Origin of the sequence: Desulfovibrio porci (genome assembly GCF_009696265.1) — a bacterium.
Classification (GTDB): Bacteria; Desulfobacterota; Desulfovibrionia; order Desulfovibrionales; family Desulfovibrionaceae; genus Desulfovibrio; species Desulfovibrio porci.
The window spans coordinates 112762-228104 of the sequence record NZ_VUMH01000005.1 but is presented as its reverse complement, the minus strand read 5'-3'; the positions used below and the strand labels follow the sequence as shown (position 1 = coordinate 228104).

General features: G+C 60.4%; 87 protein-coding genes and 1 tRNA gene (1 of these 88 running past the window's edge). 30 read left to right on the top strand and 58 right to left on the bottom strand.

The window, feature by feature from the left end; all coding sequences use genetic code 11:
* Positions 1–115: 115 nt before the first annotated feature.
* The 4 genes from FYJ44_RS07085 (at position 116) to FYJ44_RS07070 (ending at position 5239) form a co-directional block, all read left to right on the top strand.
* Positions 116–358: a site-specific integrase gene (locus FYJ44_RS07085; RefSeq protein ID WP_154510629.1), complete on the top strand. Its 243-nt coding sequence runs from the start codon at positions 116–118 to the stop codon at positions 356–358.
* Between the two features lie 655 nt (positions 359–1013).
* A complete protein-coding gene (locus FYJ44_RS07080) occupies positions 1014–2009 on the top strand; it encodes a transglutaminase-like cysteine peptidase (RefSeq protein ID WP_154510627.1) in 996 nt (331 codons plus the stop codon).
* Positions 2010–2019: 10 nt separating this feature from the next.
* Entirely contained in the window at positions 2020–4176 is a 2157-nt protein-coding gene (locus FYJ44_RS07075) for an HD domain-containing phosphohydrolase (RefSeq protein ID WP_154510625.1), read from the top strand.
* Between the two features lie 16 nt (positions 4177–4192).
* Positions 4193–5239 (top strand): hypothetical protein, encoded by a 1047-nt coding sequence (locus FYJ44_RS07070; RefSeq protein ID WP_229772575.1) that lies wholly within the window; start codon positions 4193–4195, stop codon positions 5237–5239.
* 109 nt (positions 5240–5348) lie between these two features.
* On the opposite strand, the gene pseI is transcribed toward FYJ44_RS07070, so the two are convergent.
* The 16 genes from pseI to rfbB all read right to left on the bottom strand — a co-directional run bounded on the left by pseI (position 5349) and on the right by rfbB (position 20327).
* Positions 5349–6377 (bottom strand): pseudaminic acid synthase, encoded by a 1029-nt coding sequence (gene pseI / locus FYJ44_RS07065; protein ID WP_229772574.1) that lies wholly within the window; start codon positions 6375–6377, stop codon positions 5349–5351.
* Positions 6370–7062, bottom strand: coding sequence for a formyl transferase (locus FYJ44_RS07060; protein ID WP_154510621.1), 693 nt, complete (start codon positions 7060–7062; stop codon positions 6370–6372). Before FYJ44_RS07060 ends, pseI begins: the two co-directional genes overlap by 8 nt.
* Positions 7059–7748 carry a PIG-L deacetylase family protein gene (locus FYJ44_RS07055; RefSeq protein WP_154510619.1) on the bottom strand — a complete coding sequence of 230 codons (690 nt, stop codon included), beginning with the start codon at positions 7746–7748 and terminating at the stop codon, positions 7059–7061. The genes FYJ44_RS07060 and FYJ44_RS07055 overlap by 4 nt, the downstream gene beginning before the upstream one ends.
* 5 nt (positions 7749–7753) lie before the next feature.
* Complete coding sequence (locus FYJ44_RS07050; RefSeq protein ID WP_154510617.1) at positions 7754–8206, bottom strand: GNAT family N-acetyltransferase; 453 nt, start codon at positions 8204–8206, stop codon at positions 7754–7756.
* A complete protein-coding gene (locus tag FYJ44_RS07045) occupies positions 8203–8856 on the bottom strand; it encodes a formyltransferase family protein (RefSeq protein WP_154510615.1) in 654 nt (217 codons plus the stop codon). The genes FYJ44_RS07050 and FYJ44_RS07045 overlap by 4 nt, the downstream gene beginning before the upstream one ends.
* Before the next feature lie 24 nt (positions 8857–8880).
* Positions 8881–9921 carry a UDP-2,4-diacetamido-2,4,6-trideoxy-beta-L-altropyranose hydrolase gene (pseG, locus tag FYJ44_RS07040; protein ID WP_154510613.1) on the bottom strand — a complete coding sequence of 347 codons (1041 nt, stop codon included), beginning with the start codon at positions 9919–9921 and terminating at the stop codon, positions 8881–8883.
* On the bottom strand, positions 9911–10969 hold the full coding sequence (locus tag FYJ44_RS07035; RefSeq protein ID WP_326833673.1) for an N-acetylneuraminate synthase family protein: 1059 nt from the start codon (positions 10967–10969) through the stop codon (positions 9911–9913). The genes pseG and FYJ44_RS07035 overlap by 11 nt, the downstream gene beginning before the upstream one ends.
* Positions 10959–11666, bottom strand: coding sequence for an acylneuraminate cytidylyltransferase family protein (locus tag FYJ44_RS07030; protein WP_154510611.1), 708 nt, complete (start codon positions 11664–11666; stop codon positions 10959–10961). Before FYJ44_RS07030 ends, FYJ44_RS07035 begins: the two co-directional genes overlap by 11 nt.
* 150 nt (positions 11667–11816) lie before the next feature.
* Entirely contained in the window at positions 11817–12932 is a 1116-nt protein-coding gene (gene pseC, locus FYJ44_RS07025) for a UDP-4-amino-4,6-dideoxy-N-acetyl-beta-L-altrosamine transaminase (RefSeq protein WP_154510609.1), read from the bottom strand.
* Positions 12933–12934: 2 nt separating this feature from the next.
* Positions 12935–13918 carry a UDP-N-acetylglucosamine 4,6-dehydratase (inverting) gene (pseB, locus tag FYJ44_RS07020; RefSeq protein WP_154510607.1) on the bottom strand — a complete coding sequence of 328 codons (984 nt, stop codon included), beginning with the start codon at positions 13916–13918 and terminating at the stop codon, positions 12935–12937.
* Positions 13919–14022: 104 nt separating this feature from the next.
* Entirely contained in the window at positions 14023–15606 is a 1584-nt protein-coding gene (locus FYJ44_RS07015; protein WP_154510605.1) for a hypothetical protein, read from the bottom strand.
* Positions 15607–15620: 14 nt separating this feature from the next.
* Entirely contained in the window at positions 15621–16559 is a 939-nt protein-coding gene (locus tag FYJ44_RS07010; protein ID WP_154510603.1) for a glycosyltransferase family 2 protein, read from the bottom strand.
* A gap of 101 nt (positions 16560–16660) precedes the next feature.
* Positions 16661–17791: a glycosyltransferase family 2 protein gene (locus tag FYJ44_RS07005; RefSeq protein ID WP_154510601.1), complete on the bottom strand. Its 1131-nt coding sequence runs from the start codon at positions 17789–17791 to the stop codon at positions 16661–16663.
* A gap of 12 nt (positions 17792–17803) precedes the next feature.
* Entirely contained in the window at positions 17804–18349 is a 546-nt protein-coding gene (gene rfbC, locus FYJ44_RS07000; RefSeq protein WP_154510599.1) for a dTDP-4-dehydrorhamnose 3,5-epimerase, read from the bottom strand.
* An 11-nt stretch (positions 18350–18360) separates the two neighbouring features.
* Entirely contained in the window at positions 18361–19236 is an 876-nt protein-coding gene (gene rfbA, locus FYJ44_RS06995) for a glucose-1-phosphate thymidylyltransferase RfbA (protein WP_154510597.1), read from the bottom strand.
* Between the two features lie 11 nt (positions 19237–19247).
* Entirely contained in the window at positions 19248–20327 is a 1080-nt protein-coding gene (rfbB, locus tag FYJ44_RS06990) for a dTDP-glucose 4,6-dehydratase (protein WP_154510595.1), read from the bottom strand.
* A 328-nt stretch (positions 20328–20655) separates the two neighbouring features.
* Here rfbB and cfa point away from each other — a divergent pair, with 328 nt between their 5' ends.
* The gene (cfa, locus tag FYJ44_RS06985; RefSeq protein WP_154510593.1) at positions 20656–21762 is read left to right on the top strand and encodes a cyclopropane fatty acyl phospholipid synthase; all 1107 of its coding nucleotides are present in this window, start codon (positions 20656–20658) and stop codon (positions 21760–21762) included.
* 157 nt (positions 21763–21919) lie between these two features.
* Here the strand turns inward: cfa and FYJ44_RS06980 are convergent, their stop codons facing one another.
* From FYJ44_RS06980 to FYJ44_RS06955, 6 genes are all read right to left on the bottom strand, one after another.
* Complete coding sequence (locus tag FYJ44_RS06980; protein WP_154510591.1) at positions 21920–23218, bottom strand: TRAP transporter large permease; 1299 nt, start codon at positions 23216–23218, stop codon at positions 21920–21922.
* Between the two features lie 9 nt (positions 23219–23227).
* Complete coding sequence (locus FYJ44_RS06975; RefSeq protein WP_154510589.1) at positions 23228–23698, bottom strand: TRAP transporter small permease; 471 nt, start codon at positions 23696–23698, stop codon at positions 23228–23230.
* An 85-nt stretch (positions 23699–23783) separates the two neighbouring features.
* Positions 23784–24866, bottom strand: a complete 1083-nt coding sequence (locus tag FYJ44_RS06970) for a DctP family TRAP transporter solute-binding subunit (protein WP_154510587.1) — start codon at positions 24864–24866, stop codon at positions 23784–23786.
* A gap of 78 nt (positions 24867–24944) precedes the next feature.
* Positions 24945–25916: an AEC family transporter gene (locus FYJ44_RS06965; RefSeq protein WP_154510585.1), complete on the bottom strand. Its 972-nt coding sequence runs from the start codon at positions 25914–25916 to the stop codon at positions 24945–24947.
* Positions 25917–26052: 136 nt separating this feature from the next.
* A complete protein-coding gene (gene pbpC, locus FYJ44_RS06960) occupies positions 26053–28356 on the bottom strand; it encodes a penicillin-binding protein 1C (protein ID WP_229772572.1) in 2304 nt (767 codons plus the stop codon).
* A 28-nt stretch (positions 28357–28384) separates the two neighbouring features.
* Positions 28385–34297 (bottom strand): alpha-2-macroglobulin family protein, encoded by a 5913-nt coding sequence (locus tag FYJ44_RS06955; protein ID WP_154510581.1) that lies wholly within the window; start codon positions 34295–34297, stop codon positions 28385–28387.
* A 300-nt stretch (positions 34298–34597) separates the two neighbouring features.
* On the opposite strand from FYJ44_RS06955, the gene FYJ44_RS06950 reads away from it, so the two are divergent.
* Positions 34598–35953: an MATE family efflux transporter gene (locus tag FYJ44_RS06950; RefSeq protein WP_154510579.1), complete on the top strand. Its 1356-nt coding sequence runs from the start codon at positions 34598–34600 to the stop codon at positions 35951–35953.
* Between the two features lie 7 nt (positions 35954–35960).
* Here the strand turns inward: FYJ44_RS06950 and FYJ44_RS06945 are convergent, their stop codons facing one another.
* Genes FYJ44_RS06945 through FYJ44_RS06930 form a run of 4 tightly spaced genes read right to left on the bottom strand, consistent with a single transcriptional unit; the run spans position 35961 to position 39747 of the window.
* The gene (locus FYJ44_RS06945) at positions 35961–37007 is read right to left on the bottom strand and encodes a DUF1848 domain-containing protein (RefSeq protein WP_229772571.1); all 1047 of its coding nucleotides are present in this window, start codon (positions 37005–37007) and stop codon (positions 35961–35963) included.
* A complete protein-coding gene (locus FYJ44_RS06940) occupies positions 36974–37837 on the bottom strand; it encodes a metal ABC transporter permease (protein ID WP_154510577.1) in 864 nt (287 codons plus the stop codon). Before FYJ44_RS06940 ends, FYJ44_RS06945 begins: the two co-directional genes overlap by 34 nt.
* A complete protein-coding gene (locus FYJ44_RS06935; RefSeq protein WP_154510575.1) occupies positions 37830–38765 on the bottom strand; it encodes a metal ABC transporter ATP-binding protein in 936 nt (311 codons plus the stop codon). Before FYJ44_RS06935 ends, FYJ44_RS06940 begins: the two co-directional genes overlap by 8 nt.
* Positions 38752–39747, bottom strand: a complete 996-nt coding sequence (locus FYJ44_RS06930; protein ID WP_154510573.1) for a metal ABC transporter substrate-binding protein — start codon at positions 39745–39747, stop codon at positions 38752–38754. The genes FYJ44_RS06935 and FYJ44_RS06930 overlap by 14 nt, the downstream gene beginning before the upstream one ends.
* A 234-nt stretch (positions 39748–39981) precedes the next feature.
* On the opposite strand from FYJ44_RS06930, the gene FYJ44_RS06925 reads away from it, so the two are divergent.
* Positions 39982–40818 (top strand): aldo/keto reductase, encoded by an 837-nt coding sequence (locus FYJ44_RS06925; RefSeq protein ID WP_154510571.1) that lies wholly within the window; start codon positions 39982–39984, stop codon positions 40816–40818.
* 107 nt (positions 40819–40925) lie between these two features.
* Here the strand turns inward: FYJ44_RS06925 and FYJ44_RS06920 are convergent, their stop codons facing one another.
* Together FYJ44_RS06920 and fdnG are read right to left on the bottom strand one after the other, a co-directional pair.
* Positions 40926–41675, bottom strand: coding sequence for a 4Fe-4S dicluster domain-containing protein (locus FYJ44_RS06920; protein WP_154510569.1), 750 nt, complete (start codon positions 41673–41675; stop codon positions 40926–40928).
* A 2-nt stretch (positions 41676–41677) separates the two neighbouring features.
* The gene (fdnG, locus tag FYJ44_RS06915) at positions 41678–44710 is read right to left on the bottom strand and encodes a formate dehydrogenase-N subunit alpha (protein ID WP_154510567.1); all 3033 of its coding nucleotides are present in this window, start codon (positions 44708–44710) and stop codon (positions 41678–41680) included.
* Between the two features lie 433 nt (positions 44711–45143).
* On the opposite strand from fdnG, the gene FYJ44_RS06910 reads away from it, so the two are divergent.
* Genes FYJ44_RS06910 through mobA form a run of 3 tightly spaced genes read left to right on the top strand, consistent with a single transcriptional unit; the run spans position 45144 to position 47466 of the window.
* Positions 45144–46031 carry a formate dehydrogenase accessory protein FdhE gene (locus tag FYJ44_RS06910; protein ID WP_154510565.1) on the top strand — a complete coding sequence of 296 codons (888 nt, stop codon included), beginning with the start codon at positions 45144–45146 and terminating at the stop codon, positions 46029–46031.
* Positions 46031–46831 carry a formate dehydrogenase accessory sulfurtransferase FdhD gene (locus FYJ44_RS06905; protein ID WP_154510563.1) on the top strand — a complete coding sequence of 267 codons (801 nt, stop codon included), beginning with the start codon at positions 46031–46033 and terminating at the stop codon, positions 46829–46831. The genes FYJ44_RS06910 and FYJ44_RS06905 overlap by 1 nt, the downstream gene beginning before the upstream one ends.
* On the top strand, positions 46828–47466 hold the full coding sequence (gene mobA / locus FYJ44_RS06900) for a molybdenum cofactor guanylyltransferase (protein ID WP_154510561.1): 639 nt from the start codon (positions 46828–46830) through the stop codon (positions 47464–47466). Before FYJ44_RS06905 ends, mobA begins: the two co-directional genes overlap by 4 nt.
* Before the next feature lie 102 nt (positions 47467–47568).
* Here the strand turns inward: mobA and FYJ44_RS06895 are convergent, their stop codons facing one another.
* Both FYJ44_RS06895 and FYJ44_RS06890 read right to left on the bottom strand, forming a co-directional pair.
* Positions 47569–48438, bottom strand: a complete 870-nt coding sequence (locus FYJ44_RS06895; protein WP_154510559.1) for a pirin family protein — start codon at positions 48436–48438, stop codon at positions 47569–47571.
* Between the two features lie 328 nt (positions 48439–48766).
* Positions 48767–50500, bottom strand: a complete 1734-nt coding sequence (locus tag FYJ44_RS06890; protein WP_154510557.1) for a methyl-accepting chemotaxis protein — start codon at positions 50498–50500, stop codon at positions 48767–48769.
* 236 nt (positions 50501–50736) lie between these two features.
* Between FYJ44_RS06890 and FYJ44_RS06885 the strand changes: the two genes are divergently transcribed.
* From FYJ44_RS06885 to FYJ44_RS06870, 4 genes are all read left to right on the top strand, one after another.
* Positions 50737–51147, top strand: a complete 411-nt coding sequence (locus FYJ44_RS06885; protein ID WP_154510665.1) for a M23 family metallopeptidase — start codon at positions 50737–50739, stop codon at positions 51145–51147.
* A 444-nt stretch (positions 51148–51591) separates the two neighbouring features.
* Positions 51592–52179 (top strand): pyruvoyl-dependent arginine decarboxylase, encoded by a 588-nt coding sequence (locus FYJ44_RS06880; protein ID WP_154510555.1) that lies wholly within the window; start codon positions 51592–51594, stop codon positions 52177–52179.
* Positions 52180–52386: 207 nt separating this feature from the next.
* Positions 52387–53838 carry an amino acid permease gene (locus FYJ44_RS06875; protein WP_154510553.1) on the top strand — a complete coding sequence of 484 codons (1452 nt, stop codon included), beginning with the start codon at positions 52387–52389 and terminating at the stop codon, positions 53836–53838.
* A gap of 43 nt (positions 53839–53881) precedes the next feature.
* Positions 53882–54199, top strand: coding sequence for a c-type cytochrome (locus tag FYJ44_RS06870; RefSeq protein ID WP_154510551.1), 318 nt, complete (start codon positions 53882–53884; stop codon positions 54197–54199).
* Positions 54200–54335: 136 nt separating this feature from the next.
* On the opposite strand, the gene FYJ44_RS06865 is transcribed toward FYJ44_RS06870, so the two are convergent.
* Positions 54336–54734 (bottom strand): helix-turn-helix domain-containing protein, encoded by a 399-nt coding sequence (locus FYJ44_RS06865; RefSeq protein WP_154510549.1) that lies wholly within the window; start codon positions 54732–54734, stop codon positions 54336–54338.
* Between the two features lie 123 nt (positions 54735–54857).
* Here FYJ44_RS06865 and FYJ44_RS06860 point away from each other — a divergent pair, with 123 nt between their 5' ends.
* Together FYJ44_RS06860 and FYJ44_RS06855 are read left to right on the top strand one after the other, a co-directional pair.
* On the top strand, positions 54858–55097 hold the full coding sequence (locus tag FYJ44_RS06860) for a helix-turn-helix domain-containing protein (protein ID WP_154510547.1): 240 nt from the start codon (positions 54858–54860) through the stop codon (positions 55095–55097).
* A gap of 369 nt (positions 55098–55466) precedes the next feature.
* A complete protein-coding gene (locus tag FYJ44_RS06855) occupies positions 55467–57593 on the top strand; it encodes a KAP family P-loop NTPase fold protein (RefSeq protein WP_154510545.1) in 2127 nt (708 codons plus the stop codon).
* Between the two features lie 65 nt (positions 57594–57658).
* Here the strand turns inward: FYJ44_RS06855 and FYJ44_RS06850 are convergent.
* From FYJ44_RS06850 to FYJ44_RS06820, 7 genes are all read right to left on the bottom strand, one after another.
* A tRNA-Pro gene (locus FYJ44_RS06850) sits at positions 57659–57735 on the bottom strand.
* 57 nt (positions 57736–57792) lie between these two features.
* Positions 57793–59844, bottom strand: coding sequence for an alpha amylase C-terminal domain-containing protein (locus FYJ44_RS06845; protein ID WP_154510543.1), 2052 nt, complete (start codon positions 59842–59844; stop codon positions 57793–57795).
* 122 nt (positions 59845–59966) lie between these two features.
* Positions 59967–60869, bottom strand: coding sequence for an NAD(P)-dependent oxidoreductase (locus tag FYJ44_RS06840; RefSeq protein WP_154510541.1), 903 nt, complete (start codon positions 60867–60869; stop codon positions 59967–59969).
* Between the two features lie 15 nt (positions 60870–60884).
* Positions 60885–62573: a formylglycine-generating enzyme family protein gene (locus FYJ44_RS06835; protein WP_154510539.1), complete on the bottom strand. Its 1689-nt coding sequence runs from the start codon at positions 62571–62573 to the stop codon at positions 60885–60887.
* Entirely contained in the window at positions 62566–63876 is a 1311-nt protein-coding gene (locus FYJ44_RS06830; RefSeq protein ID WP_154510537.1) for an ABC transporter permease, read from the bottom strand. The genes FYJ44_RS06835 and FYJ44_RS06830 overlap by 8 nt, the downstream gene beginning before the upstream one ends.
* A 4-nt stretch (positions 63877–63880) precedes the next feature.
* Positions 63881–64663, bottom strand: coding sequence for an ABC transporter ATP-binding protein (locus tag FYJ44_RS06825; protein ID WP_229772570.1), 783 nt, complete (start codon positions 64661–64663; stop codon positions 63881–63883).
* Positions 64664–64991: 328 nt separating this feature from the next.
* Positions 64992–65168, bottom strand: coding sequence for a hypothetical protein (locus tag FYJ44_RS06820; RefSeq protein ID WP_154510535.1), 177 nt, complete (start codon positions 65166–65168; stop codon positions 64992–64994).
* A 451-nt stretch (positions 65169–65619) separates the two neighbouring features.
* On the opposite strand from FYJ44_RS06820, the gene FYJ44_RS06815 reads away from it, so the two are divergent.
* Positions 65620–67287, top strand: coding sequence for a hypothetical protein (locus FYJ44_RS06815; RefSeq protein ID WP_154510533.1), 1668 nt, complete (start codon positions 65620–65622; stop codon positions 67285–67287).
* Here the strand turns inward: FYJ44_RS06815 and FYJ44_RS06810 are convergent.
* On the bottom strand, positions 67277–67930 hold the full coding sequence (locus FYJ44_RS06810) for an IS1595 family transposase (RefSeq protein ID WP_154510531.1): 654 nt from the start codon (positions 67928–67930) through the stop codon (positions 67277–67279). The two genes, FYJ44_RS06815 and FYJ44_RS06810, sit on opposite strands and share 11 nt — an antisense overlap.
* Before the next feature lie 335 nt (positions 67931–68265).
* Between FYJ44_RS06810 and FYJ44_RS06805 the strand changes: the two genes are divergently transcribed.
* Complete coding sequence (locus tag FYJ44_RS06805; protein WP_195840969.1) at positions 68266–68904, top strand: hypothetical protein; 639 nt, start codon at positions 68266–68268, stop codon at positions 68902–68904.
* Between the two features lie 167 nt (positions 68905–69071).
* On the opposite strand, the gene FYJ44_RS06800 is transcribed toward FYJ44_RS06805, so the two are convergent.
* The 7 genes from FYJ44_RS06800 to FYJ44_RS06770 form a co-directional block, all read right to left on the bottom strand.
* Positions 69072–71084: a vWA domain-containing protein gene (locus tag FYJ44_RS06800; protein WP_154510527.1), complete on the bottom strand. Its 2013-nt coding sequence runs from the start codon at positions 71082–71084 to the stop codon at positions 69072–69074.
* A gap of 65 nt (positions 71085–71149) precedes the next feature.
* Positions 71150–72181, bottom strand: a complete 1032-nt coding sequence (locus tag FYJ44_RS06795; protein ID WP_154510525.1) for an SEL1-like repeat protein — start codon at positions 72179–72181, stop codon at positions 71150–71152.
* A 1-nt stretch (position 72182) separates the two neighbouring features.
* The gene (locus FYJ44_RS06790) at positions 72183–74816 is read right to left on the bottom strand and encodes a virulence factor SrfC family protein (RefSeq protein ID WP_229772569.1); all 2634 of its coding nucleotides are present in this window, start codon (positions 74814–74816) and stop codon (positions 72183–72185) included.
* Positions 74817–74914: 98 nt separating this feature from the next.
* Positions 74915–78028, bottom strand: a complete 3114-nt coding sequence (locus FYJ44_RS06785; RefSeq protein WP_154510521.1) for a virulence factor SrfB — start codon at positions 78026–78028, stop codon at positions 74915–74917.
* A 2-nt stretch (positions 78029–78030) separates the two neighbouring features.
* Complete coding sequence (locus tag FYJ44_RS06780; RefSeq protein ID WP_154510519.1) at positions 78031–79335, bottom strand: SrfA family protein; 1305 nt, start codon at positions 79333–79335, stop codon at positions 78031–78033.
* Positions 79332–80468: a S1C family serine protease gene (locus FYJ44_RS06775; RefSeq protein ID WP_154510517.1), complete on the bottom strand. Its 1137-nt coding sequence runs from the start codon at positions 80466–80468 to the stop codon at positions 79332–79334. The genes FYJ44_RS06780 and FYJ44_RS06775 overlap by 4 nt, the downstream gene beginning before the upstream one ends.
* A 96-nt stretch (positions 80469–80564) precedes the next feature.
* Positions 80565–81386 (bottom strand): YMGG-like glycine zipper-containing protein, encoded by an 822-nt coding sequence (locus tag FYJ44_RS06770; RefSeq protein WP_154510515.1) that lies wholly within the window; start codon positions 81384–81386, stop codon positions 80565–80567.
* Positions 81387–81695: 309 nt separating this feature from the next.
* Between FYJ44_RS06770 and FYJ44_RS06765 the strand changes: the two genes are divergently transcribed.
* The 3 genes from FYJ44_RS06765 (at position 81696) to FYJ44_RS06755 (ending at position 85494) form a co-directional block, all read left to right on the top strand.
* Positions 81696–82646: a TAXI family TRAP transporter solute-binding subunit gene (locus FYJ44_RS06765; protein WP_154510513.1), complete on the top strand. Its 951-nt coding sequence runs from the start codon at positions 81696–81698 to the stop codon at positions 82644–82646.
* Between the two features lie 103 nt (positions 82647–82749).
* Positions 82750–83328: a DUF1850 domain-containing protein gene (locus FYJ44_RS06760; protein WP_154510511.1), complete on the top strand. Its 579-nt coding sequence runs from the start codon at positions 82750–82752 to the stop codon at positions 83326–83328.
* A 78-nt stretch (positions 83329–83406) separates the two neighbouring features.
* Positions 83407–85494, top strand: coding sequence for a TRAP transporter permease (locus FYJ44_RS06755; RefSeq protein WP_229772568.1), 2088 nt, complete (start codon positions 83407–83409; stop codon positions 85492–85494).
* Positions 85495–85595: 101 nt separating this feature from the next.
* Here the strand turns inward: FYJ44_RS06755 and FYJ44_RS06750 are convergent, their stop codons facing one another.
* From FYJ44_RS06750 to FYJ44_RS06725, 7 genes are all read right to left on the bottom strand, one after another.
* Positions 85596–87041 carry a sodium:solute symporter family protein gene (locus FYJ44_RS06750; RefSeq protein ID WP_154510507.1) on the bottom strand — a complete coding sequence of 482 codons (1446 nt, stop codon included), beginning with the start codon at positions 87039–87041 and terminating at the stop codon, positions 85596–85598.
* Between the two features lie 2 nt (positions 87042–87043).
* Positions 87044–87166: a hypothetical protein gene (locus FYJ44_RS14850; protein ID WP_268234067.1), complete on the bottom strand. Its 123-nt coding sequence runs from the start codon at positions 87164–87166 to the stop codon at positions 87044–87046.
* Positions 87167–87394: 228 nt separating this feature from the next.
* Positions 87395–87970: a TetR/AcrR family transcriptional regulator gene (locus FYJ44_RS06745; protein WP_154510505.1), complete on the bottom strand. Its 576-nt coding sequence runs from the start codon at positions 87968–87970 to the stop codon at positions 87395–87397.
* 100 nt (positions 87971–88070) lie between these two features.
* Positions 88071–90515, bottom strand: a complete 2445-nt coding sequence (locus FYJ44_RS06740; protein ID WP_154510503.1) for a Lon protease family protein — start codon at positions 90513–90515, stop codon at positions 88071–88073.
* Between the two features lie 21 nt (positions 90516–90536).
* Positions 90537–91469 (bottom strand): hydroxymethylbilane synthase, encoded by a 933-nt coding sequence (gene hemC / locus FYJ44_RS06735; protein ID WP_154510501.1) that lies wholly within the window; start codon positions 91467–91469, stop codon positions 90537–90539.
* Between the two features lie 70 nt (positions 91470–91539).
* Positions 91540–91770: an FmdB family zinc ribbon protein gene (locus FYJ44_RS06730; RefSeq protein ID WP_154510499.1), complete on the bottom strand. Its 231-nt coding sequence runs from the start codon at positions 91768–91770 to the stop codon at positions 91540–91542.
* A gap of 2 nt (positions 91771–91772) precedes the next feature.
* The gene (locus FYJ44_RS06725; protein WP_154510497.1) at positions 91773–92405 is read right to left on the bottom strand and encodes a D-sedoheptulose 7-phosphate isomerase; all 633 of its coding nucleotides are present in this window, start codon (positions 92403–92405) and stop codon (positions 91773–91775) included.
* 137 nt (positions 92406–92542) lie between these two features.
* On the opposite strand from FYJ44_RS06725, the gene FYJ44_RS06720 reads away from it, so the two are divergent.
* Genes FYJ44_RS06720 through gatB form a run of 3 tightly spaced genes read left to right on the top strand, consistent with a single transcriptional unit; the run spans position 92543 to position 96644 of the window.
* On the top strand, positions 92543–93409 hold the full coding sequence (locus FYJ44_RS06720; protein ID WP_154510495.1) for an NAD(+)/NADH kinase: 867 nt from the start codon (positions 92543–92545) through the stop codon (positions 93407–93409).
* On the top strand, positions 93406–95154 hold the full coding sequence (locus FYJ44_RS06715) for an ARMT1-like domain-containing protein (RefSeq protein WP_154510493.1): 1749 nt from the start codon (positions 93406–93408) through the stop codon (positions 95152–95154). Before FYJ44_RS06720 ends, FYJ44_RS06715 begins: the two co-directional genes overlap by 4 nt.
* Before the next feature lie 56 nt (positions 95155–95210).
* A complete protein-coding gene (gatB, locus tag FYJ44_RS06710) occupies positions 95211–96644 on the top strand; it encodes an Asp-tRNA(Asn)/Glu-tRNA(Gln) amidotransferase subunit GatB (RefSeq protein WP_154510491.1) in 1434 nt (477 codons plus the stop codon).
* A gap of 87 nt (positions 96645–96731) precedes the next feature.
* Here gatB and FYJ44_RS06705 read toward each other — a convergent pair whose 3' ends face one another.
* The gene (locus FYJ44_RS06705) at positions 96732–97961 is read right to left on the bottom strand and encodes a F0F1 ATP synthase subunit delta (protein WP_154510489.1); all 1230 of its coding nucleotides are present in this window, start codon (positions 97959–97961) and stop codon (positions 96732–96734) included.
* 168 nt (positions 97962–98129) lie between these two features.
* Between FYJ44_RS06705 and FYJ44_RS06700 the strand changes: the two genes are divergently transcribed.
* The 3 genes from FYJ44_RS06700 to ybeY are packed head-to-tail and all read left to right on the top strand — an operon-like array spanning position 98130 to position 101974.
* Complete coding sequence (locus FYJ44_RS06700) at positions 98130–99128, top strand: PhoH family protein (RefSeq protein ID WP_154510487.1); 999 nt, start codon at positions 98130–98132, stop codon at positions 99126–99128.
* Positions 99094–101496, top strand: coding sequence for an HD family phosphohydrolase (locus FYJ44_RS06695; protein WP_154510485.1), 2403 nt, complete (start codon positions 99094–99096; stop codon positions 101494–101496). The genes FYJ44_RS06700 and FYJ44_RS06695 overlap by 35 nt, the downstream gene beginning before the upstream one ends.
* Before the next feature lie 52 nt (positions 101497–101548).
* Positions 101549–101974: an rRNA maturation RNase YbeY gene (gene ybeY, locus FYJ44_RS06690; RefSeq protein ID WP_374042592.1), complete on the top strand. Its 426-nt coding sequence runs from the start codon at positions 101549–101551 to the stop codon at positions 101972–101974.
* A gap of 4 nt (positions 101975–101978) precedes the next feature.
* On the opposite strand, the gene FYJ44_RS06685 is transcribed toward ybeY, so the two are convergent.
* Entirely contained in the window at positions 101979–103100 is a 1122-nt protein-coding gene (locus FYJ44_RS06685; protein ID WP_154510474.1) for a tRNA nucleotidyltransferase/poly(A) polymerase-related protein, read from the bottom strand.
* On the opposite strand from FYJ44_RS06685, the gene FYJ44_RS06680 reads away from it, so the two are divergent.
* From FYJ44_RS06680 to FYJ44_RS06670, 3 genes are all read left to right on the top strand, one after another.
* The gene (locus tag FYJ44_RS06680) at positions 103099–103923 is read left to right on the top strand and encodes a biotin--[acetyl-CoA-carboxylase] ligase (protein ID WP_154510472.1); all 825 of its coding nucleotides are present in this window, start codon (positions 103099–103101) and stop codon (positions 103921–103923) included. The genes FYJ44_RS06685 and FYJ44_RS06680 overlap by 2 nt on opposite strands.
* 14 nt (positions 103924–103937) lie before the next feature.
* A complete protein-coding gene (locus tag FYJ44_RS06675; protein WP_154510470.1) occupies positions 103938–107639 on the top strand; it encodes a pyruvate carboxylase in 3702 nt (1233 codons plus the stop codon).
* A gap of 92 nt (positions 107640–107731) precedes the next feature.
* Positions 107732–111307 carry a PEP/pyruvate-binding domain-containing protein gene (locus tag FYJ44_RS06670; RefSeq protein ID WP_154510468.1) on the top strand — a complete coding sequence of 1192 codons (3576 nt, stop codon included), beginning with the start codon at positions 107732–107734 and terminating at the stop codon, positions 111305–111307.
* Between the two features lie 374 nt (positions 111308–111681).
* Here the strand turns inward: FYJ44_RS06670 and FYJ44_RS06665 are convergent, their stop codons facing one another.
* The 3 genes from FYJ44_RS06665 to FYJ44_RS06655 form a co-directional block, all read right to left on the bottom strand.
* Positions 111682–114717: a chemotaxis protein CheA gene (locus tag FYJ44_RS06665; RefSeq protein WP_154510467.1), complete on the bottom strand. Its 3036-nt coding sequence runs from the start codon at positions 114715–114717 to the stop codon at positions 111682–111684.
* Positions 114718–114787: 70 nt separating this feature from the next.
* Positions 114788–115156 (bottom strand): response regulator, encoded by a 369-nt coding sequence (locus tag FYJ44_RS06660; protein ID WP_154510466.1) that lies wholly within the window; start codon positions 115154–115156, stop codon positions 114788–114790.
* Positions 115157–115291: 135 nt separating this feature from the next.
* Positions 115292–115343, bottom strand: the 3' end of a protein-coding gene (locus FYJ44_RS06655) for a chemotaxis protein CheW (RefSeq protein ID WP_154510465.1). Its footprint extends 614 nt past the window's final position; the window shows 52 of its 666 coding nt (coding positions 615–666); the start codon falls outside the window, past its right edge; the stop codon is at positions 115292–115294.

Here is a 115343-nt window from a genome sequence, read left to right as displayed (position 1 = left end):
GCAAATCGGTAGCGTCGCAAGGCGGGCTGATATTCAGGTGAACGGAAAAGCAGGCGGCGGCTGCGGGGAAGGGGTGGAGGAATGTTGCCGTAAAGCTCTGTATGAAGGAGGCAGTATGGCATCACCCAAATACAGGATTACGCCCTACAGCCTGCGACACGTCATGCTCACCGAAGCGCTGGAGTACGAGGCGGACGTCAAGGCCGTGGCCGAGGTCATGGGCCACGCGAACCCCACCATGCTCCCGCGCGTCTTCGGCACACGCGGTTCCGCCTGCGCAAAAAGGCGGTCAATGCCGCGCCGGGACAGGGGATCAAGCCGGAATAGACAGTATTTCGGCAGAGGCGGGGGGCGTTGACGCCCCCCGTGCCGATGTCACGTCGCAATACTCCGGGATCGTGTACAAGCCAACGACAGATTTTTTGAATAAGCCGGGGCAGCACATGCTCTGAAAAGTGAATTCCAAAAAGCTCCGTCGGATTCGCAAACTCAACCGCCGCTCAACCATCTTACAATTACGCTGAAGTCGTCGGTCATACTTTCCTCCCTGCCGCGGGAAACACACGGCCTCAGTCTGGGCGGCATGTTCAGCGTTTTCGTGACGGTTGCGCAACAAAATCACAATATATCTCTTCCAGGCTGCCGTCCACGCTCGTCCCGGTTGTTTACGGGGATATCCTGAGCAGAAGGCCATCCGGTGAAAACCCTTTCTATCCTCCTTATCTCTTCCACCGATTGTGTTTCCCTGTCCCGCATGGCCGTTCGTCCCCAAACAGGACGTTTTCCGGACCGGCCGGCAAGATGCCGCTGCTCCGCCCGGAGGGTGTGAAGCCGTTTCCTGTCTGGACAAGGCGGACTGGGCACCGTATATATAAAAAAGCGGCAGTCTTTGATTTTGCACAGAAAGAGAAGGGCCGACGTTTCCCTTGGTCCGTATTGGGTGAGGCGGTGTCCGGTGGTTCTACTGCCGCCGGTTCTGGCAGAGGATGTTCCAGCAGGAGCGGGCGGTGCGCATGCCCCCATTTTTACAGCATGGCGGACCGTGGCAACGGCGGCTGCGCGGCGGCGTTTTCGCGCTGGCCGTGGCGGTGGTCTGCCTGTTGCCGGTTGTCGGTTGCTTTGGCTTTGCCGCCGACATCACGCCCGGAGCCGTTCCGGGAGGCGAAAGCGGGGTTTCCGAGCGCCCCCGTGTGCTGGAGCGGGTGGACGAATCAGCGTTCAGCGCCGCGCCGGTTTCGACGCCCGAGGATGCGGCCCCGGCGCTTTCCGCTTCAGACGCCGCGACGCCGGACGCTTCCGGTCCTTCCGACCCTGAAGGCGCGGCCGCCGCGCGCGTGGGGCGGCCTGTTTCCGCCGATACGATAGGGCCGTCGCCCGCCGTCCTGCCGGACAAGGACGATCTCCCTTCCGCGGAAGCGTCGGCATCTCCGACCGCCGCTGTTGCCGTGCCGAAAATCAAACTCTTCGGTACGGTGGAGTTCAAGCGTCCGCTTTCTTCGCTGCCCGCCTGGCTGGACCTGCTCAAGCGCAATCAGGCAGATCCCATTTTCATACCGGAAAAGCACTTCAACAAAAAGGTGACCTGGGCGCAGTTCAAGGAAAAAGCCAAGGGCAAAAATCCCATGAACCTTCTGCGCTATGTCAATTCTTTCTGGAACACCTGGCCTTATCGCGAGGATATCGAAAACTGGGGCCAGGCGGATTATTGGGAAATCCCCGCGGAATTTTTGAAAAAATCCGGCGATTGCGAAGATTATTCCATTATCAAGTATTTTACGCTTAAGGAATTGGGCATTCCGCCCGAAACTATGCGTATCGTGGTGGTTCGCGATACGATCCGCAACATGGCCCATGCCGTACTGGTGGTGTACATGAACAACGATGCTTATGTGCTTGACAGCCTGAGCAACGTTGTTTTGTCCCATACGCGCTTCGGCCACTACAGCCCCCAGTATTCGGTCAATGAATTCGGGCGCTGGGCACATCTCAAAGGCCGCAAGCTGAAATAAGGTGACTGATATGGAATTGCAGGAAATGAACGCACAGGCCGCAGCCAGACAATACCGCATGAAAAAAACCGTTGTGGCGAGCGTGGGACTGTTGTTTTTTGTATTGGTGGCCGCAGTGGCTTTTGTGCTTTGTAATTTCCAGCTCAAATACAGCACGCAGGAGATTCTGAACAAGCAGCGTGATATCCAGCAGGCCTGGGTGGACAGATCTCTGGAATCGGCCCGCGTCTGGCGCAATAAACTGGTGGAGCAGGCGCGTTTTATCAGCGCGGCGGAAATGTTCCGTCTCTTTGCCGCCGATGTGCGCGGCCTAGGGCCTGAGGAACAGGAACGGCTTGCCGCGTCCGAGGCGACCCAGAGCGATGACGAAGCCCTGCGCTCTCTGGCTGAGCAGCTCTCCTATATGCGTGATATTCTCCAGGATTTTGTGCGCCGCAGAGGCTGGACGGCCGCCCGCGTCGTGGCTCCGGACGGCGCTTTACTGGTGGCTCCGTCCGGGAGCGGGCCGCTCAGCCCGGCCCAGACCGCCCTGGTGGGCCGGGCCGGTGCGGACAGGGGGCTTGCCTTCGGACCGGTGCGCGCTTTGAACGGCAATCTGGTTATGGACATGGTTGATCCGCTCTATGAGGTTCTAGGCGAGGGCGATCCCAAACCTGTGGCTTTTCTATTGCTCACTGTGCCCGTGGAAAAAGCCATGGCCGATTTTCTGGCCCGCAACCCGGACCAGCATGAGGATTTTCAGCCGCGCATTCTGGATCGTACCTCCTCGGGTATGGAAGTGGTGCTTTTGCGTGACGGCAAGCCAGTTCTCGCGCCGGCCGCCTTTCAGCCGGGTACGGATATGAGCCTTCCCTTCATGCGCCGCAGCGCCCTGACCGGTGGTGGGGAAGTCTACTCTCTGGGCGGCACGCTTACGGATCTGAACTGGTGCCTCGTGCTGGAAGTGCCGGCCTCGCTGGTGGATGCCCAACTGGAAGGACAGGCCACCCAGATCTACGGCCTGGGCGTGTTGGGCAGCTTGGGCGTCGCCCTGCTGCTGGCGTTTATCTGGGCCAGCATGGTCAGCCGCTCGCACCGGGCCACGGCCCGCCATTTTCAGCATTTGTACACAGTGATCCGCCAGCAGAAGCTGATGCTGGACAGCATCAACGCTTCCCTGCAGGCCGGTTTGCTGCTGGTGGACGGCCATGGCCGCGTGCAGGTCTGCAATCCGGCTTTCTGCCAGATGGCGGCCAGACATGAAGAAGAAATGCTCAATGCCGTCCTCTCCGACATACTGCCGGAAAAGGCCGCTTCGGATCTGATGCGGGGCATGGAAGTGGTGAGCCGCAGCGGCCGTATGGACAGTATCGAAATTCCCCTGGATCAGCCTGACGGAGCGCGTCTTTACCGCGTGACGCTTTTCCCCTTTGAGGATCATCAGGGAGACGGCGGGCGCACGCAGGGCGGCTGTGTGGGAATTTTCCAGGATATTACGGAGTTCCGTCGCCGGGCCGAGGCCGCCCGTGAGCGCCAGGCCAGCATTATCGTTGCTCTGGTGCGGGCCATTGAAAGTGTGGACGTCAATTTGATCGGTCATTCGCAGAAGATGGAACGGGTTTCGGAACTGCTGGCCGCCAGTATGGATCTGCCGGATCAGGACAAGGAAACCCTGCGTCTGGCCGCGCGGCTTTCGCAGGTGGGCAAGATTTTTGTGCCTCATCATCTTCTGAGCAAGAAGGGCAAGCTCACGCCTGAGGAACAGCGGGAGGTCCAGCGCGCGCCGGAATACGCCTTCAAGGTGCTGCACGATCTTCAGTTCAGCCTGCCGGTGCCCGAGGCTGTCTACCAGATGGGCGAGCGCCTGGACGGCACGGGGCAGCCCCGGCAGCTCAAGGGCGGCGAAATTGTCGCCAACGCCCGTATTCTGGCTGTGGTCAACGCTTTCTGCTCCATGGTCAGCACGCGTTCCTACCGGGCTGGCATGAGCCCGGAAGAAGCGGTGCGTCTGCTCTCCCAGGATCCCGGTTTTGATCCCGCCGTGGTGTCCGCACTGGCCCGGTTGCCCGAAGACGCCGTGCGGCGGGCCGTTGACGCCCCGGCCGAGGACGCCGACGGGGAAGGAGAGATTGCCGGGACGGAACAGGGCGAGGCGTCCGGCGGCGCTGACGGCGCTGCGCGGCAGTGAGGGAACAGGCTTGCGCATGGCCGAGAATTTGACGCCCTCCGCAGCCGCCTCCGGGGTCGCTGAAAGGCCCGGAACGCCCGAAACCGTGGACGTGGCGGTCAATATTTTTGCCAAACCCTTTCAGACCGCCTTGTCCCTGCTGTCGCTGCTCAAGCACAGCGGGGAGCATGTGGGCGTGATCTGGCTGCAATTCGAGCCGTACGGTTCGCGGTATGATGCGATTGCGCCCTATTATATCGCCCACTATCTGCGGGAGCGCCTGGGCGAGCGCTGCCGGGTTTTTCAGCCGGATTTCTGGCTGGCCCGCGAGGCAGTTGATCCGGCACGTCTCGGCGATGCGGCCTACCGTTCGGGTATCCGCTACCAGTATGCCTTTGAGCGCAGTCAAAGCCGCAAGCTTTTTTTGATGCACAATGACGTTCTGGTGCTCCGTGATATTCTGGGTGCCATGCTGCGGGAAATGGGCGAGGCCTTTGCCGTGGGCTTGCTCGGGCAGTGCTGGAACTGCCCGGCCCACCGGGAGGAACTGACGCGCGAAGTCATGGGATGCGCTGCGTGCGGGCCGTTGTCTTATGCGGATTTTCAGCCGGGTTACGCGGCGTTGCGCAGCTTGTACACCTTGGCGCGACAACGCGGTATTTTTGTCCGGCCATATGACAAGGGCTTCGCGGATAGCTTTGAGCGTCGGCCCTGGCCGTTGCCGGAATGCCGGATCAATGAATGGGCCTGTCTGCTGGATCTGGAGAAAACCCGTCCGCACTGCGCGCCGTTCGGTCCGTCGTTTCCGCCCGGCGCGTTCCAGCAATGCGGTTCCGCGTGCCTGGATATCAGCGTGCCCTGGTTCAGGGATATGCACGCCCTAGGACTGAGCGCCAGGCATTTTGAGCTTCAAAGCTACCTGAAACACTGGGTGGGTACAGGCAATAAGAGTCCCCGGCGTTACGCCCTGGCCGAGGCAAACGCCCTGAAGTTGCTGCGGCGCCATTATCCTGAATATCTTCAGTGGCTGGCGGAAAAAAGCGGACAGGTTTTTTTAAGCGAACCGAAAGACTCGGACGACTAATTGCAAGGAATTTTGTATCGTTATGATCTAAGGTGTTCTTTTGCGCACTAAGTCAGCTTACTGACCGAAGACAGGGTAAATTAACCTGTTGGAGCATGACACTTAGCGGTTATTCATGGGTCTGTAAGAGGTGCTTCCATGTCAACGGGGTGCCTGCAGTAATGTTCTGTGTTGATTTTTTGTTAAGAATCTCGTCATAATACCGTGGATGCAGCCCATATCCCGGACGGATACAACGCACGTTTTCCGGTGTGAAGGACTCACCAGCGCGGACGTCTTTGACCACAAACAGAGAGCGGCGAAATATGATGCTCTCCTCTTCTTTTTCCGTTAGCGAATAATTGACATGGCCAAGCGCTTTTTCCGCTGCACGAATGTCTTTGACCATTTGCGAGAACTCTTCCGGTTCCATGGAAAAGGCTGAGTCCGGCCCGCCGTCAGCACGTGACAGAGTGAAATGCTTTTCAATAATACGCGCTCCCAGCGCAACCGCCGCAACGGCCACAGCACTGCCCATAGTGTGATCGGAAAGGCCCGCAGCACAGTGAAAGGTCTGTGCCAAGTGCGGAATAGTTCGTAAGTTTGCCTCTTCCGGCGGAGCGGGATAGGCACTGGTACATTTGAGCAGAGCAAGCTTTTTTGTACCGTTTTCACGCAAGGTTGCCACGGCTTCAGCTATTTCGGCAAGCGTGGTCATGCCGGTGGACATGATGACCGGCTTGCCGGTGGAGGCAATCTTTTTGAGCAGCGGAGTATCCACTACTTCAAAGGAGGCTATCTTGTAACAGGATACGTTCATCTGTTCCAGAAAGTCCACGGCCGTGGCGTCAAAGGGTGTGGAAAAGCAGTCCATGCCCAGAGTATTGGCCAGCGATTTGAGGTGCGGCTGCCATTCCCACGGTGTGTAGGCTTTTTGGTAAAGTTCGTGTAATGTTCTGCCTTCCCAAAGTGTTCCCCTGATCTGAAAATATTCGTTATGGCAGGGTATGGTCATGGTGTCCGCTGTGTAGGTCTGTAACTTGACGGCATCGGCTCCGGCATCGGCCGCCGCCCGCACGATAGCCTCGGCGCGCTCAATGCTGCCGTTGTGGTTGGCGGAGAGTTCTGCGATGATATAGCTATCATTTTTATCAAACATTTCTCTCATCCCTCAGCGTTATGCAGACATCCGCAAGCAGTTTGTCCGTTTTGCGTGAAGCGCGCGTAAGATGCAAGCGAAATTTCCCCACATCCCAAAACGCAGGCGGATAGCCGTCGGCATCCAGCATGCGTATTTTGTCAAAAAGTTCTTCCAGTGTTTGCACGCCATCAAGATTGCTTTCTTCAGGTTTTCTTCGCTTGAAGATTGTTACTTCTCCATATTGAGGAGTTGAAGCGGGATATGTATTAAGAATTTCGATTATCATCTCCTGAATAATCGCATTGGCGCGAATGTATATTTCTTCAGCAGTTCCCAGTAAAGAAAGCGGACGCTTCAGATAGATGGGGCCAGTATCAATACCTTCGCTACAGCGAAAAGCACTTATCTTTGTTTCCTGATACCCTCGTATTATGAGATTTTGCAAGGGGCTGCCCCCGCGTCCATAAGGCAGATCCGTCATATGAAAAATCACGCACTCGAAACGTTTCCATATGGTTTCGGGAATAATCCACGACCAGTGCGGGAAAAAAATGTAGCGTGGGGAGAGACTTTCCAGTAATTCAAGCGTCAGCTCCTGCTGTGCCTGTATCAGGCGACAAGGAATGCCTGTTTTGTTCTGGACAGCTTCCGCCAGGTGCCGGCACCAAGGGCGTGAACCGGCAATAACACAGCCTGCTTTCATAGCAATGTCCTGTAGAGAATGAAGGCTTCCGCCGCCTCGCAGCCACAAAAACATCCTCTGAGGGCAGCCAGATGTTTGACGGCCTCTATGCTGCGCGGGTGAGGCCAGGGGCGCATTTCCGATGCATACTCCTGTAGGGCGAGGCATTTTTTTTCAAGCGTAACCGAAATATCCACAAAGACATTGGGGCAGAAGGGGGGAGCCGTCTGTGGCGGAGTGTACTCCGTGCTGGAAAGCACTTCAAAGCCAAGAATGCTTAACGGATTACTGTCGGGCAAAGGCCGAAAAGCGGTCATAACCGCCTGATGAGTCAATCGGTGATCCTGATTCATGTCTCCGGCATGGTGGGTAAGGACAAGATCAGGTTGCACCCGCCCCGCAAGGGATTCAATACGCTGTATGATATCCAGCAGGGAAACCGTGTCGAAACGATTGTCCGGTAAGGAGGCAAAATGCACGTCTGCTGTCCCCACGCCCAGAACACTGGCCGCTCGTTGCGCCGACAGTCGAGCGTTTGCGCGGGCGTCGGCTGCTTCCGTGCCGCGGGCCAGCGGGCCTTCGCCAAGCAAAAGAATAGTGATGTGCGCACCCTGTGCGGAAAGCCTGGCCAATGTACCGCCGCAACCCAGCATTTCGTCATCAGGGTGGGCGGCCACAACAAGAGTGTTACGCGCGGTACTGAACATTTTCGCTATTCCAGATAGTCAGGATAAACAAAACAGGTAGCGGCATGCCCGTTAACGATTTGTGTGCCTGCTTCTTTCCGAAAGGTTTTGATAAAAAGCCTGTGCGAAGCAATGTTGTCTTTTTTTACCATTGCCCATATTTTTCGGACAGATTGTTCGGCCAGAGCCTGTTTGCAAGCTGCGCGCAATGCCGCCGTTGCAATTCCCTTCTTTCTATGTCCCGCTGTCACAGCGATAGTAAGGATATATTCATATTTCGGCAGCTGCGGGTCACGTTGCATACGCACATAGCCACAAGGTTTATCATCAAAACTGACAATATAGAAAGGATTGTTTTCATGAATTTGTCTGTCAAACCAAGCAAGATGCGTTTTCCAAGAAATTTTTTCACTATGGAAAGATATGCTTCGCACGCCAGGATCATTGACAAGAGCGAAAATGAAGGCGATGTGCGTCATCCCGCACGCGACGCAGGGTCAAGCTCTCTCTCTCTCTCTCTCTCTCTCTCTCTCTCTCTCTCTCTCTCTCTCTCTCTCTTGGCTGCTCCTATGAGTGGCCGCACCGGAGTATCCCACCACAGTTCTTCAATCAGGTCCAGAAAAGCCGCTTTGTCCCGGTAACGGTGACAGGTACCTCCGGCAGGCTGTTTTTTTGCGGGGAGTGTTCCCGCCAGCAGAGCCTCGGCATTATCCAGAAAAAGCTCTTCCAAGGTGGCGGAAAGCGCAGCATGCGTTGTTTTAAGTGTTTCCACAGCCGGGTTAAAAAGTACTTCCCGCTGTAATAAAATATCCCCGGTATCCAGACCGGCATCCATTTTATGAATGGTAACCCCCTTGGGCGTATCCTCAAGAAAGCTCCAAAGATTGGGGTCGTTACCCCGATTCCACGGCAGCAGGGAAATATGCAGGTTGATGACACGGTCGTGCAGATAGTCCAGCATAGCCTGTGTAAGAATATATTGATAGCGGTAGCTGATGCCAAAATCAAAATGGTACGTCTGTAAAAAAGCCATATCCAACGGTTCTTCCCGCCGAATCACAGTATGCCCCAACTCATACAGGTGAGCTTCAATGCGAGGGCAGGCGGGACCAAGAAAAAGAACATTCATCTACGCGTCCTCAGAATATCGGCTCTATGCCTTGAGTTGCTTACATGGTGCCAGAACACGGGCAGCTCCCTGTGCGTCCACCAATTGGTCCAGTCGGGCAACCATGTGGCGGCAATACTGTGCATCCGTGAGCATAGCCATAAAGGCAACTCTTGAAAAGCGCGGCGCATAGCCTTTTTCAGCCAGCCAATAGCATATGTGGCGCTGATTCTCCGCGCCCAATATAGTCAGAAAAGGTACGCCCAGACAGCACAGTTCCCAACAGGTGGAGCCGCCTGCCGTGATGCACAAATCCGTGTCCAGCAGCAGGGACGGCATGTCGTCCACGCGCGGCAGAACTTCCAGCCGGGCCGGGCCGCGGGCAAAGGCTGCGCGAATACGTTCCGTGTTCATGGCACCCTGAATGATGCGAACGGAGTGGCCTGTCATCTCCGGCAGGGTCATCTCGGCGGCGATTTTTTCCAGATATTCAATAAAATTGCCGCCCCCCAGCGTCACAAGGATGTTTAGCGGCCGCTGGGGCCTGATACGCATTTGCGCCCTTTTGTGAGCATCCCGGAATTCTTGTCGTAAGAGCACATAATCCAGCCCAAGCAATTTGCGGCCAATATTGCCCTGATACGTCAGCAGCTCTGCACTGATATTCTGGTTCAGCAGCACATCACAATGGTATTCAGGCAGATGCGCATAGTCGTCGATGACCAGCAGTCGATAGCCTGCCCGCATGACGGCCAGCTGGCAGGCTGTGTCGAAGTGATAGCCGTCCAGGACAACCCAGATAGGAGCAGCCGCAGTTCCCGGAACCGGCAGACTGGCCGCCTGAAGCTGTCGCAGCAGACTGTCGGGAGCCTCTGCCACAGGCGGCATATCCGGCAGACAGTGCAGGGGAATATCCTCTCGTGCTAGACGCTCTCGTAGCCAGTCGACACCAAGACGGCAGATCATGTGCACGTCCAGTCCTTCCCTGCGGGCAGCCTGAGCCAGCGCAAGACAGCGCATGACATGTCCGGTTCCCATGTGAGGGGCGGCGTCAGCGCGGATGAGGAGCACGGCGTTAGGCGACATCAGAGGGGAACAGCTTCTCGCCCTGTCTGTATGCCCTGCGGGATCGCTTGCCGAGTACAAGATAGTCAAGATGGGCCGGCAGTCCGTCTCCGGGGCGGGCGTAATCGAGCATATCCTGCGTCAGTGTTTCTCCTGCAATAATATCTCGTGCGGCCACAACACTGCGTCGCACTACTGGTGGTTGGGCGCGTTCCTCCGGCGTCATAATGCGCCGGGGATTGCCGAGGGCAATTTCCACCTCACGGATGGTTCGCACAAAATCCTCAGCTTCCTGCGGTTCCAGCGACATGATATGTTCCGGGCTGCGGATGCAGCGATTCAGGGTAATGGTTTTTTCCAGCATGTCGGCACCAAGGGCCACGGCAGCGATATCCATAGTCGTGCCAGGGGTATGATCGGAGAATGCCACAGGGTAGGGGAACATCTGCCGCAAGGTCTGCACCGTACGCAGATTGATGCTTTCAAGGCGCGCAGGATAGCCGGAAGGGCAATGGTTGATAATGAGGTTACGGCATCCGGCCGTTTCCAGAGTATCGACAGCCTGTTCGACTTCACCAAGCGTCGCGCTACCCGTGTCAATTTGGACTACCCAGGGAAAACGCGCCGCCTGTCTGAGCAAGTGGTGGTAGTTGATGTCGCCCGAGCAAATTTTAACGCACGCGCAGCCTGCGTTGGCAAGAAACTCCATTTCTTCGGCATTACTGGCGGTGGCAAAGAAAAGGAGATTTTTTTCTTTGCAGTAAGCGATAAGCTCCACCCATTCGGGAAAAGTCAGCTCTCGACGGGACAGGATTTCCTGTAGAGACTCCGTGATCGTTTCCCTTTCTCCGGTGTGTCTGTTTTTCAGCACCTCATAGGTAAACAGCGTATCCTTGGAAGGGACGATTTTTTTTGCGTCAATTATTTGAAATTTGATGGCATCAGCACCCGCTTGAACGGCCATATCCACAAGCAACTTGGCTGTTGGCAGGCCGTCATGCGTGGGACCTGCTTCAAAAACAATACTGACGGGCCGTTTTGAGGGGTGAGGCGTGCAGTCAAATATCACGGGTGAGTCCTTCCTGTTTGAGCAGATGGGCGCAGGCTTCGAGAAAAGTGAAGTCTTCAGCGGTATCAATATCTATGGAGCGCAAGGCAGGCATCCGGTAGCCCTTGATCCGGGAAGGGTAGAAGGATCGGTATTTCCTGAGCGCCGTCACCGTAATTGCATAGGTGCTGCCGTTGCCGATAAGCCCTTCGGGGACCTCTTGTGATTTCCTTGTCACAAGTAGAGGAAAGGCGGGCACAAGAAAACCCTCGGCGTTCTGGTACAGCATCTGATGAGGCGGATGATCATAGCCGGAGACCGCATGAACGGCATCAGTACCTGATGTTAGAAGTTTCATGACAGCGCAAATGTCATCAGCAGTCCGAAGCGGTGCTGTCGCGTACAAACAGCAGAGAGCATCATAGAATGTCCCCGCCTTTTCGGAGCGTGCAAGAAATTCAAGGCAGACATCCGCACAGCTTGCCATATCTGAACCAAGTTCTTCTGGTCGCTCATCGACAGAAAAACCGGCAGTACGTACAATATCTGCTATTTCCTTGTCCTCAGTCGATACGACGACAGTATTGAAACAGCCTGAATCCCTCGCGGCTTCACATGTCCAAAGTACCATTGGTTTTCCCATAAATGGCAGGATGTTCTTACGGGGGAGACGTTTTGAGCCACCCCGGGCAGGTATAAGGGCAAGTCGTTGGTTCACGCTAGTTTTCCTGTGCTACAGATTCTAAGTTTGTGATTTACAAAGGAAACTGCTGCTTTTATTGTTATAGTTATGGCGTAATATGGTGTATTTGTGTATATAAAAATATATAATTATATACTAACTTCCTTATATTTTATTCAGAAGAAGCTATGTACAATTTACAATACGTTCAATATCTGTTTCCGTCATCCCTGGCCAGAGCGGCAGGGTCAGGATTTCCCGATAGGCGGCTTCAGCCACTGGGCAGAGGCCTTCCCGTGTGCCGACTACCTGCTGGTAATAGGGATGCAGGTGTACGGGGACGTAATGCACGTTGGCCCCGATACCTTTAGCGCGCAATCGTCGGAATATCTCATCCCGGTTCGGGGTGCGTACCACATAGAGATGATAGGCATGCCGTACTTCTGCCCGGCGTTTGAGCGGCCGGAGACTTGCCAGGTTTGCCAGGGCGGCATCATAGACCTGGGCCAGTTGATTGCGTTTTTTAATCCAGCCTTCCAGTTTTTTGAGTTGGGAACTGCCCAGTGCGCATTGTAAGTCCGTAATGCGGTAATTGTATCCCAGTGCAGTCATTTCATAAAACCAGGCGCCGGATTTTTCTCGCTGGTTGGCCGTGGTCGTAATACCATGTCCGCGAAAGGCCCGCATGCGTGCGGCAAGCTCTTCGTCGTTGCTAACGGCCATACCGCCTTCGCCGGTGGTGATGTGCTTGACCGGATGGAAGCTGAAGACCGTGATATCGGCCAGCGTACCGACTTGACATCCTTTATAGGCGGCGCCCAGAGCATGGCAGCCATCGGCCACCAGCGCCAGATGATATTTATCGGCAATGGTGCGTAAGGCATCCCAGTCACAGGGCTGTCCGGCATAATCCACCGCTATAATGGCCTTGGTGCGGGAAGTAATGGCCGCTTCCACGGCAGCCGAATCAATCAACAAGGTATCGGCATTTACATCGGCAAAGATGGGCGTTCCTCCTTGATAGAGGATACAGTTGGCCGAGGCTGCAAAGGTCATGGGAGGGACGATGACTTCGTCGCCGGGACCAATGTTCAGGGCGAACATGGCCGCGTGTAGGGCCGCCGTGCCGCTGCTCACGGCTACGCCGTAGCGTGCGCCCGTATAGGAGCAGATGTCCGCCTCGAAGCGTTCCACGGCCGGGCCGGTGGTCAGCCAGTCCGAGCGCAGCGCGCTGACCACAGCCGCTATGTCGTCATCATCAATGATTTGCTGGCCGTAGGGGATAAAATGGGGAGTATTCATGGTTAGCTGATGTCAACTCCTTGTTCCTTCAGGGTATCGCGCAATTCCGGAACGCCCAGCCAGCGTTCGTTAGTGCCGGAATTGTAGCTGAAGCCTTCGGGTACGGGAATGCCTTCGGGTCCTCGGTAGGCAAAAGTTTCCGGCTTGATGACATAGTACTGGCCGATATCGATGGTATGGCGGGAATCCTCGGCCGTGATCATCGTTTCGTGCAACTTTTCACCGGGGCGAATACCGACCTCAACGGTGGGCATGCCTGGCGCAATGGCTTCGGCCAGATCCGTGATCTTCATACTGGGTATCTTGGGCACAAGAATCTCGCCACCACCGGCCAGCTCAAAGGAGCGCAGCACCATGTGCACGGACTGCTCCAGCGTGATCCAGAAGCGGGTCATGCGCCTGTCCGTAATGGACAGGGGGCGGCCTTCGTTACGTTGCTTTATAAAAAAGGGAATAACGCTGCCGCGGCTGGCCATGACATTGCCGTAGCGCACCACGGAATATATGGTTTCGCAGGCCGTATAGGCATTGGCCGCAATGAAAAGTTTGTCCGAACAGAGCTTGGTGGCGCCATAGAGATTGACCGGAGCCACAGCCTTGTCCGTGGACAGGGCCACGGCCTTTTTCACACCGCAGTCGGCCGCCGCATTGACGATGTTTTCCGTGCCCCCGATGTTGGTGCGGATGCATTCCGTAGGATTATATTCCGCTGCGGGCACCTGCTTGAGAGCCGCCGCATGGATGATGTAATCCACACCCCGGAAAGCCCGGTACAGACGTTCCCTGTCGCGTACGTCACCGATGAAATAACGCATGCAGCCATACTTTTTCGGGGAAAATACCTGCTGCATTTCAAACTGCTTGAGTTCATCACGGGAAAAAACAATAAGCCGTTTGGGCTTGTGCTTTTTCAAGATAATTTCAATACATTTTTTGCCAAAAGAACCGGTACCGCCGGTAATGAGAATGGATTTTCCATTAAACATATCTTTTCTCTCGTCAGCGGCATGACGCCGGATAATTATTACATTATATGCATGTAGTATGCCATTACACTTTAAAAAACAGTTATGGACATGCTGTTGTGTCCTCAAGAGGTAAACCAGCGATCCATATATGTATCGATCCATCTGCTCTCAGAATCTAAACAGGAGTGCTGTTCATCATTTTCAAAATAGTCAAAAGTGATTTCATTGCCGCTTAAAATCTGGTCTGAAAGCTTGTTTAAAGCCGGGTAACGTATATTTTTGATTTCTTCGACGCGACGAAAAAGAGCACGTACCGTATGTGGCGATGTTTGTGTAAGAACTTCAAATGGTATATTAGATAAAAAGAATCTAAAGTATTTATGGCGTAAGCTTTTCCGAAAACATTCTTTCATTTCAGATCTGGAAATATCTTTTTCATGGAACCGATAGAGAATCCTTTTCATGGCTGCATTGCTGTCAGCTATAAATATTCCTTCATTCTTCGTTATCAATTTATGGAAAGCCATGCTTGGCTTGCCTCTATGCAGTATTTCCGCAGCGCAGGAACTGCAAGCAACCAGGCCAAATTCGGCAAGTCTCATAAGTTGGTAGGTATTGACTTGGTCATCTGCTGCAATGACAGTAACATAATGATGATTGCGCTGCCGTAAAAAAGACGTGAGCTTATCAGCCCAAGGCACGCGCTTGGTTCCTTTGGCGCCGCTGTTGGGATGCATGCGTATGACCAGATGTACATCGGAAAAATCGGCTATAATCTGGATAATACGTATGAGTCCATCCAATTGGGTGGGGAAGTCCGGATACTCATAGCCTCGAAATGCGGCCATTTCATCATCGGAAGAAACAAAAAAAGCCCAGACACGCTTGTCTTTTTCAATATTTAGATGGGCGCGCAGGTCGTCATACTTCGTTGTAGGGGAGTGTCTGTCCCAGTTGAGGCCCGTGTCGTCTGTTTCTGCTCGCAGCATGATGGACTGCGTTTTTTCCAGTTGATCCGGAGTCAGGGGCACGGCCAACAAGGTTTCAGGTGGGATGATCGTCATGGGATGGAGTTTTGAAGACGGGTCGTGGCGGACTACGCGCAGAGTATTGGGCAGTGAGCCTCTTTCGTGCAAATAGCAGGGAATTTTCCGGGCTTCTGCCATATCCAGCAAAATGGAAAAAGGCAAGAAACGCCCGTTGAACATAAGCACGCGGTCATATCGCCCTTGCTGTAACAGGCGCTCTAAGGCTAGGGCCGTTTCAAGGGCGAAGACAAGCATGCCCTTGTAAACACTCACATGTGTTGCTTTGTGGCAGTTGAAGGGATTTTCCCGCAAAAAGCTGATAAACGTTGACAAGACCCAGCGCCCTATCGCTTTGCCTTCATAGTCGGCATATGGGTATTCCTCAGGAGACAGGCTTTCCACGAAGTCTGTTGCCACAGCATGGTCATCCGCCTGTGCAAAACGGCTCAGCCAGATGTAAGGCATGTTTTTGTCAGCGGCGAATACTGCAGATCTTTGCTGGCAATAAGCGCAATTTGCCTTTTCATGAAGATATAAATAACAATATTCACTTTTTATGTCACAAAATACATATATAATATTAGCTTTTTTTTCTCTCAGAGATTGTAAAATCCCCATTTCAATGTAGCCATGTAAATCCCAGGCTGCTGAAAATGGAGCAAAGCAAAGAATATTCAAGGAAGTACTCCTTATTAAAATTGACTTGGACGATGCTCTTGCCGTTGCAGCATATCCACACGGAAGACTTGCGTGAGTCGGCGAGAAATCTCAGCCTCCAGCGCGGCGGGAGAGGTCAAAAGGGTATGCTCATTGGCCTTCAGTAGCTTATTGCCGTATAGAGCGCACTGAGCAGGTGTAACACCTAGCGCCTGCGCATCACAGAATAAGAGTGCGATATGGCATTTTATATTTTCTGTACTAGCTTGCAATCCAAGCTGTTGCAAAATTTTGGAGCGAACTATATTTGCATTTCGAAACTGTTTCTCTTCGTATAGGGGACGAGGAATATCACTAAAGCGATAACGTACCAGTGTCTCTGGAATATTTGCAAATATAGCTTTCTTGACTGTTAATAGGTCAGCCCAAAGCCCATAATCTTCTGTTGGTGGGAGTAATGGATTATACCATTTATTTGTTTTTGTTAAAATAGATTTTCGCAACATGGTAGTTGGATGAAATATGCTGCAATCAAAAAATAAGGCAGCACGAATTTCATCGTTATCCTGTGGATGTGACAAGCGTTTTTCGCTGCCATATATAAGCATGTCGCCGCCTAGTATTTGAACCTCGGGATGTTCTCTCAGAAAGGCGGTCTGCACGGCGAGCCTTGTTGGCAGTGCATGATCATCGGCATCCATTACGGCAATAAGCGGAGAACGGGCCGCCGTAATGGCCCGGTTACGGGAAATGGAGCGTTCTTTATTTTCGAGATTGTATAGAAGTCGTATACGCGAATCCATGCGCTGCCAGTGTTTCAAAATCTCAGCAGTATTATCAGTGGAAGCATCATTGACGATAATAAACTCAAAATTTGAGAATGTTTGTGCACAAATGCTTTGTAAACATTCATTCAAATGTTCTTCTCCATTATATACTGACATAATTACAGATACTTCAGGGCGCAGTTTCATATATTCCTCTTGAATTTATAATAAATATAATTTTATAGCAAAAAAATAACTCTTCAGAAATATTAACTTTTTTATGGGAGCATTCTAACGAAAAACGCTGGTCACCAAGATACAAAAATCCCCTCTCTTTTGAATGTTGCCTGCACCCGTTCATGCTCGCAACACAGGCGGGTAAAGAGTTGCTTCTGTCTGGCATTCAACTGGCTCCTGGTCAGACCGGCCAGTTTTGAGTGGCGAGTTGCAAGGAAACCTGTCGCTTTTTCAAGAGGACGGCAGGAATGAGCGTCAAAGCTTCCGGCCCGCAAGAGGTATTCGCCAGCGAAGTAGCGTTCCGCCAGAATCAGATGGGCATCATCTGTCTTCGCCTGCGCTGCAACAACCGCGGCCTTTAGGACGGCTTTGGCCGATTCGTCCAGCAGCCTCAGAGCGAACTGGGGGCTTTGGGGGTAGAGCCCGTAAGCGCTGCTGATGCTTCCGGCGGCGTGCGCCAGCCAGCCATAGAATTTCCCGGCCTGGGGGAAATCCGGCCTGTTTTCCAACAACATACTGATTTTAAAGCGGATGGCGCCATCATGGGCCAATTGGCGAGACATCTGGCTGGTCATGCTCTGTCCATGCTGTCGGTAAATGACCATACCGTCGACATTGGTTCCGAAACGTTTGCCTGAGGCGGCGCAACGCAGCCAGTAATCCTGATCTTCGCAGGCCTTGAGGTCGGGATCAAAAAAACCGATCTCGCGCGCGACGCGGGTGCGCAGCATAAAGGTATGCACCGGTGAGATGTTACTGTGGCAGAGGTGCATATCCAGATGTGAGGATTTGAGCGGCCAGAGGTAGGTGCTGCGATTCGATTCGACTGCCTGAAGGCTCAGGCAGACGCTGGCGTCCAGTTCCGGATGGGCGGCGAAATTGTTCAGATGGCTGCTCAGGGTGTTGGCGGTCAACAGATCGTCGGCGTCAAGAAAAACCAGAAAATCTCCCTTTGCCGCGCGTATGCCGGTGTTACGCGCTTCGGAGAGCCCCTGGTTTTCCTGATGAATATAACGAATGGACGAACCCAGCCCTTGGGCCACGACGGCGGTGTCGTCCGTAGAACCATCGTCCACGACAATAATTTCCACTGTCAGCTCGCCGCGTTTCTGACCAAGAACGCTGTCAACCGCTTCAGACAAAAAATGCCCATAGTTATAGCAAGGGATGATGACTGAAATGAGTGGCGGTTGGGTTGTCATATCCGTTTTCGCTCAACGATATTTGGGGCAATCGGCGAAGGAAAGTCCTTCCCGGTCTTTGGCGGAAATAACCGGATCTGCGTCAGACAGGGGCCAGTCTATACCTATGGCCGGATCATCCCAACGCAGGCAGTGCTCATCCTCGGGCGCATAATATGTCGTGCATTTGTAGACAAATTCGGCTTCCGGGCTCAACACCAGAAAACCGTGCGCAAAGCCGGGCGGCACCCAGAGCATATGGCGGTTTACGTCATCCAGCAGCGCCGTGAAGCTTTGGCCGAATGTGGGCGAGGAAGCGCGCAGATCCACGGCCACATCGCAGACGTGCCCCTGGATCACCCGCACCAGCTTGCCCTGGGGGCGCTCAAGCTGATAGTGCAGGCCGCGCAGGACATTTTGACGGGATTTGCTGTGATTGTCTTGTACAAAAACATGAGGGCCGCACTGGGCGTCAAATTCATTCTGCCGGAAGGTTTCCAGAAAAAAGCCGCGTTCATCGCCATGCACGGTGGGAATCATCAGCACGGGGCCGTTGGGCGCCAGGGTTTTGAATTCCATTAGTTCTCCGGTCAGCGCGTTTGCAGCAGGCGCAACAGATACTGTCCGTAACCGGTTTTAGCAAAAAACTGTCCGGCCCGTTCCATGGTCGCGTCGTCTATCCAGCCCTGCCGCCAGGCGATTTCCTCCAGGCAGGCCACCTTGAGGCCCTGACGCTCCTCAATGGTCTGCACATAGGCCGAGGCTTCCAGCAGACTGGTGTGCGTGCCCGTATCCAGCCAGGCGAAGCCGCGCCCCAGCTTTTCCACTCGCAGTTGCCCGCGTTCAAGATATGCCTGATTGACGCTGGTGATTTCAAGCTCGTTGCGCGCCGAGGGCTTGATGGCCTTGGCCACGTCCACCACGCCGTGGTCATAGAAATACAGTCCGGTGACGGCAAAGGGGGACTGCGGTTTGTCCGGCTTTTCCTCAATGGCCGTGGCATTGCCCGCGTCGTCGAAGCTCACCACGCCGAAGCGTTCGGGATCCTTGACCATATAGCCGAAAATGGTGGCTCCCTGCTGTTGAGAAGCGGCGCGCAGCAGTTTTTCGGTAAAATGCTGGCCGTGAAAAATATTGTCGCCCAGAATCAGACAGACCGGCGAGGAAGCCAGAAACTGTTCGCCGATGACAAAAGCCTGGGCAATGCCCGCCGGTTCCGGCTGCACGGCATAGCTCAGGCGCAGGCCGAAACGGGAGCCGTCGCCCAGCAGGCGCTGGTACTGGGGCAGATCCAGGGGCGTGGAAATGAGCAGTATGTCCCGGATGCCCGCCAGCATGAGCACGGACATGGGATAATAGATCATGGGCTTGTCATAGACAGGCAAAAGCTGCTTGGACACGCCCAAGGTGATGGGATGCAGGCGCGTGCCTGTGCCGCCGGCCAGAACAATGCCTTTGTAGTTCATGTGATGTTCCCTCAGACCTGCGTTCCCAGGCGCTCACAACGGTAGGTGCCGTCCAGTATGGCCCGCCACCAGGGTTCATTGTCGAGATACCAGCGTACAGTTTTGCGCAGGCCGGTGGCGAATGTCTCCCGTGGCCGCCAGCCCAGTTCCGCGGCGATCTTGGATGCGTCAATGGCATAGCGCCCGTCATGGCCCGGCCGGTCGCGTACAAAGCGGATCAGATCCGCGTAACGGCTGACGCCTTCCGGTTTTTGAGGGGCCATTTCTTCCAGAATGTCGCAGATGGCATGGACCACGTCGATGTTCCGCCGCTCGCAATGCCCGCCCACAGCGTAGGTTTCGCCCACGCGTCCATGCGCCAGGACCAGCAGCAGAGCCCGCACGTGATCCTCCACATGAAGCCAGTCGCGGATCTGGCCGCCGTCGCCGTAGACGGGCAGTTCCCGTCCGGCCAGGGCGTTGAGAATGGTCAGGGGAATAAGTTTTTCCGGGAACTGGCGCGGACCGTAATTGTTGGAGCAATTGGTCACCAGGGTGGGCAGGCCGTAAGTGCGCTGCCAGGCCCGCACCAGATGGTCCGAAGCCGCCTTGCTGGCCGAATAGGGCGAACTGGGCGCATAAGGCGTTTCCTCAGTGAAGAAATCCTCGCCGCCGCTCAGATCGCCGAAAACTTCATCGGTGGAAATATGATGAAAGCGAAAATCCCGGGCTTTGGGGGAAGCCGTGGCGCTCAGATTTTTCCAGTAGCGGCGGGCTTCCTCCAGCAGGGTGAACGTGCCGCGCACATTGGTTTCAAGAAAAGCCGCAGGACTGTCGATGGAGCGGTCCACATGGCTTTCCGCGGCCAGATGCATGACCGCGTCCGGCTCAAAAATTTCAAAGGCCGCGCGCATGGCCGCGGCGTCCGCGATATCGGCCCGGATGAAATGGTAACGTGGATTGTCCGCCACATCGGCCAGGGAAGCCGGATTGCCGGAATAGGTGAGTTTATCCACATTGACCACACGCCAAGCGCTGGCCGCAAGCACTTCACGGACCACGGCCGAGCCGATGAAGCCCGCGCCGCCTGTAACCAGAAGAGTATGTGTCATCAATCCGTCCTGTGGAACAAACTGTGTATTATTGGCTGATGATAGCAAAATCCGTTCCGCAAGGCAAAGAGCGCGGCGCGGTGCGGCCGCTTGTGTTATGCACAAGCTCATCGTTATGCTATATTTATCTAACAATGTTAAATATCATGATATTTCGTGACGGAATCCTCTTGTCAACAGGGCGGTATGGGGATAAGTCCAATGAATAAGGGTTACAGCCTATAAAAAAGCCGTTGCCTCCGGACTTCCTTTCTGTTCCCGCTGTTCTTTTTCGGCGGCGGCTTTTTGACAACGCGGAGCGGCGGAAAAAGCATATGGAGCCATCACCATGAACGAGTCGGTCATCAAGGAGATGCTGGCCAAGATTGACGTCCGGATAAACGGAACCCGGCCGTGGGATATTCAGGTACATGACGATCGCCTTTGGGGCCGGGTCATCCGGCAGGGCAGCCTGGGTTTGGGGGAAGCCTATATGGAAGGCTGGTGGGACTGCCCGGCCCTGGACCAGTTTTTCTGCCGGGTTCTGCGCGGCGACCTGGAAAAGCATTTCCGCCTCACCCTGCCGGTGTTGCTGGGCATTGCCGCCTATGCGCTGCGCAATCTGCAAAGCGTGGCCCGCGCCCGCATGGTGGCCAGGGGGCATTATGACTTCGGCAACGACATGTTTGAAGCCATGCTGGACCCGGCCATGCAGTACAGTTGCGGCTATTGGGAGCACGCCGACACCCTGGAACAGGCCCAACTGGATAAAATGGAGCTGATCTGCCGCAAGCTGCGGCTGAAGCCGGGCATGCGCGTGCTGGACATCGGCTGCGGCTGGGGCGGTCTGGGCAGTTATATGGCGAAACGGAGCGGCGTGCATGTGACGGGCGTCACGGTTTCCTGGGCTCAGGCCCAATACGCCGAAAGCCGCGGCCAAGGCCTTGACGTGGAGTGGCTGCTGAAAGACTACCGCTCCCTGACCGGCAAGTATGAGCGCATTGTTTCCGTGGGCATGTTCGAGCATGTGGGGCACAAGAATTATACTGTGTTCATGGAAACAGCGCGCAACCTGCTCCATGAGGACGGCCTTTTTCTGCTGCACACCATCGGCGCCAATCAGAAACGGCTTTCCGTGGATCCGTGGATTGAAAAATACATCTTCCGCAACGGCATTCTACCCAGCATCGGCCAGATTGGCGATGCCGTTTCCGGGCGCTTCGTCATGGAAGATTGGCACAATTTCGGCGTCGATTATGACAAAACCCTGATGGCCTGGGCTGAAAATTTCAGCCGTGGACGGGAAGAGGGCAAATTTACCTGCACGGACAGCATGTTCCGCATGTTCCGCTATTACCTGCTGAGCTGCGCCGGGGCCTTCCGCGCCCGGGATCTGCAGTTGTGGCAGATCGTTCTCAGCCCGCACGGCGTTACGGACGGCTATCGCCGTCCCTGACCCCGCAACTCCGGGCGAATCCTTGTTTGCAGGCTGATTCGAGATTTTTGTCAGAAAGCGCTCCAGGCAGTGAGAGGCGGACCATGCGTTACGGCAAGGTCCGCCTCTCACTTTTTCCGATGCGCGGGGATGGCCGCCGCTTCAGCTCCCGCCCGCGCTACGACAGGCCGAGCAGGCGCGGCAGAAAGGTGGAAAGCTGGGGGAACAGTATGATGATGATCAGAGCCAACAGGGAGGCGAAAATCAGCGGCAGGGCGGATTTGCTGATCTGCTCCATGCTCAGTCCGCTGATGTTGGCGCCCACGTACAGATTGACCGCCACGGGCGGCGTCACCTGGCCCACGGCCAGATTGACCGTCATCATAATGCCGAACCAGATGGGATCCCACTGGAAGTGGGCCATGATGGGCAGCATGAAGGGCAGAAAGACGTAGTAAATGGAAATGGCGTCCAGCAGCATGCCGGCCAGCAGCAGGATGATGTTGATCATCAGCAGCACGACCCACTCATTGTCCGACAGCGAAAGCAGCACCGCCGAGCCTTTTTCCACCAGACCCACAGTGGACGCCACCCAGGAGTAAAGCCCCGCGCAGGTCACCACAATCATCACCACGGCCGTGGCGCGCATGCTGGCGGAGAAAATTTCGAACAGCATGCCGACGCTGTTGATGGTTTTGTAAATGAACACGCCCACGAACAGGCCGTAGAACACAGCCACCGCCGCGGCCTCGGTGGGGGTGAACACGCCGCCGTAAATGCCGCCGAGAATGACCACCGGCGTCATCACGCCCCAGAAAGCCTCGCGGAAGGCCTTGCCCACGGGCCGGCCGCACTTTGCGCCGCGATAGCCCTTTTTGCGCGAAATGATCAGCACCGCGCCCATGATGAACAGGGCCACGATGACGCCGGGGATGAAGCCCGCCGCGAACAGCGCGGGCACCGAGACATTGGCCACGCCGCCATAGACGATGAAGGCGATGCTCGGCGGAATGACGATGGCCAGCCCTGAAGTCACGGACACCGTGGCCGCGGCGAAGGCCTTGTCGTAACCGGCCAGAGCCATGCCCGGAATCAGGATCAGGCCCAGGGCGGCCACAGTGGCCGGGCCCGAGCCGCTCACCGCGCCCCAGAAGGTTGCCACGGCCACGGTTGCCACGGCCATGCCGCCGGTCATGGAACCGGTCAGGGCTTCCATCAGGGCCACGATGCGCGCCGCGATGCCAGCGCGCTCCATGATGTAGCCGGCCAGGATGAAGAAGGGGATGGCCAGCAGGGGAAATTTGGCGATGCCCGCGAAAAAATTGTAGGAAAGCATGCTGAAGCCCATGTCCCATTTCCAGACGACCACCAGGGCCGCGAAACCCAGGGAAAGGGCGATGGGCACCCGCAGTAGCAGGGGGATCAGAAAGAGCGTGAGCAGCCAGAAGGCGGGATCCTGAAACAGCGTCGTTTCCATGGCCGCCTCCTAGTAGTTGCCCGAACGCAGGTCAGCGTATGAGCGTTGCAGCATGCGGAAAATGATCAGCAGGGAGAAAAGCGGCGTGGCGATGGTGTACCACCAGACCGGAATGCCCAGAGATTCGGAAATGGATTCCAGATCGTACTCGTCCAGCACTTCCAGCGTGCCTGTCCAGCAGAGCGCACCGAAAAAAGCGATACAGAGCAGTATGGTCAGCCCGTAGCAGAACCGGCGCGCGTTGCGCGGCAGCGCCTCGTACAGCAGGGTCATGCCCAGGTGCCCGCCCTCGCGGAAGGAGCGCGCCGTGCCCAGCAGCACTACCCAGACAAAGAAATTGATGGTCAGTTCCTCGGTCCAGGCAAAAGAAAAAGACGTGCAGTAGCGCACGATCACATTGATGAAGGCGATGCTTACCATGACCGCCAGCAACAGCGAACCCAGAATCTCCTCAAAGCGCGTATCCAGAAAACGCAACATGCCGATCTCCACATTCCGGCGCGGGAGCCGGGGGAGCCCTCCGTGAACGGGCTTTCCCCGGTTCCCGCGCCATCATTCTCAGAATCTATTTGACGGCGGCCATGTCCGCTTCAGCGGCCTTGACCAGCTCCGGACCGATCTTGGCGGTCCAGTCCTCGCGCACCTTTCGGGTGGCCTCGGAAAATTTGGCGATCTGTTCCGGGCTCAGCCGGGTGACGGTCATGCCCTGCTGTTCCATGAAGGCGTAGGGTTCGGTCACTGCGGGCAGCTTGCCGATGCTTTTGAGATAGGCCAAGGAAGCGCCGTCGTCCATGCCCAGGCGGGAAAGGGCCTTGCCGTATTTTTCCGTTTCCGCGGCGCATTCGCTGAGCAGCTTTCGGTCCTCGGGGCTGAAGCTCTGCCAGACCGCGGGGTTCACGCCCATGAGCAGCGGGTCGATGATATAGTGCCAGTCGCAGTGATACTTGTGAAAATCCCAGATCTTCAGGGGAATGTTGATGCCGTTGGTGGGATTTTCCTGCCCGTCCACTACGCCCTGCTGGAAGCCGGTGGTGGCTTCGCTCCAGTTCATGTTCACGGGATTGGCGCCCAGAGCGCGGAAGGTCTCAATAAAAATGGGGCTGCCCACCACCCGGATCTTGAGCCCGTTCATGTCCTCGGGGGTGGTGATGGGACCTTTGCCGGTGGTCATTTCGCGAAAGCCGTTCTCGGCCCAGCCGATGATCTTCACGCCCTTTTTCTCGATGGCGTCCACCATCATCTTGCCGGATTTGCCCGCCATGATGGCGTCCATGGCCTTGTAGCGGTCCGGCTGGACGGCCAGCAGAAAGGGCAGGGCCGTGAGGTTCAGCTCCTTGATCTGGGGGGACCAGTTGATGGTCGAAGCCAGCGCGAAGTCAATGGCCCCGTTGCGCAGCATCAGAAATTCCGAGGTCTGCTTGCCCGCCAGCAACTGGCTGGAGGGATAGACCTTGATGTTGATGCGCCCCTGCGAACGGTCGCGCACCAGATCGGCGAAATACGAGGCGGTCATGCCCCAGCCGGAGGTGGCGCCGGGCACCACGCTCAGTTTGTATTCGGCTTTGTAAGGGGCGGCCGCGGCCGGCAGCGGAGCGGCCAGCAGACAGGCGCAGAGCGCCAGGGCGCTCCAGTGTAAAAAGCGTTTCATCTTCAAACCTCCTCAGGATGACGTTTCCACGCTGCCTGACTCCCCTTCGAGGCGCGCCGACGTTGGCGCGCCGGGATGTCAGAGCAGCGGCAGGATCACGAGCAGAGCGGGCAGCACCGCCACCAGAGCCAGGGTGCTGAAAATCCAGCAGGCGTTGGCCAGGTCCAGGTCCAGGCGGAACAGGGACGGCGGCACCAGGGCGGTCATGGCCACGGGCATGGCCGAGAGCACAGCCACCACTTTCAGGGGCAGACCGTTGTCGATGGCTCCGTAGCCGATGCACTCGGCAAGGCCGGTAATCAGCAGCGGCACGCCGATGAATTTTATAATGCACACGGCCAGGCTCTGGCGCGTATAGCGGGTCAGACTCGCCAGCTTCAGGCTCAGGCCGATGGCGAACAGAAAAAGCACTGTGGCCAGAATCATGAAGCCGGAGGCCAGATGCCCGCAGAATTCCGGACGGGGCACATGCAGCAGGTTGAGCGCGATGCCGAGCAGCAGGGCGCTGAGCACGACTTTCAAAATGGGATCAAAGCGCAGATTGCGGAAGGAAAGCCGCCGCCCGTCGTTCTCCCGGCTGTACCAGCGGGCGATGGGAAAGGAAACGCTGAAATAGAACAGCTCCTCGCAAAGCCGGTACAGGGCCACCAGGGCAATGGCGCTTTCACCCAGAAAAAGCACGCAGACCAGCGAGCCCACGGCGCCGATGTTGGTGAACGTGCCGCAGCAGTACAGGCTGCCGGTCTGGGCGCGGTCCAGCTTGAGCAGGCGGGCGAAAAGCAGGGAAAGCGCGCCGCCCCAGACCCAGGCGGTCAGGCCCAGCAGCGGCAGGGCCAGCAGGCGCGTGTCCGGCGAGGGCAGACCCCAGAGGGACAGCATGGCGGACACGGGAATGAGCACAAAAACCGCCGTTGTCTGGAGGCGTCGGCGCGCAAGGACCAGGGCTTCTCCGGAAAGGCGGACACGCCCGGCAGCGACGGCGTGCCGGAAGGCATAACCCGCCGTCAGGCTGACAAAGATGATCCCGAGAGTGAGCAGCAACCTGTCCATGCACAATCCGGTCAGACGGTAAGGGAATTTTTCCCGGAGAAAATCAACGCAAAAAGACGGAACAGAATATGGGCTTGCCGCCCTCTTGTCAAAGCCGGTCGGCGGGAGAGTCCGGCTCCTCCGGCGTGGCCGAAAGCTACGGCACGCTTTCCGTGACCACCCGCACGCTGCTGGAACGGCCCAGATCGTCCACAGCCGTGAGCCGGGTGACGCCCGGCGCGGCCTGCCAGAACAGCGGTTCATCAGGCGCGCTGCGGCCCAGGTAGCGGGCGCCCGCGAACCAGTAAACGCAATCCGCGTCAGCATCGGCGTCTGCCAGCAGAGGGATTTTTTGCGGATTTCCGAGGCTCGCCGTATAGATCAGGCCGGATTTGGGCGAGGAAATCAGCGGGGCGCGTCCGGGAACCTGCCAGGGCGCGTCCGTATCGCGGCACTCCGGGGCCAGAGGCAGCGCGGCAGGCTTGCGCACCCCGGCCTGGGTGAAAAGGCGGCGCAGATCGGCGGGCCAGAATTCCCAGACCACTTCACGGGTGCGGCCCGGCACGGCCCGGCACTGGCGGAAGCCGGTGACCTCATCCACCAGAATGCGGCGCAGAATGCCGGAATCCCGGATGGGAGAGACGCCGGGAATGAACCATGTGCCGGTCTGGCGCGAGGGTTCCGGGCAGAGGCTGAGATCGGTATCGCCCGTGGCGGCGCAGACGGCGATGCGGCGGACCTTCAGCCCGTCGGCGTTTGCGCCGGGGTCGGCTGGCGCGCCGGGGGGGCTTTGGGCTTCCAGCGCGCGCTGGATACTGAAAAAAACGGGAGCCGCCGCGTGCAGGCCGTTGAAGCCGGGATTGGACGCGCCGTCAAAACGGCCCACCCAGACCACCAGGACGTAGGGCCCGAAAATTCCGGCGGTCCAGGCGTCGCGCAGACCGTTGGAGGTGCCGGTTTTCCAGTAGACGGGCGTGCGGTCGAAACCCTGGGGCGACGGAGCGCGCAGCATTTGCAGGGCCACGAAGGCCGCTTCCGCCCTGAGCAGTGGAAGCGGCTCCGGCGCGGCTTCGTCCCGGCGGAGCATGGGCGCGCGCCAGACGCCCCGGTTGGGCAGAACGGCATACAGCCCGGCCAGTTCGCGCATGCTGACCTCCGCGCCGCCCAGAACCAGAGACAGGCCGTAATGCTCCGGGCCGTGCTCAAAACGCACTCCGGCCTTGCGCAAAAAGCCGTACAGGCCCGGCGCGGGCAACTGACCGGCCAGACTGATGGCCGGAATATTGCGGCTGCCCAGCAGGGCCATGCGCGCGCTGACGGGTCCACGAAAGCCGCCGTCGGCATTTTCCGGCTCATAGCCCTTGAATACGCGCGGCGTGTCGGAAAGCAGGCTTTCCGGATGGATCAGCCCTTCCTGCAGGGCCAGGGCGTAAATAAAAGGCTTCAGAGTGGAGCCGGGAGAGCGCCGCGCCGCCGTGCCGTCCACCTGCCCCTGGATGGCGGCGTTGAAATAGTCGGCGGAACCCGCCAGGGCCAGGATCTCACCGCTGCTCCAGTCCAGCAGCAGGGCGGCGGCATTGTCCATGCCCCACAGCCGCCCGGCTTCCACAGCCCGGCGCAACTGGCGTTCCAGCAGCCGCTGCAGTCCGAGATCCAGTGTTGTGACGATATCGCCCTGCGGCAGATCCGGCGCGGCCAGCAGACTGTCCACGGCGTGCGGCGCGGCGAAGGGCAGCTCCGAGGGCCCGTGCACCCGCAGGGGGACATCGGGCAGCCCCTGACCGGCGGCCCGGGGATGGGCTTGCCGCCAGATTTTGTCCAGGCGCGCGCGGGCCTGGGACAGGGCGCGCCCCCGGCTTGTCAGCGGATTGCGCGCCGCCGGGTGCTGGGGCACTGGCGCCAGCGCCAGAATTTCTGGCAGGCTGAGTTCGCCCGCTTCCTTGTGGAACCAGACGCGCGCCGCCGCCCCGGCGCCCTCCACGTTGGCGCCGTAGGGTGCGAGGTTGAGGTAGGCTTCGAGAATTTCATCCTTGTCGTAATGCCGCTCCAGCGCCAGAGCGTGCCAGATCTGGCGCAGTTTGCCGGGGATGCTGGCCGTGGAGAATTTACCGCTCAGGCGCGCCACCTGCATGCTGATGGTGGAGCCGCCCATGCGGCGGCCGCCCAGAACCATGCTGACCGCGGAGCGCAGCAGGGAGAGCGGATTGACGCCGGGATGGCGGAAAAAGAAACGGTCTTCATAGAGCAGGGTGGCTTCAATGAGTTCCGGCGGCAGGGCCGTCAGGGGCGTAAAAATGCGGTACGCGCCGTCCGGGGCCAGGGTGATGCGCAGCACACGGCCCTGGCGGTCCAGAAAAGAGCGCGAAAAGCCCGCCCGGCCGTATATATCCGGTCTGGGCGTGGCGTACAGCGCCAGAGCAAAAGCCAGGGCCGCGCAACAGAGCAAAAGCGGGAGGCCCATAAAGACCAGCCTCCCGCCCGGACGGCGTTTATTCCTCAATGACGATCTTCTCCGGCAGACTCAGCGCCCCAGCTTCCGGATCGTACATGGCCTCGGCCTGCGCGGGCGGCCAGGTGAATTCGCCACGCCCTGTGATCCTGACCCGGTAGCGGAAGGTACGTTCGTCCGTGGGCAGGTCCGCAAAGATCAGCATCCGGTCCTCCCGGCGTTCGGCATAGGCGGGGTTCATATCCCGGTCTTTGCGGTTCCGGCCCTGATCCGTACGCAGCTCCGCGCTTTGTCCGCCATGGCTGACCACAAATTCAAAGCAGCCGGGCAGCATGTCCACCAGAGCGATATTTTTTCGCGTCACGTCAAAAGCGCGGGCCGTGAGCGCCACCACCACTTCGTCGCCCCGCCGGAGGACAGTGACGGGCCCGCCGTCGGGCGCGCGCAGTTCGCGCCGCACGCTGAGCCCCTTGCTGACGGCCTGCGTGGGCAGATCCCGGCCGAAACCGACGCTTTCCATCTGCCAGAAGAAAGGCGCATCCGCCGAGAAACTCAGTCCAGCCAATTGGTTCAGCAGATTGCGGGAGTCTGCGCCGCTTTCGCTGTCCAAGGCCAGAACCCGCACACCCTTGCCCTGGAGCGGCGGCAGGGCGGGCGGCTGTCCCTCCTGATCCGCCGGGTCCGCCCGCGTCAGGCCCTTGACCTCGGCCCGCGCCAGTCCCGCGTCCAGCCCTTGGCTGTAGGCCATCAGCGCTCTGGCCGTCTGCGCCGCCGAAATGGTCGTGTAGCGCCGCTGCGCCGTCAGGCTGAAGATGTCGTCGAGCATCTCCTGAGCTTTTTTACTGTGCAGTTCCTCGGGGAACTGCCCGGCCAGCACTGTGAGGAAAAAAGCCCTGGAACTCAAGCCGTCAAAGGGATAGTCCGCCCGGAATGCCTGTGCGGCCTCGGGCCGGTAGTTCCGGATCAGTTCACCGGCCAGTTTGTCCTCCTTCATCAGCTTCCAACTGCCGGCCATGAACACGGCTGTGAGATCGCCGCGCCACTGGTCCGGCGCATAGCGGTCCAGCCAGGCCGTGAGCGTGGCCAGAATATTGCTGGTCAGCACGCCGTTGCGGGTCAGCACCCAGGCCGCATAGGCCTTGACCCGCGCATCGGCGAGGCTGTCGGGACTCCGCATAGCCTCTTCTTCCAGAGCCTCCAGAAATCCTTTGTCCAGACCGTCGCTCAGGGACAGGCCCGCCGCTCTGGCTGTGCTCAGGAAGTCCGCCGCATAGGCGGAAAGGAAGAGATCGCCCCGGCCTCCCCCGGGCCAGGCGGCGAAACGCCCCTCGTCCGCTTGCCGGGCCTGGAGCATCCGCAGGGTTTCCAGCACCCAGGCGCGGATTTTTTGCGGAGTATATGCGGCATCCGGCGGCGTCAGTTCGGGCCGGGTCAGAAGGGCCAGATCAGGGAAGGCCGCGCTGACGCGCTGTTCCGTGCAGCCATAGGGATAGGCCGCCAGCCAGCGCATCAGGCCGTGGGCCGGCGGCAGCGGCAGGGCGGAAAGCGAGGCGCGCAGTTCCGCGAATTGCGGGTACAGGCGGCGCGGCAACTTGGCCTCCGCCGTATAGGGAGCCTGCCCGGCCCGGCCCAGAAGCACATCCGTGGAACGCGGCAGCGCGGGGCGGATGGAAAGGCCCACGGGCCGCGTGACCGCTTCGCCCGGCTGACCGGGCAGGGGCGTGGCGGTAAAGTGCAGGTTATGCCCGCCGGGCAGATCCTCGGCGCGGAAGCGCAGGCGTACTGTCTGTTGCCGTGCCGGTTCAAGCGTCAGGGCTTCAGGCAGGGCGTCCAGCAGCGTGCAGCCGCCGTCGCCGCGCACGCTGAGGGCCAGGCGGCGGGGCGTGTTCTCCTGACCGGCCGGACGCTCCAGCATGTCCGTCAGGCTGACGGCGGCCTCAAAGACATCGCCGGGCGTCACAAAGAGCGGCAGCATGGGCTGGATGACCACTTCCGCTCTGGATACGGCCTCGGTCCGGGCCGCGCCCACGGCTCCTGGCGCGCAGCCCACGGCCATGATCCGCAGTTTGCCGTTGAATTGCGGCGGGATGGGGATGTTGACCAGGCTGTCCTCAGGCCCCACGTCAAGCACGCCGGACCAGAAAATCATGGGGGCTTCGCCGGGCCTGCGGAACGGGTTCTGCCCCAAGGCGGCCTGCTGTCCGGGTGATGCGGATGCGGCTTCCTCGCCGCCGCCGAAGGCGGAAATCATATCCCGCAGATGCCGGTATTCGGGCATCAGCAGGTCAAAATACTGATAGGTGCCCACCTCCAGGGCCCGGTCGCCGAGCAGAGCCCGCAAAGGATCTGGCGTGGCATAGGAGGTGAGCCGTAAAATGCCTTCATCCACGGCGAAGACAATAGCCTTGCCCGGTTGGGCGGCGCGCACCCGCACGGGCAGGTCGGCCCCCGGCCTGACCACCTGTTCGGCGGCCGGAACGGCGGCCCCGGAAACGCGCGCGGCATCCGCCTCGGTACGCACGCTCAGCCCCAGATCCCGTCCCCGCATGTTGACGCTGAACGGCAGCACCGCGACGGCCAGGGGCTTGGTAAAGATGTCCGCATCGTCCAGAGCGCGGAAGTAGGTGATATTGCAGTAGGCCCGGCCTTCAAGATTCTTGGGCAGGGGCAGGCGCTGCACGCTTTGTCCGGCCTGGGCCGTGAACCAGGTTTCAGCGAGCACGTCCTCCCGCTCCACGGTAATCAGGCCCGCGCCTTTATAGGGCGTATTCAGTGAAATCTCCATGGTTTCGCCGGGGGCGTAGTCCTGTTTGCTGAGCCGGGCCGTGAGCCGGGCTTCGTGTTCTTCGCCCAGGCGGGCCTGGGCCGTGCCCGCCACCTCATAGGGCACGCGCAGCACCAGATTGCCCTTGCTGTCGCGGGCTTCCAGAAGGTGCGCGCCCGGCTCGTCCAGCCGCAGGGCCACGGAAGTCTTTTTGTCGAGACGCAATTTTTGCGTGCCGAGCGTCTTGCGCCGGGGCAGGTTCTGATAGCGGTACTGGCCCTTGCTGTCGCGGGTCAGACTGCGGGTATGGCTGATGCCCACGAATGTCAGTTCCAACTCGCCCAGATCGACGGCCTTGAGCGTATGATCCACGGCCAGAAGATTCAGCCGGGCTTTGCCGTGCTGGGGCAGATAGCCCAGGTCGGCATCGCTGCTCCAGCCCACTGCGGCGTCCAATGGCGAAAAGAGCAGAGAGGCGTCGGCCATGACGCTGCGGCCTCCGGCGGCGTCCATGCCCTCGGCCCGCGCGGTCAGTTGAAAGGTGGAGTGGGCATGGTCCGCGAGATCCAGAGAGAACACGGTGTCACCCTGGGCGTCGGTCCGCTGGCCGGGCAGTTCCGTCTGTTCTCCGGCCATGCTTTGGGCCGCATTGTAAAAGCGGTAGTCGGGATAGTCGCGGAAGGCAAAGGCGGCGGGTGCGAAGTGCAGCCGCAGTTTCACCTCATGGTCCACGGCAGGCGCGCCGAACAGGTTGACCAGGTTGACCCGCGCGGACAGGCCTTCGTCCTGGCTGCCTCCCGGACCTTCAGCCAGATCCCGAGGCCGCAGCCAGCCCTTGCCGACGCCGGGAGTGAGCCGCAATTGCAGGCGCAGGGTGTCGGGTTGGAATTCTTCCACCATGACCCGTGTCACGCGCAGGATTTCGCCGCGCTGCTTGTCGGCGCCGGTGCGCAGGCGCAGTTCCCATGGCCCGGTGGGGGCCGTGGTTTCCAGGGGGAAGGTGAGTTCGCCGAAGCCGTCGGCTGTGAGCGTGATCTTTTTGGAGGCCGCCTCGTTGCCGCGCGGATTGTACAGGGTGGCCGTCAGCGGCAGACCCGTGAGATCCGTGGAGCCCCATTGCCCCTGTTTGACCATGTAGCCGAAGTGCAGGCTCTCGCCGGGGCGGTAGACGCCGCGCTGGCTGAACAGGTAGACATTGAGTCCCTGATCGGAAAGCCGGTTGCCGCCTACGTCGAAACGCGAATAGTTGAGCTTGCGCGCGTATTGCTCCAGCGGCAGAAAGGCCAGATCGCTCCCCTGCGCAGCGGTCAGGGCCAGCGGTCTTTTTTCCCGCGTGAGGCCCGTGAGCGCGGGCAGATTCACCTTGCCGCGCGCATCGGTTTTGGCGCTGAACACGGGCAGGCCGTTGACCCCGATCACCTGGACGTTCACCTGGGCGCGCGGCCTGCCGTCGGCCAGACTCACAGCGTAGACCGCGCCGCCGCCCCCGGCGGCGGTTTTATGGATCAGCCCCAGATCCGTCATCAGCACAAAGCGGTTTTCCCGGCTCACAGCGCGTCCGTCGCGCCGTCCCGTGAGGCTGAGGTAGAACAGACCCTTCCGGCCGTCACGGAGCAGGGGGCGCAGGTTGAGCGCGCTGAACTGGGCGGACATGGCGTCACGCCGCCGGAGCGGCAGGCTGCCCCGGTTGACCACGCTCAGGTTGTCGAGATCCGGGCGGCCGCCGGCATAGGGCTGGTCGTAGTCGTAGGCGTCATAATCCAGCTGGTCCAGGTTGGCCGACAGAAATGTGTTGAGAAATTCGGGCCGGATTTGGGACACTTCATAGTCCACGGCGTCTAGGTTACGGCTGTAGACGGATACCACGGCGTCTCCGGTCAGCGCCAGCACGCCGCCTTTCTGCATGATGCGCAGGGCTTCGGGAAAGGCGGGGGCTTGCAGCAGCTTCAGGCTTTCTTCGGAGGATCGCAGGCCGGAGGCGCTGACCATACCCTGCCGCAGGCGCAGCAGCAGACTGCGGCCCGGCTCAAGATTGTCGTCAACAGCGAGGAAAATATCCGTGGACGGCTTGTCTTCATCATCAGGCGGGCTGAGCCTGAGCCGGGTGGCCTGCGCAATCACTTCGGGCGTAACTCGTTCCAGGGTCCAGGCTGAAGCGGGCGGGTTTTCTTCTCTTGTTTCGTTCTCTTCGTTTTCCGCTTCCGCGGGTTGCTTCTCTCCCGTTGTCGCGTCCATGGCGCTTGCGTCCGGCGGCAAAAGGCGCAGATCCAGTTTGTCCAGAACTTCCGAGGGCTTGACCGGCAGAGAGAAATGGAGGGAAAGCACCATCTCCGCCCGCAGATCGGGCCGGGTCACGGCGTCGAGCCTGCCGGTCTTCAATTCAAAGAGCTTGTCGGCTGAAGGCAGACGTATAAAAAAGTCCTCACCCCTGGAGGCGGGGCCGCCGCTGACGGCGGTGAAGCCGGGGGCCAGGGAGATGCGCAGGCCGGAGTCGGCTTTTGCCAGTTCGAGCACGGGCAGGCTGTAGTCCAGCCGGTCTCCCCTGTCGTTAAAATGCAATATGGGGTCGCCCAGCAGCAGGCCGTCGCCCTCAATCTTGACGCTGAAACGGCTTTGGGCCGCCTCGCGGTCCACGGGCGCGTTGAAGCGCATTTCGCCGCTGACGGCCATGGTTTTAAGATTTTCGGGGTCGAACTTGAAGCTGCCCGAGATTTTCGCGCGCAACGGGGCACTGCGGAACGTCACCGGGCCCGCCACAGCCATACGCGGCGGCAGGGACTTCTTGATGTCCACTGTATAGGCGGTGTCCACGGGCCAGATCTCTTCGGGGAAAAAGAGCAGGCGGTCCCCGCTCCATTCCCAGCGGCCCGGCAGGGACGGTTGAAGCGTCACTTCAGGCGCGGGCCGCCTGCCGAAATTGCGGCGGCAGACCGCTTCGCCGTCCTCGCCGTAGGCTTCCCGGCATTTCTGCTTGTCCGGAGTGAAGCGCAGGTCCAGTGCCGCATTGCCGCCGGGCTGTCCGGCAGCAGCGGTAAAGCGCCAGTAGCTGATCAGACCCCCGACGTTTCGCGAGTCCGGAGCCCTGACTTCCGGCGCGCTCCAGGCGTTGCCCGCGGTCAGGAAGAACAGCAGAAAAGTGAAAACAAGCCGGTTGCGCACAGGGCCGGAAAAGAAGGCGGATGCGGACATGCGGAATTTCCTGGGTGGAGGTGGACGGATGCCGATTTTATTTTCAACTTGCCCGAAGTTAGGTTGTTGTCAAGTGCGGTGCGGCCCGCATGAGGGCGGAACCCCCGTCAAGCCGTCCACGCGCGGGATAGTGCCGGGGAAAAAGCATGCGGAAAATGTAGTTCCGGAACATCAACCCGGCTCCGGGGCATGAAATCACATTGCTTGCGGGCGCTATGGTTCAGGTGCTAATCTCCTCCCCTCCATTCGGGCGCGTCATTCGGCCGCTCCCATGTCGAACGTACCCAGTGTGACGGACATATGGCTAAAAATCTGACCCAGGGCAGCCCGGCAAAGTTGATCTTTTTCTTTGCATTGCCCCTCTTCATCGGCAATTTTTTTCAGCAGATCTATAACATGGCCGATGCCCTGATCGTGGGGAGGACCATCGGTGTTACGGCTCTGGCGGGTGTGGGCAGCACCGGCAGCCTGCTTTTTCTGGTCATCGGCTTTGTCATGGGTATGACATCGGGTTTTTCCATCGTCACGGCCCAGTGTTTCGGCGCGCGCAACAAGGTGGGCGTGCGGCGCAGCTTTTGCGCCGGTATCCTGCTCAGCGCCGTGGCGGCGGGGATTCTGACCGTGGCCGGGGTGTTGCTCTCGCGCACGGTTCTTGTGCTCATGCTCACGCCGTCCGAAATCATGGAGGACGCCCTCAGCTACATCACGGTCATCTCCGGGGGCATAGGCGCGGCCGTGCTTTTCAACCTGCTCTCCAACATGATCATGGCGCTGGGCGACAGCAAGACCCCGCTGTTTTTCCTGGTTATCGCCTGTTTGCTGAATATTGCTCTGGACTTTACCTTCATCCTTTACTTCAGGATGGGCGTGTCCGGCGCGGCCTGGGCCACGGTGCTGGCGCAGGTGGTTTCGGGCCTGCTCTGCGTGGGCTACATTCTTAAACGGCAGCCTCTGCTGCGGCCGCACGCCAAGGACTGGAAGCTCGGCTTCAAGGATATCTGGAAGCCCGTGCGTATCGGTCTGCCCATGGGTTTCCAGATGTCGGTCATCGCCGTGGGCGCGATCATCCTCCAGGCGGCCCTGAACGGCCTGGGACCGCTGGCCGTGGCCGCCTATACCGCCGCGCAGAAAATCGACATGGTGGCCGTACTGCCCATGATGTCCTTCGGCCTGGCCATGGCGACCTATACCGGGCAGAACTACGGCGCGCGCAATCTGGAGCGCATCCGGCAGGGCGTGCGCCAGTGCTGCTTCATGTCCGTGGGCTTCAGTATCGCCATCGCCGTGGTCAACATCACGGGCGGGCACCATCTCATCGCGCTTTTTGTGGGCGAGGGCCAGGAACCGGTCATCGACATGGGTCAGACCTATCTGAAAATCAGCGGCTGCATGTACTGGGTGCTGGCCCTGCTCTTCATCTACCGCAACACCCTGCAAGGACTCGGGCAAAGCCTGGTGCCTACCCTGGCCGGGGTTATGGAGCTGCTCATGCGCGCGCTGGCCGCCGTGGTGCTGGCCGTCTGGTGGGGCTTCAACGGAGTCTGTTTGGCCAATCCCCTGGCCTGGATCGGCGCCGCGTTGCCGCTGGGCATCGCCTATTACGCCGTCATGCGCCGCCTGAAGCGTGAAGGCCTGCCGTCGCCCGGCACGGCCTGAGAACATTTCAGATCAGGCTTTCCGTACCCGGTTTTCGCGCCCGCAGGCGGGCCCGGACCACGTTTTGGGATTGGTTGGCGTAGCAATAGACGCAGGCGTGGGGGCAGGTGCTGTACGCGCCGATGTCTTTGGCGGGCAGGCATTGGCAGTGCTTGCGGCGGCTGGGATCTTTGGCGGCCTTGCGCGGGGCCGCGGGCAAGAGCCGCGCCTGTGCCGGGTCCAGGCCGCAGAGGCGCTGGACGTCGGCATCCTCCGGGCAGAGGCGGCTGATCAGGGCCGGGTCGGCGCAGGCATTGTGCGCGATGCCCCAGGCCGAAAGGTCCGCGGCCTCGGCGCAGGTGCCCAGCCGCAAAGGATGCGGCCAGGCGGCGTTACAGCGGGCCAGCCCCTGGGCCAGCGCCGACGTCTCCGTTTCCAGAGGCGCGCGCGGCGCGGCGGCGTGGGCGGCCAGACGGCCTCTGATTTTCTCGTAGATATCCAGAAAACTGATGACCAGCTTGTCCGTCAACGGGCTGAGCCGACGGCCCACGGCGTCCAGCCGTTCCAGCAGGGCTTCCGTCGGCAGAGCCGCGGCCAGAAGCAGCGGGTCCCAGCGCCAGATCACCCGCTCGCGCCCCAGCTGTTCCGAGAGGCGGCAGAAGGTTTCCAGGCGTTGTTCCAGCGGCGGCAGGCCAGGCTCCAGTCTTTCCGGCTCATAATTGTTGAGCGTAAACTGAAAGTAATACTTGAAGCCGAGATCGTCGATTTCCGGCAGGCGCGGCAACAGCGGCAGAGGATTTTTGCTCCAGAAGATCAGGCACTTGCAGCGTGCGAAGGAGATATATTGTTCCTGCCCAGCGTTGAACGGGTTGCGCCAGAGGCAATACCCGGCGCGCAGCCGCTCCAGAAGCCAGCGGACGTGAAAAGCCGGGATGTCCGTGGCCCGGCTGGCCGAAACGACCAGAGGAGCCACGGCCTGGCGCGGCCCTTGGGCGGCGGCGATACGGACGACAGGCCAGGGAGACATGGCGTTGGGGATGGTCAGGCCCGCCGGTGTCCGCGCAGTGCGGTCCATGCGCAGCTTGCCGCGAACCAGCAGCAGGAAACCAGAATGATGGTGGCCCCGCCAGCAGTAGCCAGCCAATCCTGGGCGGAGAGGGTGAGTCCGGCGAAGCCGGAGCTGACGCCCGCCAGCAGCGCCCACCAGAACATGCCGCCGGCTGTGCGGGCCAGATTACGAGCGGTGGCCGCCGGTACGATAAGCATGGCCGTGACCAGCAGCACGCCCACGGCCCAGACCGAAAACATGACTACCAGGGCCAGCAGGCCCGCGAAGACGTATTGCCAGAGGGCCACGCGTACCCCGTGCACGCGGGCCATGACCGGATTGAGGGCGATGGCCAGCAGACGGTTGTAACCCACGGCCTGAAAGAGCAGTATGGCCGGAAAAAGCAGGGCCAGGAAGGCGATTTCGCCTTCGCTGATGGTCAGGATGTCGCCGTAAAGGAATTGCTGCATGTCCCTGGCCACGCCGCCGGCGCGGCTGACCACGGCCAGACCGAAGGCCACTACCGCCGAAAAGACGATGCCGATGGCCGTATCCGCCGAAAGATTGCTTTTGCGGCGCACGGCCATGACCGCCAGCCCCACCAGGACGCCGAAAAGCGGCATGGAAAGCCGGGGATTCACGGACAGGATCAGGCCCAGCGCCACCCCGGCAAAGGCCGAGTGCCCGATGGCGTCGGAAAAAAAGGCCATGCGGAAGTTGATGACCTGCACGCCCAGCACGGCGGCCATGGGCGTGAGCAGCAACAGCCCCAGCAGCGCCTGCTGCATGAAGCGCGGCTGGAGGCAGTCCAGTGGCAGCAGGCCGATAAGCGCGTAGAGCGGGGAAAAATCAACCATGGCTCTTTCCCCGGACGATGTTCTCCGGCAGGGCGGCGGGCATGTGCAACGCGCAGCCCTGGCAGGGCAGGGGCTTCAGGCCCTCCGGCTGGCGGCCGGGGATTTGAGCGGGCGGATGATCCGACGGCGGATGATCCGGGCCGAACCATGCTCCGCATTGGGGGCAGGCCGGGTCCGCGCCGCCGCACTGGTCAGGATAGAGATGGATGGGCACGCCGAAGAGATCCAGCAGGGTGGCGGCGGTCAGGGTGGTTCGCGGCGGCCCTTCGGCGCGCACGGATTTGTTCAGACAGATCACGTGCGTGGCGTAGTGCGCCGCCAGAGGCAGATTGTGGCTGACCATGAGCTGGGTAAAGCCGTATTCGCGCCGGGCCGTGTCCAGCACTTCCCAGAACAGGCGTTCGCCCTGAAAGTCCACGCCCGCTTCCGGCTCGTCCAGCACCAGCAGTTCCGGTTCATGTCCCAGCGCCGCAGCCAGCAGCACCCGCCGCAGCTCGCCGCCGGAAAGATCGCCCATGCGGCGGTTTTCCAGGTGCCCGGCCCGCACCAGATCCAGCAGTCGGCGCGCCCGGGCACGCGCCCCGGCTTTCAGGCCCAGCCAGAGCGGACGGCGCTGGCGTTCCAGCGACAGAAATTCGCTGACCAGCAGCGGCAGGCCGCCGTCCATCTGCAATTGCTGGGGTACATAGCCCAGGCGCGGCCAGGGCGCGCCGTCGCGGCCTTCGGCCAGAATGCGCCCGGTATAAGGGACTTCGCCGATGAGACAGAGCAGCAAGGTGGTTTTGCCCGCGCCGTTGGGTCCCACCAGCACAGTGCTGCCGCCGCGCGGCACTGCGGCGCTGATATCCTCAAGGATTTCATTGCGGCCCCGGCGCACGCTCAAGCGCTCGAAGACAATGGCCGGGGCGGCGTCTTCAGCGCTGGTCAAAATAACGCTCAAGGATTTGGCAGTTGGCGGCCATGACCGCTTCATAATAACTCAGGGGAGCGTCCGCCGGGCCCGAGGCCACAGGATCGAGACTCGCCGCGGGCACGCCGGTTTCGCGCGCGAGGGTCAGGGCGGGCTTGTCCGAATACTGCGGTTCGCTGACGATGAGTACGGGCTTTTCCTCGCGGACGCGCCGGACCAGCGCCATGATCCGGGCCGCCGAGGGCTGGACGTCTTCGCTTTCCTGAATCACGTCCACGACATCCAGGCCCGCGTCATGCGCCAGATAGGCCAGAGCGTCATGTTGCAGGACAATGCCCTTGCGGGGCGCGCCCGCCCCCACGGCGGCGAGGCGGCGGCCCACGGAAAGCAGGCGCGCGGCATAGGCCTCGGCGGCGGCGCGGTAGGCGGCGGCTCCTTCCGGGTCAACCCGGGCCAGCCCCTTGGCAATATTGTAGACCATGGCCGCGGCCTGTTGCGGACCGGCGAAGAGATGCGGATTGACGGCCCCGTGGCCGTGGCCGGCGTGCGAGGACGGCAGCATACCCTGCGGCAGAGGCAAGGGGGCGATGCCCGCGCTGCTGTCGATAATCGTGACTTGGGCGTTGATTTTTTTTAGAGATGCGGTCAGGAAATTTTCCAGCCCCAGACCATTCATCACCAACACCTGAGCCTGAGCCAGTTTTTGCAGGTCGTGGGGGCTGGGCGCAAAGTCGTGGGGGCAGCCGCTCTGGGCCGGGACCAGCAGGTCCACCCGCACATAGGGTCGGCTCTGGGTCACGTTGCGGGTGAACAGGTAGACGGGAAAAGTGGTCGCCAGCACGCGCAGCTCGGCGGGGCGGCCCTGCGCGTTAGGCGCGGCCTGAACCGGCAGGGAGGGCAGGATGAAAAAAAATCCGGCCAGCACAGCCAGAACGGTCAGAATTGCCGAAAAAGAGGCCGGACGGACATCGTGATCCGGCGCGTCAAATTGTACGGACATGGCGGTATTCCATGGTTAGGATAATGGCAGGCTCAATTTCATAAAACCCGAAATGGGCGCTGTCAAGGCAATGCCGATGCGTCTGCCCTGGGATGCCGCCCTCCGGGACTTGCCGGACGCCCCCGGCCTCGGTATGTTGAAGACGTATGTTCCGCAGTCGATGTCCCCGGCGGCGTCGCGCCGCCAAGCGACACAGCCCGCGCGGCGGGACAGGACGGCGCGGTGGGAGTTTATATGGTCGAAAGTATTTCCGCCACAGTGCGGCTGAATGACGGTGCGGATATGCCCGGTTTCGGCTTCGGCTGCTACAAGGCCTCGGGGCCGGAGCTGGCGCTAGCCGTGCGTGAGGCCGTGGCCTGCGGTTACCGCTATATCGATACGGCCGCCTACTACCACAATGAAGACACTGTGGGCGAGGCCCTGCGGCACAGCGGGCTTGCGCGTGAAACGCTGTTCGTGCTTTCCAAGATATGGCCCACGGATTTTGACGAGCCGGTGCGCGCTCTGGACCGGAGCCTCAAACTGCTGGGCCTGGACTATCTGGACGGTTATCTGCTGCATTGGCCGGGCCTGGACAGCGCGCGGCGGTTGCGCGCGTTTGAACAATTGCTGCGCCGGAAGGAAGAGGGCAAAATCCGCGTGCTGGGCGTCTCCAATTTTCTGGAGGAGCAGCTCAGCGAACTGCGCGACGTTTTCGGCTTCTGGCCCGCGATAAATCAGATTGAGGTCCATCCGCTGTTCAGCCAGGCGGCGCTCTGCCGTTTTTGCGCCCGGTGCGGCATTCAGGTCGTTTCCTGGAGTCCGCTGGGCCGGGGCCGGGAGATGGAGAATCCCGCCGTGCGCGGGCTGGCCGCCGACCTCGGCAAAACTCCGGCCCAGATTCTGCTGCGCTGGCATCTGGAAAAGGGCTTGCTGCCCATTCCCAAATCGGTTCATGCCGAACGGGTCAGGGAAAATGCCGCGGTCTTCGATTTCCGGCTCACGCCGGAACAGGTGGCGGTTCTGGACGGGATTGAGCTGCCGGACTGCCGGGGCCGCATGGGGCCGGACCCGCTGAGCTACCCGCGCTGAACCGATCCTTGGAGCTGATCAATATTACGAGCGCGCATCCTTAACATTTGAAGACGCCCCCGTTGCCGTGCAGCGAGGGCGTCTTTTTCATTCAGCTGATTGCCGTTCTAGCCGCGCAGCACGCGCTGGAACAAATCCCGGCGGGAGACGTTCCGGGCGGGCCGCGTTTGCCCGGCGCGGGCCAGCATGGTCCGCGAGGCGTCGGCCACGGCATAATCGTAATATTCGGCAGGGGCGTCCTTGAAGAGGTAAATCACGCGCACGAGGTCCGTATCGCCGAGGACGGCGCCGGGGCAGTCCTTTTGGACTTCTTCCAGCCGTTTTCGGGCCAGTTCGCGGATTTCCTCCTCGTCGCCGAAGTTCATGCAACCTGTAGGGCAGGAGGTCACACAGGCGGGCGCGAGGCCCTCCCTGACACGATCAATGCACATGTCGCACTTGACGATGCGTCCCGAGGCGGCGTCATGGCGCGGAATATTATAGGGACAGGCCTCGGAGACGGCTTTCACGTCCTCGGGGCTGAGCGTGGCTGTCTTTTCCGTGGCCAGCACCGCTCCGGTTTCCTCGTCCCGCAGCATTGCGCCGGGCACGGCCATATCCGCCACGTCCACACACACGGGCGTCAGGCAGTGGCGGCACTGCTCGGGAAAGAAGTTCCAGCCCACCTTGCCGTCCTTGTCCGCCGTCTCCTTGAAACGCACCAGCCTGATGGTCTGAGCCGAGAGGTCCGGCGGATTCTGGTGGGAGCCGCTGTTGCGGGTTTTTTCAGCGGGCAGGTTTTTCCATTGCTTGCAGGCGATCTGACAACCGCGACAGGCTGTGCAGCGCGTCAAATCCACAAAGAACATCTTGCCCATGACTAGCCCGCCTTCTTTTCAATGTTGACCATAAAGGCCTTGCTTTCCGGAATGCCCGTGTTCGGGTCGCCCACCATGGCGGTGAGCAGGTTGGCGGCGTCGCCGCCGTCTTCCGGAACCAGCCAGCCGAAATGCCAGGACGTGCCGATGACGTGCACGGTCTTGCCGTTGGCGGTATACGGCTTCAGGCGCGGCGTAACCATGGCCACGCATTCAATCCGCCCGCGCCGGCTGCTCAGCACGACCTTGTCGCCGTTCTTGATGCCCTTGGCCTTGGCCAGCACCGGGTCCATCTCCGCGAAGTTCTGCGGTTCGGCCTCGGTGAGCCAGGGCACGCGACGGGTCATCAGGCCGGTCTGCCAGTGTTCGGTCACCCGGTAGGTGGTGCCGATATAGGGGTAGCGGGCGTCATTCACGGCAAGCTGCTCGCCCGGAGCCTTGTAATAGACCGGGCTGCGCGCCTGCGACGAGAAGTCGTGCCCGTCGAAGGGGGATTCCGCCGGTTCGTAGTATTCGGGGAAAGGCCCGTCGGCGCAGCCCGGCCCGTAAATGGCGCCGAAGCCGTCCTTTTGCATGATGAAGGGATGCTTGGCTCCCGGACCGCCGCCGCCGTCCACGATGTCGCCCACCCAGGCCTTGCCGTCCCAGGCGATGACCGCCTTGTCCGGATTCCAGGGGCGGCCGTTTTTGTCCACCGAGGCGCGGTTGTAGATGATGCGGCGGTTGGCGGGCCAGGCGAAGGACCAGTTGGGGAACAGGCCGATGCGGGCCTGGGCCTCCGTCTGGCTGTGCTCCTGCCGGGCCATCATATTGCCCTTCTGGGTCCACGCGCCGGAATGCAGCCAGTTGCCGCTGGCGGTGGAACCGTCGGCCTGAAGCACCACGAAGTTGGGCACCTGTTCCCCGGCCTTGTATTCCTTGTCGCCGATCTTCACGTCGCGGGTGAAGTAGCCGTTCATGATTTTGGCCACTTTGGCCGGGCTGAAGGCATGACCTTCCTTCCAGCCGTCGATGTCCAGTTGCAGCACAGGCTCGGGGAAGACGCCGCCCTGTTGGTAAAGCTTGCGGATCTCTTCCATGAGTTCCAGCATGATGTCGCCGTCGGGCTTGGTTTCGCCCCAGGGTTTGGGTCCGGCGTAGCGCCACTGGATCCAGCGGCCGGAATTGCTTACCGAGCCTTCCTTCTCAATGGAGACGGCACAGGGCAGCAGAAAGACCTCGGTCTTGATCTGGCTCGGGTCCATGCCGGGACCGCGCCAGAACGAGCCGGTCTCATTGTCGAAAAGGTTGACGTTGACCAGCCAGTCCAGTTTGGTCATGGCCTGGCGGTGTTTGTTGGAGTTGGGTCCGGAGCAGGCCGGATTCATGCCCCAGGCGAACAGGCCTTTGACCTCGCCCTCGCCCATCTTATGAAAGATGGACTGCCAGTAGTAGTCCAGCAGGGACTTGCCCGCGTCCACGCGCGGCAGCAGGGCGTAGCCCTCTTCGGGCGAAAGCGCCGGGAAGAAGGATTTGATCAGACTGGCCATGTACTTGGGCCGGTTCTGCCACCAGTTCACGCTCATGGGGTCGGCGGACTTGGGCGTGGCGGCGTTGTAGTCCGCCAGTCCGGCCTGGGCGCTGGTGGGTCCGGGCAGATAACCGGGGAAACTGGAGGAGAGCAGGCCGTGGTCCGTGGAACCCTGCACGTTGGATTCGCCACGCAGGGCGTTGACGCCGCCGCCGGACACGCCGATGTTGCCCAGCAGCAGCTGGACCATGGACATGGTGCGGATGTTCTGCACGCCGTAAGTGTGCTGGGTCCAGCCCATGGCGTAAAGGATGGTGCCTGCCTTGTCGGGCCTGCCGGTGGCGGCAAAGGCCTTGTAGACGGTTTCCAGATCCTCGGCCGGGGTGCCCGTGGCCTTGGCCACGGCGGCGACAGTGTAGCGTTTGTAATGCTCGCGCAGCAGGTTGAGCACGCAACGCGGATTCTTGAAGCTGGTGTCGCGCACGGGCACGCCTTTGTCGTCCAGCTCAAAGGCCCAGGCTTTTTTGTCGTACGCGCCTTTGTCGGCGTCAAAACCCGCAAACAGGCCGTTTTTGAAGCCGTAGTTCTTGTTCACCACCAGAGGGGCGTTGGTGTAGTCACGCACGTATTCCTCGAAATAAAGCTTGTTGTCGAGGATATACTTGATCATCCCGCCCAGAAAGGCGATGTCCGAGCCGGGGCGCAGGCCCACATGGTGGTGGCACTGGCCCGAAGTGCGCGTAAAGCGCGGGTCCACATGGATGAGCGTGGCGCCCCTGTCTTTGGCGCGCAACACCCATTTAAAGGAAATGGGATGGTTTTCAGCGGCATTGCTGCCCATGATCAACACACAATCACTATTGGCCAGATCGTTCCAGTGATTGGTCATCGCGCCGCGTCCGAAAGACTCTGCCAGAGCCTTAACAGTGGAGCTGTGTCAGAGACGCGCCTGGTGCTCGATATACACCAGGCCCAAAGCGCGCTGCATGGCCTGCAAGGCCCAGCATTCCTCATTGTCCAGAGCGGCGGAACCCAGTGAGGCGATGGCCTCGGTACGGTTGACCACCTGACCGGCCGCGTTTTTCTCCGTAAAAGTGGCGTCGCGGGTGGCCTTGACGCGCTTGGCGATCTCCGGCAGAGCCCAGCTCCATTCCACTTCTTTCCATTCCGTGGCGCCGGGAGCGCGGTACAGCGGTTTTTTGGGGCGGTCCTTGTTGGAGGCCAACTGGAAGGTGGACGCGCCCTTGGCGCACAGGCTGCCATCATTGATGGGATGGTCGGGATTGCCTTCCACGTTGATGGCCTTGCCCGGACCGTCGGGATGGCCTTCGGCGCTGGTGCTGACCAGCAGGCCGCAACCAACGGCGCAATAGCAACAGACCGAGGTGGTCTGTTTGGTCCATTTCAGCTTGGCGTCCTGCGCCGCCGCGGTCACAGGAGTCAGGCTGACGCCCAGACCGCTGAAAGCCAGAGCGGCGGTGGCGCCCGCGCCAAGCTTTATAAAGCCTCTGCGCGAAAATTGCATATGCTCTTCTCCTTGATAAGGGAATCAGATACCGGCTATTCTTTCTTTTATTATGCTTTAAAGAACATAATAAAAAGCTTCTCCACAAATTCTTTACGCTACTGCCGTATGCCTGTCGCCGTTCCGAACTTTTTCATTCCGGCATCCGAACGGCTGCTTCCAGCTTCTCCGCTGCGTTTAGATTAACCGTATCCGGGCCATGCTTCCATGTCAATATAGTGAAAAAATATTCATGATTGCTTTTGCACGCCGTTTTTTTGTAACTTTCAGCTGTATTTCGACGGCATCCGGGGCCGGGGTTTTCAAATGTGTAAAGCTGCGCCTGAAATTTCCCCGGCGGTTGCGCGGTTCCGGCTTCTGTCGTATAGCGTATCACCCCGAACGGGGACAGCCTGAAACATTAACCTGGCGCCGAGCGCCCATGGAAACAGATATGAGCACGCTTTTTTCCCTTGCCGACGCCACCCTTGCCCGCCGTCTGGAACGCCTTGCCGCTCTGGCCTGGCTGCCCGGGACATTGCTGGATATCGTGGGGGGAACTCTGCGTCTGCAACGGGCGGCTTTCCAGAGTCTGAGCCGTCCGGATACGAGCGGCCTTTGCCCCGCCGCGCCGGAGGCGCACGCGCAGGGCGCGCCCTTGCTCGCATCCGCTGACTTTCCGTATGATCCCGACCTGGCCCGGCCGCTCTGGGGTCAACTTTGTGACCTGCTGGCGTCGGCCGGGGGCAACCCGGCGGAAGCCGTGTCGGCCTTGCGCCGGGAAGTGGCGACGGATGAGGAACTGCCCGCCAGGGCATACGCGGCTTTCACCCATGAGGACGAAGCCTTTTTCACCGGCTGGGCCGCGCGCCTGCCTCAGGCTCCGGCTCTGATCCATTTTTTGGCCCAGGCGGCGCTGACCCCGCAACTGGCCGCCGTGACCGAGACCCTGTCCGCCGGGCACGATGAGCAGCGTGTCTGGGAGCACGGGCATTGCCCGCACTGCGGCCGTCCGCCCTTCATGGGCGAATTGCGCGGCAGGGAAGGGCAGCGTTGGCACACGTGTTCGTTCTGCGGCGCAAGTTACAGGGCGGCCCGGCTGCAATGCCCCTTCTGTCTGGAGCGCGGGGAAGAGCGGTTGCGGATGTTCACCATCGACAGCCTCCCTTTTTTTGAGGTGCGCGTCTGCAAGACCTGCCGCTGCTATATCAAGCTGGCCGACCTGCGCGAACAGGCCGAGGCCTTGCCCGCCGCCCTGAATGACCTGGCCTCTCTGCCGCTGGACATGCTGGCCCGCCAGGAAGGCTACAGCCGTCCGACGCCGTCGGCCTGGGGCTTCTGATGGATGCGGCGCAAGACGGATTTTCGCCCGGCCCGGCTCCTTTGCATCTGTCCGCTCGGCGTTTCCGGCGCGGCCGCTGGGAGGATCTGCCCGAAGTGGCCGCCCGCGAGGAGGCCGTGCGCGTGCTCCATGCCGGGGGAAGCAGCAGCCTCTGGGCCTGGCCGCATGATCTGGAAGATCTGGCGCTGGGACACGTGTTGCTGGATTGCGCACCACGGGCGGGAGATGAGCCCGGCGATGCGCCCGTGCCGTTGTGGACGGGGCGGGTGGAGCGCCTGGACGCGCCCGCGGGTCGGCACTGCCTGCGGGTAAGCTTTGCCGGAGAGAACGAGCCGGGTTGCGGTCTGTCCAGGCCGCACAGACCGGATGCGGCCTCTACCGCGCCACGCTTGAGCGCCGCCGCGCTGCTGGCGCGGATGGCGGAATTTTTCGCCGCGCCGGGACTCTGGGACGGCACGGGCTCTTTCCACCGCGCGGCCCTCTTCCACCCGGAGCACGGGCTGCTGCGAGTGGCCGAAGACATCGGCCGCCACAACTGTCTGGACCGGCTGGCCGGATTTTGCGCCCGGCAGGGCCGTGAGCCCGCCGCGCACGCGCTGTTCATCTCCGCCAGGATCACCGGCAGCCTGTACGCCAAGGCCCGGCGGGCGGGCTTCACGTTGCTGGCCAGCCGTGGCGCGGTGACCAGCGCGGCCCTGACGGCGGCCAGGGCGCAAGGCGTAAGCCTGGTGGGTTTCTGCCGCCCCGCCGAGGAGCGCCTGACCGTATTCTGCGATGAGCTGGGACGGGTGACGGCATGAATCCGGAACGCGATGGGCAAACGCCCGGAAACGATGTGGCCGGCGTGGTGCTGGCGGGCGGCCTTTCCTCGCGCTTGGGGCAGGAAAAGGCCCTCTTGCGCGTGCACGGCCAGGAACATCCTGATTTGCTGCGCCGCACGCACAATCTGTTGACCGCGCTCCTGCCCCGCTGCTGGGTAGCCTGCCGCCCGGACCGGCCGCGTCCGGGATATGACTGCATTTTTGACCAGGTGGAAGGCCTGGGGCCGTTCAGCGGAGTGCACGCGGCTCTGCGCGCGGCAGCGGAGCGGGGTTTTGCCGCCGTGCTGGCCCTGTCCTGCGATCTGCCCTTTATGGACGAGGCCACGTTGCGCCGTTTGCTGACCGCGCGCGAAACAGCGCCCGCCGGTCGCCTGCTGACGACCTTCTGCCAGCGCGAGACGGGCTTTATCGAGGCGCTCACGGCTGTGTACGAAGTGGCGGCGCTGCCCCTGTTCGACGCGGCTCTGGCCCACGGCGAGCGCAAGCTCAGCCGCATCATTCCCCAGGAACGGCAGGAGCGTATTTTCTACAGCCAGACGGAAGCCCTGCCGTTTTTCAACATCAATTATCCCGCCGACCTGGAACTGGTGCGCCGCCTGCTGGCCGCGCTTTAAGGCCGCCCGCATTGACGCCGAACATTGCGTAACAGAAGGCCGACGCAAGGATGCTCTGTCATCCTTGCGTCGGCCTGTTTTCCTTGCGTCGGGAGCAGTTGTTTAGGCGTCCATCCCCACCGGGGCTTTGTTGGCGTGTTTGATAAAGGTGTCGTCTTCCAGCTCCTGGAAGGCTTCACGCAGTTCTTCCTCACTGTTCATGACGATGGGACCGCCCCAGGCCACGGCTTCGTGCAGGGGTTCGCCGGACACCAGCACCAGACGCGCGCCCTGCGGTCCGCCGGTCAGGGCCACGGCGTCGCCTTCGGTAAAGAGGTAGGCGTGCTTGGCCGAAAGCATGTCGTTGTTTTCCGTCAGGGCGCAACTGCCTTCCACCAGATAGGCAAAGACCGTGTGCGAGGGCTTGGTTTCCACTGTCCAAGTGTGCCCCGGCTTGAGGGTTACGTCCAGAAAACGCACATCCACGTAATCGCCTCTGACGGCCCCTTCCACATCCTTGTACCGTCCGGTCACCACAGCCACAGCGGCCGCGTCTTCTTCCACCCTGGGCACCATGTCCACGGTGATATCGCGGTATTTGGGTTCCACCATCTTGTTTTTACGGGGCAGATTGATCCAGAGTTGCAGCCCCAGAATCCTGTCGCTGGCCTGCGGCATTTCCTGGTGCAGAATGCCGCTGCCGGCGGTCATCCACTGGCAACAGCCGTCCTTGATTTTACCAGCATTGCCCAGACTGTCCATATGGTCGATTTCACCCTGCATCAGATAGGTGAACGTCTCAATGCCCCGGTGCGGGTGCATGGGAAAACCCTTGATGTAGTCGGCCGGATTGCGGGAATCAAAAGCGTCCAGCATCAGAAAAGGATCAAAGTTTTTTACTGTGGGGGAACCCAGAACGCGGACCAGATGCACTCCGGCGCCGTCAATGGTGGAATGGCCGGTAACCGCGTCTTTAATCGTGCGGAATTTCATGGCTGCTCCTTTTTCCGTCCGTCCCATGTGCGGCATGGCGGGCGGAAACTCATATATGTATAACCGGATCGGGCTGCCGTCAGGCGGCTTTTCCGGCGAAAAACGAACCGCCTTGCGGAGCCGGGTAAGCGGGTGTTCCGCTTTTCCGACGGCGGCAGCGCGGCTGCCGCCAGGGCGACTCTATCAGAGAGGATATAATTCCAAAAAATAACCTGTCCAGAGGGGAACATGCGGAACGTCCGGCGGCGTTTGCCGGGCAGCGGCGGACGCAAAAAACCTCCCCGGCCAGTGGCCGGAGAGGTTGCAAAACTGTCCGGGACGGCAGAGATCAGCTCTTGAGTCTGTCCATCAATTGGCGGATTTCGCTCATCTGGCCGTTGAGCTGTTTGGCGGCGTTGTTGGCGTCGGCAATGGTCATGGCCACATCCTTAAGGGTGTTGTCCACCGCTTCCACGGTTTCGTTGATCTGCGCCGTGGAGGCGGACTGCTGTTCGGAGGCAGTGGCGATGGCCCGCACCATGTCGGTGGAAAGGGTCGTGATTTCCACGATATCCCTGAGCCGGTCGCCCGAGGTGTGGGCCAGGCCGGTCACTTCCTCAATGCTGGTCACGGCGCGGTCCACATGTTCCATGTTGCGGCGGGTGCTCTGCTGGATGTTTTCAATGGCGGCGCCCACTTCCGTGGTGGCGCTCATGGTTTTTTCAGCCAGTTTGCGCACCTCGTCGGCCACAACCGCGAAACCGCGTCCGGCGTCGCCCGCGCGGGCCGCTTCAATGGCCGCGTTGAGCGCCAGCAGATTGGTCTGGTCGGCGATATCGGAAATCACGGTCATGATCCGGTTGATGCTCTGGGCCTCATCGCTCAGCTTTTCCATGTCCGCGCGCAGATCCATGGAATTTTTCTGCACCTGGCTGATGGAGGAAACCACCTGTTCCACGATATTCTGACCGTCCGTGGCCGTATTGCGCATATTGTCGGAATTGGCGGCGGCGTCGCCCGCATTTTTGGAAATATCCAGCACGGCCATGTTCATCTGCTCCATGGCCGTGAGCGTGTCATGCATGCGTCCGGCTGTTTCCGCCGTGGCCGTGTCGGTTTTCACCAGTACGCTGACCAGCTGCTCACAGGCCGCATTGGCCGCTTCCAGCAGGTCCAGAACAGATACGGCCACGCTCCGCATGATTTCGCTGTTGCGTTTGATGGCCTCCTGCTGCTCAAATGTTGTGGTGTTGTCCAGCAGGATCAGCACGACATTGGACAGTTCCCCCCTGTTGTCCGGCATGGGTTTGGTGAAGATTTCAGCGTGCATGGCCTTGCCCGTTTTTCTGTCAATGACGACGGAGGAAGAGCCGCCTTCCCCGCTTTCCAGGCAGCGGGTGACGGAGGTGGCGCGCGTGCCGTCATTGTAGAAAAAGGCGCCGGAGGCCATGCCCACGCTGTTTTCCATGTCGTCCGCATGATCAAAGGTCTCCAGCATGGGAGCATTGGCGAAGACCAGTTTATTCTCCATGTCGAACACGGCGCAGGGCACGGGCAGGGCGGTCAGCACCCCGCGCGAGAAGGCGAGCTGGCTTTCCAGCTTGTCCAGCATGGCGTCGAGGGCCGTGGCCAGGGTGCCGATTTCATTTTGTGAATGCGTTTCGATACGTGAGCTGTAGTCGCCGGACATGACTTTTTGGGCAAAGTGGGAAAGCTGCCCCAGCGGACGGCAGATGCCCCTGCGGGCATATATGGCGGAAGCAAGGCTGAACAGCAGAGTCAGGCCCGGAGCCACTCTGCGGTCGGCCGCGCGGGGCGTTTTGCCGGCGCGCTCGTCCACAATGCCGAAATAGACCGTTTCATAGCGGCTGTCGCCGGTGGCGGCGTATTGTCGGACATTACTGGTGAGCTGTTTGGAAGACTCCATCAGCTCGCCGGCAAGCTGCACGGCCACTTCCTTGTTGCGCGCGAGTTCCAGATTATTTTGAATGGCTTGGTAAAGCTCATAGACAAAATAGCCCACAACACATGTCAGGACAATGATCGCTGCGTTGATTGCGGATGAAGCCTTGCTGATGCTCATGTTCATTGCTCCTGAGATGCGAATGAATTTTTCGGAAAAGCAGTCCACATGCCAGCTTGATCGCCAGAAAGTTCAAAAGTGTTAGAGTAAAACATCCCTTACTAGAAATTATTTTTACGAATTTTCGGAAGCGTCAGGCGGATTGCCCGTGTCCTGCCACTAAAGGGCTTGACGCGCAAGGCCCGGACAGACAAAAAAGTGCTGTTGATCTGTCAGAGAGGTTGAATGTGGAAAATATGATCCTCAAGGTTCTCGGCGCGGCTCTGTTATGCATGCCGCTTATGGCGGGCGTCTGCCGCGCGGCGGAGGAGAGCGTGACGCCGCAGGGCCAGGCAAGCGAGAATAAGGAAGACACGACGCCGGGCACGTCTCCTGTGGCGGAAACAGGCAAGCTGCCGCCCCTGGCGGCAATGATCACCTCGCCCTTCGGCCTGCGGCGCATGCCCGGCTGGCTGAGTCGGCGCGGCATGGTGATGCGCGAGCATTCCGGCCTGGATATTCGCGCCAGGCTGGGCTGGCCGGTGGTGGCTTTTGAAGGCGGCCCGGTCATCCGGGGCCGCAACGGACGGCCCGCGCGCATGGGCGACCTCAAAGCCCTGGAAAATTACAGCCCGCCGTCCCTTCCCGCCTGGGGCCAGGGGCAATAGGGCTTTCTGCCATTGAAAGCGACGGGGCGCGCTGCCCGGATTTTCTGTAAAATTCACGCCGCAACCTGTCACCCCGCGATCCCGCCCCCATTCTTCTCATCCTCCCGTTCCGTCCTTCTCCTCTGCCGTTTTTCACCGTACGGTCCGTGCCCCGCCGCGGGCGCGATATCGTGTGCCAAATGGTGAAAATCGTTTTTCTGGCCCGTTCATTGCATAACCTCTTAGCGTTTGACCGGCTGAGCCGGGCAAAGGGCTTATGTTGAACAGGTTGAAAAAGGCGGATTCGCGCTCACATTCCCGCAAAATAGCGCTGTGAGCCGCCGCGAACCGCTTTACGCCGATCAGAGAGACCGTTTTACGCAACCTGTTGTTCTGTTTAATTGTTTTACAGGTGGCAATTATTTTTACAGTCGCCTGCCTAGACCAAACAAGAAGGATTCAATCATGACTACTCTTGGCACGAGATACCCCACTCTGGCTTTCATTTCTGGCGGCGTTGGCGAAGCGGAAGATGGTATCCCGCCGCAGCCCTTTGAAACTTTCTGCTATGATTCCGCATTATTGCAGGCAAAAATTGAAAACTTCAACGTCATCCCCTATACCTCCGTGCTTCCCAAGGAACTTTACGGCAACATCCTGCCCGTGGAGAAAGTGGAAAAGGACTTCAAGCACGGCGCCGTGCTGGAAGTGATCATGGCCGCCAACGGCGCCCGTATCGAGGAGCATCGCGCCATCGCCACGGGCCTCGGCATCTGCTGGGGCAAAAGGGACGGCAAGCTCATCGGCGGCTGGGCGGCTGAATACGTGGAGTACTTCCCCACCTGGATTGACGACGACATCGCCAAAGCCCATGCCGAAATGTGGCTGAATAAATCCCTCAACCATGAACTGTCGCTGCGCGGCGTTGAAAAGCACAGCGAATTCCAGTTCTGGCACAATCATCTGAATCTTACCAAGCCCTACGGCTACTGCCTGACGGTCATGGGCTTCCTCAATTTTGAATTTGCCGATCCCGTTGTGGTGAAAAACTAGTCAAACCGCTCCGGCCTGTCCGTGAGCCATTGCGCGCCCGGCCCGCGACGGAACCTGTCTGCGTGGGCCGGGCGTCTGTTTTTTACGGGCCTGCGCCGCCCGGAGGCGCGGCCCCGGTTTGAAATTTCGCGGATCTCCGCAATGAATCGTTTCTGTGAAGCCGCGCCGTCATGTGGCGGCGAGGTTTAAAATATAAAGGATAGAGCAATGGCGCAAAGCACAACCAAAAAACTCGGGGTCGTGGCGCTGGCCAGCGTGGTGGTCAGCTCCATGGTCGGCGGCGGCATTTACAGCCTGCCGCAGAACATGGCCGCCTCGGCTTCCGTGGGCGCGGTACTCATCGCCTGGGTGATTACGGGCTTGGGCATGTATTTTCTGGCCAATTCTTTCCGCATTCTTTCGGACATCCGCCCGGATCTCAAGGCGGGCATCTATATGTACGGGCGGGAGGGCTTCGGCCCCTTTGTGGGCTTTCTCATCGCCTGGGGCTACTGGCTCTGCCAGATATTCGGCAATGTGGGCTACGCCGTCATCACCATGGACGCCCTGAACTACTTTTTCCCGCCGTATTTCCAGGGCGGCAACACCATCCAGTCCATCATCGGTGGTTCCATCCTGATCTGGATGTTCAACTTCGTCGTGCTGCGCGGCACGCAGCAGGCCGCCATCATCAATACCATCGGCACCATCGGCAAGCTGATCCCGCTGTTCATCTTCGTCATTGTGCTGGCCTTTGTGTTCAATATCGACAAATTTGACTTTGACTTCTTCGGCAAGCTGGCCGTGGACAACGGTCACCACCTCGGCGGTCTGGGCGCGCAGGTCAAGAGCACCATGCTGGTGACGCTCTGGGCCTTTATCGGCATTGAGGGCGCGGTGGTGCTGTCCGACAAGGCCAAAACGCCGAGCGATGTGGGCAAGGCCACGGTCATGGGCTTTTTGGGCTGCCTGGTGGTCTATATTCTGCTTTCCGTGCTGCCGTACGGCTTCATGACCCAGGCGGAGCTTTCCGCCGTGCCCACGCCGTCCACAGCCGGCGTGCTGGAACGCGTGGTGGGCCCGTGGGGCAGCTGGCTCATGAACGTGGGCCTGATTATCGCCGTGCTGGCCAGTTGGCTGGCCTGGACCCTGATCACCGCTGAAATGCCTTTGGCGGCGGCCAAGAACGGCACCTTTCCCCGCCAGTTCAGCAGGGAGAACGCCGCCGGAGCGCCGTCCGTGTCCCTGTGGGTCACCAGCCTGCTGATGCAGCTGGCGCTCTTTATGGTGTACTTTTCCAACAACGCCTGGAGCATGATGCTGAGCATCACCGGCGTCATGGTGCTGCCCGCCTATCTGATTTCCACGCTCTTTCTCTGGAAGACCTGCGAGGACGGGCAATATCCCCAGAAGGCCCCGGTGGGGCGGGCGGCCGCCCTGGCCTGCGCGGCTCTGGGCACGCTGTACGGTTTCTGGCTGATCTACGCCGCCGGGCTGCATTATCTGCTGATGTCCATGGTGCTGATCGCACTGGGCGTTCCCGTGTACATCTGGAGCCGCAAGCAGCATCCCGACCAGGCGCCGCTGTTCAAGACCTATGAGAAGGTCATTCTGGTACTGCTGGTGCTGGCGGCTCTGGCCGCGATCTACCTGTTCGCGCGCGGCATTATCACGCTGTAACCTCTTTCGGAAACAGAGACGTTCCCACAAGGAGTGCATATATATGTTGAAAAAATGGAAACAGATCGGCGGATTCGCCATGGCGGCCTTTTTGTTCGTGGCCGTGCAGTCCCAGGCCGCCCAGGAAGACAGGGCGGCACAGGGGCAGAAACTGTACGACGATCTCTGCGCCATCTGCCATACGGAAAAACCCGCCAAGATGATGGGGCAGCCTGTGGACGGCCTGGTGGCCAAGATGGAAAAAGTGAAAGGCCTGACCCCGCCGCCCAATGACAAGGTGGCGGAAATGCAGGAGGCGCTGAAGCCGCTTTCCGGCCAGGACATGAAGGATATCGCCGTTTACCTGAACGGACTGAAATAACCGGTTGATCACAACACTATAAAACAGCCCGGAAGACGCGCACATGCCGCGGTTTTCCGGGCTGTTCGCATCCGGCGGGGCAGGTATTTGGGCAAGATGGGACCGCGCGGCGGGGGTATCCGGATCAGGTTGAGGATCACGCCTGCGTGGACGGGGACAGGAAGCGTTCGCCTTCCGCAACCGCGATGCGCCGGACCAGTTCATCCGCCAGCGCGCGGGAGGACAGGCGTTGCAGGGCCTCCCGGTCTTTTTGGCGTTCCCGTGTGATGTCTTCATCCTCGTAGACGTCGGGCGCATGCCTACGGATGCGGCACGGACCGACGCCGGTCAAAATCCATTCCGGGTTGACGTTAGCCACGCGCAGCAGAGTGAGCAGCCATTCCGCCGGGATCGTGCCTAAACGCTTGGCGTTGGTCACGGTAGAGCGTCGGATGCCCAGATACGCGGCAAGCTCCATCTGGCTGTGCGTGCCTGTGATCTGCTGGATGCGCTCAAGCTGTTCGGTGAATGGAGATGCGCTTTCTATGAATTTCATGGTGCTACTACCGGATAATGTTCATGAACTGGCAAAATCAAAAAGAGGGAGCAAATTTATATAAATGCATTTATCCTTTTTTGGGATATTTTTCAACATGCCATAGCGTCATCCTAAAAAGGGATGATCGTGAAGTCTATTTTTAGCAAGAAATATACTGTATTTTTAGATGTGCTGATCCAAGCGCGAAAAAGCCAATGCCTCAGTCAACAGGTTATCGCAACCCGTTTAGGTAAGCCGCAGTCTTTTATATCAAAATATGAAAACGGCGAGCGGCGGCTGGATGTTATAGAATTTTTTGCGATTGCCAAGGCGCTGGAAAAAGATCCTGTCCAGTTGCTGAAAGAGTGTGGTCTGCTTTAACTCAATTGATAGGTGAGTAACATTTTAAGAGCACGCTTCCTTGCAGCACTTGAAAAACGAAAAATGCAGGGACTCAACTACGTCCGTTAGAACGCTGCTCTTATTCCCCCCAAAGTTGTTTTATTCGGAGCTATCATCCCGGCAATTACATGCTGGCTGGCAAATGCCAAAAAAAGAAACCCAGTAAAGTGCCGGGCATGTTCACACAAATGTTATCCAAATGTTATCCAGCGGTGTGGACGCTGCCAACGGAAGTAGTGAAATAAATTTATGCGGGCTTAACCCAGATGTCAAGACACCATCGGCTCGTCTTGGAAAAGCTATGAGGTTATACGGGTAAGAAACAATAGCTATAGTAAGGGAAGTTGTATGAAATTGAGCCCGGATATACCATTATGCTCTCCTGAGCAAGACGAATTCGGATATTCCACTTTATCTTCATTTATTGCGGATTCAATCATAAGCACAGAAAATCCTAATGGGATAGTGATTTCAATAAATGCCCCTTGGGGCTATGGTAAGTCATCATTGATGAACTTTATTAGCTATTATATCTCTGAACGATCGCCAGAAATACATATAGTAAATTTTAATCCTTGGTGGTTTAGTAGCAGAGAAAATTTAGTAAATCAATTTTTTGCAGAATTTGGAGCACAGATAAAGAGAAATCCAAAACTTAAAAAAATTACTTCTGCTATTGGAGAATATGCTGGAGTATTAGGTCAAGCTGCAGCAATTGGTTCTGGTTATCCTATTATAACTCCGATTGCTAATTTTTTTGGGAAAGGCATAAAAAGTATACTTAAAAAAGATGTGCAAAGGTTAAAAAACGACTTAGCCAGTGACTTAAAAAAATCTGGTAATAAATTTGTTTTCTTCATTGATGATATCGATAGGCTTACTCCAGAAGAAATAAAAGAATTGTTTAAGATAGTTAAAGTATTGGCTGATTTTCCAAACGTTATTTATATCTTATCATTTGATATGGATATAGTATGTGAAGCTATTAATTTGTCTTATGGAATAGATGGAAAAGCATACCTTGAGAAGATTATTCAAGCCTCGTTTAGTCTTCCCAAAATAGATAAGCTCCGCCTTAGAAGAACCCTTTTTTCAAAACTATGGGTGATTGGAGGAGAGTCCGGGTTTAAAGAAAATATTTGGCATGAAGTCATGAATGTTTATTTTTCGGGATTAGATTCTTTAATAAGAAATCCTAGAGATATCATAAGAGTAACTAATGCCTTGAACGTGACTTACCCACCGGTAAAGTCAGAAATTTTTTCACCTGACTTTGTTGCGATAGAATTTATAAGAATATTTTGCCCTAAATTATACACAACAATTAAGAGTAACAAGAAATACTTTGCTGGTCCTAATGATGAAAGACATACTGATAGAGAAGAATTAATTAAATTTCATAATGCTTGGCTAGAAAATATTGATGAAGTTAATCGTAATGATATTAAGACGATAGTGCAAATACTATTCCCGAAATTGAATAACATTTTTGGCAATACAATTCATGGATCAAATTGGGTTTCACAATGGCGAAAAGAACGTAGAATATGCAGCGATGAATGTTTTGATATTTATTTCAATTTCACAATTGATAGTGACTTTGTTAGCAAAACAGAGCTTGAAATCTTCAAAGAATCTGCAAATGAAGAAAGCTCTATCATTGGAATTCTAGAAAGTTCTACAGAAATATACAGACTTGATGGAACAAATAAAGTTCAGGAGTATATTTCAAAAATTAGGGACATTGCTGCTGAGATTGATGAAGGCAGAGCGTCAAATATTATCAAAGCTATTTTTAACTGCGGCAATAAACTACTTACAACAGTTCCTGAAACAAGAGTTTCTTTATCATCTTTACCATTTCGTTGGTATATTGATTATACCATTGAAGATTTGCTCGAAAAGATACCAGAAGACTTGCGTGGAGCGTTCCTTATTGATTGCACAAAATCAAGCAGTTCATTGACCCTGTTGGTCGAAGTTATCAGATTCGCAGAAAGAGTAAAAGAGGAGCCTGATAAAAGGGGGCACTCTTCATACAATGCCATTTCGGATGCAGATTTAGCCATTGCCAAAGACTCTTTATGTGAACGACTAGCAAGCTCAACTTTGGAAGAATTACTTTCCTTACCCAATCTTGATATGGTCTTATTTTGTTGGGGAGAATGGGCCGATAATGAGACTGTCAACAACAAAATTCGACCCATTCTTGAAAATGAACTCAGCGCCATTAAATTTCTTGCAACCTATTTTTATTTCTCACAAACCTTTAGCTTTGGTGACGCGCTCGCTCGCTCGCAGGCTTATCTAAATTCAAGGAGTATTCAGAAATATATTAACGTTGGGGCGTTGGAAGAAAAATTGAAATCTTTTCCTCATGAAAGCCTTTCCCGTAAACAGCTGCTTGTTGTTGATACTTTTTTAAAAGACGTTGAAGCTCGAAGAAATGATACTTCCGATGATAGTGAGGCGTGAACGGGGCCAGAACCCCATAACGGAAAAAGGGTTTATGAGAATTTCTCATAAACCCTTGTAATCTCTGGTCGGGATGAAAGGATTTGAACCTTCGACCCCTTGAACCCCATTCAAGTGCGCTCCCAGACTGCGCTACATCCCGACGCGAAGAAGATAACTACGCGGCATAGGCGTTTCTGTCAAGAATTTTTCCGTCTTTTTAATCTTCGCGCCGCAGCACCAGGGCCACCAGCGGCGGCAGGTAGAGGGTCACGTCCTGTTCATAGCGGTCCGGCAACGGCCTGGTGAAGTGCTCCAGCGGCGGGCACGCAACGCTCAGGTTGCCGTGCCCGGCAAAGCGCGTTTCATCGGAGGAGAGCAGTTCCACATACTTGCCAGGCGTCACGGTAAAGGTCAGGTTTTGTCTGGCCTCCAGTTCATGAAAGTTGAAGGCAAAGAGCAGGCGTCCCCGCTCAAAGGCCAGCAGGCGTTGGTCCTCATGGATGAAGCGGAACAGCGGGGCCTGTTGGAAATCCTCCGCATGCGCGGCCACCAGACCGCACAACTGGGCCTTGTCCCAGGCGGCCAGACCGGCGTACTTGAGGTCGGGCCGGTCCGCCAGATGCCACTGGCGGTGGGCATGGGCCTCGGCGTCCAGCCATTCCGGGTGCCCGAATTCATTGCCCATGAAGTTGAGATAGCCCGCGTCCGCCGTGGTCAGGGTTATCAGCCGCATCAGACGGTAAAATGCCAGGCCGCGCGAAACATTCCAGTTCTCCTTGCCCACAGCCATATAATGATACATGTCGTCGCCCATCAGCCGCCAGATCATGGCGTCGTCGCCGTTGATGCACTGATCGTGGCACTCCACATAGCTGACGGTGCGGTCATAGGGGCGGTGGTTGGTCATCTCATACCACAGGCTGCCCATGTCGCGCGGGGCTTCGATGCATTTTTCCCAGTAATCGGGAATGCCCATGGCAAAGCGGTAATCAAAGCCCAGACCGCCTTCATGCGGCGGGCAGGTCAGGCCGGGCATGCCGGAAAACTCCTCGGCAATGGTCGCGGCCTGGGGCCGCAGCTCGTGGGTCAGGGCGTTCGCCAGGCAGAGGTAGAGTTCACCGTTCTCATCCGCGCGCGGTTCGCCGTTCTTGCCGTAAAAGCAGCGCCCCACGTGCGAAAAATCATCGTCAACGCCGTGATCGTGGTAGAGCATGTTGCCCACCGCATCAAAGCGGAAGCCGTCCACGCGGAATTCCTCCAGCCAGTAGCGGCAGTTGGAGAGCAGAAAGCGCCGCGCCATTTCCTGACTGTAGTCAAAGGAGGGCGTGCCCCACTGATTGAATTTCTCGCTGAAAAAGTAGCGGCTGCCGTCGTAGCGGGCCAGGCCCTGCTCCGTATTGGGGCAGGCGTGGCCGTGGGTGATGTCCAGAATCACGGACAGGCCCAGGCCGTGGGCCTCGTCCACCAGCGCCTTGAACTGGTCCGGCGTGCCGTAGCGCGAACTGGGCGCGAAATAGCTGCTGACCTGATAGCCGAAGGAGCGGTACAGGGGGTGCTCCAGAATGCCCATGAGCTGCACGGCGGTGTAGCCGTCGGCCTTGATCCGGGGTAGGATGGAGCGGCTGAATTCCTCATAGCTGCCCACGCTTTCGCCGTGATGGGTCAGGGAGGATTGCGCCATGCCCACGTGAGCCTCATAAATGCGCGGGAAGACCGGCGCGCCGGGGCGGCGGTGGCGGAAGCGGTAGGGCTGCTCGGGAGCCCAAAGCCGCGCGCACCACTGGGTGGGCACGGCCTTGTCTTGTTCCACCCACTGGGCGAAGGCGGGAACGCGGCGCAACGGCGGCGCGCCCAGGCGGCATTCGTCCGGGTCCGAACCGTCCGGGGCCACGGGGAGCTGAACGCGCAGTTCCACGTAGTCGCCGTGCGCCAGGGCATCCGGCGGCAGGATCAGCTCAAGGATGCCGTCTTCCTTGCGCCGGAAGCGATGGCTGGCATGGCGCTGAAAGTTCAGCTTGTCCGTGGTCAGCCAGACGGCTCCGGCCTGGGGCATGTATTCGCGCCAGCGCCAGCAGTCCACGCCCCTGGCGTTTCTGACGCGGTGCGGGCCCAGGCTGGTATGCAAATTGGCATAGGCGCGCAACGAGCCGTATTGTGCGGTGATGCGCCGCATTTCTTCCGTAAAGCGGCGGCTGCGGCGCAACAGGAAGTCCCGATAGGGCTCCAGGGCCGGATCTTCCAGCGGATTCCGAGGCGGGGAAAAGGGCATGACGGCCTCACAAGGTGTCTGTCTGCGTTGTTACAGCCCGACAGCAACAGGGCTCAGGCGCGGCATGCTCGTCCCGGCCGACGGTTCAGAATGGAACACCGCCGACCGGGCGCGGAATACTGTTACTCGTGTTTACGCCATTCCTTGCCGGAAAGCGTGGCCAGACACTGGATCAGGGCCTGCGTGCCCTGGCGGCCGCGGCCCTGGGCCTGCATCATGCGGTAGAATTCCTCGGCCAGGGTCACGCCCGGCAGCACCAGATGCAGGCGGCGGCATTCTTCCAGGCAGAGGCCCAGATCCTTGATGAAATGATCAATAAAGAAACCGGGCGCGTAGTCGGTCTTGAGCAGGCGGCGGCCCAGTGTGCCCATGGCCGTGCTGCCCGCCGCGCCGGGCACAACCAGCTCCAGCCATTGGGCCACGTCCAGGCCCGCTTCCTGCGCGAAAAGCAGGGATTCGCACACGCTGAACATCACCCCGGCCACAGCCACCTGATTGGCCAGCTTGGCCTGCTGGCCGGAACCGGCCGGGCCGCAGTGCAGCAGGCGTTGGCCCATCTTGGCGAGGCAGGGTTCGGCGCGCTCAAAAGCCGCTTTGTCGCCGCCCACGAAGATGGAAAGACGGGCTTCCCGCGCGCCCACGTCGCCGCCGGTTACGGGCGCGTCCAGCGCGGCGCAGCCTTGGGCGGACGCGGCCTCGGCGATGCGCCGGGCCAGGGCGGGGCTGGAGGTGGTCATATCGCAGACGATGCCGCCCTTGGCCAGACCGCGCAACGCACCGTTCTCGCCCAGCATGACTTCTTCCACATCCTTGGGAAAGCCCACTATGGAAAAGACGATATCAGAGGCGGCGGCTACGGCACGCGGGCTTTCGGCCCATTGCGCGCCTTTGGCGAGCAGGGCGTCGGCCTTGGCCTTGGTGCGGCTGTAGACGGTCAGCGGCCAGCCTGCCGCCAGCAAATGCCCGGCCATGGACGAACCCATGACGCCGGTGCCGATCCAGCCGATACGCAGTTTTTCCGCCATTTTCAGACTCCTTTGCTACTGGAAGCGACGCTCCAGAATTTCTTTTTGCATGGCCTCGCGCGGCAGCGGCTTGTTTTTGCGGAACAAATCCACATGACGGCGGAACAGGGCCAAGTTGCGGCGCATGTTCTCGTTGAAAGGATCGTCGCCGCTGAAATCCTTGCCGAGCGATTCCTCGGCGGCGGCCAGGGCGTCCTGCGCCAGTTGCGTGCCGTCGTCCACCTTGCTGCGGTAGAAGGTCAGGGACTTGTCCAGGCTGGTGTCCAGCATGGCAAGACCTCTACGGGCAGTATCCATGATCTGGCGCAGTTTTTCAAGGGTTTGTCCCTTGGCGGTTTTGACGTCGCGCTCCATGCTCTGCAATTGGCTTTGCAGGCTGTTGCGGCGGCTGGCGTAATTGCGGATGGTTTCAATCATGTAGACGCCGGTGCGCAGTAGGGACTGGGCCTCCAGCTGTTTTTGCCGCTCCAGCATGATGTTGTTGTCTTTGATGGTGTCGCGCAGCTTTTGCAGATTGTTTTTTACCGCCGGATCCCGGGCCATGACCAGCATACGGTCCAGCTCTTCCAAAGGATTGCGGGCGGCCTGCATGCTTGGGGCCATGCTTTCACCGGCCTTGTTCCATTCCGCCAGCAACTCCTCGGGGCGGCCGCCGCCGGGCGTGTTGATGCCGGAGATCACCGGCCTGAAGCCAAGATCACGGGCATGGGCCGGGCCGTCGGCCAGGAAAAAGGGCGTTTCCTCACGGCGGCCGGGCAGAATTTCCGCGTCGCCGGAGAGAAAGGAGCCGCCCTTGCGCACAAAACCCCCGGCGGAACCGTGCAGGCGTCCGGCCAGGGAAAAGCGAAAGCTGTCCAGCACCATTTCCGCCGCATTGCCGGCCGTGTCATAGAGGCCCAGGGGATTGGGCTTGCGCGAGCCGATGCGGGCCGCGTTTTCCGGGATATGGGCCGCGCCTTCGGGGCGGTACACGGCGTAGTCGTTTTTGCTTGCTCCTTGCGGCAGGGCGAAGAAATCCTCCTGCAGCAATTGCTGGCTGCCCGCCGTCTGGCCGCCGCGCGCGGCATATTCCCATTCGGTTTCCGTGGGCAGGCGCACAAAGCCCACGTTGCGGCTGTCCCCGGCGAAGCGGGGCAGGGCGTCGGGCGCGTTTTTCAGCAGCCAGGCCGTATAGCGGCGGGTGAAGTCCACGGCGTCGTACCAGCTCACGTCGGTCACGGGCCGGGCCGCGTCGGCCGCAAGATTCCGGCTGTCCGGGCAGGATGCGTCCATAATGGCCCGCCATTGCAGGTTACTGACCTCGTATTTGGCGATGAGGTAGTAATAATTCCGCCCCTGCGGAGCCGCCTTGCGCCAGGCGGCGGGCAGGTCATCCAGCGCGAAGGGACCGGACAGGGCCGCGTTATAGCGCCGGTCGTAGAACGCCCGCCCGGCGTTGGCGCTGTCGTCCAGGCCGGGGCGCACGGGCATGTCCCAGAGAAAACCCTTGGCCGGTACGGCCACCAGCTTGAAAACCATACTCAGGCCGCAAGGCATGGGCAGCGTGATATCGTCGTCCGCAGGCTGGGGATTGCAGGCATCGGCCGGATTGACGCTGTCCTTGCGGGCCAGGGCCGCCTCTGCGGGGCGAACGCCGCAAAAAATCAGGCCCAGCGCCAGGATACACAGGCAGAAGAGGCGAAGACGGGACTTCAACTCAGACATCACGGATCACCTCCGAAGGTTCCACGCGCGCGGCGCGCAGGGCGGGCCCCAGGGCGGCCAGCAGGGAAAGCCCGGCCACCAGGGCGAAAGCCAGCAGAAAATGCTCGGGCGGCAGGCGGCAGACCTGTTCCATGCCGTTGAGGCCGGTGGAAAAAAGACTGTTGATGACCGCCGCGGCCACGGCGTAAACGGCGGCGGCCACGGCCGTGCCCAGCACGGCGGTGAGCAGGGTCTGGGCCAGGGGAAAGAGCATCAGCGCGCCTGTGGCGAAGCCCGTAAGCCGCAACAGGCCCAGAATGCGCTCCTTGCGTTTGACCCCGGCCAAGGCGCTGCTGGCTGTGGAGGCCAGAAAACCGGCGGCCGCCGCCGCGCAGATCAGACCGAAGATCAGATTCAGGGCCCGGGACAGGGTGGTGACCTGCTCGATTTCTTCGGCGTGGGTGTAGACGGCCAGATTCTGTCGGGCGAAGCCCTGGCGCAGCGTGCCGACCGCCTCCAGATCACGGGCATACAGGCGGAAGCCGGGATAGACGCGCGGGCCTTCGGGCCGGGGTTCTCCGGTCCATTCCCCGGACCGGCCGTTCAGCGCGTCCATCTCGGGCACGGCGCGTCCGTCGCGGTAGTCCTCGGCGGCTTCCAGCAGGGGCAGGGGCACATAGGCCACGTCCTTCTGCTGGGCGGGCAGGGGCAGGACGGCTGCTACCCGCAGGCTCACGCGGGCGCTCTGCACCCGCCCCTGATAACGGCGCTCCACACGCCCCAGCAGCAAGTCGCCCCGGCGCGCTCCCAGTTTTTCGGCGGCTGTGGCGGAAAGGGTCACGCCGACGGGCGCAAGGGGCGGCGAGCCGTTTTCATCAGCCCCGTTCGCCTTGTCCGCCATATCCGGAGCAGGAGGCATGGCCGGAACAGTCGCGTGATAGCGGGCCAGCAGGGGATCGCCCGGAGCCGTTGGCTCCAGGGAGGCCACCAGGGTTTTCCGCGCCGTTCCTTCGCCCCGGCTGAGGTCCATGGTGGCGGCAATGGAACGGGTGCGCGGCAGCACAAAGCTTACGTCCGGGTGCGCGGCCAGCCGGGCCAGATATTCGCCTGTATAACGCCCGCTGGTCACGGGCGAGATTTCCAGGTTGCGGGGGTCTTCGCGCAGGCGGTCCGTGAGGGTCTGGACCACGCCGAATTTGACCCCGTAGAGCACCAGCAGGGGCGTGAGCACGGCGGCCAGGCCCAGCACGGCGCAGGCCGAGAGCAGGCCCTCGTGGGCGTAATCCTTGAGCGCCAGCAGGCAGGCGCGCGCCACGGTCCGCATAAGCTCAATCCCCCCCGGCCGCATGGCGCACGTCGGCGAAAACGCCGTCTGGCCCGGACTCCACCGTAAAGCGGACCAGGCTGAAACCGGCGTCCGCAGCCATGTCCGGGGCGTGCGTGACCATGATCATGGTAATGCCCAGTTCCCGCGCCAGATCCGTGAACAGACCCAGCACATTGCGGGCGTGCCAGGGGTCCAGGGCGGCGGTGGGCTCGTCGGCCAGCACCACGCCGGGGCCGTGGGCCAGGGCGCGGGCAATGGCCACCCGCTGGCGTTCGCCCACGGAAAGCGTGGCCGGATACTGTTTGAGCAGATGCCCGATGCCCAGGCGCTCCACCAGGGCGTCCACGGCTTCCCGGCGCTGTTCGGCGATGCCCAGGCTGCGGCAGTGCAGCAAAATGTTTTCCCCGGCGGATAAAAAGGGCAGCAGCCCGCCGGTCTGGAGGACATAGCCCAGATGCCGCAGGCGCAGGGCCGCCAGGGCGTCCGTGCCGCCGCGCCGCCAGGCGGCCAGCACGTCCTCGCGCCGTTGGGGCGTGGGGGCGAAAAGAAAACAGGCTGCGGACTCGCGTCCGTCCGCCGTTTGGATGTCGGGTTTCAGCGCGCAAGCCAGCAGGTCCAGGGCCGTGCTTTTGCCGCAGCCGCTGGGACCGGCCAGGGCGAGTAACTGGCCGCGCGGCGCGTCAAAGGCCGCGAGGCGCAGATGAAAGCCGTCCCGGCCGGGACGGTGTTTGCCCACGCCGCGCAGGGAAAAGACCAGATCGCTCGTATCTTCCATCTCAGCCATTGTCCGTAGGGGCTCACTCCGTTTGCGAAGAGCTGAAAATCCTGCCGCCCCGGCGGGACGGCTGCAAAAAAAATTATGCCGTCGGGAAGTGGCCTGAAAATCTCCACCCGCAACAGGCCCGGAAAAACTTTCTTAACCTACTCTTGTTTTTTCCCTTCCACAAGAAAAGGCGACACGTGTCCCAGGACAAAGAGATAGAACCGCTGCTATGTGAAAATAGTGCGTGAAGCAAGCAATGGCTTGGGAGGTTACGGCCCGGAGCGCGCCAACAAAAGCAGCGGCCCGCCAATGGTATGGGCGGGCCGCTCCGGGTTGCGCGGGAATTTTTTTAAGCGCCCCCGGCAGGCGGGGGGAATGATCTCCCCGGACGCCCCAGGTAGGTATCATTGCCGTCCTTGGCCTTGATTACGCCCGTCTTCGCGCTGTCTTCCTCGACGATGGCGTCCTTGCCCGCGCCGGTGGTGATCTCCCCAAGCTGCGCGCTGCTGTTGACGATCACCTGCAAGGAATGCCGCCTTGTTGAGTGTTTCTTTGCCAAGCTTACATCATTCCGAAGAGTTGTTGCTCGATATGATAATCTTGCCATAACCTTTAACGCTGCGGCTATGCTGGCAGCGTGTCTCATTTGGCTATAATAATTTATTTGGAGACAGCCCCTGGACCACTATGAAGCCCAATAAAGAATTTTTACTCATGTTACATGAATGTAATGACACGCGACTTTTTGTATATCTGCCGCGCCGTATCAATTACTTTGAAAATTTTTTCCGGGCCTGTTGCGGGTGAAGATTTTCAGATAATCTCCCGATAATATAAATTTTTTCCAGCCGCCATGTCGGGGCGACGCGGCGCATCGTCCGCCCGCACAAACGCTTCGGTATTGCATGTCCACATTTTCAGATATAAGACGAAAATAATATGTTTCTTGACAGAGTAACAGTGGGGGGGATGAAGCTATGGCCTACTATTTTGATGAAGCGTATTATATTTCCGCGAAACTGGCGCAAATGGCGAGCATAGGCACGCCCATGACCGAGCCGGAACTGCGCTCCGCCATTGAGGCCGCCTCCATGACGGTTCAGGAGCACTACGAGATGTTCGGCCGCCAGGAAGGGCTGAACCCGAACCCGTATTTCAACGAATACGAGTACTTGCAGGCCAAGACCGCACAACTCAATTCCGTGGGCGAACCCAATTGGTACGGCGATGGCCCCTGGACCGTGGAACAGACCCTGCAAGCCATTACGGACGTGGGCATGACCCCGGCGGAGCATTACGCGGCCTACGGAGCCTTTGAAACGGACGCGAAAGGCAACTTCATCAACCCGTCCAACGCTTTTGACGCCAACGCCTATTACGAGGCCAAGCTGTACCAGTTGCAGCACACGGACCCCAAGGGCGGCTGGACCCTGGAAAACATGCTGGAAGCCTTTCAGCAAGCCGCTCTGGACCCCATTGACCACTATGCGGCGTTCGGCGCGGATGAGGCCGACGCGGCGGGCATCGCCTTTGTGGAAACCGTGCCCATGGAGCAGCGGGTGGGGAACGACCCGGCCAGGGACGCCGTCACCGGCCACACCGTGCCCGCCAACTACAACCACGCCACTCCGCCGCCCGACGACACCGGCGTGTTGCCGCTCAAACCGGCGGACGTCGGCGGCCTGGCGGACGAGCGCCATTCCCCGGCCCCCATCTTCCCGGACAAATCCCTGCCCGTGCCGGGCGACGCAGATTACCACGCCGCGCCGCCGAACATCGAGGATCTGCGTGACGGCACGGTCCTCCCGCCCACCGGGGACGACGCGGGCAAAGCCTCGGGCAACTGGCTGGTGCTGGACAAGGACGGCACGGCCGCCATCGTGGTCGGCCAGGACGGCGCGATCAAGGGGCTGGTGCCGATCCAGAACGATTCCCACGGCGGCTTCGTGATCGCCGACGGTCAGGACAAGCCTTTGGGCGATCTTGCGGCCGTGCCGCCGGACGACCTGCCGGGCTACCTTTCCGTCGTGCCGGGTCTGAACAACAACGTCCATGACACGCCGACCCCGCCGCCGCCGGACTATTCCGGCATTCTCGCCGCGTTCGACCCTCACGACGATCTCCAGGTGAGCGGCACCATCAAGGCCTCGGGCGAAAGTTCCGTCACCCTGAAAGACGACGGCACAATCTCCTGGGCCGGGCAGAAAAACGGGGCTGTTCCGCCTACGGACCTCCTGTTGGAGGATCATACTCTGAACGCGTCCGCCGTAACCGGCAGCGGCGTGCTGAAGCTGGAAACCTCGTTTACGTCCGAGCACGCCATCATAGGCAGCGCCACGGCGAAGAACGAGGTGACCGTCAACGTCGGCGCGAAGGTGAAATCTATCAACACCGGCACGAACGACGACACGCTCAACATTAACGGCACGAGCAAGACGACGAACGCTACCATTCTCAACGGCGGCAAGGGCAACGACACCTTCAACGTGACCAACGAGAACGGCGATGTTGAGCACTACATCATCGACGGCGGCGAGGGACACGATAGCCTCAACATCGCGGACGTAAACTTAATTGCTGGTAATATAGAATTGTCCGTCAAGGGAATTGAAGAAGGGGCTGTCCTAGCTAAGACTAATGTTTAGCTTGTTTTACCCAATAAGTTAGCTCAGTTAGGAGTTGTTTATGATTGCCCCCATTGAAGCGCCATTCGCACTCCTTGAGGAACCAGTAAAAGTGTTCAGGCTTGATACCGTTAAAGCGACGTAAGTGTCTTTTGGCCTGATTCCAGAAATTTTCTATTCCGTTGATATGATTATATTGTTCCGCAAACTTCTGGGAATGATTGATGCGATGATGATGGAATCCGTTGATATCCAGGGCGTTGTAAGCTGAAAACGTATCCGTATAGACTATGCTGTCAGGCTCCACCTGTTCTCTGATGATAGGCAGAAGTGTTTCCGTACGGGCATCGGGAATGATTGCCGTATAGACTCTGCCGTTTCTCTTCAGCAGACCAAAAACGGCTATTTTTCCGGCAGCTCCCCGTCCTCGTTTACCTTTTCTTACTCCGCCAAAGTAACTCTCATCAGCTTCTATCTCACCGGACAACCGATAACTGGGGAGATGGGAAGCAATAAGACGGCGCAAGCGCATGAAATAGGATGCGGCTGTGTTACGGTTTACTCCTACCATTTCTCCGGCAGCCCTTGCCGTAGCGCCTGCCACAAAAAATTTTATGAGTTCGGTCTGTTGCCGATTACTTAGTCTGCTGCGCCTTTCATACATGGCGTTATCCTAGCTCTTTTTTCTTAGCTAGGACAGCCCCTTGAAGAATACCATAAGGAACACGGAAACACCCCCGCCACCTCGTCTGTGAATATGACCATCGTCGGCGGGACCAACCTGAGACCCTCTCCGGCGACCTCGCGTTTGCCTCTGACATAATAACCGTCAACGCTCCCGGAGAGGACGTCAGCCTCACGTTCGCCACCAACAGCGCAATCAAGGAATTTGACATTCAATACGCCGCCAATCTGACCATCACGGGCATGACGTATAACGAGTATACTGCGAAATATGAGCTTGACTGCTCCCAGATCACCGGCCAGGCCTCCATTGACATGAGCGGCTTCTATGGCGCGGTGAAGTTCATCGGTTCCGACCAGGACGACATGTTCATCAGCGGAGGCGGGGGGAGAGTGGCGGCCAACAATAACGCAAACCCCGTGGAGATCCACGGCGGCAAGGGCGCGGACACCATCGACCTGACGGCCAGCGGGATGCCCCCTTCCGGTCAAGATATGCGGTACTGCACGCTGACATACGTTCGGGGGGATTCCGAGTACAACAACTATGACAGCGTCAGCGGCTTCCAGACCGACAAAAAATCCGGGGACGCGCTGTATCTGCCGACCAAGGTTGTATTCGGCGATGTGGCGTCGGGGCAGTCGACAGGCATTGACAACGTCACCTATGGGGCGAAAGACGGCATTATCACTTTCACGGGGAAGGCCTCCCTGGAGCAGTTGATCGAGGCGGCGCTGAGCGACAACATCATCGGAGACGCCACGAGCACGGCCGCGTTCGAGTACCGCGGCGACACCTACGTCATCCAGGGCGACGGCGTGGCGGGCGCCGGAACCAACGATCTGGTGATCAAACTGGTGGGCGTCACCGGCGTGACCGCGTTTGGCTCTACGGCGGCGGACAACACCATCGTCCTCACCGACCATGTTCTCGGCGTCTTCACCGGTTCTTAAGGTAAGCCTGGAGGGGCGCTCAAGCCTTGTATCCACTCACACCGGCGCTCTCCGTTCAGGCGGGGAGCGCCGGTGCGCGTTACAGGCGGCCGCCGGAGCGAACCGGGGCTTTCAGTTCTTCTCAGAGTCAATCAGCGTTAAGCTGATACATGGCCGGGAGCCGTCGGCTACGGCAGCATGTTCAGGGGCACGCGGTAGACCCAGTCCCCGGCGTTGGGCTGGCCGAAGCTTTCCCAGTTGGCGCGGTCCCGGTCGTATTCCTCATAGCGGGCCAGGCGGGACTTGAGCCGGTTGATGAAGGCCGTCTGCTCGCCGATGCTCATGCGGTACCAGTCCTCTTCGCGCAGCAGCATGATGTCGCTCTTGTAGGGCAGGCCGTCCAGAAATTCGGCCAGTACGCCCAGTTCGGCCAGATTCTTGCCCTGAGTGGGCAGATTGGGATCGCGCGCCATGCGCGTGGAGGCTGAAAGAATGCCCTGGAAGAAGTCGCGCGAGTCGGTCTTTTTGGTGCGCTCGGCATTGTCGATGATGGCCTTGAGCTGCGCGCTGAGGTCGTTGAGCTGATTTTTGGTCAGCAGCACGGCCACTTCCACGCTGGGGCTTTGCTCATGCCTGGCGAGACGCTTGAGGTCCATGTCCGCGATCCAGGAATTGACCACGCCGGGGGCCTGGTTTTCTCGCGCCCGGCCCAGATATTCCAGCTGCATGGCATAGCCCAGGGTCGCGGCCAGTTGGGCCGCCCGCTGTTCGGGCGTGGCCTGCTGCGGCGTTTCATCCTTGGGCCGGGTCATGATTTTGCCGTCGGCCGTATTCTTGACCATATCCACCATGCCCGCGGCCAGGGTTTTGGCCACGGCCGCGAACTGGCGCGCGCCTTCCGCCGGGGTGGGAGCGGCGACAGCCTGATAATTGGAACGGTTGCCGGAAAGCTTGCTCAGGGCGCGGTAGCTCTGTTCGGCGTAGCTGTGATTCTTGGCCCCGCCGGGGCTTTTGACGTGCAGCACCGTGATCCAGATGCCTTTTTGCCGGGCGAAATCATTGAGCTCGTTGACGCCCATCTTGACCGAGGCGTACGTGTCGTCGCTTTTCAGGGGGCCCGCGTCGGTGATCAGGAGGATCAGGCGCGAGGTATATTCGCTCCAGTTCAGCTCTTCCACGGCCTTGTACACGCCCGCCAGGGAATCCTCGTTAAAGTCGTGGCTGGAGACCGTGGCCTCGCGCACCTGGGCCAGTTTGTCCTCCAGGCTCTTGCGGTTTTTGGCCGTGGCGAAATCGCTGACCACCCTGGAGACGTATTCCAGGCCGGGCGTTGCCGTGGTGCTGCTGCGGAAAGCCACCACAGCGAAGCCCACATTGTCGGCCATCTTGTCCTGTTCGATCTTGTCGTAGATCTGCCGGACCACGTTGAAGCTCTGCTCAATATAGGGTTTCATGGAAATGGAGGTGTCGATGACCAGCGCGATGCCGGTCTTGGGCGGGCCGTTTTTGCCCTGGCTGTTCTTGTTTTTCGCATAGTCGCCGGGGTCAATGGAGGCCACGCGCAGAAATTTCACCCCGTCAAAGGGGTCCTGCATGGCCAGAATGGGCATGAGATAAAAACGCTTTTCAGACACCGCCCCCTGGGCGCCGCCGGGTTCGCTGGCGATGACGGGGAAGGTCGCGGGCAGATCGGCGGCCGCGCCGCCTGTGCCCGGTTTGGCGAATGCGGCCGCCGCGTTCAGCAGGGCGTCCAGTTGCTTTTCCATGTCCTGGGCGGAACAGAGGGCGTTGAGGTCCTGCTCGGTCTTGAAGAAAAGCACCGGATCACGCCCCGTGCGCGGGGTGAACAGCAAGGTCAGGGACTGGTTCCAGTCCGTGGCCTTGGCCGCTTCCAGCCAACCCGCGGGTTGGCTGGTGGAAGGGCCCACCCGCAGCCAGCCGTCCTGCCGGGCGTAGACATAGAGCACGGTAAAGGGAACCACGGCTTCCTGAAGCACTGTGGCGTCGGCCCTGGGTTCGGCCCGCAGGCTGGCCCCCGGATGGCTGACCACCCGCTGGAAAAGGTTTTTTTTGCCCTCCTGGAGCAACGGGCCGGAGGAAGGAGCCGGTGCGGAAGCCGGTTCGGCCCGGACAGCCGCGGCGGCCAGCCCCAGACACAGCGCCGCAAAAAGGGGCAGCCACAAACGGACGCTCAGATGCATTTTTTTCTCCTTGCGCGGAACGCGGGCCGTGCGGCTCTACAGCGCGCAAACGGTCCGGTCGCGCCTTACTTCCAGTTTTGCAGCAGGTTTTGGGCTTCGGTGTTGCCCTTGGCCGCTTCGTCCCGCGCATGGACGCGCAGGGCGTCCAGAGCCTTGGCGGCTTCGGTCCGGCCTTTTTGCGCAGCCTGCTCGTACCAGTGCTTTGCCTGGCTCATGTCCACAGGAATGCTGCCGTGCGGCAGGGGACTGAGTGGATCGTAAAACTGCCCCACCAGCAGCATGGCTTCCGCATTGCCCTTCTGGGCCGCGTCTTCCAGCAGCAGAAAGGCCGCGTCGCTTTCTTCAGCGCCGGCGCCGTCCTTGCGCATGGGCTTGGCCAGGGCCAGGCTCATTTCGGGCCGGGCCTCGCCGCGCAACTGCTCACGCGCGGCGGCTAGAGGAGATTTTTCGGCGGATGCGGCGGGGGCCGTCCGGTTCTGGTCCGCTGCGGGCGCGGGCGGCAGGGGCGGTTTTTCCGGCGCGCGTAGCGCAAACCACCACACAGCGCCGCCGATCAGCAGCAGAAGCAGCAGCGCGCCCGCCAGCAGGCCGCCTTTGCCGCCTTTTTTCCCTTTGCGCTCCTCGGGCATTTCCAGGGGCGGCTCCCCGACCACGGAAGGCAAAACCGGTTCCGGCGGGGTTTCTTCTTCCGCCACCGGCTCGGGCTCCGTCACAGTCTCCACCGGCGCTTCGGCTTCGGGGGCGGGCGGCGCATAGACGCCGACGCCCTGGCCGCCGCTGATATGCGAATAGACCAGATCCCGGAGAACCAGCACGCAGACGCCCGCGCCGGGCAGGCTGAGGCGGTAGGCGTCCAGATTGTCCATCTCGTCCACCACGGCCGGGCCCACGGACAGGCGCAGGCTGCCGCCGTCATTGTCCCAGGCGTCGGGCGTGAGCGCGCTTTCGCTCTCCTGCCAGCCGCCGCCGGAAAGGGTTTTGCCGTCCGAACCCCGGCGGAGCACAAAAACAGGATCAATGACATTGCCCGCGTCGTGGATTTCGATAATGCCGTAACCGGGGCCGCGAGAGGAGTCCGCTGTGATGGTGGCGCGCATGTTATTCCTTGAAGGCCCGCAGGATGTCGCGCAGGCGGTTGTTTTGTTCCGGATTGACGGTCTGTCGGCCGTCAAAATCCACATTGGCGGTCACGCTGTAAGCCAGGGCCCGCAGCCAGTCCGTGTACCAGAGGCGGTCATAGGGCGATTCTTCCTCCGCGATATGCGGTTCGCCCGTGACGGCCGGGGGCGGATTGAACAGGCTGACGCTTTTGCCGCCGAACAGAATGGTGCGCGCCGCCTGATCCTTGAAGCGGGGGTCGAAACCCAGCCAGTCCACAAAGGCGTTGACGGCGTCGGCCGCCAGGCTGACCTGCTTCCAGATCAGGCGCTCGCGGGCCATATTGCTGTAGGCCGAACTTCGCCGCAAATCGGCCTCAAGATTTTCGCGCAGCCCGCAACGCGCGGCGGCGGTGATCAGCTCATGGCAGAACTGGTCCAGCTCTTTGGCGGGCAGACCGAAATAATTGCGGGCCTCCGCGTCGCCGGCCAGATCGCGCAAGCGCCCGATCCAGTGCTCCAGCGCCAGACCGGCGAAAACGGCGGCCGTATCGCGGGCGCGGTCCTCTTCTCCGGTTTCAGGCACGGCGGGCGCGGACTGGCTGTCGCCGAAAATGTCGCCCAGAATGTCATTGGCGGAAACCCGCGTCCCCACCACCGGCGCGGGCGCGGGCGGCGCGTCGGCCTGATCCCGGCTCTGACCGGCGCGGGAGCAGATCTCGTAGAGGTCGAAATCCCGCACCTGCAGGCCGCGCAGGAATTCGCCGAAGAGCTGTTTTTCCGCCAGCCGGGCCAGCCGGGCCACCAGCACGCGGGAAAGCTGCTCCTGCCGGCGGCGCTGTTCCTCGCGGTCGTCGCTTTTGTAAAAAGGCGTGAGCCTGGTCAGCACCTGTTCGCGTTTTTCGTCCAGGCTGACTGTGATCTGGCGGCGTTTCAGCTCGGGATTGCAGAGCGGGCGCAGTTTTTCGCGCAGCAGGGCCACGCCGCCGTCATTGAGGGTCATGGCCGCCTGCCAGACGGTTTCGGGCTCGCTGACATGGCGTTGCACCAGAGGCGATTGCAAAAAGGCCTGGCGCACTTCTTCCACGTAGGCCGTCTGCTCCGGCCGGATGCCGCTTTCCCTGTCGCCGTCAAAACTGAAAATGGCCTCACTGCGGAAATTGGGATTGCGCAGCAGGAAGACGTTGCGGAAGGGATGGCTGCCGTCCCAGTTTTCCGGCCAGTCGTGCTGCTTGCCGAAAAAGTCCAGCAAAGAGGACTGCAGGCGCGTGGTCCAGCGCGTTTCCACGGAGGGCGTGCCCTTTTTCTTTTCGAATTCCATATCCATCTTGGTCAGCACGAAAAAGAGCGCCGGGGCCTTGCCCGCGCGGTGGGCCGGGTTTTCACCGTGGGTGGAGCATATCCAGTCATACACGGCGCGCGGCAGATCCTGCACTTCCTGATTGCCGGGCCCGATGCAGAGCAACATGCTGGTGAGCTCTTTTTCCTCGCAATAGCGCTCGAACAGGTAGGCTACCTTGCCGCGCAGGAAAAGGTTTTCCAGGGTGCCGGGGCGCTCCAGCTCCTGATTGAGGTTTTCGAGTTTCAGGCGGGAACGGTAGCCGGGAAAGTCCAGCAAATCGGTGTGATCAAAGAAGTCGTCCGGCTTTTCGCGCATATAGATGGTGATTTCAGCGGTCAGGGCCGTGACCACGGCGCGCGGCAGCGCGGCCTTGCGTCCCCCGGCTCCCAGAATGGTCAGCATGTCCGTGGACGGCTCACTGAGGCCGCGCAGCAGGGCCACGTCAATGATGCTGGTCTCGCGCGGGATCAGAGCCTCAATGGGGCAACCGGCCTCGGCCGGGTGGCCTAGGTCGCGCAACGCGCCGCAGAGTTGCAGGTAAAGGCCCTGAAATTGCGGCACGCTGTTCCAGATCAGGCCCAGCAATTGCGCCCTGTCTTCCAGGCCCAGGCGCGGAGCCAGTTCCGCGGCCCGCAGCCAGTAGCCTTTTTGCAGCATCTGCACTCGCGGCCGGGAACTGAAATTTTTGTTAATGTATTCCCTCAAGTCTTCCACGTCGTCGCCGCTCAACGCGCCGTCGGCCGGGGCAGTGGGGGCGGTCCGGGAGGCGCGGGCCTCCAGGGCGTCCAGAGCTGCCGTCATTGCCTCGGGCTGAGGGGCTTCCTTATGCTCACAGTCGGCATAATAGGTATTGGCCAGCACACGGGCCACGTCCGTTTCAGAGAGCAGACGCAGGCGGATGGGAAAGCCTTCGGACAGGCCTTCGGGCGGGGTGGTGGTGAAGCGGGTCACCAGGCCCGTGGATTCCTTGCCGCCTTCAGGATTGATCTGGGTGATGAAATCATAGCATGTGCCGCCGAAATCCGCCGACAGGGAGCCCTTGGCGTCGCGGGCCAGAGCCGAGATGAGATAGGATTTGCCGGACTGGCTGGGCCCGAATACGCCCACGCACATCTTGCGGCGCGCGGCCTGCTCGCATTTGTGAAAAAAGCGGGCCGCGTGGCGCATATCCTTTTGCAGGGCCGCGCATTCGCCGCCCACCAGTTCACAATTGTCCTGAAGCCAGTCCTCGGCCTGACGGGATTGCTCCGCCAAATCGCGGCAAAGCCGGGCCAGATCGGTATCCTGCTGCATAGCCATCCTCATTTGGTGCATTCAACACTCGAAATGTTCGTTCCCGGCAGGCAAAGCCCGCCCACGCGCATTTCACGGCAAGGATTTAGAGACAGCCCCTAGCCGGCGTCGGTCACAATGCCGGTATCCAGCCAGTAGCCTTCGTCCAGTTTCAGGGTTTGCAGACGTATTTCCAGGTCGCGGCGGTCCACGCTGCGGCCCTGGTTGTCTGTAATGGCGTCAATGCTGAATTCGCCTTCGCTGCGGCGCTCCTTCTCCTCATCCGTGCGCGGGGCGTCGTCCCAGACGTCTTCCACGCGCAGGCGCACTTCCACAGTATAGGGCAGGCGGCCCGAGGCGCGGGAGCGGGCCTCCTCGCCCGCGAAAGCCAGCAAATGGTAGCGTGTGGTGGGCCAGCGCTCGGCGTCCAACTGGCGGTAGCCGATGGACAGCGGGCCGCTGAAGGCCACCTGGCGGCTCTGTTCCGTGCCCTCTTTGCTTTCCACGTCCACGCTGAACCAGACCTTGGGCCGCTTGAGCTGGCTGTTGATGTCCATCTCGCCGATATAGCGCGCCGTGGAGGTGAGGCGCAGCGCGCCGGAATCAAAGGAGAAACCCTCCAGATGTCCGTCGGCCAGGGCGCAGAGAATAGCCCCCACCACCACGGTAGTCTTGGGGTCGGTAATCCTGCCCAGGGCATCGGCAAAGGGATACCAACTGCCCACATGGTACTGGCGCATGGGAATGATCCGGTCCGGCGGCACGGGCAGCTTGGCCAGCACCGGCGCGATGACGCCCTGCCAGGCGCTGGGGCGGCCCGTAAGCAGCAGCACGTCGCTGTCGTACAAATGCACCATTTCGCAGAGCGCGGACAGGGTGGGCCCCAGCGTGGCCCGGATGGTGGCGTCCACGGCGCGCGGGCGCACCTGGATGGGCACATCCAGAATATTAAAGTTCTGGATGAAGGGCGCCGCGCGGCGCACCAGGGTTTCCACCGCGCGTAAAATGGCGGCCTGAGGCCGGGGGGCGCGCGCCGCCGGGCTGAAACCGGCGGGAGTGTTGTCGTCCAGAGCCGGAACCGCGTGCTCTTGCGCCGGGGCAAGGGGATCAGGTTCGAAAAAATCACCCAGAACACAACTGTAGCCCGCATCCCGCATATCCGGATTCTCGCAGGCGGCCAGCAGGCCCAGAGCCACGGGCACGGCGATCTGGCGCACCAGACGCACGCGGGTATTGCGTTCTTCCTGGGACATGCCGATGGCGTCGCGCCCGAACAACTGGCCCAGCAGGCCGCGCGGTTCGCTCAAACCCTGTGCGGCCAGGGCGTCGCCGATGGCCGGAATCACGTGGTTGGCCACAACTTCACGTAATACTTCATCTCCGGCGATATTGAAACCGTCGCGGAATTCGGTGTGCGGCACGATGCGGGCCGTGTCCCCTTCGCCGCTGGCCAGCTCATAGGTGGTAATGGACAGATCCGTGGTGCCGCCGCCGATGTCGATGGAAGCCACCCGCACACAGGGATGATCGCCGCAGGAGGCGCGTGGTTTGCCCATCAGGCGGAAGAGGTGGTGGGCGTCGCCGTGCTGTTTGACGGCCAGCTCATTGTAGAGCAGGACCAGCTGCGAGCAACTGGCTTCGTCCCAGTCGCAACGCACCTGTGGACTCAGGCGGTAATCTCCGCTCTGGCCCTTGTTCTGTTGCTGGGGCAGGTACCATTGGCCCCAGCCCAGCGCGTCCCAGATTACCCGCACGGCCCAGAGCACCCAACGCCGGAAAATACGTTTTTCCGCCACAGGCATGGCCGTGGGCACGGTAAAGATCAGCCGCCGCAGCCGACGGGGCAGGTTGGGCAGTTCCCGCCGGACACGGGTGGCCGGAGAATTGATGGTCACCAGCGCCTGCGTCAGAATTTCGCCCATCATGAAGAGCATCAGGGACGAGCGGGTGAACAGGGATTCAAAAATGGGCTCGGCCTGCTGCCTTTGCAGGGCCGGACTCTTTTTGAACAGCGGATCGTCAAAGCAGGCCAGGGGCGTGCCCTGCGGATTGAGCTGGCGGGCGAAAAGCCCCCGGCTGACCATGGGTTCGGCTTTGCCGCCGGTATTGTAGCGCCAGCTCTGCTGCCAGGGGCGCTCGTCCCAGAGATAGCGCTTGGGGCTGGACATGCCCGTGGTGCCTTCGGCGCAGACGGCCTGGGTAGCCAGACGCGCGGCCTCCGGCCCGATGCGCACGGCCGAGGGCCAGGCGAAGGCCGGGCTCTGGCGGCCCGAGCGGCGGGAAAGGGCGTCATTGCCGAAAGCCGCGTCCACAAATTCAACACGGGTTTCAAACGGCTCGGCATAGACCCGGTCGGGTCGGCTGAGGTCGCGCAGCTCCAGCAGATAGCTGTCGTTGAGGTTGGTGACGCGCTGGGGCAAGGTTTCAACCAGAATGCCCGTGGTTCGGGAATTGCCGATGTCCAGAATCAGGTCCACGTCCACAGGGGTGTCACGGTCCGGATTGATGACTTGGGCGGCCAGATCGTCAAGCGCCAGGCGTACCGTTTCCAGCCAGGTCAGGTAGCTGGCCAGATGTTCCAGCACGTAGGGTGTTTCCTCCTGCCAGGAGCCGCGCCCGTGGTGTCTGGTCTGCCGCCAGGCGCTGTAGATGCCGGAAAGCCATTCGTCCACCCAGGCGGCGTTGAGAAACCAGGAGTTGTCGCGCACCTGATGGGCCAGCATGAAATGGCCGTGGGCCGCCACATCCTGCGGTGAAAGGGCGTGATATTCCTCGCCCTCTGCGGGGCGGGGCTCCACATTGGTGTCAAAGGCCAGGACCACGCGCAACTGGCCCGGCTGCTGTTCGGAACGCATGACCATGGCCCGCGCCCAGTTGGAGGGGCCGCATTCAAAACGTCTGCCGCCGTCGGGCCAGAGCTGGTCCAGGGTGCGCAAGAAGGGGACGGGCAGCCAGTGTCCTTCCCAGACATCCAGAGCGCGGCGGGCGTTCATGTCATAGTCATAGTCGCAGGGTTGGCCGGTCAGCTGGTCCACAAAGCCGTTTTCCGTTTCCACCAGGCAGCGCAGATAGTGGGTATAGCGGCCTCCGGCGTCGCCCTCCTGTTTTTTTTCCTCACGGAAATAGCGGCGCAGGCGGTGGATGACCTCCTCGGAGAGGGAAAAATCCAGAAACTGCGGGCAACCGCCGGGGATGATGCTGACCGGCGAGAGATAACGGGGAATGGCGTCCATGCTTATTTCCTTCTGAAGCGGGCGTCCCACTTGTGGCGGGAGCCGCCCAGCTCATTGCCTTTGCACTGGGTGCTGCGTTCGCTGCCCGTGCATTCCACCTTCTGGGGCACATAGGTGCCGCCGCGCGGGCAGCGGGCCGGATCGGAATCAAAGAGCAGGCGGTTGCCCTGGAAGCGCGCGCCGGCCGAACCGCTGCAAACCTGGCCGTTGCGCTCGCGCACGAAACGGCGGCCCTTGCCGTTCTTGTCGAAGCAGTATTCGGCGATGATCGGCTCGTTGGAGGGATGCGAGTACAGACCCGTCTCGCTGGTCCAGCAACCTTCCAAAAAGGCAAGGTCGTTTTTCTTGGCCGCGTCGCTAGGGATGTTCAGATCCTCGTTCTTTTTGGGCGCGGGCTTGGGCTGCTCGATTTTTGGCTTTTCCCGCCTGGGTTTCTCAACCTTGGGTTTGTCCGGCTCCGGCGGCGTTTCCCCCAGGAAGGGCTCCACCACTTCCGGTTCCTTCTTTGGTTCCTTGACCGGCTGCTCGGGTTCTTTGGCCGCTACCGGCGGGATCACCGGCTTGCAGAGGGCCGCGCGATCCAGCAGCTGTTGCCGAAGCCTGGCCAGTTCGTCATCCAGTTGGGCGGCGCGGTTTTTCTCGGTTTCCAGAGCCGCGTCGTCCGTCCTGAAGCAGGAAGACGGCAGGGGCGAGGGCAGGATGCCCAGAGCCGCCAGCAGCAGCCAGAGCAGCAACAGGAGCAGAAGAAGGGGCAACAGCCAGGCCAGGCAGCCGGTTCGGCCCGGGGTCGGCGGAAGAACAGGGGCCGCTACGGGCGCGGGAGGCGGGGGCGCGGCCCCCAGGCGGGAAAGGTCCTGCGGTTGCGCGCCCACGGCGCCGGGCGCGAAGCCCCAGTTGATCAGCACGGGTCTGCCGTCAAGGGACCAGAGATCGTCGTCGGAGGGATGCTGCAAGGCCAGTTGCAGCAAAAGGCCCGAAAGGGCCTGCCGGGCCTGGGCGTCGGCGGTCAGGGACCGGGAAAGGGCCAGGATGTCTTTGGCCAGGCCGCCCGCTTTGGCGCACAAGGCCTGTGCCTCGGCCTCGGGCAATTCCTTGAGGGGCCGCGCTTCGCCCTGGCCCTCGGCGTACCAGTCCACATTGCGGCCTTCCGCGTCGTGTTGCGGCTCGGCCAGCAGGGCTGCATGCTCTGGCCCCAGTTTCTGGAGCAGAATGGCCCGGATCTGGGCGTAGCAGTCTGTGGCGAAAATTCCCTGGCTGGCCAGAGCCCGCATTTGGCCGCGCAGGCTGACGGCAATCCGCACGCTCATGGCTTGCCTCCCATGGCGGGTTGAGCCGCCGGAGCCTGGGAGGCCGGGGCCGCCTGGCTGAACGGAATCCCCACGGAGCGCAGATAGTCGGCCAGGCTGGCGCTGACAATGGCCAGACTGGACTGGCGGTAGGATTCGTCATCCAGTTTGATGAAGGTGTTGATGCCCACCACGTCGCCCTTGTCATTGACCAGCGGCCCGCCGCTGTTGCCTTGGGAAACCGTGGCCGTATGCACGATGAGCGGCGGCGTGCGTTGCAGGATGACGCTCACCGCGCCGTCGGTATAGACCACTTCCGGAGCGGCGGTGGCGCTGCCCTGAAGCATGGCCGCGAATTTGGGATCGTCAGCGGTGACAGCGCCGGGGAAACCCCAGGCGCTGACCCGTTCGGTGCGCTTGATGTCGGCGGCCAGCTTGAGCGGCGTGATCGGCGGCGCGCCCCGCACCTGCAGAACGGCGAAGTCGCGCCCGCCGGATTGGGTCGTGCGCAGGACCGTGGCGGTGAGCAGGCCCTTGGTGGCCTTGTTGACGACAATGGCCTGACCGGCGTCGCCCACCACATGGGCGTTGGTGACGATATAGCCCGGCGCGACAAAAAAGCCCGAACCCATGGAAAGGCCTTCTTTTCTCTGGGCCAGTATCAGCACGGTTCCCTGTTCCAGAAGCTCGGCCACACTGGTCGGCGGGGCGGCAGCCGCGCTTTGCGGGGTGAGCGGCGTCCGGACGGCGGGCGCTTCCGCCGCGTCGGCGGGGGACTGGCCTGGAGCCACGGGCAGCGGCGGCCAGACCACGCCGTCAGGAGGCGTCATTGTGTCCAGTTCCCGCTGGATGTCGCAGGGTTCTTTTTCCAGCAGCAGGCGCAACCGTAGCAGAAAAGCTTCGCGGGCCTGGTTGTTTTGCCGGGCCTCGGCCGTCTGCCGCTCAAGGGACGCGCGGCGGGATTCCGCGGCCTGCCACTCCTTCCAGACCAGCCAGGCCGCCAGCAGGAGCAGGCAGAGGAAAAGCAGCAGGCCCCAGAACCAGGGTCTTCGATACCAGGGAACCGCCGCGGGCGGCGACAGGGTCCCGGCGCTTTCCGCCGGAGAGGTCGCGCCGGTGGAGGAACCGGAAGTGGTGTTTTCGCCGTCTGTCATGCGCAAGCTCCGCTTTCACACACCCCGGGCGGGGCAAAACGCGGCCCGCCCCGCAAGCGGAAAGCAAGGCGGGGGCGGGCGCGCGGTTCAGATCATTCAGATCAAAAGGTTGTCCACAGTCTGCTGATAGGCGTTCAGGCGCGAATCCACATCCTGGCGGGTATTTTCCAGCTCCTCGCGGGAGGTTTTCCACTGTTCGGCCTGGGCCGTAACCGTGCTCTGGCTTGAGGCCGGGGCCTTCCGGGCGGCGGTGCGCCTGCCGCTTTCGCCCGCAGGGGCGCGCTTGGCCGAAGCCGGTTGGGCGGCGGTGTACTGCTCGGCCAGAGCCTGCTGGTATTCGCTGTCCTTTTCGGCCATGGTCGTGGCGGTGCTGTTCAGAATAAAGGACGTCTCCTCCAGGCCGCTACGGATTTCATTGTAACGATTCTGGAAATCCAGGCGGGAGATCTGTCCGGCCTTGAACTGGTTGGCCGCCAGTTGAAACTGTTCGTCATAGCATTTGGACGCCACCTTGGCCGCGGCTGTGGCCCGGTTCATGCTGGCCGCCTCGGAGCCCAACTGGCGGGAATAAGCCTGCAGGTAGGCGGCGTCGCGGTCCCGCGCCTGGGATTTGCCGTAAATATTGCCGGCCACCGCGCCGGAGACGCCGCCCACTGCCGCGCCGGCCACCGCGCCTTCCACCTTGCCGGTGGCAAGGCCGCCGATCAGCGCGCCGAGCAGGGCGCCGCCCGTAGCGCCCACAGCTGTGCTGGTGCCGGTGCTGTTTTCATCCTGCCGCAGTTGGGCCACAGGCTGGTAGCACTGCGGGTAATAATTGACCCTGGTCTTCTGCGCGCCGTATTTGCTGGTGCAGCCGCCGAACAGCAGGCCAGCCGCCAGGAGCAGCGCCAGGCCCGGAAGGAAAACACGATGTCGCATGGAACTGCCTCCTCGGATGCGGTTATGAAATCCCCACGTATTTTTTCATTTTAGTGCAAAGCAATGGCAAACGGCAAGCGGCAATCCGCCACCGGGTCGCACTGTCCTATTCCCGTGCCTCACGTTCGGCATTTTGTCCGGCGGAGCGGCCGGTCCGGGCGCGGCGGAGCGCCCCGGATTTGCTTTTAACGTCTCCATGCGCTACAAGAAAAAGAGTTCCCACCGGTTTTATGCCCGTGGCGCACGGCGGACGCATCAGGTGCGCTCTGTCCGTCTGACGGGCCAACCCTGTTCAAGGAGTATCCCCAGATGAAAAAAATTTTCAGCCTTATTCTGGCCGGCGCCTTGATTCTGGCCGCCGCCACGGCTTTTGCCGACGCCAAACGTCTGACTCTGGCCACCGGCGGCACCTCCGGAGTTTACTTCCCCCTAGGCGGCGCCATTGGTCAGGTGCTCACCACCAAAAGCAACGGCGCGCTGTCCATCACCGCCCAGGCCACGGGCGCTTCGGGCGAAAACATGCGCTTGGTGGAAGCCGGGGATGTGGATTTTGCCATTGTGCAGAATGACGTGGCCGACGCGGCCTTCAACGGCAAGGCCCCCTTCCGCACCAAGCTGGGGGATGTGCGCGCCATCGCCCGCCTGTATCCCGAATATCTGCATGTGGTAGCCAGTAAGGACAGCGGGGTGACCAAGCTGGAGGACTTCAAGGGCAAGAAGGTTTCCGTGGGCGCGCGCGGCAGCGGCAATGAAGTGAACTGCCGTCAGCTCTTCGGCTTCTACGGCCTGAATTACAAGAATCTGGAACCCATCTTCCTGCCTTACGGCGAAACAGCCGACCAGTTCAAGGACCGCCAACTGGACGGTTTTGTCTTCACCATCGGTACGCCGAATCCCGCCATTCAGGATATCACCACGGCGCAGGAAGTGGTTTTTGTGCCCCTGGACGGCGCCAAGGCCGATGAAATCGTGGCCAGGTTCCCCTATCTGGTGAAGGACGCCATCCCGGCCAAGACCTACAAGGGCCAGGAAAAGGACGTGCCCACGCTTTCGGTGCAGGCTATTCTGGTGGCCAACAAAAATATGCCCGACGACGTGGCCTACACCCTGACCAAGACCCTGTTTGAAAACCTTGATGATGTGGCCAAGGCGCACAACAAGGGCGCGGAAATTTCGCTCCAGCACGCTGTCGACGGCGTGACCATTCCCTTCCACCCCGGTGCGGCCAAATACCTCAAGGAAAAAGGCGCGTTGAAGTAATACTGTGGGCGAGGGGCCTTTCCCTCGCCCTGTCTCGTTTCAGGCAATACGGTCCGGGCGGGGGCGATCTCCCGCCCGGACCGGCCTGCGGGCGGAAATGGGCATGCTGAAAAATTTTATGTACATGCCGGCGGGTTTGCTGTGCCTCTGCATGCTGTTCTGGGCGGGAACGGCGCGGGCTGCTTCTCCTGAAGCGCCGGGCGGACCCGCCGAGTGGGGGAACACGGACGGCCGACTGGTGCTGAAAAATGCCGACGGCGTGGTGTTGTTTTCCTGCCCGGCCCGTGATGGGCTGGCCTTCGGCATCCGTTATATCCATTCTGTGGCCAAAAGCCCGGTGGAAGACTGGTTTCGCGTCAGCCGGGGCATGATTTTTCTGGAAAAAACGGTTTATCAGGATTTTGGGGCGGGCCTGCCGCACAATCCCGGACCGGGACAGACCATGTCCACCGGCGACGGGCACATTGTGATCAGCGGCTACCATAAGGCGCTGCCTTCTTTTGATGTACGCGTGGGGCGCATTGCGCGGCATACGCTGCTTTTGCCGCGGGAGGGCGCGGCTGACGGGGAACCGGCGCAAGGGAACGCGCGTGAGATTCCTCTGGCCACGCTGGCGCCGCCGGGCAGCGCCGTCACCTTTACGCTGGCGTCGCGTGTCCGCACGGATGCGGCGGCCCGTTGAACGGAACGGGGCAAAGCGCGCCGCAGCATATGACAACGTTTAGTTTTGAGGCAGGTAGGGATGAGCCACAAAGAGCGGATGAAAGTTATTGAACAGGAGGGATCCGGCGGTTTTGCCCTGGAAGAGGTGGAAAAGCTGGATTCCGCGACGGTCGAAAAGGTGCAGGGCACAGTCGACGTCTCAGAAATCGTGGCCAAGTACGATAAGGAATCGGCCTACCGAACATTCAAAGGCTGGCTGGAAGTTTTCATCCGCGTGGTCTGCATCGCCTTTTCGGGCTTTCATCTTTTCACGGCGGCCACCGGCGCGTACCCGCCGCAAATCCAGCGGGCCGTGCACTTGGGCTTTGTGCTCGTGCTGATTTACCTGCTCTATCCGGCGCGGGCCACGGGCAGCAAACATAAGCTCGCCTGGTACGACGTGCTGCTGGCCGCCGCCGGAGCTGCCGTCTGCGGCTACATCGTCTGGAATTACGATGTGATCGTACTGGATGCCGGGCCGCCCACCGAAATGGATTTCTTCTTCGGTTGCGCCGCCATTCTGCTGGTGTTGGAAGCGACGCGGCGCATCGTGGGGCTGCCCATTACCCTGGTGGCCATCTGTTTTCTGCTCTACGCAAAATTCGGCAATCTGATTCCGGGCATGATGGGACACCCGGGCTTCTCGCTCAAGCGCATCGTGGGCCATATGTATCTGACCACGGAAGGCCTGTTCGGCATGCCGCTGGGCGTTTCGGCTTCCTTTGTCTTTCTGTTCATTTTGTTCGGCGCGTTTCTGCACAGCACGGGTCTGGGCAAGTTCTTCATTGACCTGGCCCTGGCCGCGGCCGGTCGCTTTGTGGGCGGTCCGGCCAAGGTGGCCGTGCTGGCCAGCGGCTTTTTCGGCACCATTTCCGGTTCCTCCGTGGCCAATACCGTGTCCACCGGCACCTTCACCATTCCGCTGATGAAGAGCGTGGGCTACCGGGGAGCCTTTGCCGGCGCGGTGGAAGCCGCCTCCTCCACGGGCGGCCAGATCATGCCCCCGATCATGGGCGCTGCGGCCTTCATCATGGCGCAGTTTCTGGGCGTGGGTTATGTGGAAATCGCCAAGGCCGCGCTGATTCCGGCCTTGCTGTACTATTTGGCTGTGGGCTTCATGGTCCACATGGAAGCCAAGCGTCTGGGCCTCAAGGGCATTCCCAAGGAACGCCTGCCGCGCGCCTGGTTCGTGCTGCGCCAGGGCGGCTATCTGCTCATCCCTATTTTCGTGCTCATTTATCTGCTCATTCAGGGCTACACGCCGCTCAAGTCGGCCTATTACTGCATCCTGGCCACAGTGGTCATCTCTCTGGTGGCCAACAACTGGAAGGCCTGGGCCGGAGCCAGCTCCAGCGGCATGACAGTCGGGCATTCGCTTGCCTCGTGCAACCGCCTGGCCCTCAAGGATATTCTTCTGGCCATGGAAAACGGCGGCCGTCTGGCCCTGGGCGTAGCCGCGGCCTGCGCCTGCACAGGCTTTGTCATCGGTGTGGTGACCCTGACCGGCGTGGGCCTTAAGCTGGCCAACGCCATCCTGACCCTTTCCGCCGGCAGCTTCGCCCTGACGCTGTTTTTCACCATGCTGGCGTCCATTGTGCTGGGCATGGGGCTGCCCACAACAGCCAAGTACATCGTGCTGGCCACCATCGCGGCCCCGGCCATCCAGACTTTCCACGTCCCCCAACTGGCCGCGCATCTCTTCATCATGTACTTCGGCATTCTGGCCGACCTGACTCCGCCGGTGGCCCTGGCCGCCTACGCGGCGGCGGGCATCGCCAGATCGGAACCCAACGCCACGGGCTTCATGGCCGTCAAGCTGGCGCTGGCGGGCTTTTTGATTCCCTACATCTTCTGCTACAATCCGGGCCTGCTGATGATCGGCGCCAGCAACATGGAAATCGTCTTCATCGTCTGCACCGCGGCCGTGGGCATTGCCTCGCTTTCCTTCGCCAGTGTGGGCTACTGGCTGCGCGATCTTTTCCTCTGGGAACGTCTGCTGCTGGTGGGCGCGGCCATCACCCTGATTACGCCGGGGCTGATGACGGACATCATCGGTCTCAGCCTGATGGCGGCGGCCTATGTGCTGCAGAAAATCTTCAAGGAAGGCCCCAAGCGGCCGCTTGCGGTCGAGCCGAGCGCGGCGTAGGGCTTCTCGAAATAACCGCCCGACAGGCGGCACATAACAGAAAAGGCCGGGTGCGATATGCCCCGGCCTTTTCCTGTACCCGTTCAGACGAAGCGGAATTTTCAAGCGTTGGCCGTCGGCCAGAAAGAGGAAGCCTTGCGGCCTTCCTTGTCCAGGCCCCAGCCCAGCAGCCAGCCCGCCAGGGAAAAAGCGAAGCCGACAAAGAAGGGCGGAATCAGCGCGGCCTGCTCCCAGAGCAGCGGCGTCAACGCGAAACTCTTGTGCGCCAGCAGATACCAGAGCATGCAGCTTGCGAAACCAGCCACGCAGCTCATCCAGGCAGCCAGGGAACTGCGCTGGCCGAAGCGCACAAGCGCCACATAGGCCACCAGCACCGTGGCGCCCACTATGCTCCAGCTTGTGGTGCAGAGCAGGGCGATAAGCTGCCCCTTGATCTGCGCGCAGCCGCCGGAAAGCAGCACGCAGAAGGCGATGCCCAGCAGCCACATGGGGCGCGAGGCCTTGCGCCCCGGCAGATCCTCGGCAATGGCCGAGACGGCGATATGGAAAATGGCCGTGGCCGTGGAAAGGGAGGCCGACACAATGGCCAGCACAAAGATCTGCAGACCCACGTTGGGCAGCAGCATTTTGACCAGGGTAGGCATCACTTCGTCCGGCGACGCCACTTCCGGCAGGATCAAGCGGGAAAGCGAAGCCACAAAGTAGGCTCCGCCCACCAGCACAGTGAGCACCAGCATGGCCAAAGGGGTGATCCGGTTGACCTGTTTTGCCGAGTTCAGGGCGAAATGGCGCTGAATCATCTGCGGTTGGGCCCAGACGGCGATGGAGGTCACCACCACCAGGGAGATGATGAACCAGCCCTGCTCACCGCTGGAGAGGGCCAGAAAGCCTTCATTGGCCTTGACCGTGGCGGGCAGTCCGGCCAGATCGGCAATGCCCTGGATGGGGCCGCCCACTTTGCTGAATACGGCCCAGACCAGCATGCAGATGCCCACCAGCATCACGAAACCCTGCATGGCCTCAGTATAGAGCACGCCGCGCAGGCCGCCCACAAAAACGGCGAAGCCCACCAGCAGGGCCACCAGCCAGATCAGCGACCAGACCGGCAGCGGCAGAATCTGGGCCAGCAACAGAGCCGCGCCCTTGATGACCGCCGAAGCGTAGACCCCAAGAAACACCGCGAAAAGCAGGGCCAGGGCCTTGCCCAGAAGAGGGCTTTTGTGTCCTTTGGCCAGCAGTTGAGTGGGAGTACGGGCCTGGAGATTGCGTTGGCAGAGCCGGGTGGGCCAGGCCAGGAAGCGGTAAACGATCCAGGTGCCCAGCCAGACGTTGCCGGCCGCCACCAGAAGCATTTGCAGACCGTAGACATAGGCCAGCCCGCCGAAGCCCACCAGGGCCACGGCGGAAATATAGGTTGCCACATAGGCGAATGCCTGAATGCCGAAACCCACGCGGCCCGTGGTCAGAGCGTCGTGCCCCTGTCCCTTGCGGGCCAGCCAGACGAAAACGGCGATGTAGGCGATCCAGATCAGGGCGTCGAGCAGCATGGTCAGCTCCGGCGGCGGGCCTGACGGCCCAGGCCGACCAGGGACAGCAGGAACGAGCCGGCCAGGGACAGCATGGCTATACGCACGGCTGCGTCGGCCAGCAAAAGAGTGGAGAGAGTATCCATAGGGCCTCCTTCAGGCATAAAAAAACCGCCGACCCCTGTGATCGGCGGTATACACCATGTTTGCATGCTGTCTGAAAAAACGGCGACGCAACCGAACCGGGGTCAGTGACTGACTCTGGCGACGTAATATCGAAAAAATCGAAACGCCACGGTTGCATTCATAAATTCACCCATAGCCTCCACCGGGCAAGCTGTCAATGCCCTGACGGCAAAAAGCTCCTGAAAGGCTCAAGCCCTGATGGCGCGGGCCACGAAGTCAAGCACGTCGCTGTACAGCGTGGGCAGGGCATAGGGGGTCAACACCCGGGTGCGGTTGGCCCCGACCATCAGTGAAATAATTATCTGCGCCGTGGACTTGCTGTCCACTTTGGCCAGACTGCCGTCATTGACTCCGCGAGCGATGAGCGTTTCCAGCAACTGGTGGACCTGCGAGAACATGGAATCCATCAGGTCGCGGTCCGTCTTGGTCTTCATGTCGCTGTACGGGGAACAGCGCACCAGCACCAGCCAGTTGGAGTTCTTGTCAATGGAAAAATCCAGGTAGGCCTTGCAGTAGTGCATCACTGCGTCGAAGCCGGAATCCGCGTCGGCGGTGGCTTCGCGCAGCTTGACCAGGAAATGCTCCAGCACATCCAGGCCCGAGGCCAGAAACAGTTTTTCCTTGTTGCCGTAGTGATGGGTCAGAAGACCCAGAGCCACACCGGCGCGGTCGGAGATTTTCTTGAATGTGGTTTCCACATAGCCGCATTCGCCAAAAAGCTCTTTGGCCGCCTGGAGCAAGGCTTCTTTTTTGCTTTTGTTCATAATTCGTTTGGTGGCGCCGGTGCAAGGCCGGGCTGAAGTATGGGCAAGGCGGAAACTCTTTACCGCCGGGAAAAAGCAAAGTCAATAAAAGAACCGATTTTCAGCCTTTGCGGGAACGCCGGAAGGCATTCTGGGCATAATCTCCCAGACGTTCCAGGCGTCTGTCCGCCAGATCATACAGGCTGCCCGCCGTAAAGCCGCCGTTCTTGCGCCGTCGTCCGGCGGGCAGGCCGGTGAGCAGGGTCAGGGCCTCCTCAATGCGGCGCACCGGGTAAATGGCGAACTGTTTTTTCTCCACCGCCGCCAGCACGTCCGGCGCGAGCATCAGGTGATCCACATTGTCGCGGGGGATGATGACGCCCTGCGAACCTGTGAGTCCGTGCCGGGCGCAGACCTTGTAAAAGCCCTCAATCTTGCGGGTCACGCCGCCCACGGCCATGATCTGGCCGGAATGGCTCACCGCGCCGGTAAAGGCCAGATCCAGGCGCACCGGCACGTCTGCCAGGGCCGAAAGCAGGGCCACCAGTTCCGCGCCAGAGGCTGAATCGCCTTCAATACCGGCGTAGCTCTGCTCGAAATAGAGCGAACCGGAGAGCACCAGGGGCTTTTTGCGGGCAAAAAGGTCCGTGAGGTAGCTTTTCAGGATCATCATGGCCTTGGTGTGAATGGGACCGCCCAGTTCCGCCTCGCGTTCCAGGTCGATAATGCCCTCATGTCCCACGCCCACAGTGCAGGAAATACGGTGCGGCAGGCCGAATTCGAAATCCCCGTGCCAGGTGACCGAAAGGCCGTTGACCTGCCCCACGGCTGAACCGGAGGTCCGCACCTTGATCATCTCGCGGTCGTATTCCTCCATGAAGATCTCTTCCACCAGATTGGCGCGGTAGGTGCGCGCGGCGTAGGCCTCTTCCAGGATGGCGGCGCTGATCAGGGGCAACTGGCGCATTTCGGCCAGGGCAGCCGCTTCGATCATCAGTTCGCGCAGCAGCGGAAACTTGAGTGAAAGGCGGCGCTGGTCTTCGCAGAGATGGGAGCCAAGGTCCACAAGCCAGGCCAGGGCCGTGCGGTCAAAGGGCCGCAGCCCGTTTTCGTCGATGATCCTGGCGATGTGGCTCAGATAAATGCGGATATTCTCGGCAGTGCGCTCCGTCACGTCGGCCATATGGGCCTTGATGCGAAAAAGCTTGGCAAAGCGGTCGTCGTTGACCAGCAGGGTCTCGTACAGCTCTTCGCCGCCGATCAGCACCACCTTGAGGTCCAGGGCCAGCGGCTCGGGCGTGATGCCCTTGGTGCGGATGGCGGTGTCCGGCGTGTCGCCCGTGTCCTCAATGCGCGCCTGATTGGAGCGCAGGGCGCGCAACAGGCCTTCCCAGGCGTTGGGATGCTGAAGCAAATCCTCAATGTGCAGCACCAGAAAACCGCCGTTAGCCTTGTGCAGGCTGCCGGCCTTGATCAGGGTGAAGTCCGTGACCAGCGCGCCCATTTCCGACTCGCGCTCCACGCAGCCCAGCAGATTGACCGCCGTGGGGTGGTCTTCCACCACAATGGGCGCGCCGTTCAGCCCGCTGTTGTCCACCAGCAGGTTGACCTCGTAGCGGTAAAAAATATTGTCCATGGGCGGCAGGGAGTGCCCGTCGCCGCCGGACTGGCCCTGCATGCCGCCGTCGCGCGGCAGGAAGGATTCCGTGTTCTTGAGGATGTCCTCGCGCAGGGCCGTGAAATATTCCGGCAGGCCCGGCACCGGGCAGGCCTTCAGGGTGCGCTGCCGGGCCGGGGTGAGCAGGGCGTCCAGCACCTGTCCCATGGCCCGGCGCTCCAGGTCGCGCTCGTCGTCATGAAAGGATTCCTCAGCCTTGTTCAACTGGCGCATGAAGCCCGCCATGGCCTGCACCAGACTGTCGCCCCTGCGTTTGAGGTTGAGGCGCACCGTATTGTCCAGGCGTTCGAATTCCTCTTCGCTCAGGCGCTTGCCTTCCACCAGAGGGTAGAGGGTCAGGCCGCCGTTTTCATCCATGTCCAGATTGAATCCCTTGTCCACGGCCACGGAATTCATCTTGTGCAAGAGGCCCATGCGGATGTTCTGAAACTGGTCCACGAGCTTGGCCCGCTGCTTGACATAGGTGGTGGCCTCAAAGCGCCGGGCCAGCTCCTTGCCGATGTTCTCCAGGGTTTCCTTCAGGGACTGCTTGAACTTTTTGCCCTGACCGGCGGGCAAAGCCAGCAGGCTCGGGCGGTCCGGGTCCGCGAAATTCTGCACATAGACCAGGTCCGGCGGCGTGGCGGCCTTGCGCGCCTGCGGCCGCAAATAGGACAGGAGCATGTAGCTGCGGCCGAGATCCGCCTCGCCGGAGAGGTAGACGTTGTAGCCGGTCGTGCGGATTTGCAGGGCCAGATTCAGGGCCTGCATGGCCCTGGGCTGGAAGGGATTCTTGCGGCCGTTGCCGTTGCGCGGCAGGGGGATCGCCCGGCTGTCTTCCCAGGGAATACGGGCCGGATCAAAGGTGGCGTGCAGCCGGGACGTGGCCAGAGGTGCGATGCTTGGCATAACTATTTGGTTCTTGTTTTCTTACTGTTGTTGGTAAAGTTTTGCCAGAATGGCGCGGCCGCCCCTGTCCAGCAGCTCACGGGCCAGATCCAGGCCCAGAGCGCGGGCGTCCGCGGCGTTGCCGCTCTTTGCGCCGCGCAGGATCAGGCTGCCGTCCACCTCGGCCACGAGGCCCTCAAGGCTGACGTTTTCCTCATCCACAAGCCGGGCATGCCCGGCAATGGGCACCTGGCAGCCGCCTTCCAGCCCGGCCAGAAAGCCGCGCTCGGCATCCACGCAAACGCGGGTGGCGCGGTCTTCCAGGCCCGCCAACAGGACGAGCAGATCATAATTGTCCTCTCGGCATTCAATGCCCAGCGCGCCCTGGCCCACGGCGGGCAGAAAGCGCTCCGGGTCCAGAGGCGTCATGTACGGGGCGCTGAGTCCCAACCGGTTGAGCCCGGCGGAGGCCAGGATGATGGCGTCGTAGTCGCCGTCCCGCAATTTGCGCAGCCGCGTGTCCACATTGCCGCGCAGGCTGGAAATACGGAGGTCCGGCCGCAGGGCCAGCAATTGGGCCTGGCGCCGCAGGCTGCTGGTGCCCACATGCGCGCCTTGCGGCAGGGCGTCCACATCGGCGTGATTGAAGGAAAGGAAACAGTCGGTGCAGGCCTCGCGCGACGGCACGCAGCCCAGGATCAGCCCTTCGGGCAGAACCATGGGCACATCCTTGATGCTGTGCACGGCCAGGTCCGCCCGCCCGTCCAGCAGGGCCTCTTCGATTTCCTTCACGAACAGGCCCTTGCCGCCCACTTTGGACAGGGGCACGTCCAGAATGATGTCGCCCCTGGTCTTGATCACGTTGAGCGAAACCGTCAGTTCGGGGTCCTGAGCTTCCAGGCGGCTTTTGACGTGCTCGGCCTGCCAGAGAGCCAGACGGCTGCCGCGAGTGGCGATGACGAGATGCTTGCGCATAACTTCCTGTTTTTTGTGGAAAGTGGAGACAAAAACCGCGCCCGGCCTGTCCGGCCGATAAGGCGGCCGCCTAGTGCCCGCAACTGGCGCAATTGCCGCCGGAACAACCGGCGCAGCCGCCTCCGCCGGAGGACGGCGCGGCATATTCGCCGCCGTCGCCGCCCGTGCAGTGGGCGCAACGGGACATGAGCTTGTGCGTCTCGCGCGAGCCGCAATGGGGGCAGACGGGCGCAACGTCGTCAAAAACCAGTTCCTCAAATTCATGGCCGCATTTTTCGCAGCTGTACTCGTAAATGGGCATCGTCAATCCTTGTGTTCCGGGTCAGATTGCAAATACGGCGTGAGCGCCGTAACATTTTCAAACAGATAATAATCAGTGAGCTGACAGAAAAGATGCCCGGCGGCAATATGCAACTCCTGAATGAGCGGGGTATGCCCGGAGGGCGCTTCCAGCAGGATATGGCAGAGCGCGCCCATTTCGCCGCCGTCCTGACCCGTGAGCCCCACAGTGAACAGGCCTGCCGACCGGGCCGCGCGCAGGGCCGCCAGCACGTTGGCGCTGTTGCCGGAAGTGGAAATGCCCAGCAGAAGATCGCCTTTGCGCCCCAGCGCTTCCACCTGCCGGACGAAAACCTGGCTGAAGTCCAGATCATTGCCGATGGCGGTCAGAGCCGAAGTGTCCGTGCTCAGGGCAATGGCCGGCAACGCCGGGCGGTCCATGAGAAAGCGGTTCACGAATTCGGCGGCCAGATGTTGCGCGTCGGCGGCGCTGCCGCCGTTGCCGCAGAGCAGAATCTTGCCTCCCCCGGCCAGACAGAGGGCCGCGCGCAGGGCGGCGTCACGCAGATTGGAACCCTGCGCGCGGAAAAATTCCTCACGCAGCCGCGCGCCGTCCCGGGCATGCCGGGCTATGATCTCCAAGGCAGAGTCTTTCATGCAGCTTGACCTTAAATGAAGGCGGGCGAACGCCGTTCGGTTTCGGAATGCCCATACTTATGCCAAAGCGGCGCGGCTGACAAGCGGCCCGGATCGCGGGCTTGCGGTCACGGCCCTGATAACGTAACTTGCCGTTCATGCAAAATATAGTCTGCCGTCATGTACTTCTGGTCTGCAAGGCCCACCATGAACGCGCCTGGAAGCTCGGTTGCGAGATCCTGCAATGGCTGCGCGTACACGGGCATATGGCGGCGCTGATTGAGGCCGGAGGCGAAGATCCCGCCTATGATGAGGAACTCGATTTCGTGGTCGTGCTCGGCGGCGACGGCACCATGCTGGGTGTGGCCCGCCGTCTGGTGGGGCGTCCCGTGCCCCTGTTCGGCATCAACTTCGGCCGGGTGGGCTTTTTGACCGACGCGCAGCCCGATCATTGGGAAGAGCGCCTGAAGGCCTGCCTCAGGGGCGACCTGCCCTTGCGCGCCTGTCTGGCCCTGCGCTGGAAGCTCACGCGCGGCGGCAGGCTGGAAGCCGGCGGAGCCGCCGTCAATGACGTCGTATTGAGCCGGGGCTCGCTTTCGCGCCTGGTCTGCGTGAACATTACCGTGGACGGACAGCGCATGGGGCTTTTGCGCAGCGACGGGGTTATTCTTTCCACGCCGGTGGGCAGCTCGGGCTACAGCGTTTCCGCCGGAGGCCCTTTGCTCTATCCCGGCATGAACGCCGTGGGCCTGACGCCCATCTGTCCTTTTTTGAATACCATTTCCCCCATGGTTTTTCCGGGCGCGACGGTTTTCCGCATGCGCATCGAATCCGGTTCCACTGATTGCTACATCACTGTGGACGGGCAGGAAGGGCAGCAACTGGAGATCGGCGATCTGGTGGAAGTTACCGGCGTGCCCGCGGCGGTGCGCTTCATGGGTGATGAGATATCCTTTTTCGAACGTCTGCGCACGCGCGGCTTTGTGCTTGAGCGGGCCTCCGGCGCGGATGCGGAGAAGGCATGAAGACATCCCGCGAACCCTCCCGCGTGCGCGACATCCGGCTGGGCCGGGACGTCCGCTTCGACGCCTGGCTGTACAGCATGTTGATGGACAACAATCTGGCCTACCGGATGAATCCGGACATCATCGCCAGCCCGGAACAGCTGGCCTTCATGGTGCAACTGGACGACGACCAGGTTTATCTGCCCTGTTCCGACGCCACGTTCGCCATGCTGCGCGTGGACGGTCGGCCCCGGAAATTACAGGCCCAGTATAACCGCGCCTGGCGGATCATCATGCGCCTGATCCGCTCCATGGTGCAGGATCGCGCGGAGCGCCGCCGCATATTGCATTTCTGCCGCTACCGTTTTTTACAGTACGTCGCCCAGGGAACGCTGATCCCGTCTCGCCTGGTCAAGCGGATGACCGATCTGGTGCTGGCCCAGAGCTACAGCTTGGGCGACCCCTGGCGCGAACGCCGCCGCGCCTCTACCCTGCGCCAGCAGGAAATGCTGGAATTGCCCGCGATCCGGGATAATCTGGAAGCCATGCCGGACGGCGAACTGCCCCCGGATATGCGCGGCGTCCGGCGGCTGCTCGACAGTCTGGAACTGGTCCGCTTTTTCTGCCTGTCGGCCATGGCCAAAGACTGGCAGGAACAATTGCCGTCGACTCCGGAAATCCACCAGGCCATGCGGCAGGCCGAGCAGGCCGCAGCGCCGTTGCACGAGTATTTTCTGAATGCGCCCCGTCCGTCCACCATTCTGTTTCTCTGCGACGCGGACGGGGGCATTCTTTTTGATCTGGCCATGTTGCAAAGCCTGATCCGCATGGGGCACAGGGTCATTTGCGCGGTGAAGGCCGGTTTTTATTTTTTCGCGCCGACCATGGACGACATGGAAAGCGATCCCGCGCTGGAGTGCTGGCTTCGCGGCGGCATTGTGTTGCGTGAAACCCAGATCGGCAAGAACGATCTGTTGCGGCATCTGCGCGAGCACCGCATGGTGATCATTGACGACGGCACGCGTGAGCGTCTGAACCTGTACCGGGTTTCCGTGACCTTTTCCCGGGCCTGGAAAGAGGCCGACGTGGTGTTGTGCAAAGGCTGGCGCGCGGCGGACATTTTTCTGGGCACCAGCCATGCGTTCACCCGCGACATTATCTGCTACTGGCGGAGCGAAAGCGGTTTCCGTATAGAACTGCGGCGGCACGCGCCGGAGGCGCGCAAATTCAGCGAGGAAGCCATCGCCATCCAGGCCGACGCCATTATCAAAAAAATGCGCGAGGCCCGCAGCCAGGGGCGCTCGGTCATGTTTTACAGTTGCGTCATCGGCAGCATCCCTGGACAGACGCACATAGCCGTGACACTGGCGCGAACCTTTGTGGACAATCTGCGCAAAAAAATGGATAATATTCTGATTATCAACCCGGCGGAGCACTTTGTGGAAGGCATGGACGGGGATGACCTGATGTTCATGTGGGAACGGGTGCAACGTAGCGGCCTCATTGACGTCTGGCGTTTCCAGACAGTCGAGGACATTGAGGAAAGCTTCGCCCTGCTGGGGCGCAAGGTGCCGCCTGCCTGGTCCGGCAAGGATTCCACCTATTCCACGGGCTGCACCAAGGAAATGCGCATCGCTCTGGACATGCAGTCCAGAAACCGCGAAATGCAGATTATCGGGCCTGAGCCCCGGCTCTTTTTCCGTCGGGGTGAATACGGGGTGGGCAAATATTTTGACGCCAGCATCAGCCGTCTCACGGGCCGCTGAGCGCGGCAGCAACAAAAACGAGGCGGGCTTCCCGCCGCAGGGAGTGGATTGAGATCATGGCCGCCTATGAAGCCGTCATCGGCCTGGAAGTGCACGTGCAACTGGCAACGGCCTCCAAGCTGTTCTGTTCCTGTTCCACCAGATTCGGCCGGCCGCCGAATACCAATGTCTGCGAAGTCTGCGCGGGCATGCCCGGCGCGCTGCCCGTGCCCAACCGCCAAGCTGTGCACTACGCCGCCCTGGTAGGACTGGCGACCAATTGCGCCATCAACCGCCGCTCCATTTTCGCCCGCAAAAACTATTTTTATCCGGATCTGCCCTCGGGCTACCAGATTTCCCAGTTCGACCTGCCCATCTGCGAGCACGGCTATCTGGACATCGAGGTCGACGGCGCAAGCAAGCGCATCGGCATCACCCGCATCCACATGGAAAACGACGCGGGCAAGAATATCCACGCCCAGGGCGAAAACGTCAGCTATGTGGACCTGAACCGCGCCGGCACGCCGCTGGTGGAGATCGTTTCCGAGCCGGACATGCGTTCCGCCGCCGAGGCTGTGGCCTATCTCAGGACCCTGTACGGCATTGTAACGTATCTGGGGGTCTGCGACGGCAATATGGAGGAGGGCAGCTTCCGTTGCGACGCCAACGTCTCCCTCCGGCCCGTGGGCGCGGCGGCCTTCGGCACGCGCACCGAACTCAAGAATCTCAATTCCTTCCGTAATGTCCAGCGGGCCATTGAATTTGAGATCGCCCGTCAGCAGGACGTGCTGGATGACGGCGACACGGTGGTGCAGGAAACGCGCCTCTATGACGCGGTAAAGAATCTCACCGCCTCCATGCGCAGCAAGGAAGAGGCCCACGATTATCGCTACTTTCCGGACCCGGACCTTCTGCCCGTGGAAATCGGCGCTGATGAACTGGAAAACTGGCGGGCCGAACTGCCGGAACTGCCCCGGCCCCGCGCCCGCCGCTTCATGGAGCTGACCGGTCTGCCCGAGGCTGAGGTGGAAGTGCTGGTGCAGAGCCGCGCGCTGGCCGACTTTTTTGAGGCCGCCGCGCAAAAGGCCGATCCCCGCAAGGTGGCCAACTATATGCTGGGACCGCTGCTGCGCGAATGCAACGTGCGCGGCGTCGCCACGGGCGATCCGTCTCAATGGGGCATGAAGCCCGAGGCTCTGGCGGAACTGGTGCGTATTGTGGACCAGGGGCTGATCAGCGCCAAAATCGCCAACGATATTTTCGGCGAGCTGTTCAGCAACGGGGCCATGCCCGAAGCCTACGTGAAGGAAAAAGGCCTGGGGCAGATTTCCGATTCTTCGGCTCTGGAGGCCGCCGTGGACGCGGTGATCGCCGCCAATCCGGCGGAAGTGGAGGCCTACAGGGGCGGCAAGACCAAGCTGATCAGTTTCTTTGTGGGCCAGATCATGCGCGCCACCAAGGGCAAAGCCAATCCCGCCCTGGTCAACGAACTGCTGGGCAAAAAACTGTAAAAACGCCGTTTCGCCCTGTTAAAAACGCTGCGGGCCCGCCGATAGTCGTCGGCAGGCCCGCTTTTGGCAGTGGAGGAGAGGAGTCGGCTAAACGTTGAGGTTCAGTCCGGCCAGCAGGGAAAGATTGCCGCCGGAATAATTGCCGAAATAGGAATTGGCGTTGCCGGAGTCCGCCCACCAGGCGGACATGGATTCAATCTGAATGCGCTTGCGCATATCCGAAGGGGCGATCTGCATGGCCTTGCGGGCGTCGTCGATGCTGGAGAGCGTCTCGATCTGCCGGTATTTTTTGACCAGATCGGGATTTTCGTCAAAGAAGCGCTGCACCTTGTCGCGATCGGCGTGGTCGCTGACGATGGTCACGCTGCCGTCATCATTGACCTGAATGGAAAAATTGATGTTCGGGTCGACGCCCAGGCCATCCAGGCCGTCACGAAGTTTTTTGCCCACAGCGCCCTGTTGGTCCAGCACGGCCTGAATGTCGCTGAGTTCGGCGTTGTTCACGCTGATCTGGACGTTTCCCTCGCCGCCCAGGCGCAGGCTTACGGCGGAGGTGTCCACGTTCCGCTTTTCCAACTGCGCCTTGACCGCGTCGGCCAGTTCTGGATTGTCCGCCAGCCACTGATTCACGGCCTCGGCCTGTTCCACGTCGCCGCTGACGGCCAGATTGCCCTGATCGTCAAATTGGAAGCTCAGGCCTTTGCTCACATCGACGCCCAGTTTTTCCAGGGCCGCGCGCAGGTCCGCGCTCAGGCTCGCCTTGCCGTCCAGCGCGGCTTGGATATTATCGGACGTGGTGTTGATCACGCTCAGTTTGCCGGCCGCGCTGACGCGCAGATCCACAGCGTCTTCGGCGTCAATGCCCGCTTCAGTCAGGGCTTTGCGCAGATCCTTGCCCAAGGCGGGATTGGCGTCCAGCCAGGCCTGCACGGCTTTTCTGTCCGAAGCGTTGTCGCCCACGGCGGTCAGCGCGCCGTTTTTATCCAGGCTGAAGCTCAGGCCCGCGAGGTCCGAAATGCCCATGTTGGCCAGACCGTCCTTGACGCTCTTGCTGAACTCGGTCTGTAACTGTTCACGGTATTTGGTGATCTGGTTGAAGGTCACCCGGCTGTCGCTGCCGAGCCCCATGGCGTCCATGGCGTATTTGGTCAGTTCCACCATGCTGGAAAGCTGGCTGGTCATGGAGGTGTTGCCGAAAAGGCTCTCCAGGCTGCTGGAGGAAGAGCTTTTGGAGCCGCTTGAGGTCGAACCCTTCAACTGCTGGCCCTGCCACTGGAACAGCACGTTATTGTAATTGTTGATGCCTGATATGCTCATGGTTCCTCCCGGCAGATTTTACCTGTGCCCGGCGCGCGAGCCCGCCACGGCAAACTTTATGCAAATATCAGGCCAGAAGCGGCAAGAATTCGCATTCCGGCCCGTCCGCGGGCGGAAGCGTTTTTTGAAAAGATGGACAGGCCCGCTGAAATAGGCTAGGGGTGGCCTATGGCAGTACATTCCTCCTTGCTGGAGACAGTGGAGTTTGACGACCCCGCCCTAGCCAACCAGCTTTTCGGCCCCCACAATGCCCACCTAGACCTGCTGGCCGCGGCCAGCGGTGCGCGTATCGGCAACCGGGGAGCCAGCATCTTTATCGAGAGTCCGGATCAGGACGTGCGCCGGAGCCTGTGCAACGTCTTTGTGCAACTCTATGATCTGCTGCGCGGCGGCCTGACGCTGAGCCAGCAGGACATGACCCGCGCATACGATATGCTCAGGGCCGATCCCGGACTGAATCTCGGTCAGGTCTTCCGCGACGCCGTTTTTGTGAATACGCCGCGCAAAACCGTCACCGCGCGCAACGTGGCCCAGAAGACTTATCTAGAGCTTCTGCGGCGGCATGAACTGGTTTTTGCCGTGGGGCCGGCCGGCACGGGCAAGACCTATCTGGCAGTGGCCATGGCCCTGTCCATGTTCCAGCAGCACCGGGTCAAACGCATTGTGCTGACCCGGCCGGCGGTGGAGGCGGGCGAACGACTGGGCTTCCTGCCCGGCGATCTGGCCGAGAAAGTGAATCCCTATCTGCGGCCTCTCTACGATGCCCTGCACGACATGATGCCCCAGCCCAAGGTGGCTTCCATGATGGAGGTGGGTTCGATTGAAGTGGCTCCTCTGGCGTTCATGCGCGGCCGCACCCTCAACGACGCCTTCATTATTCTGGATGAGGCCCAGAACACCACCCAGGAGCAGATGAAAATGTTCCTGACCCGCATGGGCTTCGGCTCGCGCATGGTGGTCACCGGCGACACCACCCAGATCGACCTGCCCATGCAGCCCGGCGGCGCCCGCCCGCGTTCGGGCCTGATCCACGCCCTGGGCATCCTGCATAACGTGTCCGGTCTTGCCGTTCATCGTTTCAGCAAGGCCGACGTCGTGCGTCACCCCCTTGTAGGAGCCATTGTCAGCGCTTATGACCACGCAGAAAAAGACGGCGCGTCCGGCTAGCATCCTGGCGCTCATACACACGCTGAAAGCGCGGCATCACTGCGGTTGGGGCCTGTGGGCGCTGATCGGCACGTTGCTCTTTCTTTCCCTGCTGGCCGGAGCCAATTTCGAGGCCGTGCAGCGGGTGTACGTGGCCGGACAGGTGGCGGAAAACGACGTCATCGCGGACCGGGACATTTTGGTGGAGGACTCGCAGGCCACCAAAGCCCGCCGCAAACAGGTGCTTTTGCTGCAACCGCCGGTCTACGATCTGAGCCTTGAGCCCTACACCCAGTTTCAGGGCCGGATTCTGGAAATCCTGCGCAGCCTGAACAGCGGCGGCGAACAGCGGCCTGTGCCCGATCCGTCTTTACAGCGCCTCGTGGAGGAACTGACCCCGGCCGTGGCCGATGAAGTGCTGCCGGAACTGGCCTTGCCTGAAGTGCAGACCTATCTGCTCAAAAAATTGCTGCCCCAGATCCGTGAACACATGGCCGAAGGTCTGGTGGGCGACATCCGTTCGGCGCGCGTGGGCCGCTCGGGCGCGATTATCCGCAATCTGGACACCAATGCGGAAATCCTGCGGCCGGACGTCAATTCCCTGCCGGACGTGCAATCCTTCCTGGCCGAGATATCCTCACAGATCAGGCAGGTCCCCAGCCTCAATCCGCAGTCACGCCGGGCCATCAATATTTTGCTGTCGGCCACCTTGCCCGCCTCCCTGACCCTGAACCGCGAGGCCACCCAGAAGCGCGGCGCGGCTGTGGTGGCCACGGTGGAGCCGGTCTATTACCAGATTCAGAAGGGCGAGCTGGTGCTGCGCAAAGGCGAGCGCGTCAGCCGCGAACAGCAGATCAAATTGCAGACCCTGTACAAATCCGCCTCCGATCCCATGCGCTGGAGCACGGCGGGAGGCGCGTTTCTCTGCGCCCTGCTGCTTGCCGTGGGCTTTTTTGTGGCCCCCAGCGGCAAGCCCGGCACCCCCCTTCGCTGCAAGGATATGCTGCTCATCTCGCTTTTGCTCCTTTTGTTCGGCATAGGGGCCAAGAGCGTCTATCTGCTGAGCCTGCGCATGGACAGCGTGAGCCTGTTCAACTCCTTTGCCGCCGCTTTTCCGGTAGCCGGTGCCGTGGGGCTGGTGGCCATGGTTTTCGCGGCCCGGCGCTACTGCACCATGGGCCTGCTGCTTTCCTTCTTCTGCATGCTGATGCTCCAGGCGGATTATCCGCTGTTTATCTACTATTTTCTGAGCGGCATGCTGGCCACCTGGCTGGTGACCAGCGCGCAGAGCCGCCAGGATGTGGTCTGGAGCGTGATTCCCCTGACCGTGGGCCAGATTCTTGTCTGGCTGGGCACAACCCTGCTGGCCCAGACCTCCCCGGCGGAAATGCCCGTGCAATTGACCGCGGTGGCCATCAACAGCCTGCTTTCCCTGATCCTGCTTTTTGCCGTGAGCCCCGTGCTGGAGCTGACCTTCGGCTACAGCACGCGTTTCCGCCTCATGGAACTGATGAGTCTGGAACAGCCCCTGATGCAGGAACTGATGGTCACCATTCCCGGCACTTACCACCATTCCCTGGTGGTGGCCAATATGGTTGAGGCCGGGGCCAAGGCCATCGGGGCCAACAGCCTGCTCTGCAAAGTAGCGGCCCTGTACCACGATGTGGGCAAGCTCTCCTATCCGGAATATTTCATTGAGAACCAGTTCGGCGGCCCCAACAAGCACGACAAGCTGGCTCCGTCCATGAGCGCCCTGATTTTGCTCTCGCACGTCAAAAAAGGCACGGAGCTTGCCGAGCGCTATAAGCTGGGCCAGGAAATTACGGAGATCATCCGCCAGCATCACGGCACGCGGCTGATCCGCTTTTTCTATCAGAAGGCCCTGAATTTGGGTGAAAAGCCGCGTGAATCGGATTTCAGCTATCCCGGCCCGCGCCCGCAGACCAAGGAAGCGGCCATTCTGATGCTGGCCGACTCCGTGGAAGCCAGCAGCCGCACCCTGAGCGACCCTACGCCCGCGCGTATCAAGACTCATATTGATACCATCATCAAGGGCATCTTCTCGGAAGGACAGTTGGACGAATCCGAACTGACCTTCAAGGATCTGCATTTCCTGAGTGAAAACTTTCAGCGTATTCTGACGGGCATTTTCCATCAGCGCATCGCCTATCCTGAGGCCAAGATCAAGGATGTGACCCAGGCTGACAAGGGCAGGACGGAAGCCCGCCCCAGCGACGGCAAGCCCCAGACCTGCGGCAAAAACGGCGCAGCGGCGACAGCCCGGCCCGCTTCGGAACCTCTTGGCCTGCCCGCCGCCAGCGCGCGTAAAAACGAAGCTGGACGACCCGAGGGCCAGAGCGCTGATCCGCAGCCCGGCAGTGGAAACTGAGGCCATGGAAGCGGCGGGAGCGACTACGGGCTCCAGAAACTGCGCGGAATGCGTGCGCATTCAGGGGCATTACGCCGCCCAAGCTTGGTTGCTACCCCTGAACCGCCGGGAATTGGCTCTGGTTCTGCGGATCATGCTGCGCGCTCTGGCCGGGAACGGCACCCGCGCGCCCGGCAGCCTTGAGCTGCACCTGCTGGACGACGCGGCCATGAGCGCGGCCAACCTGCGCTTTATGGACTGCACGGGTCCCACCAATGTGCTTTCTTTTCCCGGCGGCGAGGAGCTGCCGGGCATTCTGCTGCTTTCTCTGGACACGCTGGCGCGCGAATGCCTGCTCTACGGGCAGGATCCGACGGAACATCTCTTGCGTCTTCTGGCCCACGGCATGGGGCACTTGGCCGGTCTGGACCACGGGCCCGCCATGGATCGGCTGTGCGCGGCCTGCTTTGACGCCGCGCGGCGCGCGTCGGCGCTCTGATTCGTCACGCGGACGGATCGGGAAGGGCGGGCAGTTCCGTCAACGCCCGGCAATGCAGTTCGCGCAGTTTGCGCGCGGACAGCTCACCCTTGCCCCACCAGTCCGGCGGCAGGCGGACGGCCAGCAGGGCGGCCAGTTGACGCAGTGCTTCCGTGCCGACGCGGCTGTTGCTGTCGGCGTCGGCCAGTCGCCAGAAAGGCGCGCTCAAACCGGCCTGATGCACACGCCAGAGCAGGTCGCGCCGGGTGCCGGGACGCAGGCGCGGCAGCATGCCGGCCTTCATGTGCTCGGCGGCGGCCAGCGCGCCCGCTTTACTAAACAGCGCGGGCAGGCGCAGGCGCTCGGCCAGGCCCTGAGCCAAAGCGATGCCGCGCTGCTCATGGCCGTAATGGTGCGGCAGCAGGGCCGGGTCCGTGCCGATTTTGCCCAGATCGTGGCAGAGCGCCATCCAGACGGCCAGAGGATCACCGGCGGTCAGATTCATAATCCGCGCTGTGTGCCCCAGCACGGAATTTTTATGCCAGCGCGCCGGTCCGGCGGGAATGTCCCGGGCGGTTTCCAGTTCTGCGAACCAGGGAACCAGCGCGTTTCCCGCCGCCAGCGTTTCAAGAAAACGCGCGGGCGCGGGCGCGGCCAGGGCCTTGCGCAGTTCGCGTCCCACACGCTCCGCCGGAATAGCCGCCAGCGCGGACGGGAGCAGAGCGCGCATCTGGGCGCAGGCTTCCCCATCCACCTGCCAGTCCGGCCAGGAGGCCGCGAAGCGGGCCAGCCGGAACACCCGCGCCGGGTCGTCGGACAGAGCTGTGGGCGAGGCAGGCCGCAGGCGGCGTGATCGCAGGTCGGCCAGGGCCTGGGGATGGACGCGCAGCAGGCCGCGGCTGTCCAGGGCCATGGCATTGACGGTGAGATCCCTGGCCAGCAGGTCCGCCTCCAGACTGCCGCCGCGAAGCGGCATGCATTCGCGGCCCCGCCAGAGACAGACGCGCACGCTTTTGCCCACCGGACGGGCATCAGGGTGGGCGGCCAGGAAATCGGCCATAGCGCCGGAGAAGGCGAAATCCAGTTCAACAGGGACGCGGCCCAGCAGCAGATCACGCACGGCCCCGCCCACGAGGTAAAGTTCCATGAGCTCAGTATGCCACAGCCCGGAATGCGGGAAAAGCGCTCAGGCGGCCGTTGCGGGCAGCGCTGACCCGGGCGCTGTCCGTGCTCCCTTTGTCTGGCGCTTCGGCGAGGTTTCATCCACTCTGGACGTGGCCTTTCTTCTGTCCGGGCGTGGCCGACTGAAGATCTGGGACAGCGTCCAGGCCGTCAGCCAGACGTCAGGACGCGGGCAGTTGCGGCGGTCCTGGGTGTCGCCGCCGGGGAATATCTATGCCGCTCTGCGCCTGCCGGTACAGCCGCCTTTCGACGGCACGGCGGCGGCTCCGGCCATGGGACTGCTGCTGGCCTGCGCCCTGCGCGCCGAAGGCTGGCCGGTGCTGCTTAAGTGGCCCAATGATCTGGTGCTCTGTCTGCCGGGCGGCCCCCGCAAACTGGCGGGCATCCTGCTGGAGGAGCGGGGCGGCGTGCTGCTGGCGGGCATAGGCGTCAATGTGAACAGCGCGCCGCCCGACGACGCTTTGCGGGTCGACGCGGCCATGCCCGCCGCGAGTCTGGCCGACGGGCCAGACCGTCCCGCTCCGTTGGCCGAGTCTCTCTGGCAGCGGCTTGTAAAGCATGTGCATTCGGCATATAACAACGGCCACTCTCTGTCCGACCGGTGGAAAACCCGGACAGAGGAATTACTGCTTTGGCGCGGTAGAGATGTGGAGCTGGTTGAGGGGCAACGCAGAGTGCGCGGCAGGCTGGAAGGTCTTACTCCGGCCGGGGGACTGCGCCTGCTCTGCAACGGTCGCTGTGAGGAATGGCTAAGCGGAAGCCTCCGGCTTTCCGAAAGACTATCATAAAGGGCTGAAAAGGCATGGCCAACAAGACATTCGCGGAAGTTCAGGATTTTCTGAAGGGCAAGGTCATTCTGGTGGCGAACCGGGGCATTCCGGCCCGGCGTATTTGCCGTTCAATCCGGGAGCGCTTCGACGCGGTGGCGGCCATGACCGCCACGGATGTGGACAAAACCGCCCCCGCCGCTTCCACGGCTCAGGAATTGGTCCTGCTGGGCAGCGAGCCGCGCGCCTATCTGGACATTGACAGAATCATCGACCTGGCCAAGCAGCGCGGTGTGGTGGGCATTCACCCCGGCTGGGGCTTTGCCTCCGAAGACACGCGCTTTCCGCAACGCTGCAAGGAAGCCGGCATCACCTTCATCGGCGCCACGGCCGAGGCCATGAACCTGCTGGGCAACAAGGTCCAGGCGCGCGAGGTGGCCCGCAAGCTGGGCATTCCGGTGGTGCCCGGTTCCGAAGGCGCGGTGGACATCCCCACAGCCCGCCGCCTGATCAGCGAAATAGGCCTGCCCATCATGCTCAAGGCCGAAGGCGGCGGCGGCGGCAGGGGCATTTTCGCCATTCATAATGAAGCCGAACTGGAAGACGCCTTTTTCAAGGCCTCTTCCATGGCTCAGGCCTCCTTCGGCAATCCGCGCCTTTTTGTGGAAAAATTTCTGAGCGGCGTGCGCCACATTGAAATCCAGGTCATCGCCGACATGTACGGCAACGTCTTCGCTTTCGATGAACGCGACTGCACCGTGCAGCGCAACCATCAGAAACTGATCGAAATCACGCCGTCGCCCTGGCCGGGCGTGACCCGCGAACTGCGCGAGCGCCTCAAGGATTACTCCCGCCGCCTGGTGCGCGCCGTGGGTTACCATTCGCTGGCCACGGTGGAATTTCTGGTCACGCCTGACGGGTCGCCTTATCTGATCGAAGTGAACACCCGCCTCCAGGTCGAGCACGGCATTACCGAATGCCGTTACGGCATCGACCTGGTGGAAGAGCAGATCGCCGTGGCTTTCGGGGCGGAGCTGCGCTATCGCGAAGAAAATCTGCGGCCCTCGTACTGCGCCATGCAGGTGCGCATCAACTGTGAAAATCCGCAGGATAACTTCTCGCCCAATTCCGGTCTGATTTCGCGCTATGTCTCGCCCGGCGGCCTGGGCGTGCGCCTGGACTCGAACATCAGCGCGGGCTATGAATTTCCGGCCAACTACGACTCCGCGGGCGCGCTGCTGATCGCCTACGCCCATGACTGGGAAAAGACGCTGGGCATCATGGCCCGCGCGCTGGGCGAATACGTCATCGGCGGCATCAAGACCACCATTCCCTTCTTCCGCAAGGTTATCAAGAACCCGCTGTTCCGCAAAGGCGACATCAACACCAACTTTATCGCCGACCATCCCGAACTGATGCTCTATACGGACCTGGCCCCGGAAGGGGAACGGCTGGCCCGGCTGGTGGCCGAAATTTCGGCCAAGGGCTTCAACCCCTATGTCCAGCTTGGGGAATACCGCTCGGACACCACGCCCTGCCTCGGACCGTTTGAACCCGTGCTGCCCACCATCAGCACGGCGGCCCGGCGGCAGCCTTCGCCCTATCCGCAGGGCGACAGGCTGGCGACGCTGGATTACATCCGCGATTCCGGCTACGTGCATTTCACCGACACCACGCCGCGCGATTTCACCCAGTCCAACTCCGGCAACCGCTTCCGGCTGGCCGAAGACAGGCTTATCGGCCCCTATCTGGACAATGTGGGGTATTTTTCCATTGAGAACGGCGGCGGCGCGCACTTCCATGTGGCCATGATGGCCAACATGACCTATCCCTTCACTGAAGCCAGGGAGTGGAACAGCTTCGCGCCCAAGACGCTCAAGCAGTTGCTGGTGCGCTCCACCAACGTGCTGGGATATACGCCCCAGCCGCGCAACCTGATGCGGAAAACCGGAGAAATGATTTGCGACCACTACCAGGTGGTGCGCTGCTTCGACTTCCTCAACCATGTGGAAAACATGCGGCCCATCGCGGAAGTGGTCATGTCCCGCAAGGACGTCATCTTCCAGCCCGCGTTGTCCATGTCCTGGGCCAGAGGCTTTGACACGCCCCATTATCTCAGCGTCACCGAGGCTATTTTGCGCATGGTGGGCGACGTGATGGGCGTGGACCCCAGAGAGGCCTCGCGCCATATCATTCTGGGGCTCAAGGACATGGGCGGCGTCTGTCCGCCGCGTTTCATGACCGAGCTGGTGAGCGCGCTGCGCAAAGCTTGGCCCGAGCTGGTGCTGCATTACCACCGCCATTACACGGACGGCCTGTTCGTTCCCGCCTGCGGCGCGGCGGCCAAGGCTGGCGCGCACATTCTCGATGTGGGCCTGGGCTCCGCGGTGCGTTCCTACGGGCAGGGCGACGTGCTTTCCACCATGGCTTATCTTGAGGATGAATTAGGCCTCAAGTGTCACTTGAACAAAAATGCCATCCGTGACGCCAATTTCGTCTGCAAACAGATCATGCCCTATTACGACCGCTACTGCGCGCCGTACTTCCAGGGGATCGACTATGACGTCACCCTGCACGGCATGCCCGGCGGGGCCACATCCTCCTCGCAGGAAGGAGCCATGAAACAGGGCTACATCCACCTGTTGCCCTATATGCTCAAATTCCTGGAAGGCACCCGTCAGATCGTGCGCTATCACGATGTGACGCCCGGCTCGCAGATTACCTGGAACACGGCTTTTCTGGCCGTGACCGGGGCCTGGAAGCGCGGCGGCGAGGATGAGGTGCGCTATCTTCTTGAAGTGTTGGGTGAAGTAACCCGCACGCCGGAAGCTGAACTCTCTCCGGAAATGCGCAAGGCCCGCCTCTCCATTTATCAGGATTGCAATGACGCTTTCCGCAACCTGCTGATGGGCAAATTCGGCAAGCTGCCTCTGGGCTTCCCTGCGGACTGGGTCTATGAAAGCGCTTTCGGCTCCGACTGGAAAGCCGCCATTGCCAAGCGCACTGAAAATTCGCCTCTGGAAACCCTGCCGGACGTCAATCTGGCCGCCGAGGAGAAGGCCTGCACGGAGATTCTCAAGCGGCAGCCCAATGCTGAAGAATTCGTGCTCTACCTCAACCACCCGGCCGACGCCCTGAAAACCATCCAGTTCAAGACCAAGTACGGCGATCCCAACAATCTGCCGCTGCATGTCTGGTTTGAAGGCTTGAAAGTCGGGCAGGATCTGTACTTCAACGAAACCAGCGGCAAACCTCATCACCTGGCGCTGTTGAGCATTTCACGTCCCAATGATGCGGGCATTTCCATTTGCCGCTATGTGCTGGATTCGGAATTCATGAGCTGCGAGGTGCAGGTCAGCCAGCCCACGGGCCAGAAGGGCAAGGGCGCGCTGATGGCCGATCCTTCCAACCGCTACCAGGTGGCCGCTCCCAGTAACGGCGATTTGTGGGTCATGTACGTGCATCCCGGCGATGTGGTCAAGGCCGGCGAGGAACTTTTCAATGTGTCGATCATGAAACAGGAAAAAGCAGTGCTGGCCCCGGTGGACGGCATTGTCAAACGCGTGCTCAAGACCGCCGATTTCAAGGAAAGCAAGCAAATGGTTTCTGTGCGCGAGGGGGAATTGATTGTGGAACTCGGGCCGGTGCCGCGCATGTGCAGCAACGAGGCCTGCGGGCAGCCTATCCCCATGGATAACGTGGCCTTCTGTCCTTATTGCGGTTCCCGTGTGGGCTAAGCCGCGGCACGTGAATCTGTGGACAGTTTTCCGATACCGGTATAGTATTCTAACAGATAAAGATGCTCTTTCCCGCCAAACCGGAGGAAGTCATGGCTAAAAGTCCCGCCGCCAGAACCGCGCAGGCCAAGCCCAAAACTGATTCTGTCGATTTGATTCAGAAAAAGCTGGTGTTGACCGGCGCGGACATCGTGAAGCTTGGTCCCGAAGCGGAGTTGCTTGTCGGTGGCAAGAATTACAATACGGCTCTGATCAGTCAGATTGAAGGCATTCAGGCGCCGCATTTCCGCGCCATCTCCTCGTTGGCGTTTCATCGTCTGCTGGATGAGACCAAGGTCAATGGCCGTGTTGTGCGCTCCGTGGTGGACAAGGAGTACGGCCGGATTGACTGGAATGATCCCGAAATCAATCAGGATCCCGACTTCCTGCAAAAATTCGTGCGCCAGTTGGGCAAGCAGAGCCATGAGGCCGCCAAGGCTGAAGGTGAGCAGGCCCATACAAAATTGAGAACATTTATCAATAACATAGTAGAAGGCTTTGCCACATCGCCCGAGGGCATTGACCAGTTGCGCAAACGCTCGGTGATGGTGCAGGCCGCGATTCTTTCCGTGGATGTGCCCACTGACGTGGCTGAAGCCGTGCGCGGCGCATATAAAGCCATCTGTGAAGAAAACGGCGACGACATGACCCCGGTGGCCGTGCGTTCCTCCGCCGCGGGCGAGGATTCGCGCAAAAAAGCCTTTGCCGGCCTGCAAGACACGTACTTGAATATGGTCGGTGAGGACAGGGTGGTCGAGGCTTATCACTGGGACTGCTCTTCCGCGTATAATCTGCGCTCCATGACGTACCGGCGCGAGGCCATTCTGGATGCCCTGGCCCGGGCCGAGGAAACCGGGGACGAATCCATCGCCGAACTGGCCAAGCAGGAATGGGCCATTGAGCATACCTCGCTGTCCGTCTGCATGATGCAGATGATCAATCCCGTGATTTCCGGCACGGCTTTTTCCGCCGACACGGCCACCGGTTGCCGGGGCACGGACCGCAAGGACCTGGTCAGCATCGACGCCAGCTACGGTCTCGGCGAGGCGGTGGTGGGCGGCAAGGTGACGCCTGACAAACTCTATGTTTTCCAGCGTGACGACGGCAGCGAGGTGGTCATCCGCCAGATGGGCTGCAAGGACATGAAAATTGTTTATGACGAGAAGGGCGGCACCCGCGAAGTGCCTGTGCCCGAGCTGGAAGCTCTGCGCTGGGCTCTGTCGCTGAGCCAGGCCGAGCGCGTGGCCAAGGGCGTGCGCGCCGTGAGTAAAGCTTACGGCGGCATGATCATGGATACGGAATTCTGTATTGACGCCAACGACAAGCTCTGGTTTGTTCAGGCCCGGCCTGAAACCCGCTGGAATGAAGATCTGGAGCTGCATCCCACCACCATTTTCATGCGCCGCCGCGAGGTGGACGCCAAGGCCGCGGCCGAGGCGGAAATTCTGGTGGAAGGCAATGGCGCTTCGCGCGGCGCCGGGCAGGGGACCGTGCGCTTTTTGCGTTCCGCTCTGGAACTGAACAAAATAGCCAAGGGCGACGTGCTGGCCGCCGAACGAACCGACCCGGACATGGTGCCGGGCATGCGTGTGGCTTCGGCCATCATGGCGGACGTGGGCGGTGACACCAGCCACGCGGCCATCACTTCGCGCGAACTGGGCATCGCTGCGGTCATCGGCATTCAGCGGGTGGACGTGTTGCGCGCCCTGGATGGCGCTGAAGTGACCGTGGACGGCACGCGCGGGCGTGTCTACCGCGGGCTGCTGCCGCTGCATCAGGTCGGCGGCGAGATGGATGTGGCCAAACTGCCGTTCACCAAAACAAAGGTGGGGCTGGTGCTGGCCGATGTGGGCCAGGCCCTCTTCCTTTCGCGTTTGCGCAACCATCCGCAGTTTGAAGTGGGTCTGCTGCGCGCGGAATTCATGCTGGGCAATATCAGCATCCATCCCCAGGCCCTGGAAGCCTTTGACAACGGCGAACTGGATGTCGTGGTCCAGGCAAAACTCAGAGAACTGGAAGACCGTCTTTCCAAGGTCTTGCGTGAGCAGATGGCCGCCGGACTGATCGTCTTCAATTTCAATCTGCGTGAATATGTGGGCGAGATTACCGGTCTGGCCGCCGAGGTGAACGCTCTGGCCGATGCCGACAAGAGCCTGAACGCCGAAGAGGTGCTGCTGCAACACCGCAAGATGCGCGAGCTGGATCACAAGATCGACCAGCATATGGAAATGGCCTCGCGCCGTATTGAGGTGCTGAAAACCTCGCCCGATCTGGCGGACCATGTGCGGATCATCATGGGCTACGACGACGAGCTTGCCCTGCTGTCGTCCGCCGATCCGGAATCGGCCAAGCGCGCGGCGGAAATTGAAGCCAGCGTGGAAGCCCATGTGCAGCGGATTCAGGATTTGCCCGCTGTGGCCAAACTGCTGGAAAACATTCGCCATCTGCGCGAAGAAATCGGTTTGCGCACCGGCCTCAAAAAAGAAATGGACGACGTGCGCAATCTGCCGGAAAAAATCCGCTCCATTATCAAGGCGCGCGGCTTCCGTACCGGCAAGGAACATTACGTTCAGACTCTGGCCCAAAATCTGGCGCTCTTTGCCATGGCTTTCTATGGCAAGCCCATCACCTACCGCACCACGGACTTCAAGAGCAACGAATACCGCAACCTTTTGGGCGGCAACCTGTTCGAGCATCAGGAAGCCAACCCCATGCTGGGCTATCGCGGCGTGTCGCGCAATATTCACGATTGGGAGATCGAAGCCTTCAAACTGGCGCGCGGCGTATACGGCGGCAGCAATCTGCGTATGATGCTGCCCTTTGTGCGCACCCTCGAGGAAGCCCGCTCCATGCGCTGTTATCTGGATCAGGTGCATAAGCTCAAGAGCGACCAGGACGGCCTGAAGATCATTCTGATGTCCGAGTTGCCTTCTAACGCTATCCTGGCCAAGCAGTTCATCAGCGAGTTTGACGGCTTCTCCATCGGTTCCAACGACATGACGCAGATGGTTCTGGCTACGGATCGCGATAATGCCCGTCTGGCCCACATCTATGATGAAGAGGATCCGGCGGTGGTCTGGGCCATACTGGTCAGCATCTTCACCGGCCAGAAATACGGCAAGAAGGTGGGCTTCTGCGGGCAGGGCGTTTCCAACAGTCTTATTTTGCGTGGCCTGGTTGCCATCGCCGGCATTACCTCGGCCTCTGTGGTACCGGACACCTATTATCAGACCGTTTTTGACATCGCGGCGGTGGAAGAGGAAAATATACCTACTTCGCAACTCGGCAGATGGCTTGGCCAGCAGCATCACAAACGTCTGGCGGAGCTTATGGAAAAAGCCGGCTATGGGCATATCCTCAAAAAATACAAGGAACCGCAGGATATTCAGGAGTGGTACGAAGGCGAACTGCAACGGCGGCATGAACAGTTGCGTGAGCATCTGGACACGCCCAAGGAAGATTTTTATCGTAGCGAGTTGCAGAGCTTCCGCTCTTCTTTCCACAAACCGGTCATCTATGCCACCTGGAACTGGGATGATACGGTGCTGGATGCGCTGCATCAGTCCGGCTTTGCGAACTTTGACGAACAGGCCAAGGCATTGGAAATCTCTCGTGAGCTGAATGCCTGAAGCCATATTGAATAACACTGTAAAAGGGCCTGAATCCTATCGATTCAGGCCCTTTTGCTTGGAGTAAACTTTCCGAATTCCCCCATTATTGTCATGTCCGCGAGACAAGAATTCCTTTTGATTTGTTCAGCACGGAATTGTACTCCGGCGCTGGTTTTTCAGGCAACTTAACAGAAAATCAGACAAAATACCGCTATACGTTTATCTCAATCCACTGAAACTGAAAATGCCCCGCGCTGTGGACGGCTGTGGAAGCAGGTATCAAAGGAAATTGCTCAAGTGAGATGGAGGGATCATCATCCCCATAAAAACTTTCAAGCCGTGTCGCAGATTCTTTTCACACTAAAAAGGGGAGCTTGCGCTCCCCATTATGTTTACTGCTTTGCCGCGACAGCGGACGGCGGCTGCTTGGCTTGGTCAACGCCAGGCACCATGCTTGAAGCCTTGGAAGTGGACATGAGGTAGATCTCATGCGGATCCAGAATCAGGATCACGGAACCGTCACCCATGATGGTGGCTCCGGAAATGCCCTTGAGATCGCCCAGATACGCGCCCAGCGGCTTGATGACGATTTCTTGGCGTTCCAGGAGCTGATCCACCACCAGACCCAAGCGGCGCTCATTGTCGTGAATGACCACCACGGACAGCACGTCAGGTAAAGGATCGGTGCGCGGCAGGCCGAGCATTTCAGAAAGTTCCACAATGCCCAGCACTTCGCCACGCAGGGTGACGGCCTTGCGTCCCTTGACATCGGTAAGGCGTTCGGCCTCGATCTTGGTGGTTTCTGACACGGCATCCAAGGGGATGGCGTACATCTGGCCCGACACGTTGACCATCAGGGCGTCGATGATGGCTAGGGTCAGCGGTAGGCTCAAGGTGAATCGCGTGCCCTTGCCTACCTCGGAGTTGGTGCTGACGCTGCCTTTCAGATTTTTGATGTTGGTGCGCACCACATCCATGCCCACGCCGCGTCCGGAAATATCCGTGATTTTTTCGGCGGAGGAAAAGCCGGGCGCAAAAATCAGTTCCATGGCTTCGCGGTCGTCCAACTGCGCCGCTTCTTCAGGCGTCACGACACCCTTGCGGATGGCAACCTCGCGCATTTTATCCGGGTCGATGCCCTTGCCGTCGTCCTCAATTTCAATGGCGACGGAATTGCCCTTGTGAAAGGCGCGCAAAGTGACTTTGCCCTTAGGCGGCTTGCCGGCGGCGATGCGCACGTCTTCCGGCTCAATGCCGTGGTCCACGGAATTACGGATCAAATGCACCAGAGGGTCGCCGATAACTTCCACCACACTCTTGTCCAGTTCGGTTTCCTCGCCTTCCATGATCAGATCCACTTCCTTGCCGCTTTTGCGCGAGAGGTCGCGGACCAGTCGGGGAAAGCGGGAAAAGACCGAGGAGACGGGCACCATGCGGACTTTCATGATGGTGTCCTGCAGATCATCGGAAATGCGGGCCATGGCGTAGGTGGTTTCCGACAGGCTCTGGGCTACTTCCGAAATATTTACGTTATCGCCGCCGCCCTCAAGCGAGCGGGCGATGAGAGTATAGCGGTTGCGGTTGATGATCAGCTCGCCGATCAGATTCATCAGGTGATCCAGGCGCTCATGATCCACGCGGATAGTGGAGGAACTCTTGTGCGTTTCACCCGCCGGAGCGGCTGACGCGCCGGTTTTGGCGGCAGGCTGGGCTTTCTTGGGCGCGGTCGCCGGTGGGGTGGGCGTGGAGGCTGGCGCAGAGGCCGGTTTGGAAGTCGGCGCGGCAGGCGTTGGCTTATCTTCCACCGCGGGCGCGGGAGCGGGTTGCGGCTTGTCCGCTTCAACCTTGGCCGGGGCCGGGGCGTCGGGAACCGTCTGCGCTTCCGCGATCTCGGGTTTGGAATCCGCTTCCAGAGACGGGGTCTCGGCTTCGGCATCAGCGGCAATCTTGCCTTCGCTCAGAGCTTTTTGCACCATATCGTCAATGATGCCCACTTCCTGACTGAGCAGATCCACCATCAAACCGAAATCAATGCCACTGCGGCGTCCCTGGTCCACGATGCCCGCCGTGCGCTCGGCATAGACCTTGATCTCCGTCTGGCCCACAAAGCTGCAGGCGTTTTTGACGGCGATAAGGCAACGGTATACGGCATCAATGGAATCTTTGTGGCTGCTGTCTTTTTGCAGCGTCGCCAGAGCGGCGTGAATAATTTCAATCTGCTGGCGCACTGTCACCCGAAAGACGTCGGCGTCATCGCCCTCAGAGCCAACCGGAATGATGGTGGGATTGACCACCTCCACCGGCGTGCTTTCAGCGGGCACGGACTCAGCTTCCGGGGCTTCGGCCTGCGCATTGCCGTCTTTGCCTTGCGCGCCGCCGTTCTGGGCTGCCAGCAGTTCTTCAGGCAGAGAAATGGGACCGCCGGCCAGCGCCTGCTGCAATTGCTTGATAACCGGGCTGGTATCAAAAGGCGTGGCCCGTCCGCTGGCAATATCAATTTTCTGCACCAGGCCTTCCATCACGTCCACGACCAGCAGCAGCAGATCGATGAGCTCGTGACTGGGCGTGATTTTGCCCTGTCGCACATTGTTGAGCAGGGTTTCGGCCTCGTGGGTCAGGGCGTTCAGATCATTGTAGCCGATGATGCCGCTGTTGCCCTTCATATTGTGGAAAAAACGGAAAAGATCGTTGACCAGATCGTCCCGGCCGGTGGGGGTTTCTTCCAGTTCCAGCAGACCGTCGTTCAGGCTGGCGATAATTTCATAGGATTCGTCGATAAAATCCTTGAGATGGCCTTCGCCAAAGGCGGTGAGCGCGTACGGCTCGCCGCAGGGCAGGGCGGCGACCCATTCCTTGGTGCTCATGCCCTGATCGGCATCTCCCTTATCCGCCTCTTCTCCCTTCTGGGCCGGCGGCTCAGCCGCCGGGGCGGCTTCAACCTGGTCAACCTGATCCGGCTGATCGGCTTGGGGAACGGCGGGTTCTGCTTCTGCCGGAGCAGCGGGCTCAGGTTCCGGCGCGACCGGCGCGCTTTCACCGGCCATAATGGCGTCGATCTGCGCCATGATGTGCTCGATTTCAACGTCGCCTTCGGCATTGGAGGCTTCGAGATTGTCGATCATCTGGCGCAGGGCGTCCGTGGAGGCCAGGATCACATCCATGATCTCCGAGGTCACCACCATACTGCCTTTGCGCAGTTCGTCCAGGATATTTTCAGATTTATGCGCCAGCTGATTGATCCGGTTCAGACCCAAAAAGCCGGAAGCTCCCTTCAGGGAGTGCATAGGGCGGAAGATATCGTTGAGCAAAGCCAGATTATCCGGAGTTTTTTCAAGCTCCAGCAGATTAGGCTCAATGGTTTCAAGGTGTTCCTTGGCTTCAGCGATAAAATCCGCGAAAAGTTCCGGATCAAAAAATTCCTGGCTCATAACCCATACCTTCGTTTGGCTGAAAGACCAGCAATGCCCCACAGGGAGCACGTACTGTTCTCCTTATCGGCTAGCCAAGAAGCATCTTTATATTTCGGACCATTTTTTCCGGCTGGGCGGGTTTGACCATATAGAGATTGGCGCCCAGACTCATGCCGGTTTGGATGTCCTGCTCCTGACCTTCGGTGGAAAGCACGATGATGGGAATGTCCTTATAGGCATCCTGCGTGCGGATGGTCTTGATGAAGGTGAAGCCGTCCATGCGCGGCATATTGACGTCGGAGACAATCAAGTCCACCGGGTCAAGACTGTACAGTTTTTCAATGGCGTCCAAGCCGTCTTCGGCGGTACTGACCCTGAAGCCTTCGGATTTGAGCACAAAGGCCACCAGGTTGCGGATGGTCTTGGAGTCATCAACGACCATGATGTGTTTCGTCATAATTTCGTTCCTGCCCGTCATCTTGTGGCTATCATGAATAATTCGGCGTATATCCATATATACTAGTAAGTCTTTGCCGCTTTTGCAAGCGGATGTTGATTGTGCATCCGCTTGTATCATCACAAATCAGTCGCGTCAGGTTACAAGAAGTTTTTGTACAATCATATCCGGAGCAAGAATACCGCAT

What these genes read in the sequence shown, in the direction of transcription:
- FYJ44_RS07085 (WP_154510629.1), top strand. Translation starts at nt 116, where the DNA reads ATGGCATCACCCAAATACAGGATTACGCCCTACAGCCTGCGACACGTC.
- FYJ44_RS07080 (WP_154510627.1), top strand. Translation starts at nt 1,014, where the DNA reads ATGCCCCCATTTTTACAGCATGGCGGACCGTGGCAACGGCGGCTGCGC.
- FYJ44_RS07075 (WP_154510625.1), top strand. Translation starts at nt 2,020, where the DNA reads ATGGAATTGCAGGAAATGAACGCACAGGCCGCAGCCAGACAATACCGC.
- FYJ44_RS07070 (WP_229772575.1), top strand. Translation starts at nt 4,193, where the DNA reads ATGGCCGAGAATTTGACGCCCTCCGCAGCCGCCTCCGGGGTCGCTGAA.
- pseI (WP_229772574.1), bottom strand. Translation starts at nt 6,377, where the DNA reads ATGTTTGATAAAAATGATAGCTATATCATCGCAGAACTCTCCGCCAAC.
- FYJ44_RS07060 (WP_154510621.1), bottom strand. Translation starts at nt 7,062, where the DNA reads ATGAAAGCAGGCTGTGTTATTGCCGGTTCACGCCCTTGGTGCCGGCAC.
- FYJ44_RS07055 (WP_154510619.1), bottom strand. Translation starts at nt 7,748, where the DNA reads ATGTTCAGTACCGCGCGTAACACTCTTGTTGTGGCCGCCCACCCTGAT.
- FYJ44_RS07050 (WP_154510617.1), bottom strand. Translation starts at nt 8,206, where the DNA reads ATGACGCACATCGCCTTCATTTTCGCTCTTGTCAATGATCCTGGCGTG.
- FYJ44_RS07045 (WP_154510615.1), bottom strand. Translation starts at nt 8,856, where the DNA reads ATGAATGTTCTTTTTCTTGGTCCCGCCTGCCCTCGCATTGAAGCTCAC.
- pseG (WP_154510613.1), bottom strand. Translation starts at nt 9,921, where the DNA reads ATGTCGCCTAACGCCGTGCTCCTCATCCGCGCTGACGCCGCCCCTCAC.
- pseC (WP_154510609.1), bottom strand. Translation starts at nt 12,932, where the DNA reads ATGAATACTCCCCATTTTATCCCCTACGGCCAGCAAATCATTGATGAT.
- pseB (WP_154510607.1), bottom strand. Translation starts at nt 13,918, where the DNA reads ATGTTTAATGGAAAATCCATTCTCATTACCGGCGGTACCGGTTCTTTT.
- FYJ44_RS07010 (WP_154510603.1), bottom strand. Translation starts at nt 16,559, where the DNA reads ATGAAACTGCGCCCTGAAGTATCTGTAATTATGTCAGTATATAATGGA.
- FYJ44_RS07005 (WP_154510601.1), bottom strand. Translation starts at nt 17,791, where the DNA reads ATGACAACCCAACCGCCACTCATTTCAGTCATCATCCCTTGCTATAAC.
- rfbC (WP_154510599.1), bottom strand. Translation starts at nt 18,349, where the DNA reads ATGGAATTCAAAACCCTGGCGCCCAACGGCCCCGTGCTGATGATTCCC.
- rfbA (WP_154510597.1), bottom strand. Translation starts at nt 19,236, where the DNA reads ATGAACTACAAAGGCATTGTTCTGGCCGGCGGCACAGGCACGCGCCTG.
- rfbB (WP_154510595.1), bottom strand. Translation starts at nt 20,327, where the DNA reads ATGACACATACTCTTCTGGTTACAGGCGGCGCGGGCTTCATCGGCTCG.
- cfa (WP_154510593.1), top strand. Translation starts at nt 20,656, where the DNA reads ATGAACGAGTCGGTCATCAAGGAGATGCTGGCCAAGATTGACGTCCGG.
- FYJ44_RS06980 (WP_154510591.1), bottom strand. Translation starts at nt 23,218, where the DNA reads ATGGAAACGACGCTGTTTCAGGATCCCGCCTTCTGGCTGCTCACGCTC.
- FYJ44_RS06975 (WP_154510589.1), bottom strand. Translation starts at nt 23,698, where the DNA reads ATGTTGCGTTTTCTGGATACGCGCTTTGAGGAGATTCTGGGTTCGCTG.
- FYJ44_RS06970 (WP_154510587.1), bottom strand. Translation starts at nt 24,866, where the DNA reads ATGAAACGCTTTTTACACTGGAGCGCCCTGGCGCTCTGCGCCTGTCTG.
- FYJ44_RS06965 (WP_154510585.1), bottom strand. Translation starts at nt 25,916, where the DNA reads ATGGACAGGTTGCTGCTCACTCTCGGGATCATCTTTGTCAGCCTGACG.
- pbpC (WP_229772572.1), bottom strand. Translation starts at nt 28,356, where the DNA reads ATGGGCCTCCCGCTTTTGCTCTGTTGCGCGGCCCTGGCTTTTGCTCTG.
- FYJ44_RS06955 (WP_154510581.1), bottom strand. Translation starts at nt 34,297, where the DNA reads ATGTCCGCATCCGCCTTCTTTTCCGGCCCTGTGCGCAACCGGCTTGTT.
- FYJ44_RS06950 (WP_154510579.1), top strand. Translation starts at nt 34,598, where the DNA reads ATGGCTAAAAATCTGACCCAGGGCAGCCCGGCAAAGTTGATCTTTTTC.
- FYJ44_RS06945 (WP_229772571.1), bottom strand. Translation starts at nt 37,007, where the DNA reads ATGGACCGCACTGCGCGGACACCGGCGGGCCTGACCATCCCCAACGCC.
- FYJ44_RS06940 (WP_154510577.1), bottom strand. Translation starts at nt 37,837, where the DNA reads ATGGTTGATTTTTCCCCGCTCTACGCGCTTATCGGCCTGCTGCCACTG.
- FYJ44_RS06930 (WP_154510573.1), bottom strand. Translation starts at nt 39,747, where the DNA reads ATGTCCGTACAATTTGACGCGCCGGATCACGATGTCCGTCCGGCCTCT.
- FYJ44_RS06925 (WP_154510571.1), top strand. Translation starts at nt 39,982, where the DNA reads ATGGTCGAAAGTATTTCCGCCACAGTGCGGCTGAATGACGGTGCGGAT.
- FYJ44_RS06920 (WP_154510569.1), bottom strand. Translation starts at nt 41,675, where the DNA reads ATGGGCAAGATGTTCTTTGTGGATTTGACGCGCTGCACAGCCTGTCGC.
- FYJ44_RS06910 (WP_154510565.1), top strand. Translation starts at nt 45,144, where the DNA reads ATGAGCACGCTTTTTTCCCTTGCCGACGCCACCCTTGCCCGCCGTCTG.
- FYJ44_RS06905 (WP_154510563.1), top strand. Translation starts at nt 46,031, where the DNA reads ATGGATGCGGCGCAAGACGGATTTTCGCCCGGCCCGGCTCCTTTGCAT.
- mobA (WP_154510561.1), top strand. Translation starts at nt 46,828, where the DNA reads ATGAATCCGGAACGCGATGGGCAAACGCCCGGAAACGATGTGGCCGGC.
- FYJ44_RS06895 (WP_154510559.1), bottom strand. Translation starts at nt 48,438, where the DNA reads ATGAAATTCCGCACGATTAAAGACGCGGTTACCGGCCATTCCACCATT.
- FYJ44_RS06890 (WP_154510557.1), bottom strand. Translation starts at nt 50,500, where the DNA reads ATGAGCATCAGCAAGGCTTCATCCGCAATCAACGCAGCGATCATTGTC.
- FYJ44_RS06885 (WP_154510665.1), top strand. Translation starts at nt 50,737, where the DNA reads ATGATCCTCAAGGTTCTCGGCGCGGCTCTGTTATGCATGCCGCTTATG.
- FYJ44_RS06880 (WP_154510555.1), top strand. Translation starts at nt 51,592, where the DNA reads ATGACTACTCTTGGCACGAGATACCCCACTCTGGCTTTCATTTCTGGC.
- FYJ44_RS06875 (WP_154510553.1), top strand. Translation starts at nt 52,387, where the DNA reads ATGGCGCAAAGCACAACCAAAAAACTCGGGGTCGTGGCGCTGGCCAGC.
- FYJ44_RS06870 (WP_154510551.1), top strand. Translation starts at nt 53,882, where the DNA reads ATGTTGAAAAAATGGAAACAGATCGGCGGATTCGCCATGGCGGCCTTT.
- FYJ44_RS06865 (WP_154510549.1), bottom strand. Translation starts at nt 54,734, where the DNA reads ATGAAATTCATAGAAAGCGCATCTCCATTCACCGAACAGCTTGAGCGC.
- FYJ44_RS06860 (WP_154510547.1), top strand. Translation starts at nt 54,858, where the DNA reads ATGATCGTGAAGTCTATTTTTAGCAAGAAATATACTGTATTTTTAGAT.
- FYJ44_RS06855 (WP_154510545.1), top strand. Translation starts at nt 55,467, where the DNA reads ATGAAATTGAGCCCGGATATACCATTATGCTCTCCTGAGCAAGACGAA.
- FYJ44_RS06845 (WP_154510543.1), bottom strand. Translation starts at nt 59,844, where the DNA reads ATGCCCTTTTCCCCGCCTCGGAATCCGCTGGAAGATCCGGCCCTGGAG.
- FYJ44_RS06840 (WP_154510541.1), bottom strand. Translation starts at nt 60,869, where the DNA reads ATGGCGGAAAAACTGCGTATCGGCTGGATCGGCACCGGCGTCATGGGT.
- FYJ44_RS06835 (WP_154510539.1), bottom strand. Translation starts at nt 62,573, where the DNA reads ATGTCTGAGTTGAAGTCCCGTCTTCGCCTCTTCTGCCTGTGTATCCTG.
- FYJ44_RS06830 (WP_154510537.1), bottom strand. Translation starts at nt 63,876, where the DNA reads ATGCGGACCGTGGCGCGCGCCTGCCTGCTGGCGCTCAAGGATTACGCC.
- FYJ44_RS06825 (WP_229772570.1), bottom strand. Translation starts at nt 64,663, where the DNA reads ATGGCTGAGATGGAAGATACGAGCGATCTGGTCTTTTCCCTGCGCGGC.
- FYJ44_RS06815 (WP_154510533.1), top strand. Translation starts at nt 65,620, where the DNA reads ATGGCCTACTATTTTGATGAAGCGTATTATATTTCCGCGAAACTGGCG.
- FYJ44_RS06810 (WP_154510531.1), bottom strand. Translation starts at nt 67,930, where the DNA reads ATGTATGAAAGGCGCAGCAGACTAAGTAATCGGCAACAGACCGAACTC.
- FYJ44_RS06805 (WP_195840969.1), top strand. Translation starts at nt 68,266, where the DNA reads ATGAGCGGCTTCTATGGCGCGGTGAAGTTCATCGGTTCCGACCAGGAC.
- FYJ44_RS06800 (WP_154510527.1), bottom strand. Translation starts at nt 71,084, where the DNA reads ATGCATCTGAGCGTCCGTTTGTGGCTGCCCCTTTTTGCGGCGCTGTGT.
- FYJ44_RS06795 (WP_154510525.1), bottom strand. Translation starts at nt 72,181, where the DNA reads ATGCGCGCCACCATCACAGCGGACTCCTCTCGCGGCCCCGGTTACGGC.
- FYJ44_RS06790 (WP_229772569.1), bottom strand. Translation starts at nt 74,816, where the DNA reads ATGCAGCAGGATACCGATCTGGCCCGGCTTTGCCGCGATTTGGCGGAG.
- FYJ44_RS06785 (WP_154510521.1), bottom strand. Translation starts at nt 78,028, where the DNA reads ATGGACGCCATTCCCCGTTATCTCTCGCCGGTCAGCATCATCCCCGGC.
- FYJ44_RS06780 (WP_154510519.1), bottom strand. Translation starts at nt 79,335, where the DNA reads ATGAGCGTGCGGATTGCCGTCAGCCTGCGCGGCCAAATGCGGGCTCTG.
- FYJ44_RS06775 (WP_154510517.1), bottom strand. Translation starts at nt 80,468, where the DNA reads ATGACAGACGGCGAAAACACCACTTCCGGTTCCTCCACCGGCGCGACC.
- FYJ44_RS06770 (WP_154510515.1), bottom strand. Translation starts at nt 81,386, where the DNA reads ATGCGACATCGTGTTTTCCTTCCGGGCCTGGCGCTGCTCCTGGCGGCT.
- FYJ44_RS06765 (WP_154510513.1), top strand. Translation starts at nt 81,696, where the DNA reads ATGAAAAAAATTTTCAGCCTTATTCTGGCCGGCGCCTTGATTCTGGCC.
- FYJ44_RS06760 (WP_154510511.1), top strand. Translation starts at nt 82,750, where the DNA reads ATGCTGAAAAATTTTATGTACATGCCGGCGGGTTTGCTGTGCCTCTGC.
- FYJ44_RS06755 (WP_229772568.1), top strand. Translation starts at nt 83,407, where the DNA reads ATGAAAGTTATTGAACAGGAGGGATCCGGCGGTTTTGCCCTGGAAGAG.
- FYJ44_RS06750 (WP_154510507.1), bottom strand. Translation starts at nt 87,041, where the DNA reads ATGCTGCTCGACGCCCTGATCTGGATCGCCTACATCGCCGTTTTCGTC.
- FYJ44_RS14850 (WP_268234067.1), bottom strand. Translation starts at nt 87,166, where the DNA reads ATGGATACTCTCTCCACTCTTTTGCTGGCCGACGCAGCCGTGCGTATA.
- FYJ44_RS06745 (WP_154510505.1), bottom strand. Translation starts at nt 87,970, where the DNA reads ATGAACAAAAGCAAAAAAGAAGCCTTGCTCCAGGCGGCCAAAGAGCTT.
- FYJ44_RS06740 (WP_154510503.1), bottom strand. Translation starts at nt 90,515, where the DNA reads ATGCCAAGCATCGCACCTCTGGCCACGTCCCGGCTGCACGCCACCTTT.
- hemC (WP_154510501.1), bottom strand. Translation starts at nt 91,469, where the DNA reads ATGCGCAAGCATCTCGTCATCGCCACTCGCGGCAGCCGTCTGGCTCTC.
- FYJ44_RS06730 (WP_154510499.1), bottom strand. Translation starts at nt 91,770, where the DNA reads ATGCCCATTTACGAGTACAGCTGCGAAAAATGCGGCCATGAATTTGAG.
- FYJ44_RS06725 (WP_154510497.1), bottom strand. Translation starts at nt 92,405, where the DNA reads ATGAAAGACTCTGCCTTGGAGATCATAGCCCGGCATGCCCGGGACGGC.
- FYJ44_RS06720 (WP_154510495.1), top strand. Translation starts at nt 92,543, where the DNA reads ATGCAAAATATAGTCTGCCGTCATGTACTTCTGGTCTGCAAGGCCCAC.
- FYJ44_RS06715 (WP_154510493.1), top strand. Translation starts at nt 93,406, where the DNA reads ATGAAGACATCCCGCGAACCCTCCCGCGTGCGCGACATCCGGCTGGGC.
- gatB (WP_154510491.1), top strand. Translation starts at nt 95,211, where the DNA reads ATGGCCGCCTATGAAGCCGTCATCGGCCTGGAAGTGCACGTGCAACTG.
- FYJ44_RS06705 (WP_154510489.1), bottom strand. Translation starts at nt 97,961, where the DNA reads ATGAGCATATCAGGCATCAACAATTACAATAACGTGCTGTTCCAGTGG.
- FYJ44_RS06700 (WP_154510487.1), top strand. Translation starts at nt 98,130, where the DNA reads ATGGCAGTACATTCCTCCTTGCTGGAGACAGTGGAGTTTGACGACCCC.
- FYJ44_RS06695 (WP_154510485.1), top strand. Translation starts at nt 99,094, where the DNA reads ATGACCACGCAGAAAAAGACGGCGCGTCCGGCTAGCATCCTGGCGCTC.
- FYJ44_RS06680 (WP_154510472.1), top strand. Translation starts at nt 103,099, where the DNA reads ATGAGCTCAGTATGCCACAGCCCGGAATGCGGGAAAAGCGCTCAGGCG.
- FYJ44_RS06685 (WP_154510474.1), bottom strand. Translation starts at nt 103,100, where the DNA reads ATGGAACTTTACCTCGTGGGCGGGGCCGTGCGTGATCTGCTGCTGGGC.
- FYJ44_RS06675 (WP_154510470.1), top strand. Translation starts at nt 103,938, where the DNA reads ATGGCCAACAAGACATTCGCGGAAGTTCAGGATTTTCTGAAGGGCAAG.
- FYJ44_RS06670 (WP_154510468.1), top strand. Translation starts at nt 107,732, where the DNA reads ATGGCTAAAAGTCCCGCCGCCAGAACCGCGCAGGCCAAGCCCAAAACT.
- FYJ44_RS06665 (WP_154510467.1), bottom strand. Translation starts at nt 114,717, where the DNA reads ATGAGCCAGGAATTTTTTGATCCGGAACTTTTCGCGGATTTTATCGCT.
- FYJ44_RS06660 (WP_154510466.1), bottom strand. Translation starts at nt 115,156, where the DNA reads ATGACGAAACACATCATGGTCGTTGATGACTCCAAGACCATCCGCAAC.